General features: G+C 65.8%; 117 protein-coding genes and 3 tRNA genes (1 of these 120 running past the window's edge). 65 read left to right on the plus strand and 55 right to left on the minus strand.

Translation table 11 applies throughout. From position 1 onward, the window contains the following. The 12 genes from VIL42_03230 to VIL42_03285 all read right to left on the minus strand — a co-directional run. On the minus strand, positions 1 to 912 hold the beginning of the coding sequence (locus tag VIL42_03230; protein HEY8591861.1) for a cbb3-type cytochrome c oxidase subunit I. 1,104 nt of this gene lie to the left of the window's left edge; only the first 912 of its 2,016 coding nucleotides appear in the window; it begins with the start codon at positions 910 to 912; the stop codon falls past the left edge of the window. Further along, positions 909 to 1,889, minus strand: coding sequence for a ubiquinol oxidase subunit II (cyoA, locus tag VIL42_03235; protein ID HEY8591862.1), 981 nt, complete (start codon positions 1,887 to 1,889; stop codon positions 909 to 911). Before cyoA ends, VIL42_03230 begins: the two co-directional genes overlap by 4 nt. 100 nt (positions 1,890 to 1,989) lie before the next feature. Continuing rightward, positions 1,990 to 2,065, minus strand: a tRNA-Glu gene (locus VIL42_03240). Between the two features lie 41 nt (positions 2,066 to 2,106). Beyond that, positions 2,107 to 3,858 carry a single-stranded-DNA-specific exonuclease RecJ gene (gene recJ, locus VIL42_03245; GenBank protein ID HEY8591863.1) on the minus strand — a complete coding sequence of 584 codons (1,752 nt, stop codon included), beginning with the start codon at positions 3,856 to 3,858 and terminating at the stop codon, positions 2,107 to 2,109. A 32-nt stretch (positions 3,859 to 3,890) separates the two neighbouring features. Then, complete coding sequence (gene glpX / locus VIL42_03250) at positions 3,891 to 4,883, minus strand: class II fructose-bisphosphatase (protein HEY8591864.1); 993 nt, start codon at positions 4,881 to 4,883, stop codon at positions 3,891 to 3,893. After that, a complete protein-coding gene (locus VIL42_03255; protein HEY8591865.1) occupies positions 4,880 to 5,407 on the minus strand; it encodes a DUF2721 domain-containing protein in 528 nt (175 codons plus the stop codon). The genes glpX and VIL42_03255 overlap by 4 nt, the downstream gene beginning before the upstream one ends. 38 nt (positions 5,408 to 5,445) lie before the next feature. Then, positions 5,446 to 6,024, minus strand: coding sequence for a hypothetical protein (locus tag VIL42_03260; GenBank protein HEY8591866.1), 579 nt, complete (start codon positions 6,022 to 6,024; stop codon positions 5,446 to 5,448). Between the two features lie 77 nt (positions 6,025 to 6,101). After that, positions 6,102 to 6,992: a diacylglycerol kinase family protein gene (locus VIL42_03265; protein ID HEY8591867.1), complete on the minus strand. Its 891-nt coding sequence runs from the start codon at positions 6,990 to 6,992 to the stop codon at positions 6,102 to 6,104. A gap of 28 nt (positions 6,993 to 7,020) precedes the next feature. Further along, positions 7,021 to 7,578 carry a DUF3617 domain-containing protein gene (locus VIL42_03270; GenBank protein ID HEY8591868.1) on the minus strand — a complete coding sequence of 186 codons (558 nt, stop codon included), beginning with the start codon at positions 7,576 to 7,578 and terminating at the stop codon, positions 7,021 to 7,023. Between the two features lie 54 nt (positions 7,579 to 7,632). After that, positions 7,633 to 7,905 (minus strand): HNH endonuclease, encoded by a 273-nt coding sequence (locus tag VIL42_03275; GenBank protein HEY8591869.1) that lies wholly within the window; start codon positions 7,903 to 7,905, stop codon positions 7,633 to 7,635. A 58-nt stretch (positions 7,906 to 7,963) separates the two neighbouring features. Continuing rightward, positions 7,964 to 10,147, minus strand: coding sequence for an outer membrane beta-barrel family protein (locus VIL42_03280; GenBank protein HEY8591870.1), 2,184 nt, complete (start codon positions 10,145 to 10,147; stop codon positions 7,964 to 7,966). Positions 10,148 to 10,387: 240 nt separating this feature from the next. After that, the gene (locus VIL42_03285) at positions 10,388 to 11,353 is read right to left on the minus strand and encodes a glycosyltransferase family 2 protein (protein HEY8591871.1); all 966 of its coding nucleotides are present in this window, start codon (positions 11,351 to 11,353) and stop codon (positions 10,388 to 10,390) included. Positions 11,354 to 11,479: 126 nt separating this feature from the next. Here VIL42_03285 and gntA point away from each other — a divergent pair, with 126 nt between their 5' ends. Further along, positions 11,480 to 12,160 (plus strand): guanitoxin biosynthesis heme-dependent pre-guanitoxin N-hydroxylase GntA, encoded by a 681-nt coding sequence (gntA, locus tag VIL42_03290; GenBank protein ID HEY8591872.1) that lies wholly within the window; start codon positions 11,480 to 11,482, stop codon positions 12,158 to 12,160. Further along, entirely contained in the window at positions 12,157 to 12,753 is a 597-nt protein-coding gene (locus VIL42_03295; GenBank protein HEY8591873.1) for an urea carboxylase-associated family protein, read from the plus strand. The genes gntA and VIL42_03295 overlap by 4 nt, the downstream gene beginning before the upstream one ends. 140 nt (positions 12,754 to 12,893) lie before the next feature. Here the strand turns inward: VIL42_03295 and VIL42_03300 are convergent, their stop codons facing one another. Beyond that, entirely contained in the window at positions 12,894 to 13,100 is a 207-nt protein-coding gene (locus tag VIL42_03300; GenBank protein HEY8591874.1) for a hypothetical protein, read from the minus strand. Here VIL42_03300 and uvrB point away from each other — a divergent pair. Then, a complete protein-coding gene (gene uvrB / locus VIL42_03305; GenBank protein HEY8591875.1) occupies positions 13,093 to 15,288 on the plus strand; it encodes an excinuclease ABC subunit UvrB in 2,196 nt (731 codons plus the stop codon). The genes VIL42_03300 and uvrB overlap by 8 nt on opposite strands. Positions 15,289 to 15,293: 5 nt before the next feature. Here uvrB and VIL42_03310 read toward each other — a convergent pair whose 3' ends face one another. The 3 genes from VIL42_03310 to VIL42_03320 all read right to left on the minus strand — a co-directional run bounded on the left by VIL42_03310 (position 15,294) and on the right by VIL42_03320 (position 19,775). Next, positions 15,294 to 17,135 carry an autotransporter domain-containing protein gene (locus VIL42_03310; protein ID HEY8591876.1) on the minus strand — a complete coding sequence of 614 codons (1,842 nt, stop codon included), beginning with the start codon at positions 17,133 to 17,135 and terminating at the stop codon, positions 15,294 to 15,296. 179 nt (positions 17,136 to 17,314) lie between these two features. Beyond that, positions 17,315 to 17,773, minus strand: a complete 459-nt coding sequence (locus VIL42_03315; GenBank protein HEY8591877.1) for a hypothetical protein — start codon at positions 17,771 to 17,773, stop codon at positions 17,315 to 17,317. A gap of 94 nt (positions 17,774 to 17,867) precedes the next feature. Further along, positions 17,868 to 19,775 carry a PAS domain S-box protein gene (locus VIL42_03320; protein ID HEY8591878.1) on the minus strand — a complete coding sequence of 636 codons (1,908 nt, stop codon included), beginning with the start codon at positions 19,773 to 19,775 and terminating at the stop codon, positions 17,868 to 17,870. A gap of 242 nt (positions 19,776 to 20,017) precedes the next feature. Here VIL42_03320 and VIL42_03325 point away from each other — a divergent pair, with 242 nt between their 5' ends. From VIL42_03325 to hslU, 8 genes are all read left to right on the plus strand, one after another. Next, positions 20,018 to 20,581, plus strand: a complete 564-nt coding sequence (locus tag VIL42_03325; protein ID HEY8591879.1) for a glycosyl hydrolase 108 family protein — start codon at positions 20,018 to 20,020, stop codon at positions 20,579 to 20,581. Positions 20,582 to 20,648: 67 nt separating this feature from the next. Continuing rightward, a complete protein-coding gene (locus VIL42_03330; GenBank protein HEY8591880.1) occupies positions 20,649 to 20,900 on the plus strand; it encodes a hypothetical protein in 252 nt (83 codons plus the stop codon). Next, a complete protein-coding gene (locus VIL42_03335) occupies positions 20,897 to 21,433 on the plus strand; it encodes a hypothetical protein (protein ID HEY8591881.1) in 537 nt (178 codons plus the stop codon). The genes VIL42_03330 and VIL42_03335 overlap by 4 nt, the downstream gene beginning before the upstream one ends. Positions 21,434 to 21,455: 22 nt before the next feature. Next, positions 21,456 to 22,364: an alpha/beta hydrolase gene (locus VIL42_03340; GenBank protein ID HEY8591882.1), complete on the plus strand. Its 909-nt coding sequence runs from the start codon at positions 21,456 to 21,458 to the stop codon at positions 22,362 to 22,364. A gap of 37 nt (positions 22,365 to 22,401) precedes the next feature. Beyond that, positions 22,402 to 22,941 (plus strand): ATP-dependent protease subunit HslV, encoded by a 540-nt coding sequence (gene hslV, locus VIL42_03345; GenBank protein ID HEY8591883.1) that lies wholly within the window; start codon positions 22,402 to 22,404, stop codon positions 22,939 to 22,941. 15 nt (positions 22,942 to 22,956) lie between these two features. Further along, positions 22,957 to 23,586 (plus strand): alpha/beta hydrolase, encoded by a 630-nt coding sequence (locus tag VIL42_03350; protein HEY8591884.1) that lies wholly within the window; start codon positions 22,957 to 22,959, stop codon positions 23,584 to 23,586. After that, positions 23,583 to 24,680, plus strand: coding sequence for an FAD-dependent oxidoreductase (locus VIL42_03355; protein HEY8591885.1), 1,098 nt, complete (start codon positions 23,583 to 23,585; stop codon positions 24,678 to 24,680). The genes VIL42_03350 and VIL42_03355 overlap by 4 nt, the downstream gene beginning before the upstream one ends. 86 nt (positions 24,681 to 24,766) lie before the next feature. Next, on the plus strand, positions 24,767 to 26,062 hold the full coding sequence (gene hslU, locus VIL42_03360) for an ATP-dependent protease ATPase subunit HslU (GenBank protein ID HEY8591886.1): 1,296 nt from the start codon (positions 24,767 to 24,769) through the stop codon (positions 26,060 to 26,062). Here the strand turns inward: hslU and VIL42_03365 are convergent. After that, entirely contained in the window at positions 26,059 to 26,769 is a 711-nt protein-coding gene (locus VIL42_03365) for a TIGR02117 family protein (protein HEY8591887.1), read from the minus strand. The two genes, hslU and VIL42_03365, sit on opposite strands and share 4 nt — an antisense overlap. Before the next feature lie 58 nt (positions 26,770 to 26,827). Between VIL42_03365 and VIL42_03370 the strand changes: the two genes are divergently transcribed. The 10 genes from VIL42_03370 to VIL42_03415 all read left to right on the plus strand — a co-directional run bounded on the left by VIL42_03370 (position 26,828) and on the right by VIL42_03415 (position 36,278). Further along, positions 26,828 to 26,904: transfer RNA gene (locus tag VIL42_03370), tRNA-Pro, on the plus strand. A gap of 33 nt (positions 26,905 to 26,937) precedes the next feature. Then, on the plus strand, positions 26,938 to 27,279 hold the full coding sequence (yajC, locus tag VIL42_03375) for a preprotein translocase subunit YajC (protein ID HEY8591888.1): 342 nt from the start codon (positions 26,938 to 26,940) through the stop codon (positions 27,277 to 27,279). Positions 27,280 to 27,293: 14 nt separating this feature from the next. Then, positions 27,294 to 28,883: a protein translocase subunit SecD gene (gene secD, locus VIL42_03380; protein ID HEY8591889.1), complete on the plus strand. Its 1,590-nt coding sequence runs from the start codon at positions 27,294 to 27,296 to the stop codon at positions 28,881 to 28,883. Between the two features lie 12 nt (positions 28,884 to 28,895). Further along, positions 28,896 to 29,849, plus strand: coding sequence for a protein translocase subunit SecF (secF, locus tag VIL42_03385; protein ID HEY8591890.1), 954 nt, complete (start codon positions 28,896 to 28,898; stop codon positions 29,847 to 29,849). A gap of 91 nt (positions 29,850 to 29,940) precedes the next feature. Further along, positions 29,941 to 30,828, plus strand: coding sequence for an outer membrane protein assembly factor BamD (locus tag VIL42_03390; protein HEY8591891.1), 888 nt, complete (start codon positions 29,941 to 29,943; stop codon positions 30,826 to 30,828). Between the two features lie 57 nt (positions 30,829 to 30,885). Then, positions 30,886 to 32,538: a DNA repair protein RecN gene (recN, locus tag VIL42_03395; protein HEY8591892.1), complete on the plus strand. Its 1,653-nt coding sequence runs from the start codon at positions 30,886 to 30,888 to the stop codon at positions 32,536 to 32,538. Then, positions 32,535 to 33,047 (plus strand): DUF1697 domain-containing protein, encoded by a 513-nt coding sequence (locus VIL42_03400; GenBank protein ID HEY8591893.1) that lies wholly within the window; start codon positions 32,535 to 32,537, stop codon positions 33,045 to 33,047. The genes recN and VIL42_03400 overlap by 4 nt, the downstream gene beginning before the upstream one ends. Further along, entirely contained in the window at positions 33,044 to 33,766 is a 723-nt protein-coding gene (locus VIL42_03405; GenBank protein ID HEY8591894.1) for a dienelactone hydrolase family protein, read from the plus strand. Before VIL42_03400 ends, VIL42_03405 begins: the two co-directional genes overlap by 4 nt. Next, a complete protein-coding gene (gene ligA, locus VIL42_03410; protein ID HEY8591895.1) occupies positions 33,753 to 35,801 on the plus strand; it encodes an NAD-dependent DNA ligase LigA in 2,049 nt (682 codons plus the stop codon). The genes VIL42_03405 and ligA overlap by 14 nt, the downstream gene beginning before the upstream one ends. A gap of 42 nt (positions 35,802 to 35,843) precedes the next feature. After that, positions 35,844 to 36,278, plus strand: coding sequence for a hypothetical protein (locus VIL42_03415; GenBank protein HEY8591896.1), 435 nt, complete (start codon positions 35,844 to 35,846; stop codon positions 36,276 to 36,278). On the opposite strand, the gene VIL42_03420 is transcribed toward VIL42_03415, so the two are convergent. The 4 genes from VIL42_03420 to VIL42_03435 form a co-directional block, all read right to left on the minus strand. Then, entirely contained in the window at positions 36,279 to 37,145 is an 867-nt protein-coding gene (locus VIL42_03420; protein ID HEY8591897.1) for a 50S ribosomal protein L11 methyltransferase, read from the minus strand. Further along, a complete protein-coding gene (gene bla, locus VIL42_03425) occupies positions 37,142 to 38,059 on the minus strand; it encodes a subclass B3 metallo-beta-lactamase (GenBank protein ID HEY8591898.1) in 918 nt (305 codons plus the stop codon). Before bla ends, VIL42_03420 begins: the two co-directional genes overlap by 4 nt. Continuing rightward, the gene (locus tag VIL42_03430) at positions 38,049 to 38,753 is read right to left on the minus strand and encodes an SDR family oxidoreductase (GenBank protein ID HEY8591899.1); all 705 of its coding nucleotides are present in this window, start codon (positions 38,751 to 38,753) and stop codon (positions 38,049 to 38,051) included. Before VIL42_03430 ends, bla begins: the two co-directional genes overlap by 11 nt. Before the next feature lie 105 nt (positions 38,754 to 38,858). Beyond that, positions 38,859 to 40,148: a methyl-accepting chemotaxis protein gene (locus VIL42_03435; protein ID HEY8591900.1), complete on the minus strand. Its 1,290-nt coding sequence runs from the start codon at positions 40,146 to 40,148 to the stop codon at positions 38,859 to 38,861. Between the two features lie 141 nt (positions 40,149 to 40,289). Between VIL42_03435 and sdhC the strand changes: the two genes are divergently transcribed. The 3 genes from sdhC to sdhA are packed head-to-tail and all read left to right on the plus strand — an operon-like array spanning position 40,290 to position 42,879. Next, positions 40,290 to 40,685, plus strand: coding sequence for a succinate dehydrogenase, cytochrome b556 subunit (gene sdhC / locus VIL42_03440; GenBank protein ID HEY8591901.1), 396 nt, complete (start codon positions 40,290 to 40,292; stop codon positions 40,683 to 40,685). Further along, on the plus strand, positions 40,682 to 41,077 hold the full coding sequence (gene sdhD, locus VIL42_03445; protein ID HEY8591902.1) for a succinate dehydrogenase, hydrophobic membrane anchor protein: 396 nt from the start codon (positions 40,682 to 40,684) through the stop codon (positions 41,075 to 41,077). The genes sdhC and sdhD overlap by 4 nt, the downstream gene beginning before the upstream one ends. Further along, on the plus strand, positions 41,074 to 42,879 hold the full coding sequence (sdhA, locus tag VIL42_03450) for a succinate dehydrogenase flavoprotein subunit (protein HEY8591903.1): 1,806 nt from the start codon (positions 41,074 to 41,076) through the stop codon (positions 42,877 to 42,879). Before sdhD ends, sdhA begins: the two co-directional genes overlap by 4 nt. A gap of 9 nt (positions 42,880 to 42,888) precedes the next feature. Here the strand turns inward: sdhA and VIL42_03455 are convergent, their stop codons facing one another. Next, positions 42,889 to 43,863 carry an aspartyl protease family protein gene (locus tag VIL42_03455; GenBank protein HEY8591904.1) on the minus strand — a complete coding sequence of 325 codons (975 nt, stop codon included), beginning with the start codon at positions 43,861 to 43,863 and terminating at the stop codon, positions 42,889 to 42,891. 62 nt (positions 43,864 to 43,925) lie between these two features. On the opposite strand from VIL42_03455, the gene VIL42_03460 reads away from it, so the two are divergent. After that, positions 43,926 to 44,564 carry a PadR family transcriptional regulator gene (locus VIL42_03460; protein ID HEY8591905.1) on the plus strand — a complete coding sequence of 213 codons (639 nt, stop codon included), beginning with the start codon at positions 43,926 to 43,928 and terminating at the stop codon, positions 44,562 to 44,564. 109 nt (positions 44,565 to 44,673) lie between these two features. On the opposite strand, the gene VIL42_03465 is transcribed toward VIL42_03460, so the two are convergent. Beyond that, on the minus strand, positions 44,674 to 45,183 hold the full coding sequence (locus VIL42_03465) for a hypothetical protein (protein ID HEY8591906.1): 510 nt from the start codon (positions 45,181 to 45,183) through the stop codon (positions 44,674 to 44,676). A 149-nt stretch (positions 45,184 to 45,332) separates the two neighbouring features. Here VIL42_03465 and VIL42_03470 point away from each other — a divergent pair, with 149 nt between their 5' ends. Then, complete coding sequence (locus tag VIL42_03470) at positions 45,333 to 45,542, plus strand: hypothetical protein (GenBank protein ID HEY8591907.1); 210 nt, start codon at positions 45,333 to 45,335, stop codon at positions 45,540 to 45,542. 13 nt (positions 45,543 to 45,555) lie between these two features. Here VIL42_03470 and VIL42_03475 read toward each other — a convergent pair whose 3' ends face one another. From VIL42_03475 to VIL42_03485, 3 genes are all read right to left on the minus strand, one after another. Then, positions 45,556 to 46,077 carry a gamma carbonic anhydrase family protein gene (locus VIL42_03475; protein HEY8591908.1) on the minus strand — a complete coding sequence of 174 codons (522 nt, stop codon included), beginning with the start codon at positions 46,075 to 46,077 and terminating at the stop codon, positions 45,556 to 45,558. A gap of 173 nt (positions 46,078 to 46,250) precedes the next feature. Then, complete coding sequence (locus VIL42_03480) at positions 46,251 to 46,703, minus strand: hypothetical protein (protein HEY8591909.1); 453 nt, start codon at positions 46,701 to 46,703, stop codon at positions 46,251 to 46,253. A gap of 74 nt (positions 46,704 to 46,777) precedes the next feature. After that, the gene (locus VIL42_03485) at positions 46,778 to 47,098 is read right to left on the minus strand and encodes a hypothetical protein (protein HEY8591910.1); all 321 of its coding nucleotides are present in this window, start codon (positions 47,096 to 47,098) and stop codon (positions 46,778 to 46,780) included. Positions 47,099 to 47,522: 424 nt separating this feature from the next. Here VIL42_03485 and VIL42_03490 point away from each other — a divergent pair, with 424 nt between their 5' ends. Both VIL42_03490 and VIL42_03495 read left to right on the plus strand, forming a co-directional pair. Then, entirely contained in the window at positions 47,523 to 48,377 is an 855-nt protein-coding gene (locus VIL42_03490; GenBank protein HEY8591911.1) for a hypothetical protein, read from the plus strand. Between the two features lie 64 nt (positions 48,378 to 48,441). Then, complete coding sequence (locus tag VIL42_03495) at positions 48,442 to 49,122, plus strand: recombinase family protein (protein HEY8591912.1); 681 nt, start codon at positions 48,442 to 48,444, stop codon at positions 49,120 to 49,122. Positions 49,123 to 49,327: 205 nt separating this feature from the next. Here the strand turns inward: VIL42_03495 and VIL42_03500 are convergent, their stop codons facing one another. From VIL42_03500 to VIL42_03510, 3 genes are all read right to left on the minus strand, one after another. Beyond that, complete coding sequence (locus VIL42_03500) at positions 49,328 to 49,672, minus strand: thermonuclease family protein (protein ID HEY8591913.1); 345 nt, start codon at positions 49,670 to 49,672, stop codon at positions 49,328 to 49,330. Positions 49,673 to 49,942: 270 nt separating this feature from the next. Further along, entirely contained in the window at positions 49,943 to 50,290 is a 348-nt protein-coding gene (locus VIL42_03505; protein ID HEY8591914.1) for a response regulator, read from the minus strand. Beyond that, positions 50,290 to 50,544 (minus strand): hypothetical protein, encoded by a 255-nt coding sequence (locus VIL42_03510; protein ID HEY8591915.1) that lies wholly within the window; start codon positions 50,542 to 50,544, stop codon positions 50,290 to 50,292. The genes VIL42_03505 and VIL42_03510 overlap by 1 nt, the downstream gene beginning before the upstream one ends. 260 nt (positions 50,545 to 50,804) lie before the next feature. Here VIL42_03510 and VIL42_03515 point away from each other — a divergent pair, with 260 nt between their 5' ends. Beyond that, entirely contained in the window at positions 50,805 to 51,560 is a 756-nt protein-coding gene (locus VIL42_03515; protein ID HEY8591916.1) for a Crp/Fnr family transcriptional regulator, read from the plus strand. A gap of 75 nt (positions 51,561 to 51,635) precedes the next feature. On the opposite strand, the gene VIL42_03520 is transcribed toward VIL42_03515, so the two are convergent. Beyond that, the gene (locus VIL42_03520; GenBank protein ID HEY8591917.1) at positions 51,636 to 52,196 is read right to left on the minus strand and encodes a hypothetical protein; all 561 of its coding nucleotides are present in this window, start codon (positions 52,194 to 52,196) and stop codon (positions 51,636 to 51,638) included. Between the two features lie 326 nt (positions 52,197 to 52,522). Here VIL42_03520 and VIL42_03525 point away from each other — a divergent pair, with 326 nt between their 5' ends. Continuing rightward, on the plus strand, positions 52,523 to 52,663 hold the full coding sequence (locus tag VIL42_03525) for an excalibur calcium-binding domain-containing protein (protein ID HEY8591918.1): 141 nt from the start codon (positions 52,523 to 52,525) through the stop codon (positions 52,661 to 52,663). Positions 52,664 to 53,551: 888 nt separating this feature from the next. On the opposite strand, the gene VIL42_03530 is transcribed toward VIL42_03525, so the two are convergent. Together VIL42_03530 and VIL42_03535 are read right to left on the minus strand one after the other, a co-directional pair. Then, on the minus strand, positions 53,552 to 55,243 hold the full coding sequence (locus VIL42_03530; protein ID HEY8591919.1) for a hypothetical protein: 1,692 nt from the start codon (positions 55,241 to 55,243) through the stop codon (positions 53,552 to 53,554). 110 nt (positions 55,244 to 55,353) lie between these two features. Then, a tRNA-Leu gene (locus tag VIL42_03535) sits at positions 55,354 to 55,440 on the minus strand. Between the two features lie 87 nt (positions 55,441 to 55,527). Here VIL42_03535 and VIL42_03540 point away from each other — a divergent pair. The 4 genes from VIL42_03540 to VIL42_03555 all read left to right on the plus strand — a co-directional run bounded on the left by VIL42_03540 (position 55,528) and on the right by VIL42_03555 (position 58,483). Then, the gene (locus VIL42_03540) at positions 55,528 to 56,484 is read left to right on the plus strand and encodes a complex I NDUFA9 subunit family protein (protein ID HEY8591920.1); all 957 of its coding nucleotides are present in this window, start codon (positions 55,528 to 55,530) and stop codon (positions 56,482 to 56,484) included. Continuing rightward, entirely contained in the window at positions 56,485 to 57,285 is an 801-nt protein-coding gene (locus tag VIL42_03545) for an undecaprenyl-diphosphate phosphatase (GenBank protein ID HEY8591921.1), read from the plus strand. It begins immediately after the preceding gene. Between the two features lie 61 nt (positions 57,286 to 57,346). Next, positions 57,347 to 57,778, plus strand: coding sequence for a hypothetical protein (locus VIL42_03550; GenBank protein ID HEY8591922.1), 432 nt, complete (start codon positions 57,347 to 57,349; stop codon positions 57,776 to 57,778). 33 nt (positions 57,779 to 57,811) lie between these two features. After that, entirely contained in the window at positions 57,812 to 58,483 is a 672-nt protein-coding gene (locus tag VIL42_03555; GenBank protein ID HEY8591923.1) for a glutathione S-transferase family protein, read from the plus strand. On the opposite strand, the gene VIL42_03560 is transcribed toward VIL42_03555, so the two are convergent. Together VIL42_03560 and ubiG are read right to left on the minus strand one after the other, a co-directional pair. Then, entirely contained in the window at positions 58,480 to 59,517 is a 1,038-nt protein-coding gene (locus VIL42_03560; protein HEY8591924.1) for a rod shape-determining protein, read from the minus strand. The two genes, VIL42_03555 and VIL42_03560, sit on opposite strands and share 4 nt — an antisense overlap. A 126-nt stretch (positions 59,518 to 59,643) precedes the next feature. After that, on the minus strand, positions 59,644 to 60,378 hold the full coding sequence (gene ubiG / locus VIL42_03565) for a bifunctional 2-polyprenyl-6-hydroxyphenol methylase/3-demethylubiquinol 3-O-methyltransferase UbiG (GenBank protein ID HEY8591925.1): 735 nt from the start codon (positions 60,376 to 60,378) through the stop codon (positions 59,644 to 59,646). A gap of 44 nt (positions 60,379 to 60,422) precedes the next feature. Here ubiG and VIL42_03570 point away from each other — a divergent pair, with 44 nt between their 5' ends. The 6 genes from VIL42_03570 to tilS all read left to right on the plus strand — a co-directional run bounded on the left by VIL42_03570 (position 60,423) and on the right by tilS (position 67,900). Then, positions 60,423 to 61,655, plus strand: coding sequence for an aspartate kinase (locus tag VIL42_03570; GenBank protein ID HEY8591926.1), 1,233 nt, complete (start codon positions 60,423 to 60,425; stop codon positions 61,653 to 61,655). Beyond that, positions 61,652 to 62,710, plus strand: a complete 1,059-nt coding sequence (locus tag VIL42_03575) for a nitronate monooxygenase (protein HEY8591927.1) — start codon at positions 61,652 to 61,654, stop codon at positions 62,708 to 62,710. Before VIL42_03570 ends, VIL42_03575 begins: the two co-directional genes overlap by 4 nt. A gap of 49 nt (positions 62,711 to 62,759) precedes the next feature. Then, on the plus strand, positions 62,760 to 65,030 hold the full coding sequence (gene ptsP, locus VIL42_03580; protein HEY8591928.1) for a phosphoenolpyruvate--protein phosphotransferase: 2,271 nt from the start codon (positions 62,760 to 62,762) through the stop codon (positions 65,028 to 65,030). 45 nt (positions 65,031 to 65,075) lie between these two features. After that, entirely contained in the window at positions 65,076 to 65,912 is an 837-nt protein-coding gene (locus tag VIL42_03585; protein ID HEY8591929.1) for a RodZ domain-containing protein, read from the plus strand. Positions 65,913 to 65,986: 74 nt separating this feature from the next. Then, complete coding sequence (locus VIL42_03590; protein ID HEY8591930.1) at positions 65,987 to 66,904, plus strand: tetratricopeptide repeat protein; 918 nt, start codon at positions 65,987 to 65,989, stop codon at positions 66,902 to 66,904. A gap of 12 nt (positions 66,905 to 66,916) precedes the next feature. Then, positions 66,917 to 67,900, plus strand: coding sequence for a tRNA lysidine(34) synthetase TilS (gene tilS / locus VIL42_03595; protein HEY8591931.1), 984 nt, complete (start codon positions 66,917 to 66,919; stop codon positions 67,898 to 67,900). On the opposite strand, the gene VIL42_03600 is transcribed toward tilS, so the two are convergent. Then, positions 67,897 to 68,772, minus strand: a complete 876-nt coding sequence (locus VIL42_03600) for a dienelactone hydrolase family protein (protein ID HEY8591932.1) — start codon at positions 68,770 to 68,772, stop codon at positions 67,897 to 67,899. The two genes, tilS and VIL42_03600, sit on opposite strands and share 4 nt — an antisense overlap. A 154-nt stretch (positions 68,773 to 68,926) precedes the next feature. Between VIL42_03600 and ftsH the strand changes: the two genes are divergently transcribed. Beyond that, on the plus strand, positions 68,927 to 70,882 hold the full coding sequence (gene ftsH / locus VIL42_03605) for an ATP-dependent zinc metalloprotease FtsH (GenBank protein ID HEY8591933.1): 1,956 nt from the start codon (positions 68,927 to 68,929) through the stop codon (positions 70,880 to 70,882). Between the two features lie 55 nt (positions 70,883 to 70,937). Further along, a complete protein-coding gene (locus tag VIL42_03610; GenBank protein HEY8591934.1) occupies positions 70,938 to 71,309 on the plus strand; it encodes a hypothetical protein in 372 nt (123 codons plus the stop codon). Here VIL42_03610 and VIL42_03615 read toward each other — a convergent pair. Then, positions 71,306 to 72,364 (minus strand): DUF3667 domain-containing protein, encoded by a 1,059-nt coding sequence (locus VIL42_03615; protein ID HEY8591935.1) that lies wholly within the window; start codon positions 72,362 to 72,364, stop codon positions 71,306 to 71,308. The genes VIL42_03610 and VIL42_03615 overlap by 4 nt on opposite strands. A 56-nt stretch (positions 72,365 to 72,420) precedes the next feature. On the opposite strand from VIL42_03615, the gene VIL42_03620 reads away from it, so the two are divergent. The 12 genes from VIL42_03620 to VIL42_03675 all read left to right on the plus strand — a co-directional run bounded on the left by VIL42_03620 (position 72,421) and on the right by VIL42_03675 (position 81,842). After that, complete coding sequence (locus VIL42_03620) at positions 72,421 to 73,080, plus strand: nicotinate-nucleotide adenylyltransferase (protein HEY8591936.1); 660 nt, start codon at positions 72,421 to 72,423, stop codon at positions 73,078 to 73,080. A gap of 64 nt (positions 73,081 to 73,144) precedes the next feature. Then, a complete protein-coding gene (gene rsfS, locus VIL42_03625; GenBank protein HEY8591937.1) occupies positions 73,145 to 73,468 on the plus strand; it encodes a ribosome silencing factor in 324 nt (107 codons plus the stop codon). 5 nt (positions 73,469 to 73,473) lie between these two features. Continuing rightward, positions 73,474 to 74,316, plus strand: a complete 843-nt coding sequence (locus VIL42_03630; GenBank protein HEY8591938.1) for a serine hydrolase — start codon at positions 73,474 to 73,476, stop codon at positions 74,314 to 74,316. Position 74,317: 1 nt separating this feature from the next. Further along, positions 74,318 to 74,740, plus strand: coding sequence for a 23S rRNA (pseudouridine(1915)-N(3))-methyltransferase RlmH (locus VIL42_03635; protein HEY8591939.1), 423 nt, complete (start codon positions 74,318 to 74,320; stop codon positions 74,738 to 74,740). 3 nt (positions 74,741 to 74,743) lie between these two features. Then, positions 74,744 to 75,922 carry a peptidoglycan DD-metalloendopeptidase family protein gene (locus VIL42_03640; GenBank protein ID HEY8591940.1) on the plus strand — a complete coding sequence of 393 codons (1,179 nt, stop codon included), beginning with the start codon at positions 74,744 to 74,746 and terminating at the stop codon, positions 75,920 to 75,922. A 47-nt stretch (positions 75,923 to 75,969) separates the two neighbouring features. Then, positions 75,970 to 77,313, plus strand: coding sequence for a S41 family peptidase (locus VIL42_03645; GenBank protein ID HEY8591941.1), 1,344 nt, complete (start codon positions 75,970 to 75,972; stop codon positions 77,311 to 77,313). 7 nt (positions 77,314 to 77,320) lie between these two features. Beyond that, positions 77,321 to 77,845, plus strand: coding sequence for a disulfide bond formation protein B (locus VIL42_03650; protein ID HEY8591942.1), 525 nt, complete (start codon positions 77,321 to 77,323; stop codon positions 77,843 to 77,845). 41 nt (positions 77,846 to 77,886) lie between these two features. Next, a complete protein-coding gene (locus VIL42_03655; protein ID HEY8591943.1) occupies positions 77,887 to 78,378 on the plus strand; it encodes a demethoxyubiquinone hydroxylase family protein in 492 nt (163 codons plus the stop codon). A gap of 46 nt (positions 78,379 to 78,424) precedes the next feature. Continuing rightward, positions 78,425 to 78,832 (plus strand): hypothetical protein, encoded by a 408-nt coding sequence (locus VIL42_03660; protein HEY8591944.1) that lies wholly within the window; start codon positions 78,425 to 78,427, stop codon positions 78,830 to 78,832. Positions 78,833 to 78,922: 90 nt separating this feature from the next. Then, positions 78,923 to 80,323 (plus strand): peptide MFS transporter, encoded by a 1,401-nt coding sequence (locus tag VIL42_03665; GenBank protein HEY8591945.1) that lies wholly within the window; start codon positions 78,923 to 78,925, stop codon positions 80,321 to 80,323. Between the two features lie 65 nt (positions 80,324 to 80,388). Beyond that, positions 80,389 to 81,111: a head GIN domain-containing protein gene (locus tag VIL42_03670; protein ID HEY8591946.1), complete on the plus strand. Its 723-nt coding sequence runs from the start codon at positions 80,389 to 80,391 to the stop codon at positions 81,109 to 81,111. A 35-nt stretch (positions 81,112 to 81,146) separates the two neighbouring features. Next, positions 81,147 to 81,842 (plus strand): DUF2807 domain-containing protein, encoded by a 696-nt coding sequence (locus VIL42_03675; GenBank protein ID HEY8591947.1) that lies wholly within the window; start codon positions 81,147 to 81,149, stop codon positions 81,840 to 81,842. Here VIL42_03675 and VIL42_03680 read toward each other — a convergent pair whose 3' ends face one another. Further along, positions 81,843 to 82,511 (minus strand): CADD family putative folate metabolism protein, encoded by a 669-nt coding sequence (locus tag VIL42_03680; GenBank protein HEY8591948.1) that lies wholly within the window; start codon positions 82,509 to 82,511, stop codon positions 81,843 to 81,845. Positions 82,512 to 82,588: 77 nt separating this feature from the next. Between VIL42_03680 and VIL42_03685 the strand changes: the two genes are divergently transcribed. Further along, complete coding sequence (locus tag VIL42_03685) at positions 82,589 to 82,918, plus strand: GNAT family N-acetyltransferase (protein ID HEY8591949.1); 330 nt, start codon at positions 82,589 to 82,591, stop codon at positions 82,916 to 82,918. Between the two features lie 166 nt (positions 82,919 to 83,084). Here the strand turns inward: VIL42_03685 and VIL42_03690 are convergent, their stop codons facing one another. Beyond that, positions 83,085 to 83,471, minus strand: coding sequence for a DUF1489 family protein (locus tag VIL42_03690; GenBank protein ID HEY8591950.1), 387 nt, complete (start codon positions 83,469 to 83,471; stop codon positions 83,085 to 83,087). A 54-nt stretch (positions 83,472 to 83,525) separates the two neighbouring features. Beyond that, positions 83,526 to 84,950, minus strand: a complete 1,425-nt coding sequence (gene mgtE, locus VIL42_03695) for a magnesium transporter (GenBank protein ID HEY8591951.1) — start codon at positions 84,948 to 84,950, stop codon at positions 83,526 to 83,528. 118 nt (positions 84,951 to 85,068) lie between these two features. Between mgtE and VIL42_03700 the strand changes: the two genes are divergently transcribed. The 3 genes from VIL42_03700 (at position 85,069) to VIL42_03710 (ending at position 88,659) form a co-directional block, all read left to right on the plus strand. After that, complete coding sequence (locus VIL42_03700; GenBank protein ID HEY8591952.1) at positions 85,069 to 85,524, plus strand: peptidylprolyl isomerase; 456 nt, start codon at positions 85,069 to 85,071, stop codon at positions 85,522 to 85,524. Further along, on the plus strand, positions 85,524 to 86,279 hold the full coding sequence (locus VIL42_03705; GenBank protein HEY8591953.1) for an SDR family oxidoreductase: 756 nt from the start codon (positions 85,524 to 85,526) through the stop codon (positions 86,277 to 86,279). Before VIL42_03700 ends, VIL42_03705 begins: the two co-directional genes overlap by 1 nt. Positions 86,280 to 86,349: 70 nt before the next feature. After that, on the plus strand, positions 86,350 to 88,659 hold the full coding sequence (locus VIL42_03710; protein HEY8591954.1) for a CDC48 family AAA ATPase: 2,310 nt from the start codon (positions 86,350 to 86,352) through the stop codon (positions 88,657 to 88,659). Here VIL42_03710 and VIL42_03715 read toward each other — a convergent pair. After that, on the minus strand, positions 88,656 to 89,954 hold the full coding sequence (locus VIL42_03715) for an MFS transporter (protein ID HEY8591955.1): 1,299 nt from the start codon (positions 89,952 to 89,954) through the stop codon (positions 88,656 to 88,658). The two genes, VIL42_03710 and VIL42_03715, sit on opposite strands and share 4 nt — an antisense overlap. 276 nt (positions 89,955 to 90,230) lie before the next feature. Here VIL42_03715 and VIL42_03720 point away from each other — a divergent pair, with 276 nt between their 5' ends. Further along, positions 90,231 to 90,752: a methyltransferase domain-containing protein gene (locus VIL42_03720; GenBank protein HEY8591956.1), complete on the plus strand. Its 522-nt coding sequence runs from the start codon at positions 90,231 to 90,233 to the stop codon at positions 90,750 to 90,752. Here VIL42_03720 and VIL42_03725 read toward each other — a convergent pair. Continuing rightward, positions 90,749 to 91,918 (minus strand): phosphatidylserine/phosphatidylglycerophosphate/cardiolipin synthase family protein, encoded by a 1,170-nt coding sequence (locus VIL42_03725; GenBank protein ID HEY8591957.1) that lies wholly within the window; start codon positions 91,916 to 91,918, stop codon positions 90,749 to 90,751. The genes VIL42_03720 and VIL42_03725 overlap by 4 nt on opposite strands. Before the next feature lie 109 nt (positions 91,919 to 92,027). On the opposite strand from VIL42_03725, the gene rpoZ reads away from it, so the two are divergent. Continuing rightward, the gene (gene rpoZ, locus VIL42_03730; GenBank protein HEY8591958.1) at positions 92,028 to 92,369 is read left to right on the plus strand and encodes a DNA-directed RNA polymerase subunit omega; all 342 of its coding nucleotides are present in this window, start codon (positions 92,028 to 92,030) and stop codon (positions 92,367 to 92,369) included. An 86-nt stretch (positions 92,370 to 92,455) separates the two neighbouring features. Beyond that, positions 92,456 to 93,118, plus strand: coding sequence for a ligase-associated DNA damage response endonuclease PdeM (gene pdeM, locus VIL42_03735; GenBank protein HEY8591959.1), 663 nt, complete (start codon positions 92,456 to 92,458; stop codon positions 93,116 to 93,118). Here pdeM and VIL42_03740 read toward each other — a convergent pair. Beyond that, positions 93,115 to 93,351, minus strand: a complete 237-nt coding sequence (locus VIL42_03740; protein ID HEY8591960.1) for a hypothetical protein — start codon at positions 93,349 to 93,351, stop codon at positions 93,115 to 93,117. The genes pdeM and VIL42_03740 overlap by 4 nt on opposite strands. A gap of 41 nt (positions 93,352 to 93,392) precedes the next feature. Then, a complete protein-coding gene (locus VIL42_03745) occupies positions 93,393 to 94,982 on the minus strand; it encodes a lysine--tRNA ligase (protein HEY8591961.1) in 1,590 nt (529 codons plus the stop codon). A 46-nt stretch (positions 94,983 to 95,028) separates the two neighbouring features. Between VIL42_03745 and VIL42_03750 the strand changes: the two genes are divergently transcribed. Both VIL42_03750 and VIL42_03755 read left to right on the plus strand, forming a co-directional pair. Next, positions 95,029 to 95,373 carry a GFA family protein gene (locus VIL42_03750; GenBank protein HEY8591962.1) on the plus strand — a complete coding sequence of 115 codons (345 nt, stop codon included), beginning with the start codon at positions 95,029 to 95,031 and terminating at the stop codon, positions 95,371 to 95,373. A 41-nt stretch (positions 95,374 to 95,414) separates the two neighbouring features. Continuing rightward, positions 95,415 to 98,105: an ATP-dependent DNA helicase gene (locus VIL42_03755; protein ID HEY8591963.1), complete on the plus strand. Its 2,691-nt coding sequence runs from the start codon at positions 95,415 to 95,417 to the stop codon at positions 98,103 to 98,105. Here the strand turns inward: VIL42_03755 and VIL42_03760 are convergent. The 11 genes from VIL42_03760 to VIL42_03810 form a co-directional block, all read right to left on the minus strand. Next, positions 98,102 to 98,494: a MerR family transcriptional regulator gene (locus tag VIL42_03760; GenBank protein HEY8591964.1), complete on the minus strand. Its 393-nt coding sequence runs from the start codon at positions 98,492 to 98,494 to the stop codon at positions 98,102 to 98,104. The genes VIL42_03755 and VIL42_03760 overlap by 4 nt on opposite strands. 6 nt (positions 98,495 to 98,500) lie before the next feature. Next, positions 98,501 to 98,833 carry an integration host factor subunit alpha gene (locus tag VIL42_03765; protein HEY8591965.1) on the minus strand — a complete coding sequence of 111 codons (333 nt, stop codon included), beginning with the start codon at positions 98,831 to 98,833 and terminating at the stop codon, positions 98,501 to 98,503. A gap of 105 nt (positions 98,834 to 98,938) precedes the next feature. After that, positions 98,939 to 99,895 (minus strand): beta-ketoacyl-ACP synthase III, encoded by a 957-nt coding sequence (locus VIL42_03770; protein ID HEY8591966.1) that lies wholly within the window; start codon positions 99,893 to 99,895, stop codon positions 98,939 to 98,941. Next, positions 99,892 to 100,941, minus strand: coding sequence for a phosphate acyltransferase PlsX (plsX, locus tag VIL42_03775; protein HEY8591967.1), 1,050 nt, complete (start codon positions 100,939 to 100,941; stop codon positions 99,892 to 99,894). The genes VIL42_03770 and plsX overlap by 4 nt, the downstream gene beginning before the upstream one ends. A 17-nt stretch (positions 100,942 to 100,958) precedes the next feature. After that, complete coding sequence (gene rpmF, locus VIL42_03780) at positions 100,959 to 101,138, minus strand: 50S ribosomal protein L32 (protein HEY8591968.1); 180 nt, start codon at positions 101,136 to 101,138, stop codon at positions 100,959 to 100,961. Between the two features lie 211 nt (positions 101,139 to 101,349). Next, the gene (locus VIL42_03785; GenBank protein ID HEY8591969.1) at positions 101,350 to 102,012 is read right to left on the minus strand and encodes an MBL fold metallo-hydrolase; all 663 of its coding nucleotides are present in this window, start codon (positions 102,010 to 102,012) and stop codon (positions 101,350 to 101,352) included. Continuing rightward, the gene (locus VIL42_03790) at positions 102,009 to 103,271 is read right to left on the minus strand and encodes a dipeptidase (GenBank protein ID HEY8591970.1); all 1,263 of its coding nucleotides are present in this window, start codon (positions 103,269 to 103,271) and stop codon (positions 102,009 to 102,011) included. Before VIL42_03790 ends, VIL42_03785 begins: the two co-directional genes overlap by 4 nt. A 42-nt stretch (positions 103,272 to 103,313) precedes the next feature. Continuing rightward, positions 103,314 to 104,291: an HWE histidine kinase domain-containing protein gene (locus VIL42_03795; GenBank protein ID HEY8591971.1), complete on the minus strand. Its 978-nt coding sequence runs from the start codon at positions 104,289 to 104,291 to the stop codon at positions 103,314 to 103,316. Between the two features lie 63 nt (positions 104,292 to 104,354). Beyond that, a complete protein-coding gene (locus VIL42_03800) occupies positions 104,355 to 106,172 on the minus strand; it encodes a DUF885 domain-containing protein (GenBank protein HEY8591972.1) in 1,818 nt (605 codons plus the stop codon). 89 nt (positions 106,173 to 106,261) lie between these two features. After that, on the minus strand, positions 106,262 to 107,140 hold the full coding sequence (locus VIL42_03805) for an RcnB family protein (protein ID HEY8591973.1): 879 nt from the start codon (positions 107,138 to 107,140) through the stop codon (positions 106,262 to 106,264). Between the two features lie 79 nt (positions 107,141 to 107,219). Continuing rightward, on the minus strand, positions 107,220 to 107,684 hold the full coding sequence (locus VIL42_03810) for a (2Fe-2S)-binding protein (GenBank protein ID HEY8591974.1): 465 nt from the start codon (positions 107,682 to 107,684) through the stop codon (positions 107,220 to 107,222). A 46-nt stretch (positions 107,685 to 107,730) separates the two neighbouring features. Here VIL42_03810 and VIL42_03815 point away from each other — a divergent pair, with 46 nt between their 5' ends. Together VIL42_03815 and VIL42_03820 are read left to right on the plus strand one after the other, a co-directional pair. Further along, on the plus strand, positions 107,731 to 108,516 hold the full coding sequence (locus VIL42_03815) for an alpha/beta fold hydrolase (GenBank protein ID HEY8591975.1): 786 nt from the start codon (positions 107,731 to 107,733) through the stop codon (positions 108,514 to 108,516). Positions 108,517 to 108,681: 165 nt separating this feature from the next. After that, complete coding sequence (locus VIL42_03820) at positions 108,682 to 110,979, plus strand: bifunctional salicylyl-CoA 5-hydroxylase/oxidoreductase (protein HEY8591976.1); 2,298 nt, start codon at positions 108,682 to 108,684, stop codon at positions 110,977 to 110,979. Here the strand turns inward: VIL42_03820 and VIL42_03825 are convergent. Continuing rightward, a complete protein-coding gene (locus VIL42_03825; GenBank protein HEY8591977.1) occupies positions 110,976 to 111,254 on the minus strand; it encodes a PilZ domain-containing protein in 279 nt (92 codons plus the stop codon). The two genes, VIL42_03820 and VIL42_03825, sit on opposite strands and share 4 nt — an antisense overlap. Positions 111,255 to 111,303: the final 49 nt, after the last annotated feature.

Below are 111,303 nucleotides of genomic sequence, written 5' to 3' on the forward strand. Positions count from 1 at the left end.
GATTTCAGAATAGATGCCGAAGGCCGGCAGCACGAGGATGTAGACTTCCGGATGCCCCCAGATCCAAATCAGGTTCATGTAGAGCATCGAATTCCCTCCACCGTCATTGGTGAAGAAGTGGAAGCCGAGGTAGCGGTCGAGCATCAGCATCGCGAGCGTCGCGGTCAGCACCGGGAAAGCGGCGAGGATCAGCAGGTTCGACGCGAGGCTGGTCCAGCAGAACACCGGCATGCGGAAATAGCTCATGCCCGGCGCGCGGATCTTGAGGATGGTGGTGACGAAATTGACCGCTGTCAGTGTCGTCCCGACGCCTGATATCTGTAGCGCCACCAGGTAATAATCGACGCCGACACCGGGCGAGAAGGCCTTCTCGCTAAGCGGGGGGAAGGCGAGCCAGCCGGTGCGCGCGAATTCGCCGACGAACAGCGAGATGTTGATCAGCAGCGCGCCCGAGGCGTTGAGCCAGAAGCTGACGTTGTTGAGCGTCGGAAAAGCGACGTCGCGGACGCCGAGCTGCAGCGGCACCACGAAGTTCATGAAGCCGATCACCAGCGGCATCGCCACGAAGAAGATCATGATCACGCCGTGGGCGGAGAAGATCTGGTTGTAATGCTCGGGCGTCAGATAACCCTGCCCTTCGCCCACCGCGAGATATTGGTGGGCGCGCATCATGATCGCGTCGGCAAAGCCGCGCAGAAGCATGATGAAGCCGAGCACCATGTACATGATGCCGATCTTCTTGTGGTCGGTGGACGTGATGTACTCGTTCCACAGGAACGGCCACGCCTTGATCCTGGTGATCCACCAGGCGAGGCCCGCCAGGCCGATCAGCACGATGATCGAAGTGATAAGCGGGATCGGCTCCTGGAAGGGGATGGCCTCCCAGGTCAGCTTGCCGAAGATCGGACTCATTGACGGGCTCCAGGTGCGGCCAGCCCGGCGGGCGGCGGCTGATCTGCGGGTGACGGCCCCTCGATGGGGCTTTCAGGTTGAGCGGTGGACGCGCCGGGGGACGGCAGATTGTGCGGCCGTTGCGGCATGGCATGGCCCCCCTTGCCCATCGCGATGGTGGCGAACAGGCGGGGATCGACGCTGCCGAAGGTCATCGGCTTGACGTAGCTGCTGGGCTTTTCGAGCTGCTTGTAGCTGGCGGCGTTGAGCGCCGGGCCCGAACGGGAAGACTGTGCCCAGGCGGCGAACTGCTGGCGCGGCACCGAATAGACCGGGAATTCCATGCCCGGGAAACCATCGCCGCTGAACTGCGCCGAGCGGCCTTCGAACTTGCCCGTGCGGTCGGCCTGAAGGTTCAGGCGCGTGGTCATGTTCGGCATCGCGTAGATCATCGTCCCCATCTGCGGGACGAAGAAGACGTTCCACACGGTCGCCGAAGTAAGCTCGAAGCTGACCGGCGTTCCGGCGGGCACGACGAGGCGATTGACGGTGGCAATGCCCTGGTCGGGGTAGATGAACAGCCATTTCCAATCGAGCGAGACGACTTGGACCTTGACCGGCGGCACCTTGGATTCGAGCGGCTTGCTCGGCTCCAGCTGATGGCTGCCGATCCAGGTGATCCCGCCCAGGAGCATGATGGTGAGGATCGGCACCGCCCAGATCACAAGCTCGATCGAGCCGGAATATTCCCAGTCGGGCCGGTAGGTCGCCTTGGTGTTGCCGCGGCGGAACCAGAAAGCGACCGCGACCGTCGCGATCATCGTCGGGATGATGATCGCCAGCATGATCGCGGTCGAATTGATGAGGATCTGCTTCTCGGCGGCAGCGACCGGACCGACGGGATCGAGGATCCCGCGATTGCACGCGCCCAAGAAGAGGAGCGCGCCGGCGCAGGCTGCTGCCCGAGCGGCGTGCCGCCAGCGATGATCACCGAACAAGTTCACGAGCCTCCGTCGACTGCCGTGGCTATCTAGGGTGCAGTGCAGCAATCCGACCTCCGTAATCTTACGGGGTTGACGCCGCCGACTGTTGATACGCTGGTGACCCCAACGGGACTCGAACCCGTGTTTTCGCCGTGAAAGGGCGACGTCCTAGACCGCTAGACGATGGGGCCGGTAACGGCGCGGAGCCGGTTAGGCGAGCACCGCCAGCCGGTCAAGCAAGTGCAGCGTCGTCGAGATGCATTTCCGCATTGTTGCCGCCGTTCCACTCGTCGCGCTTGATCGTGCCGGCCAGCCACCAGCGGGCGTCGGCGGCCGATGACAGGAGTGCCTGGCCGAGCTCGGTCGCGGCGCTGCGGAAGGCGATGAACTTGAAGCTCTTGCCGTCATCGCCGCAGGCAATCCCGCGGACGTGGCCGTCTCCGACGATCCCGGTCTTGAGCAGCCGCGCCGGCCCCGCCGCGACGCGCGGGCTCGGCCAGCCGGCGCCATAGGGTCCAGCGGCATTGAGCGCATCGCACAGCGCCGCCGCCACCCCGCCCGGCGCGAGGAGGGCATCGAGCAGCAACGCCCGGTCGCTGCGCGAACGCTCGACGTCCGCAGCGAGGCGGTCGTTGATGAAGGCGCGGAAAGGCTCGAGCCCACCCGCGGGCAGGGTCAGGCCCGCCGCCATCGCATGCCCGCCCCCGGCGATCAGCAGCCCGCTCTCCTTCGCCGCAAGAACCGCAGCGCCGAGATCGACGCCGCTGATCGACCGGCCGGAGCCTTTGCCGGTGCCGTCCTCGCACTCGGCAATCACGATCGCCGGGCGCCCGAACCGTTCCTTCACCCGCCCGGCGACGATGCCGATCACGCCCTGGTGCCAGCCGCCGCTCATGACGGTGATGACTGGCGCGTCGGCTTGGGTTTCCGCCTGTGCCAGCGCCTGTTCGGTCACCAGCATTTCGATCGCGCGGCGTTCCTCGTTGAGGCGGTCGAGCTCGGCGGCGATGCTCCGCGCCTCCTCCGGGTCGGTCGCGGTCAGCAGCCGGACGCCGAGATCCGATTTGCCGACCCGCCCGCCGGCGTTGATCCGCGGCCCCAGCGCAAAGCCGAGGTCGCGGCAGATCGGATCGCGGGTCAGCCGCGACGCTTCGATCAGCGCGGCGAGGCCGATGTTCTGCCGCGCGCCCATGATCTTCAGGCCCTGCGTGACGAAGGCACGATTGAGCGTCTTCAGCCGCGCGACGTCCGCGACGGTGCCGAGCGCGACAAGGTCGAGCAGGTCGAGCATCTTCGGCTCGCTCTTGCTCCAGAAGAAGCCGCGGCCGCGCAGCTCGCGAAGCAAGGCGACGCCGAGCAGGAAGGCCATGCCGACCGCGGCGAGATGGCCGTGTGACGCCCCGTCCTCGCTTTCGTCCAGCCGGTTGGGGTTGATCAGCGCATAGGCGACGGGAAGCAGGCTGGCGCATTGGTGGTGGTCCACGACGATCACGTCGAGCTCGGCCGCCTTGGCTTCTTCGAGTGCCTCGAAGGCCTGGGCCCCGCAATCGACGCAGACGGCAAGATGCGCGCCGTTCGCCTTCAATTCGCACAGCGCCTTACCCGACGGGCCATAGCCCTCCATCAGCCGGTCGGGGATATAGGTGACCGGGTCGGCGCCGAGCCGCCGGAGCAGCAGCACCAGAAGCGCGGCGCTGGTCGCGCCGTCGACGTCGTAGTCGCCGAAGATGGCGATCGTCTCGCCGCGTTCGACCGCGTCGGCCAGCCGCTTGGCCCCCTTGTCCATGTCCTGGAAGCAGCTGGGGTCGGGAAGGAAGTCGCGGATCTTCGGTTCGCGATGCCGGGCGAGATCCTCGCGCGCGACGCCGCGGGCCATCAGCAGCTCGTCGATGAGCGCGTCCATGCCGGGCTCGTCAGCCGGCGGGCGCCGCCAGCGCCACGGCTGCCCGGTCACGGATCGTTCGATGTTCAGAGCGGCTGCCACGCCGCGAAGGTAAGAGTCGGCGATTCCGCGGTCTAGAGCCCGCGATGCTTGAGATCGCGATATTCTGTGGACACACGGCGGATGGTGCCGGTGCTGGCGCGCATGACGATGCTTTCGGTCGTCGTGCAATCCTTGCGGCGGTGGACACCCTTCAGAAGCGAGCCGTCCGTGACGCCGGTGGCGGCGAAGATGCAGTCGCCCTTGGCCATGTCTTTCAGGCTGTAGACGCGGTCGAGGTCGTCGATGCCCCAGCGGCGGGCGCGTTCCACCTCGTCGTCGTTGCGGAAAAGGAGCTGGCCCTGAATTTGACCGCCGACGCAGCGAAGCGCAGCCGCGGCGAGAACGCCCTCGGGCGCGCCGCCACTGCCCATGTAGATGTCGATGCCCGTCTCCGGGTCCGCGGTGGCGATGACGCCGGCGACGTCGCCGTCGGGGATCAGCCGCACGCCGCATCCGAGCGCGCGAAGCTCCGCGATGATGGACTCGTGGCGCGGGCGATCGAGCACGCAGGCGATGATTTCGCTCGGTTCCACGCCCTTGGCCTTCGCCACCGACCCGATGTTGTCGGCGACCGTCGCCTTCAGGTCGATCGTGCCTTCCGGATAGCCGGGACCGATCGCGATCTTCTGCATGTAGGTGTCGGGAGCGTTGAGCAGGCAGCCTTTTTCGGCGATCGCCAGGACCGCAAGGGCGTTCGGGCCGCCGCTGGCCGTAAGGTCGGTGCCCTCGAGCGGATCGAGGGCGATATCGATGCCCGGCCCGCTGTCCTGCGCGCAGCCGACCTTTTCGCCGATATAGAGCATCGGCGCTTCGTCGCGCTCGCCCTCGCCGATCACCACGGTGCCGTCCATCGGCAGCTCGTTTAGCGCGTTGCGCATCGCCTCGACCGCCGCCTGGTCCGCCGAATGCTTGTCGCCGCGGCCGATCCAGCGCGCCGACGCGATCGCCGCCGCTTCGGTGACCCGCACCATTTCGAGCACGAGGACCCGGTCGAGAGTGTTGCTGGCGGCGTCGGCGCGATTCATGTGTCGTGAGGCTCCCTTGTTGCGCGGCCGCGATAGGAGGCGCTCGCGCCCTCGTCCACCGCGCGATGCTGGAGAAGTTCGCTGCGCACCCGCACCGCGCGCGAACCGAGTTGGGTCTCGATGAGGAAAATGCCGAACGCTAGGCCGATGGCGATCATCGAGGCGATGAACAGCCAGGAGATCGCGGTGGCGATGTGAAGCGCCGTCAGGCTGGCGCTGAACAGCAGGATGACGACCGCGCAGGTCAGCACGGCCGAGAAGACGGACAGCGAAATGGTCCAGCTGACCAGGCGCATGCGGCGGTCGAGCGTCCGCAATTCGCCGAGCCAGCGGTCGTGCTCGAGCCCGCGGCTGGCCAGCAGGCGCGGCTCGACGTCACGCGACCGGTCGACGATCCGCGACAGCCGCGATGCGCACACGTTGAGGAACGCGCCGATGCCGCTCAGCAGGAACACCGGCGCGACCGCCAGACGCACGATCTCGGCGATGGTCGTGACATTCAGCGCATCGGGCGTTTCGAACATGGGCCGCCTTATCGAAGCGGCTCCCCATCGTGGCAAGTTCAGCTGGTGGCGCTCTGCCGTTCGCAGCCCGACACTTCGAGGAGGAGGACGCCATTGGCGATGAAGCTCGCCGCAAGGAACCAGGCGAAGCTGGCGACCAGCGGCGCCGTCGGGCCGAACAGGCTGATGACGACGGTGGCGATCGAAAGCCCGGCGACGAGGAGAAGCGCAAGAAGCAAATCGACGCCGGCCGAAATGGCCGTCCACACCCGCACCGTTCCGTCGGTAAGCCGGATGGCGAGCGCAAGGATCGCGCCCCGGATGAACAGCCATGCGACGACCAGGGTCGCATTGGGGAAGAAATGCGTGGTCGGGTTGAGGATCAGGAGCAGGCCGGCAAGCCCGGTCACGCATCCCGCCGCGATCGCCAGCAGCCGCGCTTCGCGGCGGAGCGAGCCGGCAATCGCCTCGATCATCCCGGCAGCGATCAGCAATGCAGCGATGAGATCCGATGAGATTCGCTCGCGCGCCGGCAGGAGGGCCGCGCCGATGCCGAGGAGGATGATGGCGAGGCCTGCCGCAAGCAGTCCCCGCGCGCGGTTCCGAGCGACCCTGTTCGCTTCAGCCTGGCTGGCCACTGTCACACCCTAACGTCGTTCTGCCCGCGCATCGAACCACAGGAGTGCGCGACTTGTTCCACCGGGAGCCGCGCAGATTAAGGAGCGATCACCCGAAGCGCCTTGGCGCGGATGCGGTAATCGAGCGGCAGCTCGGCAGCCACGACCTCGCCATCGAGCGAGATGGCGACATGCTTTCGCCGCCCCGTCACGCGCAGCCGCTGGACATTGTCGAGCCGTTCCATGTCGTCGTCACGAGTCCGGTCGAGCAGCGCCCGCAGCACCGCGGCGATGAAGCCCGCGCGCGTCTTCTTGCGCATCACGAACAGGCTCAAGCTGCCGTCCTCGAGGCTTTCGCGCCGCCCGGCTGCGCCGATGTCGGTGCGATAGTCATTGTTGCCGACGAACAGCAAAGGCGTGTCGACGCGCTCGGCCAGTTCGTCGTTGATCGTTAGCGTCAGCCGCCGATGGTTGAAGCGCGCGAGCGTCCGGACCGAGGCGACGAGCATCGCCAGGCGCTTGCTCCGTCCCAGCCGGCGCTGCTGGAGGTCGCGGTCGAGCACCATCAAGGGATACAGGCCGACGGCACTGTTGTTGATAAAGATGCGGCCATTGACCTCGCCGAGGTCGACCCGCCGTTCGCTGCCGGCGGCGATCAGCCGTGCCGCGTCGTCAAGGGCCGGCGGAATGCCGAGATCGCGCGCGAAATGGTTGAGCGTCCCGAGCGGCAAGATGGCGAGGCGCGTTTCAGTGCCGGCGAGAGCCGACGCGGCGGCGCTGATCGTTCCGTCGCCGCCGCCGACGATCAGCAGCGGGTCGCCGCGCTCCGCCGCCTCCGCGGAGCGGATCGCGCAGTCCTTGCCGCTGAAAAGCCCGACCTCCGCGTCCACGCCGGCATCCTCAAGCGCTTTGCGGACGCGCTCGGCGAGGTCCGGCGCCGCGGCCAGGGTGCCGCTGCCGCGGTTCAGGACTGCCTGTACTCGCGCCATCGCTGCGCAGGCTTCTCAGGCGCGCCCTTTAGCCCTGGCTAGCCGTGCACTCGCCGACGCGGTGGGCCTCGACACGCAGGCGCATCGCCATGCCGCCTTCGTCGTGGCCCTTGGTTTCCATGTTCATCGCGGTCTGCACCTGATAGCTTTCGGGCGAGTAGGTGCCGGCCATCTGCATGACCTGCGTGCCTTCCTTGCTGCCGCAGCGCATCGCCGCATCGATCTTGCCGCTGCCCATCGTGAAATGGTCGTAGCGGCATTGATTGTTCTTGCCCGCGAAGAAGTCCTCCTTGGGACGCTTCACGTCCTCGGCGGTCAGGCAGGTTTCGAAGCCGTGCGGCTGGTTCTGCGCCATCATCGTCTTCATCCGCGACGCCATTTCCGGCGGCATGCCCGGCATGTCGAGTTGCTCGATCGTGACCTTCGACTGCCACAGGCCGGCGCGGATCATGCTCTGGTCCCCGCCCGCTTCGCGGACCTTCTTTGCAACTTCCTCGACGCTGGCGTCCTTGGCCTTCACTTCGGGCGACTGGTTGCAGGCGGCGAGCGGCAGCGCGCAGCCGATCAGCAAAACGGCATATCTCATGTGACCAAACTCCCCTCTTGTGAGCGGCACCATAAGCGCAGCCGCTTGCGGGCACTAGCGGCGGCGGTGCGTCGGCGCGTGGAAGTCGGGCGGCTTGGATGCGATCCAGCGGAGAAAAGCGGCGAGCTCGGGTTTTGCGCGCAGCTCATCCACCGGCAGCACTGCAAGTTCCTTGTTGGTGAAGCTCTTGTGCAAGGTGCGATGGCAGATCGGATGAACCGGCACCGTCTCCCGGCCGCCGCGGCTCTTGGGCAGTGGATGATGATATTCGACGCGGGTGCCGATCGGCCGTCCGCACAGCCAGCAGCTCGCCTCATGATCGCCCATGGGCGTCACAACGGCGCGGCCTTGGGGAGAGGTTCCGCCGCGCCGTTGTGAACTAGTGTTATTGGGCGATGTCGCCGCCGCCCTGCTGCTGGAACTCGAAGCCCGCGTCCTTGCGCTTGCTTTCCTTGCCCCAGTTATAGCCGAGCGAGAACAGGATGGTGCGGCCGCTCCCGCGAGCGGTCAGCCGGTCGCGGAAGTCCGTGCCTTCGACCACCAGCTTCTGGCGCCCGGTGCTGAGGACGTCCTGGCCGCTGACGGTGAAGTTAAGGCGGTCGTTGATCGTGCGGCGGTAACCCAAGTTGAGGATTGCGCTCGAGAGCCGGTAGCCCTGCGGGATCAGCTGCTTGCCGTTGTACACGGCGTTCAGCTGGAACATGTCCTTCTTGGTCGGCTGCCAGGTCATGTTGCCGCGCACGCTGACGCTGGTTCCCGAGCGTTTTTCAAAGCCCGCCTGGCGCGTGTCGATCTCGTTCCACAACAAGGTGCTGGACGCATTGTAGGTGAGCGTCTTGCTGAGCTTGCCGTTGAGGATCGCGTCGACGCCGACGCGCCGCGCCGTTGCGAGGTTCGACCGCGTGTTGAGGAAGGTGCCGCCGCCGATGTCGGTAATGACGTCGGTGATGCCGCCGGTCGAGCGGCGGTAGAAGGCGGTCAGCGACAGGAACGACGGGCTCTTGCGCTTCTGCCAGCCGAACTCGAACGAGTCGGTGATCTCCGGCTTCAGGAACGGATTTCCGCGGCGCACGCTCTGCGGGTCGAGGTAGATGATGTAGGGGTTGAGGTCCTGCGGCGACGGGCGCTGGATGCGGCGGCTGTAGCTGGCCCGCAGCTGCTGGTCCTTCGGCAGCGAGTAGTTGAAGTGAACCGTCGGATAGGCGCGGAAATAATGCTGGTCGAACGAGGTGCCGTCGGTCACCTGGTCGATGTCCAGCCCGACCTGTTCGAGCCGCAGCCCGGCGTGGGTTTCAAGTTTGCCGAGACTGAAGTCGTAGGTGCCGTAAAAGGCATGCACGCGCTCGCCATAATCGAACTCGTTGGTCAGCGCCGGTAGCTCCACCAGCGCACTTTCCGCGGGGCCGCGGGCGCCGTAGAAGTCGAACTTGCTGGTCGAATATTCGCCCTCGTAGCCGAGGTTGAGCGATCCGGTTTCGCCGATCGGCCTTTTGTAGTCGACCTTCGGGTTGAACAGCCTTTGGTCGAACGCATTGCGGATCGTCTCGTACGAGTTCGGCGCCACCGCGAAATCCGTGACGGCGCGCTGTTCGCGGCGGAAGCTGCCCTTGTCGGCCATGAGGTCGACGACGAGTTCGTGGTCCTTGCCGGGCAGCGTCCGGCGCCACGACAGCTTGCCGGTGACGCCGCGGTTCGAGGCGTCGACGTCGCTGTGCCGGCTGTAGGACGCCGCGGCCAGATCGCTCTGGAATATGTCGTCCCGGTCGCCTTCGATGGAGAAGCGGCGAACATTGACCTCGGCGCTTACGCGGTTCGACTTGTCGAGGTCGCGGTCGATCGACAGCTTGCCCATCCGCGCATTGAACTTGTTTTCGATGTCTCCTTCGAGGCGGCTGTCGACGAAGTTGCCGGTCGCCGGGTCGCGGCGCGTGCGCAGTTGGACGATCGACGCATCGTTGGCGAAGTTGCGGAAATTGACGTCGCCGTTGATGGTCGTGCCGTTCGCCGACGAGGAGCCGGTGAGACTGAGTCCGAGGCGGTCGAACCCGCCGAACGTCGCCTTCGCGGTCGCCGACTTGCTGCCCTGCCGTCCGCGCTTGGTGATAAGGTTGAGGACGCCGCCGCTTCCTTCCGGGCTCATCGCCGCCGACGGGTTGGTGATGACCTCGACCCGCTCGATCTGCCCGGCCGGCATGGCGTTCAGGGCATCGCCGCGATTGTCGCCGCTCAGCACTGACGACGGCCGTCCGTCGATCAGGATCTTGACGCTGGGGTCGCCGCGCAAGCTGACATTGCCCTGCAGGTCGACTTCGACGCCGGGGACGTTGCGAAGCATGTCGGCGACGGTGCCGGTCTGGGCCTGCAGGTCCTTGCTGACGTTGAAGCTGATGCGATCCGCGCTGGTCACGACGTCGGCGCGCTGGCCAGTCACGGTGATTCCCTGCTGCGGGGCTTGCGCCTTGGGCGCCGGTTGCGGGGTGCTGGCCTGCGCCTGCGCCGCTGCCGGTGCTGCGAGGCACATGGCGAGGGCGGCAATTGAGCAGTGCAGAGCGAACGACTGAGTACGCATGTTCGAGAAACCCCCTGAAATCGAATCTGAGTTACTGTATTAATACGCTAGCTCTAGTACAGTTCAAGCTGCAACCCGGCGCTGCGGCCGGGACGCTGCTATGCGACGGCCGCCTGAGGAGCATGATCGAGGGCTGATGTTTTGCTGAAATCGACGTGAGTCGTTCGATTTCGACAGGAGGTATTGCCGCGGCGACAAGCGAATGAGCCGCGCCGACGAGCGGCGGACCGAGCGGCCCGCTTAAGCTTCGAGCCTGGCCTTGAGCTTCTTCATCGGAGTTGCGGCATCGCGCAGCCGTGCGCTGCGGTAGCGGACGCCGCCCAGCAGCAGCCGGGTTCCCACGGCGAGCCAGGAGGTGACTGCCCGTTCGGCGAGCCAGGCAGGTGCCCACAAGGCGCTGGTCGCCGGAAAGACGCGCTCGCCTCCGCCTTTTCGGCGGCCGAGCTCGGCGGCAGCAACGGCCATGCCGACGGCCAATGCAAGCAGCCCGGGCCGGCGCCGTGCCGTGACCACGGCCAGCGGAAGCAGCGAAAGCTGCGCAGCCAGCCGGCCCGGGCGCGCCCATTCGTCATAAGCCTGGCGGACGCGCTGATTGAGGAAATGGTGCGTCTCGGGCGGCCGTCGCTCGACGAACAGGTCGAGCGGCACGGCTTCGCGCCCGCCTGCAGCCTTGATCGTTCGAACCAGCTCGAGGTTCTCGAACAGGACATCGCCCGAATAGCCGCCGGCCGCCATCAAAGCGGAACGGCGCAGCCCAAGCGTTCCCGGCCAATCGCCGCCGCCGAGCCGGTTGAGCAGCGACCGCGCTGTATCCCAGCGGGCGTGCCACGGTAGCGGATGAAAGAAGTTCTGCGGGCGGACGACCTCATGCTCTTCGAGCAGCGCGATCATCCGCTCGAGCTCTGCGCGCCCGTAGCGCACATCGTCGTCGGCGACGATCACCACTTCCTGTCGCGCGAGGCGGACTCCCGTGATTACGCCGCCGACCTTGCCGTTGGCCGTCTGCACCGCGGGACGGACGTGCCGCGCGACGCCGCCCCACACGCTCGCATGGGCCCGGAATATGTCGGGCGGCGAGCCGTCGACGACGATCAGGTCGTCGACCAAGGCGCGGAGCGCTCTCAAATATGTCGAGAGCGCCTGATCTTGCGACGCGGACGCGGCGATCGGCAGCACGTAACTCAGTGGCAGGCGCGCAGAGCTCATGGTGCTGAATCGCGCATCACGATGGAAAGTTTCGGTCGACCCCGGCCTTTGGGCCATGTCGGAGCGCAATTCGTTACCTAACCGGAACACTGAACGGCTGAACCCCGTTCACCTGTCATGATGAGAATGCCGGTGGACGAAAATCTTGCGCGCGAACGGCGGGAGGAGCTGCTGTCGACGATCGCCGACGAGCATTTTCCCTGCGTCGGCGCCAAGTCAGCGCTGGCGCGCGGGCAGCTCAAGACGCTCGTCTGCCGGTCGATCGACAGTGCGTGGGACGATGTCCGCATCCACTCGGCGCTGCTCGACTGGGTCCGCGACTACCGGCGCGATCCGCAGGGCCTGCGCAGCCTCGCCATCATCTTCGACGGTCCGCAAAACCTCGGCGAACGCGAGTTCGAATGCCGGATGTGGGAACGGCTGCAGTCGCTCGCGGACAAGGACGATTGGCGCGGGCAGGCCTATGACCGCCGGGTCAGCGCCGATCCCGATGACCCGCATTTCGCATTGAGCTTCGGCGGCACCGCATTCTTCATCGTCGGGCTGCATCCGAACGCGTCGCGCCCGGCGCGCCGCGCGCCGCGGCCGACCATGGTGTTCAATCTTCACGACCAGTTCGAACGGCTGCGCGCGGAGGGCCGGTACGAACGGATGCGCGAGACGATCATCAAGCGCGACGTGGCGCTGGCCGGCAGCCCCAACCCGATGCTCGCACGCTTCGGGGAAGCGAGCGCCGCCCGGCAATATAGCGGCCGCCTCGTCGGCAGCGACTGGCGCTGCCCGTTCCACGACCCTCGCGCCAAATGAGCATCCGCGAGATCGCGCCCCGCACCGGCGTCGCCTTCCGGCTGGATAAGGGTCAGGTGCTGCGGGTCATCGATCCCGAAGGGGTGCAGGTGTCCGACCTGCTGGCATACAATGCCGAGGACGTGCGCGAGGTCGTCTCCAACGGCCGGACCTTCGACTATGAGGAAACAATCGCGCTGACGGCCGGCAATCGCTTGTGGTCGAACCGATCCAACCCGATGCTTGCGATCGTCGAAGACACGGTCGGGCGGCACGACTTCCTGCTGACCCCGTGCAGCGAGGCGACTTTCCGCCACTTCTATCCCGAACATCCTGTCCACCGCGGCTGCTTCGGCAATCTCGCGGAGGCGCTTGCACCTTTTGGCGTCGAGCCGGACATGATCCCCTGCGCCTTCAACCTGTTCATGAACGTGCCGGTGGCGTCGGACGGCAGCTTGCGGGTCGACCCGCCGGTCAGCCGCCCCGGCGATTATATCCGCCTGCGCGCGGAGATGGACCTGGTGATCGGCCTCACCGCTTGCTCCGCCTATGCGTCGAACGGCGGCTCCTTCAAACCGATCCACTACGAAGTGGAAGCGCAACGACTCTCGTAGTCCGGTCTAAAGGGTTGATCGCGCTCGAGGGCGCACCTTGAACCCGCAACACTCAATCTCTGACCGGTTGCCTTCGCAGCCGGAATCGGCAAATCGGAGCGGCGCCCAGAGAATCAGAGTCGTCAGGAATGACACCGGAATCACGAGAAGAGCGCCGCAAGCGCCAGGCCCATGAGGTCGAGGAGAGCCAGCGCGGACTTCGCGACAGCATCAAGAAAACGCAGGACTTGCTTGATCAGTCCGACGAGATGCTCAAGCGCCATCGCAAGGAATGCGAAGACGAGGGCGACTGAGCCTTTCGGTTGAACGGCAGCTGCTTCGCAGCCATCTGTGATGGCGATGGCCATCGAAATCCGCACTTCGCTTGCTGAGCCCGACACCGGCGACACTTATGTGCCGCACCGCCCGGCGCGTCCGGAGAAGGCCGAGGGCGGCAAGAAGTTCAAGATCGTCTCGGACTATGAGCCAGCCGGCGACCAGCCGACCGCGATCCGGGAGCTGACGCAGCAGGCACTCGATGGCGAGAAGAGCCAGGTGCTGCTCGGCGTCACGGGGTCGGGCAAGACCTTCACCATGGCCAAGGTCATTGAGACGCTGCAGCGGCCAGCGCTGATCATCGCGCCGAACAAGATCCTCGCCGCCCAGCTCTACGGGGAAATGAAGAGCTTCTTCCCCGAGAATGCGGTCGAATATTTCGTCAGCTATTACGATTACTACCAGCCGGAGGCCTACGTGCCCCGGACCGACACCTACATCGAGAAGGAAAGCTCGGTGAACGAGGCGATCGACCGCATGCGCCATTCGGCGACGCGGTCGCTTCTGGAGCGCGACGACGTCATCATCGTCGCTTCGGTCAGCTGCCTCTACGGCATCGGCTCGGTCGAGACCTATTCGGCGATGGTCTTTTCGCTGAAGAAGGGCGCGTCCGAGGACATGCGGGAGGTGATCCGCAAGCTCGTCGCGCTTCAGTACCGCCGCAACGACCAGGCCTTTGCCCGCGGCAATTTCCGGGTCCGCGGCGACAGCCTGGAGATTTTCCCGTCGCACTATGAGGACACCGCCTGGCGCGTCAGCTTCTTCGGCGACGAGATCGAGGAGATCGTCGAGTTCGACCCGCTGACCGGCAAGTCCGTGGCGAGCCTCGACAGCATCAAGGTCTATGCGAACTCCCACTATGTGACGCCCGGGCCGACGCTGAAGCAGGCGATGGAGGCCATCCGCCACGAGCTTGCCGAGCGGCTCAAGGAGCTGGAAGCCGAAGGAAAGCTGCTCGAGCTCCAGCGGCTCGAGCAGCGGACCAACTTCGACCTGGAGATGATCGCCGCGACGGGTTCGTGCGCGGGGATCGAAAACTATTCCCGCTTCCTGACCGGCCGCTTGCCCGGCGAGCCGCCGCCGACCTTGTTCGAATATCTGCCGGACAATGCGCTTCTGTTCATCGACGAGAGCCACCAGACGGTGCCGCAGATCGGCGCCATGGCGCGCGGCGACCACCGGCGGAAGATCACGCTCGCAGAGTACGGCTTCCGGCTGCCGAGCTGCATCGACAACCGGCCGCTGCGTTTCAACGAATGGGACGCGATGCGCCCGCAGACGACCTTCGTCTCGGCGACGCCCGGCTCATGGGAATTGAACGAGACCGGCGGCGTCTTCTCCGAGCAGGTGATCCGCCCGACCGGGCTGATCGACCCGCCGGTCGAGATCAAGCCGGTCGAGGACCAGGTCGACGACCTCGTCAACGAAGCGAAGATCACCGCCAAGAAGGGCTATCGCACGCTAGTCACGACCCTGACCAAGCGCATGGCCGAAGACCTCACGGAATATCTCCACGAGGCGGGGCTGCGCGTCCGCTACATGCACTCCGACGTCGAGACTCTGGAGCGCATCGAGCTGATCCGCGAGCTGCGCCTCGGCGTCTATGACGTGCTGGTCGGCATCAACCTGCTGCGCGAGGGCCTCGACATTCCCGAGTGCGGGCTGGTCGCCATCCTCGACGCCGACAAGGAGGGATTCCTGCGATCGGAGACGTCGCTGATCCAGACCATCGGCCGCGCCGCGCGCAACGTCGAAGGGCGGGTCATCCTTTACGCCGACACGATCACGGGATCGATCGAGCGCGCGCTCGCCGAGACCGACCGGCGCCGAGAGAAGCAGCTCGCCTACAACGAAGAGCACGGCATCACGCCTGAGACGATCAAGCGCGACATCCATGACGTGATGGCGCACCTCGCGACCCGCGACGGCGTGGTCGTCGACACCGGCGACGAGGAGCGCCCGCACCTCGTCGGCCACAACCTCAAGGCCTATATTGCCGATCTCGAGGAGCGGATGCGCAAGGCCGCCGCCGACCTCGAATTCGAGGAAGCCGCGCGCCTGCGCGACGAGATCCGCCGGCTCGAGGAAGACGATCTCGGCATCCCGCAGCCCGACCGCGTGGCGCCGCGCCCGCTCGGCAATTCGACCGAAGGCAAGCCCGGCACCCGCAAGACGCGGTTCGGCAAAACGCAGCGCAAGTTCGGCGGGCGCCGGGGCTAGTCTCCTTAGAAGGAGGCCTTCAGGCCGACCTGGCCGCCGAGTTCGTCACCGCCGTCGCGCGCGAAGGTGGTGCTGCCCGCGACATCGACGCTGAGGTTCGGAAGCAGGCGCACGTTGGCGCCGGCGGTGAGCCGGCCGTACGTCTGCTTGTCGTTCTGGATGTCCCAGTGGTTGACGATGGTCGGCGCGCTGGTCTGCGAGAAGCTGATCATGCGCCCGTCGCCGCTGAACTCATGCTCGACGCCGAGGTCCGCGTAGGCATTGAGCTGGGCAATGTTCGCGCGCGCTTCGACACCGAGGCGGCCGGTGGTCGCCTTGAACGCCTGCTTGCCGACGTTCAGCCGCAGCGCCGCATCGCCGTCCTCGGTATAGCCGTCGACCTTGGCGCGGGCGTAATCGATGGCGACGACCGGGCCCAGCCTGACCGCGGCGAGCGGCAGCAGGTAACCGGCCTTAGCGCCGGCCGTCACATGGCTGCCGTTCGGACGCGCGCTCATGTCCTCGAGCACGCCGGTGCGGGTGATGCGGTTGCGGTCCTTGCCGTAGCCGGCATAGCCCTGTGCGAAGATGCCGCCGAGGTCGACATTGCCGTAGGCGCCGATCTGCAGGCTGCGGCCCTTGATGCGCGCCGCTTCCTTGCCGAAGTGAAGCTTCGGCCGCGTGTAATTGGCGGCAAGGCCGATCGTCGCGGTCGGCATCCCATATTCCGCGCCGGCAGTGATGCCGCCACCGTCGGCTTCGAAGCGGTCATTATTGTCGCTCTCCGTGCCGTTGCGGCTGAAAGCGTCGCCAACGACGAAGAAGCGCAGCCCCGCCGCGGACGCGCCGCGATAGAGGTCGGAGCGGCTCGACAGGGTCCGGCCCCACTGCCGCGCCGTCGTCATGCCGAGGTCGGAGGGACCCTGAAGCGTCAGGGGTGCGGCGATCTGCACCGCGGTATAGCGGCCGAGGATCTCGAAGCCGAGCGAGGTCAGGTGAAGCGCGTCGCCGTAGAACAGATAGCCGTTGGAATTGAGCGCGCACGCCGGGTTCGGGAAGACCGGGCAGACCAGGCCGTTGGTCACGCCATAGGCGCTCGGATTGGCGGCAATGTTCTGGAGCAGCAGCTGACCGTCGAGATAGTGGACGATCGACCCGTTGGCCGCATAGCCGGCAAGCACCGGCTGAAGCTGGTTGTAATAAGCGGTGGCGAAGGTGCCGCGGATCTGCTGCGCGGCTGGGTTCAGTGCGACTTCGGGCGCCACCGCGCCGTTCAGCGCAAGGAAGGCGATGGTCGGATTGCCGTGCGCGACCAGGCGGTCAAGTTGCGCGGCAGTGCCGACGCCTGCCGCAGTACCGGCCGCGGCCGCGGTCGCCAGCGTACCGCCACCCTGCTGATAAATGCGCGCGTCGTTGCCGCCGATCGAAACGGCCAGCAGGTCGTTGCGCGTCAGCGTCGTGTCCGCGTTCGGGAACACCGACGATTGCGCGCCGGTGCCGAGGAACTGGTTGACCTCATATTGAAGGCCCTTGCCGCACAGCGGCGCGCCGTAGGTCGCGTCGAAGCACAGGGTGCCGTTGTTGGTGCCGCCCATCGCGCCGCCGATCGCGAAATTCTCGACTGGCGCCTGAAGAATGTTCGACAGCGTATCGATGTAATTGGTGCCGCCCGAGAAGCGCCCGGTCGGATAGACTTGCAGCGCCTGCGGATTGGCATAGCCGAGCTTGAAGGCATTGCCGGTGTCGGCATAGCTGTCGCCGAACACGACGATGCGGTCGATCTGCTGCGCCGAAGCCGGCGTCGCCGCCGACGCGATCGCGAGAGCCGAAGCGCCTGCAATGGCGCCGAGCAAAGCCTTATCAAACATCGAATTCCCCTCCCCACGGGTGCGCACGCGCGCACCACCTGCGGCGGCCATGGTTGTCATAATCACGTCATGCGCAAGCGGCGGCGCGCCCGTGACTGACGGTTCGCGGGCAAGTGCGGCTTGGCGGCAACATCATCCAAGGAGAAGGGGCCGCGACGAGCGCAGCCCCTCCGATCAGCTCAGCGCAAGATCCCGCGCTTGCGTTGCGCCCAGGCGTACCAGAGCAGCAAGGCGGCGACGAGGATGATCACATAGGGCATGAACGCTGCCGCCCCTTCGTGCATCGAAGCCGGCCCACTCGGAACCAGGATCTCACGTCCCAACGTCACCAGCGCGCCAAGGAACGACAAGGCAAAGACCGGGACTGCCCAGCGCGAGCGCAGCAGAAGCAGGATCGAGCCCGCAAGGCCGCCCCATACGCCAAGGCCCCAGCCGGCCTGCGCCCACATCGGGATGCTGTCGACATAGGCCAGCACCTCGGCGGGGTCGGTGCCTGGCATCATGCTGGCGAGATAATCGGCGTCGCGCAGCCGCGTCATCAGATAATCGTAGCAGCCGAAGCCATTCCAAAGCAGTGCGAGAATGCCCACGATCCATAGATGTGCGGGCGCGCCACGCGCGCGAGCGGCTGTAGCCATTGCATTTCCCCCCTCGATCGGCCGCGGCGTTCGGCGACCGACATGGATGAGGCTACGAAACCCGGCCGGCGTCAAGACGCCCGGTCCAAGCCGTTCAATCGACGGCGATTTCCTGCTTCAGCATATTGCTGAGTGCTGCCGCCAGCGCGTCGAGCTGGTACGGCTTCTGGAGTACGGGGAAGCCGTGGCTGGCGGTCACTTGCTCGCTGTAGCCGGTGGTCAGCAGGATCGGCAGCTCAGGGAAGCGCTCGCGAACCTTCCGCGCCAATTCCAGGCCCGTGATCCCGCCCGGCATGATGATGTCCGAAAAGACGAGCCGCGGCTTGTCGCCTGCGGACAGTTGCTCGATCGCTTCCTTGGCGCTGTGTGTGACGGTGCTTTCGAACCCGAGTTCGGCGAGCATCCCCGCCGCAAGCTCCGCCACGAACATGTCGTCCTCGACGATCAGCACCTGGCCCCTGCTGTCGCCGCCGGCCTGCCGGGCAGTCCCGGCAGCGCCGCCTCTCGAGGCGGGGAGATAGATGGTGAAGGTCGAGCCGTTGCCTTCCTTCGAGCGGACGACGACCGCGCCGCCGATTTGCTTCGCGAAACCGAATACCTGGCTGAGCCCCAGGCCAGTCCCCTGGCCGAAGGACTTAGTGGTGAAGAAGGGTTCGAACACGCGCTCCATGACGTCGGGCGACATGCCGCTGCCGGTATCGGAAACGCTCAGCACGACATGCTCCCCGCGCAGGCCTTCGGGAGACCCGTTCAGCACTTCATTATGCGCGCTGATCTTCAATTTGCCGCCTTCGGGCATCGCGTCGCGGGCATTGAAGGCAAGGTTGAGCAGCGCGAGCTCGAGCGCGCCGGCATCGGCGTCGACGGGCCACAGCTGGTCGGAAATCTCGGTTACGACCTCGATGTCGCTGCGCAGCGACGGGCGCACCAGGGTCGTGATGTCGGAGAAGAATTGCTTGAGGTCGATCTGCTTGATCTCGAGCGGCTGGGCCCGGGCGAAGGCGAGCAGCTGCTTGGTCAGGCCGGCACCGCGCTGGGCCGAATTGCGGACGCCGTCGAGCATCCTTTTGACCTTTTCCTGGTCGTCGATGTTGCGCAGCGCCAGCTCGCACGCGCCAAGGATCGCGGTCAGCAGATTGTTGAAGTCGTGGGCCAGGCCGCCGGTCAGTTGCCCGAGCGCCTCCATCTTTTGCGAGCGGAACAATTGTTCGCGCGATTCCTCAAGCCGCAGCTGCGCCTCGCGCTTCTCCGTCATGTCGCGAGTGATCTTGGCAAAGCCGATCAGCTCGCCCTGCTCGTCGCGGATCGCGTCGAGCACGACGCTTGCCCAGAAGCGCGTGCCGTCCTTGCGGACGCGCCAGCCTTCAGCTTCGTAGCGGCCGGTCTCGAGTGCGATTGCGATCGCTCGCGCGGGCACGCCCGCGTCCAGCTCCTCGTCCGTATAGAAGCGGCTGAAGTGCGACCCGACGATTTCGTCCGGAGTATAGCCCTTGATGCGCTCCGCCCCGGCATTCCAGTTGGCAACCTTGCCTTCCGGATCGAGCATGAAGATCGCATAGTCGGTGACGCCCTGGACGAGAATCCGGAAGCGGCGCTCGGCCTCGAGCAGCGCCTGCTGCGCCGCCCTTTTGTCCGTCATGTCGCGCGTGATCTTGGCGAAGCCGACGAGCTTGCCGTCTTCGTCTTGGATGCGGTCGATGACGACGCTTGCCCAGAAGCGGGTGCCGTCCTTGCGCACGCGCCAGCCTTCGCCTTCGAATCGGCCTTCGCTGCGCGCGGTTTCGAGGACGCGGACGGGCACGCCGTTTTCGCGGTCTTCCTCCGTGTAGAAGGTCGAGAAGTGCTGGCCGACGATTTCCTCGGTCTGGAAACCCTTGATCCGCTCAGCGCCTGCGTTCCAGCTGGTCACAAACCCATTGGGGTCGAGCATGTAGATCGCGTAATCGACGATCGATTGAACCAGCAGCTTGAACGGGTCGGCAGTCTTCGACTCTTCGGCCAACCTTGCATCCCCCGCCAAATTGTTACTCCTGAAAATACTCACGGGTACACGCCCGCGAGAAAGCCAAACCCGCGAACTCCGAGTCGGTTGCATCTGAGTAGTTCGGCGCGTCGCCGATGTCGCGTTCAGACAAGCTGGACTTTTGGCCATGATCGGGAGCCCAGCACCTGACAGGCACAAAGCATTTTCCTACATACAACCCATTTGGTTATCACGCTTCGACTCGACGGAGGGTGGATGCGATGACGAATGTGGACAAGTTGCTCGATTCATTGATCGAGCGCGAGGGCGGCTATGTGAACAATCCTGCCGACAAGGGTGGCCCGACATGCTTCGGCATCACCGAAGCGGTTGCCCGGGCGAACGGCTATCGCGGGGCGATGCGGCAGCTGCCGCGCGCCGAAGCGGCCGCGATCTACAAGCGGCTTTACTGGTTGCGGCCGCGCTTCGACGGGATCGCGAAGCGCAGCCAGGCGCTTGCCGGCGAGCTGTTCGACACCGGAGTCAACATGGGTCCGGCGGTCGCCGTCACTTTCCTCCAGCGCGCGCTCACCGCCCTCAACCGCAACGGCAAGGATTATGCAGACCTCGTGCCCGACGGCCGCGTCGGCGCGAATACGCTCGCGGCGCTCGACAGCTTTCTTTCGGCTCGGGGGGCCTCGGGCGAGACGGTCCTCCTTCGCGCCCTCGAGGCGCTGCAGGGCGAACGCTACTTGCGCCTCGCCGAACGCCGGCCAGCCAATGAGGCCTTCCTTTACGGCTGCTGGCGAACCGGATTGGCACCAAGTGAAGGGATGAAGGCATGACGAAACCGACAAAGCCGACATACCCCCTCCCGCCACCTTCGCCGAGGGGCAGCGCTACATTTACGGCTTGCTCGCCGCCGCCGCGGGCATCTTTTGCGGCCTTGTGTCGCTGGCGATGATCGCGCTGCTGATGTGGGGCGGCTGGAGCCTCGCCGAGGAGCACAGCATCGTCGTCATCTTCGGCTGGTCGCTCGGCGGCTATATCGCCGCGATGGTCGCGGTGATCGTCGGCCTGCTTGCCGGCGGCCCGGTCGGCCGCTTCAAGGTCAGCGCCAGCCGCGACGGCGCGTCGATGGAAGCCGACGGGTCGTGCAAATGATCCTGCGCCTGCTCAAGCCGCAGGCGATCGCCGGCATCACGGTCGCAATCGCCCTTGGCCTGCTGTTGCTGCTCCAGAAGGGCGAGACCCGCCACTGGAAGGAGCAGAGCTCCCAGTTCGAGCGGCTCTACGCCGATGAACGCACCGCCTTCGCCGCCACGGTCGCCAATTACCGCGCCGCCGCGGAACGGGCCCGAGCCGCCGATGCCGCCAACCTCCAGCGCGTCGCCGCCGAGCAGCGCGCGATCAGCGAAAGGACTTCGAATGACTATCAAGCGCGCCTTGCCGCCGCTCATGCTCTTGCTCAGCGCCTGCGCGGCGCGGCCGCAACCGCCCCAGCCGATCCCCGCGCTGGCGGAACAGCGCCAATGCCCGGCCTACCCGCTGCCGCCGGCCGAACTGCTGAAGGCGCCGGCGAAGACCGACTTCCTGTCGCCGATGCGCTGATTGCGACCGAGCAGGCAATCCAGCTCGACGAGCTGATCAAATGGGTTCGGGCCCAGGCCAAGGTCGACCGCCAAGGGAGCCGCTAAGCCTCCGGCCCGTTGAGCGGGGATGACCAAGCAAAGTCCGATCAAGCCGCGCCGCGGGCGTTCGACCGCGGCGCAGCGCTGGGCCTGGGCGGTGCCGATGATGGCGATGACGGGCTGCACGCCCGCCGGGCTGCTGACCAGCTTCGACCGCTTGAGCTCGGCAAGCGAGGCCAAGCGGGTGGCGGCCGGTGTCCCTTACGGCACAGACAGCCGCCAGAAGCTCGACATCTGGGCGCCGACGCGTTCGCGCAAGGACGCTTTGCCGGTGGTCGTCTTTTTCTACGGCGGCGGGTGGAGCGAAGGTTCGCGCGCCGATTACGGCTTCGCCGGCGCCGCGTATGCGAGCCAGGAGTTCATCGCGGTCGTGCCAGATTACCGGCTGGTGCCGCAGGTCCGCTTCCCGGCCTTCGTCGAGGACGGCGCCGCGGCCGTGCGCTGGGTTCACGACAATATCGGCCGCTACGGCGGCGACCCGAAGCGGATCAGCGTCGCGGGCCATTCGGCGGGTGCCTATATCGGCGCCATGCTCACGCTCGACCCGCGCTTCCTCAAGGCTGCGGGCGCGGACCCAAAGATCATCAGGGCCGCGGCACTGCTCGCCGGGCCCTATGACTTCTACCCGTTCAACGAGTCTCGCGGCCGGAATGCATTCGGGAACTGGAAAACGCCGGCGGAAACCCAGCCGGTCAATTTCGCGACGCGGAGCGCCCCGCCGATCTTCCTTGGTCACGGCACCGCCGACCGCGTCGTCCTGTCCCGCAACAGCAAGCGGCTTGCGGAGCAGCTGAAGGCCGCCGGGGCCGAGGTCGAGCTCCGCCTCTATCCCGGCGCCAACCACGTCGACCTCGCGTCGTCGCTGTCCCGCCCGTTCCGCAACCGCACGCCGGTGCTCGCCGAAAGCGCCGACTTCCTGCGCCGCAACTCCCGCTAAGTTGCGGACGGCGCGGAGCCGCCCCACATGGCTGGGCATGGAACAATGGCACGGAACAACGATCATCGGCGTCAAGAAGGGCGGCAAGACCGTCATCGCCGGCGACGGGCAGGTCAGCATGGGCAACACGGTGATGAAGCCGAATGCGAAGAAGGTGCGCCGCATCGGCGAGAAGGGTGACGTGATCGGCGGCTTTGCAGGCGCGACCGCGGATGCCTTCACTTTGTTCGAGCGGCTGGAGCGCAAGCTCGAGCAATATAACGGCCAGCTGATGCGCGCCGCGGTCGAGCTCGCCAAGGACTGGCGGACCGACAAATATCTGCGCAACCTGGAAGCGCTGATGATCGTCGCCGACAAGGACGTGATGCTGATCCTGACCGGCAACGGCGACGTGCTGGAGCCGGAAAGCGGCATTGCGGCGATCGGATCGGGCGGCAATTACGCGCTGTCGGCGGCCAAGGCGCTCGCCGACTATGAACAGGACCCCGAAGTCCTGGCGCGACGGGCGATGCAGATTGCCGCGGAAGTGTGCGTCTTCACCAACGACCGACTGACGCTGGAGACCATCGGCGATTGAGGTAGAAGGGCGGCGATGCTGAAGCTCTCCGCCTTCCTTCCCGCAATCGCTTTTGCCGGCAGCGCCGCGGCCGAGGCGCCGCCCTCCGCGCAACGCTACCTCTTCTACCTCCACGGCGCGATCGTCGAAAACCAAGGCCCGCAGGGCGTAAGCCCTAAATACGGCCGGTACGATTATCCCGGCGTGATCGGCGCCTTTCGCAATGCCGGCCTGACCGTCAGGAGCGAAGTTCGACCGCGGGGCACGGAAGTGAACGCATATGCGGATAAGGTCGTCGCGGAGGTCCGCTCGCTGATCGCCAGCGGCGTCGATCCGTCCCACGTCACGGTCGTCGGGGCATCGAAGGGCGCCGTGATCGCGGCGCTCGTTTCGACCCGGTTGAGCAACGCGAAGGTTCGCTACGTGCTGCTCGCCAACTGCAACCCCTGGTTGATCCGCACCCACAATCCGCGCCTCAGCGGGGAAGTCCTCTCCATTTACGAGAGCAGTGACGAGATTGGCGGCAGTTGCGCCGGCGTGTTGAAGCGCTCACCGGCCGTCACGCGGTTCAAGGAAGTACGGCTTCAAACCGGGCTCGGCCACGGCATTGTTTACCGGCCGCTGAAACAGTGGACGGCGCCTGCGATCGCGTGGGCGAAGCGATGATCCTCGACCGCCGGACGTTCATCGGTGGATCGGCGGCCCTGGCATTGTCCGGCTGCGCGACGACCGGCAGCCGCGGCCTTCGCGAGCCATGCACCCCACTCACGCCCGTCAGGATCGACCCGAGCCTGCTGCTCCGCACCGTCGCCGGCCTGCGGCCCTACCGCGCGTCGGGCTTCGTCGTTCGGGCCGAGCCGCTCGGCGGCAAGAAGCTGGTCCACAATTACGGCCATGGCGGCGCCGGCATCACCCTGAGCTGGGGAAGCTCGCGGCTGGCGACGAACGTTGGCCTTGCCGGACACAGCGGCCCTGTCGCAGTGATCGGCGCCGGGGCCATGGGCCTGACCACGGCGCGGCTGGTGCAAGAGGCGGGCTTTCCCGTCACGATCTACACGGCGGCGCTGCCGCCGCAGACCACTTCCGCGGTCGCCGGTGGGCAGATCTCGCCCTTCGGCCACTTCCGCGAAGACAGCGTCACGCCGGAATGGACCGAGCAATTCCACCAGGCGATGCGCTACAGCTGGGAGCGCTTCCAGCTGATGGTCGGCACCCGCTACGGGATCCGCTGGCTTCCGACCTATGAGCAGGTCGACCCCGGCCCGCTCGAGCCCTCGCCGCTCGACGCCTTCCACCCCGGCATCCGCAAGCTTGCGCCTGGCGAGCACCCGTTCGCGGCCGAAAATGTCGCGCGGTTCAGCACCATGTATGTGGAAACGCCGCGCTTCCTCCAGGAGCTGACCGCCGATTTGCTCCGCGCCGGAGGCAAGATGAAGCTCCGCAGCTTCTCCACACCGGCCGACATCGCGGCGCTCGACGAATCCCTGGTGTTCAACTGCACCGGATTGGGCGCTCGCCAGCTGTTCGGCGACGAAGGGATGATCCCGGTGCGCGGGCAGCTTGCCGTGCTTCGGCCGCAGCCGGAGGTTCGCTACGCTTATTCGATGCGCGGCGGCTACATGTTCCCGCGCAGCGACGGCGTGCTGCTAGGCGGCACGTTCGAGCGCAACGCGTGGGAGGCGGTGCCGCAGCCGGACGACATCGCGCGCATCATGCAGCGGCACCGCGACCTGTTCGCGGGCTTCCGCTGCGCCGCTTGAACCACGAATAGCGGCTCCCGACATTGCCTGACGACATGAACATTCATTCCACCGTGCCGCCGTCGGGCGGCGACCAAGCCCCCGTGCTGAAAGACAAGCTGACGCCCAAGGCGATCGTTGCCGCGTTGAACGAGCACATCATCGGCCAGGACGATGCGAAGAAGGCGGTCGCCGTCGCGCTTCGCAACCGCTGGCGCCGGCAGCAGCTTTCGCCCGAGCTGCGCGACGAAGTGACGCCGAAGAACATTCTGATGATCGGACCGACGGGCTGCGGCAAAACCGAGATCAGCCGGCGGCTGGCGAAGCTCGCCGATGCGCCGTTCGTGAAGGTCGAGGCGACCAAGTTCACCGAGGTCGGCTATGTCGGCCGTGACGTCGAGCAGATCGCCCGCGACCTCGTTGAAGAAGCGGTGCGGCTGGAGCGCGAGCGGCGCCGGTCGCGGGTCCGCGCTGCCGCCGAGGAAGCGGCGATGGAGCGGCTGCTCGATGCGCTGACCGGCAAGGGGTCGAGCGAAGCGACGCGGCAAAGCTTCAGGCAACGCTTCTCGGACGGCAGCCTCGACAAGGCCGAGGTCGAGATCGAGGTCGACGAGCAGCCTGCGATGCCGTTCGAAATCCCCGGCATGGGCGCGCAGGTGTTCGATCTGAAATCGATGATGGGCAAGCTTGGCGGCCAGCAGCCGAAGGCGCGGCGCAAGCTCAAGGTGCCGGACGCGTTCGCGCGGCTCACCGACGAGGAGGCCGACAAGCGCGTTGACCCCGACGACATCAACCGCGTCGCGCTTACAGATGCCGAAGCGAACGGCATCGTCTTCCTGGACGAAATCGACAAGATCGCGGTGAGCGACGTGCGCGGCGGCTCCGTCAGCCGCGAAGGGGTGCAGCGGGACCTGCTGCCGCTGATCGAAGGCACGACCGTCGCGACCAAATACGGGCCGCTGAAGACCGACCACATCCTGTTCATCGCGTCGGGCGCGTTCCACATCGCGAAGCCGGCCGATTTGCTTCCGGAGCTTCAGGGCCGCCTTCCGATCCGCGTCGAACTAAAGGCGCTGACTGAAAGCGATTTCGTCCGCATCCTGTCGGCGACCCGCGCCAGCCTGACCGAACAATATCAGGCTCTGCTCGGCACGGAAGGCGTGACGATCCAGTTCGCCGAAGACGGCATCCAGGCGCTCGCTCGCATTGCGGCCGAAGTGAACGAAGCGGTCGAGAATATCGGCGCGCGGCGGCTTCAAACGGTGATGGAGAAGCTGCTTGAGGAAGTGAGCTTCGAAGCCGAGGAGCGCGGCGGCGAGACCCTTACTGTCGACGCAGCCTTCGTAGAAAAGCAGCTCAGCGGCATCGCCAAGAACGCCGACCTCAGCCGCTACGTGCTCTAGAGCAAGCTCGTCGGAGAGTAGCGGGAGTATCGCCAGAGCAGGCCCTTGGCGAACGGCGCCCACAAGCTCGTCTTCACTCCGGCAAGCCTAAGGAGCTCCGCGACCCAGCTGTTGCACGTGTTGACCACGCTCGCCTTGCCCGCGGCACGGTAGAATGCGTCGGACGGACCATAGCCGGGGTGGTCGATGCGCTGAGGGCGCCCGCGCTGGTCGAGGGCGAATCCGGCGCGCACCGCGGCCCATAAGCGGCGATATTCTTCAGGCCTGAGCTTCACTTGGCGGAAGCGGTCGCTCGCGGGCGCGGGGACGTACTGGACGTGAATGACCTGCTTGCCGCCGGTGAGGGCAGACCAGACGGTCCGCGGTTTGAGGTCCCACCAGGTCGGCGTTTCCAGATAGACCCGCTCCTCGCCGGCTCCAAACGCCACGAAACTCGCGTTTTCGTCGATTGCTTCGAAGTCGCGGCGCGGCAGGAGCTTGGCCCAGCTAAGCCCTTGCGCCTCGATCGGCATGATCAGATCGGTGTGGATCCCATTATCGATCAGGTAGACCGTCGTGCCTTTGGCCGGTTCGGTCCACCCCCGGTTGACGGGCACCAGCGAGCCGACGAGCGCCGCCAGCAGGTACAGCGCGACCGGTGCGGAGAGCGCCATGCCGAGGCGGCGAACCCACTTGCGTGCCTTGCCTTTGCGCCGTCGCCGAGCCACCCGTCCCCCGCTTTGCCTTGCCTTGCCCAGCCACGCTGCCTAGATGCGCGGCTAATGTCGGGGCGTAGCGCAGCCTGGTAGCGCATCACACTGGGGGTGTGGAGGTCGCTGGTTCGAATCCAGTCGCCCCGACCATCATCTTTTCAAGTCGAAAGTCAGCCTTCTTCGATGTCCAGCGAACCAATTTTGATGAGCATGGTCCAGGCCGCACCGTCGGACGGCGGCGTCGCCGCGGGCGTGTTCGGGCTGCTGCCGTGGATCCTGATCTTCGTGATCTTCTATTTCCTGATGATCCGGCCGCAGCAAAAGCGGGTGAAGGAGCATCAGGCGGCGATCGCCGCGATCAAGAAAGGCGATGAAGTCGTCACCGGCGGCGGCGTCCGCGGCAAGGTCACCAAGGTTGCCGACGACGAGGTCGAGGTCGAGATCGCGCAGGGCGTACGGGTTCGAGTCATCAAAGGGACGGTAAGCCAGGTCCTGACGCCGAACACCAAGCCGGCGAACGACTAAGGGAAGTAAGGCTGATGCTCGATTTCCCCCGCTGGAAGATCGCCGCCATCTGGCTGACGATCCTCATCGGCATCTTCTTCGCTCTCCCCAGCCTGCTGCCGTCGCAGGCGCGCAGCGCGTGGCCGTCCTGGCTTCCTGAAGAACATATCAACCTGGGCCTCGACCTCGCGGGCGGCAGCCAGCTGCTCCTCGAGGCCGATGCGAAGGACGCCGCCAAGCAGCGCCTCCAGGCGATGGAAGATTCCGTCTCGACCGAGCTCCGCCGCTCGCCGCGGATCGAAGTCGGCGACGTTTCGACCGCTGGCGGGCGCCTGTCCTTCATGGTCCGCAATCCCCAGCAGGTGGACGCCGCCGTCGAACGGCTGCGGACGCTGACGCGGCCTGTCGGCCTTTCGGGTAGTCGCGACTGGGACGTGCAGGTGATGGACTCCACCCGCATCGTGCTGATCCCGACGCAGAGCGGATCGGCCACCGCGCTCAAGGATGCGATGACCGTTGCCCGCGACGTGGTCCGCCGCCGCATCGACCCGCAGGGCACGAAGGAAATCACCGTCATCAACCAGGGCGCGGACCGCATCCTCGTCCAGGTGCCCGGCGTCGAGGATCCCGACGCGCTCAAGAATTTGATCGGCCAGACCGCCCGGCTCGAGTTCAAGCTGGTCGACCAGTCCGCCGATCCCGTCGAGGTGCAGCAGGGCCGCGCCCCGGCCGGCAGCCAGGTGCTGCCGATGGCCGACGGTTCCGGCCTGATCGCCGTCAAGCGCCGCGTGATGGTGTCGGGCGAGCAGATCGTCAAAGCCCAGCAGACCTTCGACCAGGACGGCCGCGCGGTCGTCTCCATCGGCTTCAATTCCGCCGGTGCCCGCCGCTTCGGGCGCGTCACCCAGGAGAACGTCAACAAGCCGTTTGCGATCATCCTGGACGACAAGGTGCTGTCGGCGCCGAACATCAACGAGCCGATCCTTGGCGGTCAGGCGCAGATCATGGGCAATTTCACGGTCGAAAGCGCGAACGCGCTGGCGATCAGCCTTGCGTCCGGCAAGCTGCCCGTGAAGCTGAACGTGATCGAGGAGCGCACGGTCAGCGCCGAGCTCGGCAAGGATTCGATCGAAAAGGGCGTCATCGCCAGCGTCGTTGCGACCCTGGCCGTGATCGCCTTCATGCTGATCACTTATGGCCGCTTCGGCGTCTACGCGACCCTGGGCCTGATCGTGAACGCGCTGCTGATCCTCGGCATCATGGCGATCTTCAACGCATCTTTGACCTTGCCCGGCATCGCGGGCTTCGTGCTGACGATCGGCGCGGCCGTCGACGCCAACGTGCTGATCAACGAGCGCATCCGCGAAGAGCAAAGGCGAGGGCGGCGGATCATCGACGCCATCGAGACCGGCTACCGCGAAGCGTCCACGGCCATCTTTGACGCCAACATCACCAACGTCATCGCTGCTGCCCTGATGTGGTATTTCGGGTCGGGGCCGATCCGCGGCTTCGCGGTCGTGCTGATGATCGGCATCGTCACCTCGGTGTTCACCGCCGTCAATTTCACGCGGATGCTGGTGGCCCTTTGGGTCCGCGGCACGCGCCCGCGCGAACTGCACATCTAAAGGTCAAGATCCGTGAAGCTGCTCAAGCTGGTCCCCGACCATACGAACATCAACTTCATGCGCTGGCGCAATCTTGCGCTGGTGCTGTCGATCATCGCCACGATCGCCAGCCTCGCGCTGGTCGGCGTCAAGGGCCTCAACCTCGGCGTCGACTTCGTCGGCGGCCAGGTGGTGCGCGTGACCTTCGCTCAGCCGGTGAACATTGAAGACCTGCGCGGGCGCGTCGACAAGCTCGAGGTCGGCGACGCGAGCATCCAGCAGTTCGGCGACGACCGCACCTACCAGATCCGCCTGCCCAAGCCGGACGGGTCCGAGGGCGAGGCGGCGGCGATCGTCACCAAAGTTCGCGAGTTCATCCCGCAGGCCTATCCCGGCGCGAAGGTCGGCGCGGGCGAAGCGGTGTCCGGCAAGGTCAGCGAAGAACTGGCGCGCGACGGCGCACTGTCCATCACGCTCGCGATGATCGGCATCGCCATCTACATCTGGTTCCGCTTCGAATGGCAGTTCGGCGTCGGCGCGCTGCTCACCCTCTTCCACGACGTGTCGATGACGCTCGGCTTCTTCTCGCTGACCGGGCTTCAGGTCGATCTCAACGTCGTCGCGGCGATCCTGACCATCGTCGGCTATTCGCTGAACGACACCGTCGTCATCTACGACCGGATACGCGAGAATTTGCGCAAGTACCGGAAGATGGCCATCGTCCCGCTGCTCAACCTGTCGCTGAACGAGACGCTGTCGCGGACCATCGTCACGTCGCTGTCGATCCTGCTCGCGCTCGGCATGCTGATGATCCTCGGGCCCGACGTCATCTTCGGGCTGACCATCGCCATCTTCCTCGGCATCTTCATCGGCACCTATTCGTCCATCTACATTTCGTCGCCGGTGCTGGTGTGGCTTGGCGTCAAGCCGGACAGCTTCCTGCGGAGCGGCGATGAGAAGGACGAGGCGCAGCCTGAGCCCGCCTAAGGCCCGACCTTTCACGAGGTCATTGGCCGTTCATCCAGAGCCTCCCATCGCCCGCTTGGCGTGCTTCGAAGCCGCCGCTAATGAGGTGCCCATGCTGAAGTTTTCACGTGCCGCCGCTGTCCTCGTCGCCTGCGCCGGCGCGCTTTCGCTGACCGCCTGCGCGACCGGCCGCAACAGAAGCGACACCGCTTATGTCGCCCGCGACGTCAGCTCGCTTTACACGGCCGCCCAGCGGACGATGGAGCGCGGCGATTACAAGAAAGCGGCCCAGCTGTTCGAGGAAGTGGAGCGCCAGCATCCTTATTCGGTATGGGCTCGCCGGGCGCAGGTGATGGGCGCCTTCAACTATTATCTGGGCGACCAGTACAATGACGCGATCAGCGCCGCGCAGCGCTTCCTGACCATCCACCCCGGCAGCGATGAGGCGCCCTACGCCCAATATCTGATGGCGATGAGCTATTATAAGCAGATCAACGACGTGACACGCGACCAGACCAGCGCCGAGCAGGCGTCGGCTGCGTTCGGCGAATTGATCCGCCGCTATCCGAACACGCGCTACGCGACCGACGCGCGGGCCAAGCTCGACCTCATCAACGACCATCTTGCCGGCCGCGAGATGCAGATCGGCCGCTATTATCAGCGCGCCGGCGAATGGCTCGCCTCGACCTACCGCTTCCGCACCGTGGTCGACCAATATCAGACCACCAGCCACACGCCCGAAGCGCTCGAGCGCCTGGTCGAATCTTATCTCTCGCTCGGTATCCCCGGCGAGGCACGCAAGGCTGCCGCGGTGCTGGGCCGCAACTATCCGGACACCTATTGGTACAAGCAGTCGCTCCGGCTGCTGAAGCAGGAAGAGCAGAAGACCGGCGGCCGCGCCTTCGCCAACAATGGCGAGCCGGTCGGAAGCCCGGTCACCGCACCGGCGGCGGCGCCGGCACCGGCCAAGGGCAAGAGCCGCACGCGCGCCAAGCCCTAAGCCGCCGATGCACAAGCGGGGCGGGACCGGACACCTGTTTCGCGGACGTCGCCGCCCGTGCTGAGGCAGCTTGCAATCCACAATGTGGTGCTCGTCGAGCGCCTCGAGCTTGAATTCGCGCCCGGATTGGGCGTGCTGACCGGCGAGACGGGCGCCGGCAAGTCGATCCTGCTCGACGCATTGGGCCTGGCCCTCGGTGCGCGCGCCGATGCGGCGCTGGTCCGCCAGGGAGCGGCCTCTGCTTCCGTCACCGCCGAGATCGACCTGCCGCGCGGGCACGCCGTCGAGGCGCTCCTCGAGGACCAGGGGATCGAGGCAGATGAAGGCGAGCCGCTGATCGTCCGCCGAACGCTCAAGAGCGACGGCGGCAGCCGCGCGTTTGTGGGCGCGGCCAGCGTTCCGGCAGGGCTGCTCCGCGAGGTCGGAAGCCTGGCCGTCGAAATCCATGGACAACATGACGAGCGCGGACTGCTGAACCCCAAGGGCCATCGGGCGCTGCTCGACGCATTCGCGCGGGTCGATCTGGCCCGTGTCGAGGCGAGCTGGAATGAGGTCGTCAGGCTCGAGGCCGAGCTGCTGCAGGCTCAAGGTGAACTCGCCGCTGCCGAGCGCGACCGCGAATGGCTCGCCTTTGCGTCGGGCGAAATCGAAGCGCTTGCGCCAGAGCCAGGCGAAGAAAGCCGGCTAGCCGAGGAACGCGCAGCAATGCAGGCGGGAGCGAAGGCCGGCGAGTCGCTGACCGGGCTCGACGAACTGCTCGGCGGATCGGACGGCGCGCTGTCGCTGCTGCGTCAGGCGGCGCGACAGATCGAGCGCGGCGCCGCCGACCACCCGTTGCTCAGCGAAGCGCTGGCCGCCCTCGACCGATCGTTGATCGAGGCGAGCGAAGCCGAGGAGCGGATCGCCCGCGCAGCCGACGCCCTCGCCTTCGACCCGGCGCGGCTGGAGCAGGTCGAGGCGCGGCTGTTCGACATTCGCGCGCTCGCCCGCAAGCATCGCGTCGAGCCCGACCAGCTCGCCGACCTTGGCACGCAGATGCAGGCGCAGCTCCAAGCGATCGATGCCGGCAGTGAAAGGATCGAGGCGCTCGATCGGCAGCTCGCCGAGGCCCGCGAGCATTATGGGCGCGCGGCGGCCGAGCTCAGCGAGGCCCGCCATGCTGCGGCCGCGCGGCTCGATGCCGCCGTTGCAGAAGAGCTCGCGCCGCTGAAGCTCGATGCCGCGCGTTTCCGGACGGCGATCGCCGAAGCGGAACCCGGCCCGTCGGGTACCGACCGAGTCGAGTTCGAAGTGTCGACCAACCCGGGCGCGCCGTTCGGCCCGCTGACGAAGATCGCTTCGGGTGGTGAGCTGTCGCGGTTCATCCTGGCGCTCAAGGTCGCGCTGGCCGAAGCGGGCAGCGCCGCGACGATGATCTTCGACGAGATCGACCGCGGCGTCGGCGGCGCCGTCGCGAGCGCGATCGGCGAGCGGCTCGCGCGGCTGGCAGCGAAGTCGCAGGTGCTGGTCGTCACTCACTCGCCGCAGGTCGCCGCCCGCGCGGCAACGCACTATCGCATCGAGAAGAGCCACGGGTCCGACGGCACGCGCACCAGCGTCCGCAAACTATCCGATGATGAGCGGCGCGAGGAGATTGCGCGCATGCTGTCCGGTGCGTCCGTCACCGATGAAGCGCGCGCCCAGGCCTCGCGCCTGCTCGACGCCGCGTGACCACGTTCGTCGCGCTGCTGCGCGCGGTGAATGTCGGCGGCCGGCAGCTGAAGATGGCCGAGCTCAAGCGCATCGCCGACGAATGCGGGCTCGGATCCCCGCGGACCTACATTGCAAGCGGCAACCTGCTCTTCACCTCGGCCGACGGCGAAGAGGCGCTAAAGAAGCAGCTTGAGCGCGCGATCACGGCGCATATGGGCAAGACCGTCGAGGTGATGATCCGCACTGCGGCGGAGCTGGCGCAGGTGGTCGAAGCCAATCCGTTTACGGACGAGCCGGGCAATCGCGTCGCCGCCATCTTCTTCGACCAACAGCCTGGCAGCGAAGCCATCGACGAGGCGAAGAACAGGTCAAAGGAACGGCTGGCGCGCGGCAAGCGTGAAATCTATGTCCACTATCCCGACGGGCTCGGCGCCTCGAAGCTCCAGCTGGGCACGAAGGCGGCCGGAACGGCCCGCAACATGAACACGGTCGCCAAGCTCGCCGAGCTTGCAAGGGAGATGTCATGAGTAAGGAACGCCCGATCCCGCACAAGTTCGAAGGCGAGAGCTGCGAAAGCGTGTTCGTCGGCCGCCGCGACGGCGAGGCGCGCCCCACCGTGATCCTGATCCCGACCGTCATGGGCGTGACCGAGCTCGAACTCGGCTTCGGACGGCAGCTGGTCGAGCTCGGCTATAATTCGCTAGTCGTAGACCTGTTCGGCAAGGAGTTCCGCGGCGCCGAGCGGGACGTGATGTTCGGCGAGATGGGGCGGCTGCGCGAGGACCGCGCCGCGCTCCGACGCCGGCTTGAACATGTGCTCGACCTTGCGCGAGGACTCGAAGAAGTGGCCGACGGGCAGATCGTCGTCGCCGGATATTGCTTCGGCGGCCAATGCGCGCTCGACCTCGCGCGGAGCGGCGCCGACATTCGCGCCGCGGTCAGCTTCCACGGCCTGTTCGATCCGCCCGGCCTTCCACCCGAGAAGATCAAGGCCAAGGTCGTCGCCTTCCACGGCTGGGACGATCCCATGGTGCCGCCTGACGCGGTGGTCGCGCTGGGCAAGGAAATGTCGGACGCCGGCGCCGACTGGCAAATCCACGCCTACGGCCATGTGGGTCACGGCTTCACCAACCCGCGCGCCAGCGACCTGCAGATCGACGGCGTCGCTTATAACGCACTCGCCGCCGAGCGCAGCTGGACGAGCTTCATCAACCTGCTCGAAGAAGTCTTCGGTGGCGGCGACTGAGATCGGCGAAGCTCAAGCCGCCAACCGCCTGATGCGGCTGGCGAAAGAGATCGCGCGGCACGACAGGCTCTATCACGACCAGGACGCGCCGGAGATTTCCGACGCCGATTATGACGCGCTGGTCCGCGAGAACCGCGAGCTGGAGGAACGCTTCCCTCATCTGGTGCGGGCGGACTCGCCGTCGAAGCGGCTGGGCGCAGCGCCGGCAACCAGCGGCCTCGCCAAGGTCACGCACGCGCGGCCGATGCTCAGCCTCGACAACGCCTTTTCTCCGCAAGAGGTTGAGGAGTTCGCCGCCCGGGTGAAGCGCTTCCTGGCCTTGCCGGCTGACGCGCAGGTGGCGATGACCGCCGAACCCAAGATCGACGGGCTGAGCTGCTCACTGCGTTACGAACGGGGCGTTCTGGTGCTCGCCGCAACCCGCGGCGACGGCAGTGTCGGCGAGGACGTGACCGCCAATGTCCGGACCATCGGCGACATCCCGCAGCGGATAGAGGATGCGCCGGACGTGCTGGAGGTGCGCGGCGAGGTCTACATGTCGAAGGCCGACTTCGAGGCGCTGAACGCGCGGCAGGAAGCAGCCGGCGGCAAGATCTTCGCGAACCCGCGTAACGCGGCGGCCGGCTCGCTGCGGCAGAAGGACCCCAGCGTCACGGCGGCGCGGCCGCTGCGCTTCCTCGGCCATGGCTGGGGCGAGCTCAGCCAACCGCTCGGCGAGACACAGTTCGACGCGATGAAGCGGATCGAAGGCTTCGGCTTGCCCGTCACGGAAATGCTGAAGCGCTGCACAACGCCGGCCGAGATGCTCGCCCACTACGGGAAGATCGAACGCGTTCGTGCCGACCTGCCGTTCGACATCGATGGCGTCGTCTACAAGGTCGACCGGCTCGACTGGCAGGAGCGGCTCGGCCAGGTCGCACGCGCCCCGCGCTGGGGCCTCGCGCACAAATTCCCCGCTGAGAAAGCGGAGACGACGCTCGAAGCGATCGACATCCAGGTCGGGCGCACCGGCAAGCTGACGCCCGTTGGGCGCCTCAAGCCCGTCGGTGTCGGCGGCGTGATCGTCGCCAATGTGACGCTGCACAACCGGGACGAGATTGAGCGGCTAGGACTCCGCATTGGCGACCGCGTGCGAATCCAGCGCGCAGGAGACGTCATCCCGCAGGTGGTCGAGAACCTCACGCGCCACGAGCCGCGCGAGCCGTACGTCTTCCCCGACCATTGCCCGCAGTGCCATTCCGAAGCGGTTGCCGAAGAGGGCGAGGTCGACGTCCGCTGCACCGGGGGACTGATCTGTCCCGCGCAGCGGTTCGAACGCTTGCGCCATTTCGTTAGCCGCGGCGCGCTCGACATCGAAGGGCTGGGCGAGAAGAGCATCGCCGAGTTCATCGATCTCGGCTGGCTTCATTCGCCCGCCGACATTTTCCGCCTCCGCAAGCATCGCGCCGGCCTGCTCGGCCGCGAGGGGTGGAAGGAGAAGAGCGTCGACAATCTGCTCGCCGCCATCGAGGCCAAGCGCCAGCCGGACGGGCCGCGGCTGCTGTTCGGCCTCGGCATCCGCCACGTCGGCATCGTCACCGCGCGCGACCTGCTGAAATGCTTCGGCACGATCGAGGAGCTTCGGCGCGCCGCTACCTCTGAGACAGGCCAATCCGAATTGTCGTCGGTGGAGGGCGTAGGACCAGTCGTCGCCGAAGCGCTGGTCGATTTCTTCCACGAGCCGCACAACCGCGAAGTGCTCGACGACCTCCTGTCGGAAGTCTCGCCGCAGCCATTCGTCAGCGATGCGAAGCAGACCGAATGGACCGGCAAGACGATTGTCTTCACCGGCAGCCTGGAAACGATGAGCCGCGACGAAGCCAAGGCCCAGGCGGAGCGGCTGGGGGCCCGCGCTGCGGGATCGGTAAGTGCGAAGACCGACCTGGTGGTCGCCGGACCCGGGGCCGGGTCGAAGCTCAAGAAAGCCGAAGAGCTTGGTGTGCGAGTAATCGGTGAACCCGAATGGGCGAAAATCGTTGCCGAGACAGGCGCTTAGCCGTTCGGGAAAGGTTCAGCGCAGTTCGCGCAAACTTGCCTGATGAAGCTGCCCCTCTGCCTCGCCGCGATCGCCGCTGCCGCGTCCGCGAGTCCCGCCTTCGCGTGCGCGCCGCCGCCGCCCGGCTGGGTGCCGCCGACGCATGAGCAGCTGATCGAGCGCTTCACCAAGCAGGCGGACCATATCGTCTATGGGATCATCGCCCCGAGTGCCGCGGGCGACCGCAAGTCGATGCTGAAAGTGCTGCACGTCTACAAGGGCGGCCTGCGCAAGGGCTACACCATCGAGGGTACCGCCAGCTTCGACCTTCCGGTGCCGCATTGTTCCGGCATGATGATGCCGCCCGACGAAAAGCCGGTCGGCACTTACGGCGTCTTCGCCCTTCGCGGGGACTCGCCCGAGTTGAACATGATCAAGCCCGAGGACGTCCAGCTGATGATCCGCAAGGGCTGGATCCGCTCCGCCCAGGCCCTCTGATCAGCGGCTGAGCACCAGGACCGGCCACTCGCCGGGTCCGCGGTTCGCCAGCTTCATGCCTAGCTGCTCATAAGCGGCCGCAACCGCGCCAGCCTGGCTGTCGAGCAGCCCTGCGAGGATCACCGTCCCGCCGGGCGCCAGGGCCTTCACGAAATCCGGCGCGAGCTCGATCAGAGGGCCGGCCAAGATGTTGGCGATGATCAGGTCGTAGGGTGCGCGCGCCGCCAGCAGCGGCGAGTCCATGCCCTCCGCTACGCCGAGCAGGAGCTCCCCACTCGCATGGCCGAGCTCCACGCGGTTGATCGCGGCATTGTCGCGCGACACGTCGATGGCGATCGGGTCGATGTCGGTGGCGATGCACTTCGCCTGCGCCCACAAAGCGAGCGCCGCGAAGGCGAGCAGGCCGGTACCGGTGCCGATATCCGCGATATTCGAGAAAGAGGCGCCGTCGCGCTCGAGCCGGTCCAAGGCTTCGAGGCAGCCGCTGGTGGTCGCGTGCTGGCCGGTGCCGAAGGCGAGGCTCGCGTCGATCTCGAACGGGACGGTGCCCGGCGGAACGCTGCGGTACATGGGCGTGTGGACGTAGAAGCGGCCGGCGCGGATCGGCTGCAGCCCCTCTTGGCTCATCGTCACCCAGTCCGCCTCGCCGAGTTCGTCGACACGCGGCTCGCCGGACCCCAGCGCGACGAAGGCCGCGAGCTCATCGTCGCTCGGCGGATTGTCGAAATAGCCGTGGATCAGCCAGTCGTCGGGCTTCGCGGGATCCGGCTCGTCCGCGACGAGCACCGCGTTCGGGAAAAGATCGTCACTATCCGCGACCGCCTCACCCTGCGCGCGGGTGCAGGCTATCGTCACCCTGAAGCTCACTTCTTCGCCGCCGCTTCCTTTGCGAGCCGCTCGTCGAGCGCCTTTGTCAGCTTGGCCGCATAGGTCTTGCAGCCTTCCGTCTCGAGGAGCGGGCGCCCGAGCGCGAACCTTTGGTCCAGCCCGCTCGCCGAGGGATGCGGCGTCAGGATGATGTCGCAATCGAGGCTGGCGACCTTGGCGATGCTGGCGCGGAACGCCTCGAGCGCGCCGGGATGATCGCTGAAGCGGTAATCGGGGCCGCTGACTGGCGAGAGGCTGTCGGCATAGACGATGGTCCGGCACACGCCGCCGCCGCAGCTGACCCATTGCCAGCTCATCGCGCCGTGCGTGTGTCCCTTCGTGTAGTGACCCTTGAGCATCAGATCGCCGAGGCGGACTTCCTCTCCGTCACGCAGCACCCGGTCGACGCGTGCCGGCGCGAACGGCTTGAGCACGCTCTTCTGCGGGTCGCCGTCTGCGGCAATGCCCGAGCGCAGCACCGGCGCTGCGTTCGCCGATGCATAAAGCTGGGCGCCCGTCAGCTGCTGCAGCCGGGCCATGCCGCCGACATGGTCGAAATGTTCGTGGCTGTGGAGCAGGACGCGCACGTCGCGCGGGTCGTAACCGAGGCGGCGGATGTTGGCGGCAACGAGGTCCGCACCGCCCTCCGTCCCGGAGTCGATCAGCACGCTGCCCTGGCTGCCGACGACCAGGACCGAGGCGATTCCGCAGGTGCCGACATAATAAGTGTTGGCGTGGATGCGCACGGGCGGCGCGGGCTTTTCCCAATCGTCCGACCCATCACAAGCGGCTGCCCACAGCGGCCCGGATGTCTCGATCGGCGCACGCGGCCGCTCGATGACCCTTGGCCGTCCAAGCGGCACGACCACCTGGTTCAGTTGCATGGCGGCAAGCAGGAAGAGGCTAGCGAACATAGCTGGCTCCATTGGCGTCGATGATGCTGCCCGTTGCCGAGGCGGGTGCGTCGACGGCCAGCCAGCGGATCACTTCGGCGACCTCGTCGGTCGACGCGACGCGCCCGAGCGGGATGTCGGCGATGATCTTCGCCCCGCCGCGGCCTTCGAGATATTCAGCCGTCATCTCCGACACCGTGAAGCCCGGCGCGACGGCGAAGCAGAGGATGCCGTCGGACGCATAGCCGCGGGCGATCGTCTTCGTCATGCTGACCATCGCGCCCTTGGACGCGGCATAATGCCAGTGCTGCGGGCTGTCGCCCCGAAAGGCGGCGCGGCTCGCGACATTGACGATGCGGCCGCCGCCGCCACGATCGAGGAAGTGCGACACCGCCAGCCGCGACAGATCCGCCGCCGCCTGCATGTTGATGGTCATGGTCCGGTGCCAGGCGGCGTGCCATTCGTCGTCCGGCGCATTGTCGCCGACGGCCTCGTAGATGCCGGCATTGTTGACCAGCACGTCGATCTCGCCGTCGAGCTCGTCGAGCGCCGTATCCCAGATGTCGCGCGGCGCATCCGCGTTCATCAGGTCGCCCGCCACGAGCTGGTCGCTGCCGGCGGTCGAATGGCCGACGACCCTGTGCCCGGTTTTCCTGAGGAGCGCATAAGCGGCCGCGCCAATGCCGCGGCTCGCGCCGGTGACGAGGATGTTCATGCCCCCGCCTAGCGCGCCGGCCGAGTCCCGCCAACAGCGCTCACGCTGAGCTTGTCGAAACGCGAGCGCTCGCCCTTCGACAGGCTTAGGGTGAGCGCTTTCTCGTTACGCGGCCATGCCGTTCACGAATTCCTTGGCGGTCGTCTTGAAGTTGGAGATCTGCTCCGAGAAGCGGCCGAAGCCCTGCTCGACCGCATCGATATCCTTGGCGACATTTTCGGTGTCGGTGCGGATCGCGGCGATGGTCGAGCTCATCGAGTCGGCGGCGAGCGCCGTTTCGTCGACCGCGGCGGTGATCATGGTCACGGTCTGGGCCTGGAGCTCCATCGCCTCGCGGATGCGGTCGGCGGAGGTCTGCACCTCCTCGACCGTGCCCTGGATGGAGCCGTTGGCATCGACCGTCTGGCGCGTTGCCTGTTGGATCGCAGTGATCTTGGCGGTGATGTCGTCGGTCGCACGCGCCGTCTGGGAAGCGAGGCTCTTCACTTCCTGGGCGACGACGGCGAAGCCGCGGCCGGCGTCGCCTGCGCGCGCCGCTTCGATTGTGGCGTTGAGCGCCAGGAGGTTGGTCTGGCCGGCAATGTCGCGGATCAGGCTGAGGATCGATTCGATCGCCTCGACGTGAGCGGACAGCGCCTGGCTGACCTTCACGGCCTGGCTCGCCTGGTCACTTGCGCGGACGGCGACGCCGGACGCGACTTCGACCTCGGCCCGGGCGTCCTCGATCGCGCGGATGAGGCCGGCCGCGGTCTGCGCGGCCTCGCGCATGGCGACGGCGGACTGTTCGGCAGCCGCAGCGACTTCGCTGGTCTTGCCGAGCATGCCGCGTGCCGACGCAGCGGTCGAGCGTGTGCGGTCTGTCAGCGACTTCGACTGTTCGGTGCTTGCGCGGACGAGTTCGGCGACTCGGCGCTCGAAATGCTCGCTTTCGCGGCCGCGCTGGTCGGCGGCGGCAATCGCTTCGAGCAGCGACACTTGCGCAAGGATGATGTCGCTTTCGACGATGCCGACGCGGTAAAAGGCGGCGACGCATTCGGCGAGCAGCGCCGGGCGGTCCGACAGCCGATCGGCGATGGCTTCGAGCGCCCCGCTGGCGATGCGGTTGCGGGCGGCCATGTAATCCGGAACCGAGATCCGCTCGCGGTAGATCTGGCGGCCGTACTCGGCGACCGACTGCACCCAGCCAGCGCTGACCTTGGTCGAATAAAGCTCCGAATAGCGGCGAGCGCGCTCGGGTCCGAACTGCTTTTCCACTTCGACCGCGAGCAGGTCCGTCACATGGTCGCTCAGCAGTGCGATGTCCTTGTCGAGCGAACCCCCGGCATTATAGGCGGCGATGCGCGCCCTCACCTGCTCGTCCGTCAGCTGCTGAAGCTGTGCCGTGTCGCCGCTCATCCGTCCGGTCTCCGTGCTATGCCTTCTGTCCGCCCCGCGGCGGTTCGGGCGTTCTCATGCAGCGGCAATGGTTAAGACGGGGTTAGGGCTGGCCTTTCGCAACCTTGCGTGGACTAAGGCCGCGCCTTAAGCGGCCTGACCATGGCAAGCACCCGATCACGCCCGCTTTCGCCGCACCTGACAGTGTGGCGCTGGGGCCCGAATATGCTCGTTTCCATCCTCCACCGGGCCACCGGCATCGCCTTGTCCTTCGCGGGGCTGGCAATCCTGACCTGGTGGCTGGTGGCCCTGTCGCAAGGCGCCGACGCTTACGCGCAGTTCAGCGAAGCGATGCAGCACCCGCTGGGACTGATCGTGCTCGTCGGCATCACCTGGAGCTTCTTCCAGCACCTGTTTTCCGGCCTCCGTCACCTGGTGATGGACACCGGCGCCATCTTCGAGCTGAACGTCAACAAGAGCTCGGCCAACCTGACGATCCTCGCCTCCGTGATCTGCACGGTCGCGCTGTGGGCCTATCTTCTGGGATATGTGGAATGAGCATCGGCGACAGCTCGACACCGCTTGGCAAGGTCCGCGGCCTCGGTTCCGCCCGCGAAGGCGGCGAGCATTGGCTCGGCGAACGGGTGACCAGCATCGCCCTGACTCTGCTCGGCGCCTGGTTCATCGCATCGCTCTTTCTGCTGCCGAACCTCGACCCGCGCACCTTCGCCGAATGGCTGCGGAGCCCGACGGCGGGCATCCCGATGGCGCTGCTCGTGATCGTCGGCTTCAAGCATGCGCTAGACGGCGTGAAAGTGGCGGTCGACGACTATGTCCACGAAGAAGGCCTGCGCTTCGCCGTCAACACCTTCCTGCTGTTCCTGGCCGTGGGCGGCGCTGCGATCGCGCTTTACGCCCTCGCCTCCCTGACCTTCGGAGTTTCGGCTTGAGCGCCTACAAGATCGTCGATCACACTTATGACGTCGTCGTCGTCGGGGCCGGCGGCGCCGGCCTTCGCGCCACCATGGGCGCGGCCAATGCCGGGCTGAAGACCGCTTGCGTCACCAAGGTCTTCCCGACGCGCAGCCACACCGTCGCGGCGCAGGGCGGGATTGCCGCATCGCTCGGCAACATGGGCCCGGACCATTGGACCTGGCACATGTACGACACCGTGAAGGGCTCCGACTGGCTCGGCGACCAGGACGCGATCGAATATCTGACGCGCGAAGCGCCGGCGGCCGTGATCGAGCTAGAACATGCAGGCATGCCGTTCAGCCGCACCGAGGAAGGCAAGATCTACCAGCGTGCGTTCGGCGGCATGACCCAGAACATGGGCGAAGGCCCGGCTGCGCAGCGCACCTGCGCCGCCGCGGACCGCACCGGCCACGCCATGCTTCACACGCTCTACCAGCAGAGCCTGAAGTATGACGCCGACTTCTTCATCGAATATTTCGCCATCGACCTGATCATGGAGAATGGCGCCTGCCGCGGCTTGGTCGCTTTGTGCCTCGACGACGGGTCGATCCACCGCTTCCGTGCCCAGGCCGTCGTGCTTGCCACCGGCGGCTATGGCCGCGCTTATTTCTCGGCGACATCGGCCCACACCTGCACCGGCGACGGCAATGCGATGGTGCTCCGCGCCGGCTTGCCGCTGCAGGACATGGAGTTCGTGCAGTTCCACCCGACCGGCATTTACGGCGCGGGCGTTCTCATCACCGAAGGCGCGCGCGGCGAGGGTGGCTACCTAACCAACAGCGAAGGCGAGCGCTTCATGGAGCGCTATGCGCCGAGCGCGAAGGACCTCGCCAGCCGCGACGTCGTGTCACGCTCGATGGCGATGGAAATCCGCGAGGGCCGCGGCGTCGGCCAGCACAAGGACCATATCTTCCTTCACCTCGACCATATCGCGCCGGAGATCCTGGCTGAGCGGCTGCCGGGCATCACCGAGACCGCGAAGACCTTCGCCGGCGTCGACCTAACGCGTGAGCCGATCCCCGTCGTCCCGACCGTCCACTATAATATGGGCGGCATTCCGACCAACTATCATGGTGAAGTCGTGACGCTGAAGGACGGCAATCCGGACCGCGTCGTGCCCGGACTGTTCGCCGTCGGCGAGGCGGCCTGCGTCAGCGTCCATGGCGCCAACCGCTTGGGGTCCAACAGCCTTATCGACCTGGTCGTCTTCGGCCGTGCCACCGGCCTGCGCCTCGGCGAAACCTTGAAGGCCAACGCGCAGCAGGACGAGCTTCCGAAGGATAGCGCCGACTTCGCGCTCTCCCGGCTCGACCATTTCCGCAACGCCAATGGCGGCAGTCCGACGGCGGAGATCCGGTTGGAGATGCAGCGGACCATGCAGGCCGATTGCGCCGTGTTCCGGACGGATGCGACGCTCGCCGAAGGTGTCGGGAAGATCGACAAGACTTTCATGCGCATGGCGGACGTAAAGGTCAGCGACCGCAGCCTGATCTGGAACAGCGACCTCGTCGAGACGATGGAGCTCGACAACCTGCTCGCCCAAGCGGTCGTCACCATGCATTGCGCTACCAACCGCAAGGAAAGCCGCGGCGCGCACATGCAGGAAGATTATCCGGAGCGCGACGACAAGAACTGGATGAAGCACAGCTGCGCCTGGTTCTCAGGCTGGGGCGGTCAGGTCCCGCAGGGCGGCGTCCACATCGATTATCGCCCGGTCCACGAGTTCACGCTGACCGACGACATCCAGTACATCAAGCCGAAGAAGCGCGTTTACTAGGGCGCAGCTTCAGCCAGTCTTGGCGAAGGTCGCTATCCTGCCGCCTGCGGAGATGGTTCTCAGGCCAGTGACCCGGCCGCCTGTTCGCATGAACTGAAATCGCTCGGCCGTTGAGCCCTCCTGGAAGAGGGCGGAACCGATCGAGACAAGCTGCGCCGGTGCCTTGTCCGCCCGCTCGACAATCAGCTTGCCAGTACCGGACGCTCGGACGGTCACCGGTCCGTAGGTGCCGGCGATTTCGGCCGCGGCCGGCACATCGACGGCCGGGTCCAGAAGCCACGAGCGCTTGCCCGCAGTATCGATGACGAGTGTCATGTCCCTGAGGATGGCAAAGCCGATGTTCGCGCCCGCGCTGATGCCTGAAAAGGTGACCTGCGGGTCGTGAATGATGCGGGAGCCGATCTTCAGGTCGCCATCGAGCTGACCGACATATACCTGCTGCGACCCGCTGGCGGAATAAGCCGTTGGCCCCGGTCGTGCAGGCGCCTTCAGCTTCACTTTGTTCATCATCGACTTGGGCAGCATGAGACCCGTGTTCGACCCGCTGTCGAGGTGAGCGCGCACGCGCATGCCGCCGACTTCCACTGTCGCCGAAGGAAGATTGTCTGCGAAGGGCTCTGCCGCCTGCTGCGGCATGGTTCCGCCGTCGCGCGGCGCGACGCGAAGGCGGCCTGCGCCCAGTTCAAGAGTGACGAGCCTGCCGCCGAAGGCCGCGGGTCCGAATACCCCTACCGAGTCATCCGCAGCCGTCTCGAACAATTGCACCTTGGTGTCGGCGAGGCTGGCTGCACCGAGGCGCACAGACCCGAGTTCGACAACGGGGAGCCAGCTTCTTTTGCCGGTCGCCAGGTCGATGGACTCCGACTTGCCGACGGTAGGGAGCTTCAGGCCGCTCGCATAGCTCTCCGTGAGCATGTCGACGTCGGTGCCGGTGTCGAACACCACGGGCGCCGGCGCCGCGCCGCCGATGGTCAGGATAGCCATTGCGCGCGTGCCGGAAGAATAAAGGCGCACCAGCTCTTCCCCCGGGTGAGGCGCAGATTGCGATGATCCGGCACTTGCAACGAGTGTGGCAGCGGCAAGCCCAAGAACGCCGACGAGAGAACGCATTGGCCAACTCCGAATTTGTTGGTACGATCCGTATCAATAATGGTGCGTTTCGTACCAAACGGAGAAGGTGTCAAGCGGTGCGGAAGTTTAGTGAACTGGAAGGAGCCATCCTGAGCGAGATCGCTCTTCGTGGGAACGACACTGCCTACAAGGTGCGCATGGCTTTTCAGCAGTCGCCGAGCGACCAGTGGAGCGGCAGCGCCGGCGCGGTATCCCCGGCGATCAAGCGGCTGACGGAAGAGGGTCATATCGCCGCGCGGCCGCACGAACGCCGCCGCGGCCTGCAGCTCGAAATCACCGACAAAGGGCGCGAAACGCTCGCGCTTTGGGCGGCGGATGTTGAAACGGCGTGCGGGCTCGGGCTCGACCCGTTCCGACTCCGCTCCCCCTTATGGCAGGCCTTGGAGGGGGCGCAACGCGCGGCGCTCCTGAAGCAATTGGCCGATCGCACGGCAGCGCAGATCGACACATTGACGAACCGCACGGAGGATCGCGCAGACCAGGAACAGACCGATCTCGCGCTGAGGCTTCTCGACGCCCGGCTGCAGTGGATCGGCGACCGGCTGAAGCGCTGATCGAGCTTAGACCGACATCAGTGCGAACCTGGCACCGGAAGCTGGAGCCTGGACCGCGCCCCGATGCGGACGTCGCTGAGTCGCTCGGCGGACGCCGCTCTGCTCGAGCCTAACGCTCGTCCCTCAGCCCGATGCCGAAGCTGATCGGCGACATGCGCGGAGGTGCGGCTACCGGCTTCTCCTGCACTGGCGCCGCGGTTTCACGCGCCGGTGCGGGTGCTGGAGGAGCACTGGGGCGCGGCCGGCGCGGCTCTTCATTAGAGGCTGCGGCCGGCACGGTCTTCAGGAGATCGCGATCGAGTTGGCCGGCTTCGGTGGCGGCGATCACGTCCTTCAGATAGGCTTCGGCATCCTTGGGCTTCAGCGCAATGGCCTCGTCGCCGGTCACAGGAATCACGTGCTTCCCAAGCCGCGCGGTCACCACCACTTCCTCATTGAAGCCATATTTGAGCCAGGGGTTGCGCTCCTTGGCAACGAGCGCCTTGACGGCCTTTTCGGCAGCACCCGCGAACTGGCGACGCAGGCGCTCGGCCGTATTGTCCTTCTTCGGCCGGGTCAGCGCGGCGCGGACCCGCTCAGCGGCGTTGCGTTGTTTCCACTTTTCCAGGTCAATTGCCATGGTTCGCCCCCTGTTCTCGGCAGATTGGCATGTTGGCCGCAAAAGCCTGGCGATTCAAACTCTCTCGTGGGCGCCCGGACGATCTAGCTCTTTTGCCGCGCCGATCGTCTGTGCATAGCACTGCCGACAGGACGCAAGACGAGGACAAGATGACGGTAGATGAGGTGCTGCGGCGCATCGAGGAGATCGACGAGATCGCCGACCTGACCGAACGCGCCCACATGGAAGAGGATCGGCTCTACCGCGACGTTCTCGAGGCGATCGCCCGCGGCGTGGCGAATCCGGAAAAGCTCGCCCGCGCGGCGCTGAGCTCGCGCCGCCTAAACCTGGACCGCCATTATTCGTCGCGGATCGGCTAGGCCGCTCGGCGGCTCAGACCGTCCGCAGCGTCGCAGCATAATGCGACGCCTTCTGCGCATAATGCGCGGCGGAAAGGCGCAGTAGCTGCCGCTCCGTCTCGGTAAGCTGCCGCACGACGCGCGCCGGCGTGCCGACGATCAGGCTCCCACGTTCGAACCTCTTCCCTTCCGTCACCAGCGCGCCGGCGCCGACGATGCAGTCCGGTCCGATGACGGCGCCGTTGAGGATCCGCGCGCCCATGCCGATCAGACAATCGTCGGATATCGTGCAGCCGTGGAGGATCGCCTGGTGACCGACCGTGACGCGGGCGCCGATGGTCAGCGGAAAGTCCGCGTCGCTATGCCCGATGGCGCCGTCCTGGAAGTTGGTGTCGTCGCCGAGGATCAGCGGCGTATTGTCGCCGCGCAGGACCGCGCCGAACCACACGCTTGCCCGCGCGCCGAGCCGGACGTCGCCAATCAGGTCGGCCGACGGCGCGGCCCACGCGCCGGGGCCGAGGACCGGTTGCAGGTCGTCGAGAGCGTAGAGCGGCATTGTCCGCCCTTAGCGGCTATCCGACGCAGCATCCAAATTCCCCGCCGCAAAGCGGCGGAATTTGGATGCTGGTGCCCAGGAGAGGAACGGACACAGCAAACAAGAAAACCGCGGATTCAAGCCAATGATACATCGCTCCGACGAATGACTTTGTAGCGCCTTTTTGTAGCGTCTCAAGCTTGAGGGCGCGGGTTCGCCGAGCCCAACCAGAACCCATCAACGGAGGCAATCTTACCTCTCCACCAGACCCCTCCGTGTGTCGGGGTGAGCCCACTGGGCGAGATTACATGAGCATCCTTGAGATGGAGAAACTCGGGATGGGGAACCGGCCCCTCTGATTGCGCCACCTCGCCAAGCGCCTCCAATGCAGCATTGAACATATGGTCTTCCCGAACAGTGTCGTTACCAATGGTCTTTGTGTTCACGGCGGCGCGGGTTGCCTCGAAATAGGCGCGCTGACCGGCTAGCGTTCCGGTAATCGTCTCGCCATTCGCCATCACGGTGAGGCCGATGTCTACGCCGATGTCAGCGAGACGCACGAGCTGCGAAAGGAGCCAGTCGTGGCCCTCCGGCAGCGGCTCGAAATCGCCATCATCAGGCTCATCAGGCGCAATGTCGTCGCTCATGTTCAAGTCATCCCTTCACTGGGTTGTTGCCAAGTAGGCGAGGCGACCCGTCCGTAGGCCGCCGCACCCGTCATTCACTGGTCGTTACAAGGCGTGTTGAAGTTGCGGCGAAGGTCGGTTTCCTCATCCAGCCGCGACTGAAGCCCAGCTTTATTGAGGTGAGCGTGAATGTGCGTTGCGCCATGCTTCAACGCGGCTTCCCACTTGTGGTGGGTCGATGTGCATCGCTCGCCGAGGCACTCCGATTCACCAATGTAGACGGGAACCCATTTGCCGTTTGCGACCTTCGCGAAAATGTAGTTGCCGGGCTCGGTCTTGAACGAAGTTCCGACGCCGTAAACGTGATAGGTGTAGGTCCGACCGGACGCCCCCGGCCACTCACAAGTTGTCGACATGCTTCTTACCCTCTGATGCGTTTCACGCGAGCGTAAAGCACCGTTGGACAACAGCATCGTGTGTGCCGGAATGCCCGTTCCAACCAGGGGAACGGATGCGGCAAAAAGGTCCCGCTGTTTCCTAGACTGACCTCACATCACGCGGAATCGGGCAAAGCGCCCGAGTCGCCACAAGGCATACCAGAACTAAAGGGGAACGGCTACCGCTAATAGACGCTCATGGCAGCTTTCGGCGCAATATGTGGTGGATAAGCTGTGGGTCAAATGGTGTGCGGCCGGAAGGTTGCCCAGCTCAAGAGAGACGGAATCAACAACAGCAGCCGACCGCGTTTAGCGGTTGTTTTGAAGAGGCGTTGGCAACGGCGTATGGAACCGCGCGGAGAACCAAAGGGGACCCGCTCGGTCCCTCATACGGGGAACTTAAATGGTCAGCGTCGTAGTGGGCCATCGGGCGACGTCAGTGACGATAGTCGGGCACGGGCTAGAGATACCCGAAAGGTTTAAGCTCGCTCCCGGCATTCATGTTCAACCCGAGGTGCCGACATTCGAAGTCGAGGTCGCGGCGGAAGGCTGCCAGACCCCGCACGAGCTATTCGCTGTTCTGTCGATGCGCGACATTGCAACGTTCTCCATAGAGGTGACGCATAAGGGAGGGCCGTCGGCGCTGGGGGCGAAAGCATGGAACGCACTCTGGGACTTTCACCTTCTCAGCGTCGCCTCTGGGTCGCCCGCATTTCCGCTGTTCACCGTTTCAGCTGGGACAAACTACACCGAGTTTGCGATTTCCAACCGTAACCTCATCGTCAACCCGGTCGAGCAACTAACACGCGTCACCAATGAACAGCTTACCTGGGCTCGGGCGAGCCGCCGACGGTTCAACAGTCTCATCAGCGATGAACGGTTCGGCGTAGCTATGCGGTATTTCGGAAACTCGCACTATTTGTTCGACGTAGAATCCCGCGTGATGCTCCTTTGGGCTGGCATCGAGGCGCTTCTGGCGGTCGATGCGGAGCAAAGCCGACGCATTGCACTCTACTGCGCGCTAATGCTCGACGAGGACTCGGCCGCGAAGGCGCGATACTACGACGCGGTCAAAAAAGCTTACGGCGTTCGCTCTAGAGTCGTGCATGGCAAGAGGCTGACGAAAGCCGCACGAGCGGAGGCCTATACCACGGCGAGCGACATTCTCGTCAGGCTTCTTGCCAAAGCCGTGAACCTCGGGCGAGTCCCTACCCAGAAAGACTTTGATGCGGTCGCGACAGCCGCGAAGTTGAAATAAGGTTGCAGGACTGTATAAAACAGCGTAACGAACGTTAGGGAGTTTTATACAGAGGGCGTTGGCCATGAAGGTTGTGGCGTATTACCGTGTGTCCACGGCCGCCCAAGGTCGCTCGGGTCTAGGCCTGGATGCCCAGCGCGAAGCCGTCGCCAGATATTGCGATGGCCGCTCGTGTGAAGTTCTGGGCGAGTATGTTGAAGTCGAAAGCGGTAAGCGGAACGACCGTCCCGAGCTGGCGAAAGCACTACACCACGCCAAGGTGACTGGCGCGACCTTGGTAGTCGCAAAGATAGATCGTCTTTCCCGAAATGCGGCCTTCCTGCTCACGTTGCGGGACAGCGGAGCCAAGATTGTGGCCGCCGATAACCCCGAGGTTACAGATGTGACGGTGGGCATACTGGCCGTCATTGCCGAGGAAGAGCGGAAGGCAATCAGTGGGCGAACTAAGGCCGCTTTACAGGCCGCGAAGGCGCGGAATGTCAGGCTAGGTAACCCGAATGGCGCGGCGGCACTCCGGCGTGCTGGGAAGGGGAACAAAGCAGCCCTTAATGCCATAAAAAGCGCTGCGGATCGTCACGCGCTCGACCTCTCGCCCGTCATTCAGCATCTGCGGTCCGAAGGGCACCGCTCGCTTCGCCAGCTCGCATCGGCGCTGAACGAGCGTCACTTTCGGACGCCTCGGGGGGGCAAGTGGTATCCTACCTCCGTGCGCAACTTACTTGGCCGTTTAGCAGCGGCAGACTAGCAACGCTGCTGCGCCGCCGCTTGCATTGTAGGATTCACGAGCCACTAGACTTTTTCGTGCCGAATGAACTGGGCGCGGGCGCGGCTGGGCGCTTCGGTTCCCTCTTCGTAGAGGACGTGGCGCTTGCTCCTCATTGTTGCCGCCAGCACGGCGCTGGTTCTCCCTCCAGGGTTCGCCGCCATCCTTGTGTGGCTCGCTTGGCGACTTACGAGCAAGCGCGGGCGATGAGCCGCCCATTGTCCCAGTTGGGCTTGTAGACCGCTTGGGAACGCTGGAGTTGCCAGCACGAGAGGTTCACCCTTCCGGCCCACACGACCGCCACTATCCGCCCGAAGCGGTCTACCGTCACCGGCTGGTAGCGAATGGGGCCGAGGCGCATCGCGCCAGTGAGGCTCCGCTTGGACGCCTGTCCGTCGCCTGGGACACACACGCGCCAGCGGGGACAGGATGCCAGCTCGGGGGCGTCGATGCCGAGGAGCCGCAAGCGCTCGCGTCGACAGCGGAGCGTGTCTCCATCGACAACGTAAGCGCTTGGGCAGTCGACTATCATCGGGGCAGCTTCGCGCCTGTGGCGAATGTCCGCAATGGGTGGAAAGCAGACATTGCGCTCCGCTCACTGCGAAGCGGCGGAACTAAGCCCCTTGCAGTTGTGGGCCAACTTGCCCGCGAGCACTTCCCAGCAACCAGTGGCACCCACCCATACAGAATGTTCGCCGCTGCTGTCGTGTTCAGGCTCTTCAAGCAGCATGGTGCCAGGTCGACCACATTGCGGGCATTTACGCTGCCATCCTCTCTGAACTGTAGCCATGTGAAACTCCTGCTACGCAGCCTTGCGCACGAGTTTGACGGCCTCGGTGAGGTCAGCCATCCCGAACGGCTTTTGAATGACTATTGCCCACGGGCACCGTTCGCGGACCGCGGATGCGGTGCCGGTGATGTAGAGCACTGGTATCGGCTTTTCGTCACAAATCCGCTGCACCGCGTCGATGCCGCAGCCGCGCGAAAGCTGCACGTCCGACGTGATAAGGTCAGGGCAGCGCTCCAAAGCGGCTGCTACCGCTTCCTGCTCGTTCATTGCAAAAGCGAAGGAGGTGAAGCCGAGAGCGCGTAGGCGATCTTCGATAAGCTGGGCGGTGAGAAACTCATCCTCAATGATGAGCGCGTGCATTATGCGGCCATAACGGCGGGGATAATGTTCACCGCGTGTTCGAAGGGCAGAGTGTAGATGATTGCTCCGCCTTCATCCTCGGCATCGATACGGAAGCGCAGGTCCAGCAGTCCATCCCGGATGTCGCCCACCAGCAAGTCTCGGGCTGTAAAGAGCACCGCGTCGCGGAGCGCGGCAAGGCTCGCAAACTCCCGTCCCTCCGGATCCAGTAGTTCGTCGGTGCCGTCTCGAAGATGCATGAAATAGCGCGTCACGATCCACTCCCCGACTACAAGGCGGGAGCATGGTGACTCTCAGCCGCCGACGCCCAAGTCTTTGGCCGGCGATGTTTTTTTTGTAACACAAGTTACACGGGCTGTCCCATATTGTTTCGCCGAAGACCAAACTTAGTTTAGTTGGCAATCGGCTAACGTGGATTGGTCGAGGTGCCTACCGTGTGCTATAAACGACCGTCGTTCCTCGGCGACTGAGAGGGTGTCTTGTGCTCCCGCCTATCTCTTCGGGAGCAATCGCAGTGCAGCCTCAAACCAATTCTTCCACTCTCGAGCCGCTGGTCGCCAAGCTCGCCTATCGTGCCGAGCTGGATGCGGACGATCGCGCTGCGATTCTTGGACTTCCCTTTACGATCAAGAAAATGCAGCGCGCCGAATTCATCGTGCGGGAACGCGACATTGCGACGCACTCGTGCGTTATGCTTGCAGGCTTCTCTATCCGGTCCAAGCTGGTCGCCACCGGCCACCGCCAAATTGTTGCTATCCACATGAAGGGCGAAGCCGTCGACCTTCAGAACTCGATGCTGAAAGTCGCCGATCACAGCGTGCAGATGCTCACCACCGGCAAGGTGGCGATGATACCCCGGGAGGCGCTCGTCGATCTTACGCTCGCGCGGCCCAAGGTAGGGCACGCGATGTGGATCGACACCCTCGTTGATGCCTCGATCTTCCGCGAGTGGATTGCGAACGTGGGCCGAAGAGATGCCCGCACGCGCATGGCGCATCTGCTTTGCGAGTTCTCGCTCCGTTTAAAGTCTGCCGGCTTGGGCGATGAGGGCGGTTACGAGCTACCGATGACACAGGAACAGCTTGCTGACACGACCGGCCTGACAGCAGTCCACGTCAATAGAACGATGCGGGCCTTGGAGAGGGAAGCAGTCATCAGCCGCCCGAACCCTCGCACACTGCGCATTGCCGATTGGCGCAAGCTTGTTGAGCTTGGCGATTTTGATAGCAATTATCTGCACATGCGCGAGGATGATGCGGCGTTCGCCTGAGGGGCCGGGCTTATATCGGCTTTTCATCGAAAGCAGACCTAAGCGGCTGATGTCCGAATGGGTGGAATGCGGACACTAGCCCGCGAGCAATCCGGGGATCGTGGAACCAGGATAAGAAAGCACCAGCAGCGTGAGCCCAATGACGCTCAGCCTGCGTGACCGCGCCAGCAAAACTACCGCGCTGAATGCGACCTGTGTCGCTAGAAACGCCAGCCCTAACCAGCTTGTGTTGACCTGCACACCCAAGGCAGCTTGATAAAGGATGGCAAGTAAGTTGCAGAGTACGACACCCCCGATGACCAGGCGGCGGTGCTCAAAATAATATAGATCGTAGTCCGGCCATTCGGTTGGCTCTTCGGGGAACGTGATCCGTGCAATTAAATAATAGAGCCCGGTCACAACCAAGCCGCACATAAGTGCCACGTAGCTGGCAGGGACCCGGTCTCTGATGAACCAGGCCCACATCCAGAAGGACGTTAGGTCGAGGGAGACAGCCAGCCCAAGAAGCGGCGACAGTAGCCCGATATGCACCTTTCGCCGTGATTGGAACGACTTGCCAAAGCCGCTGAGCAGCTCGGCGAGGCCAAGACCGAGGACAAGGCCGAAAAACGAAAATACGAAGCTGAATGTGTCCATGCAGGGCGCCCCTTGCGGCGCACCCTAGCGCATGCGCTCCCAATGTCCGCAATGGTTCGAAAGCAGACATAAGCTGATGGGGCGCAACGGACGCTTTACCCTAGGACGCTAATCTCCTCCGCATGGGGAACGTAAGGCCATTTCGCGGGCGACCGAGGCTCTCTGGCTATCGTGGACGCAAGAAGCGCGACAGCGGCGTCTACCCCTTCGTCGTGGGCGGCTTCGCTCTCGTGGCAATCTACGGCGCCCTCAATCCCGAAAAGATGCCAGCGCCCGTCCAAGCGGCTGCGCGAGCGTCGCGGGACCTCGGGCGCGAGAACAGCCCAATGGCGGGAGCTTACTACCCGAATTGTAACGCGGCTCGGGCGGCTGGGGTGGCTCCCATCTATGCGGGTGAACCTGGGTATCGCGAGCCGCTGGATGCGGATGGAGATGGCATCTCTTGTGAGCCTTATCGGGGCATGTAGCCACGCCATTCACACGTAAGGCTTAGCCCGCTTTTGGACCGCGAGAATGGACGCGACGGAGCGCACAGGCGTCGAGATTGCGGAGACCTCCGGCGCGGCCTTCTACGCTCATGAAAGACGGCCTTAGCCCGCCCTTTCCATACCCGAAATCCCATGGGGCAGGAGCCGGAGCCGCCTGGGAGACGCCAAAGGGTTTTACTCTCACTTTCAAGGGCTTGACAGCGCCCGCCTGGATCGGTGAACTGCTGTGGCTCGCGTGCGCGTAACTTTGGTTACCTATAGTTCCGCTCTTGCTGGCTAGGGGATTGAGGTCAGCAGACCTTTAGTCGCCTACAATCATCCGTTTACTCCTCTGGTCACCCGAGGGGGAGACTAGGAGGACACCACAGAAAGAAATTACGAAGTTTATGTCTAAACGGCAGCCCTTGCGCTCATCCGTCGATGCTATGTGCAAGGTTTGTATTTACGACCCCCTGGCCGGTGGGAAATGGCGGGAACAGGTGGCGCTTTGCTCTAGCAGCAGTTGCCCCCTCCATCCGCATAGGCCGGTCCCGAGACACTGTTCCCGGGACGGAATTATCATCCCACAGGCAATCAAAGAGCTGGGATTGCGGTTGGCGGCTTAGCCCCACTTTCCTCGCCAAAGAGCGCGCTCTGATTGGTCTATGCTACATGGGTAGCGCGGGGGTCACGGTTAACCGCCGTGGCCCCCGATTTGTATCGTTAAGCCCTGCTTTCCAGACCATCGCTGGACCAGGCCTCGCCCGCTCACGTCGGGCCGTGCGAGATATTCAGATTTCGCACAGGCGTATTATTCACATAACACAGAAGATTTCCGCCGCTAACCGCGCCTCGCCCCGTGGGCTGTCAGCGGCGCAAGAGATGGGCTCAATCCGCAGGAGCGACCCAGCGACGAACGCGAGACAGGTTCAGCCTATCAAAGGTGACGTTGTGGATTTCGTCACCAAGAGGGCTCCGTGAACCGTAGCGCGTATTTTGTCCGGGATGGGCGTGGCCCTGGATGTAAGCTCGGGCATCCTCGGGAACGCGGCACCGCCGAGCTTCGGTCGTCCAAGTATGGCGGAAGTCACGTGACGGCAATTTGCCGGACGTGAGAGCGTTGTGCTTCCGCAAATAGGCCCCCCAGCTTTCCGTAAAGCCGCCATACAGCTCCTTCCGCTCGCCCTTGGTGCCGAGCGAAGGAAACAACGCCGTCTTTCCAGCCTCAAGCAGCCAACCCCGATAGTCGAGCAAACCAAGCTCAATGAGCAAACGCGGGATGGGGAACGTTCGCCTACCCTCGCCAGCCTTAAGGCGACGTTGCCCCTTACGCGGATGCTCACCCGCGTCCGTGATTGTCAGCGTCCACTCGGCGGTCTCGGGGTCCTGGCGGATGTCGGTCACAAGAAGCTGGCAAATCTCCTCGGGCCTCGCCCCCGTGAAAATCAACATCAACGGAATCCAGTAGAGCGCCTCGCCCTTGGAGCGCGGAGGGCGCTCACCAGCCGTGAACAACGGAAGGTCGATGATGGTCTGCAGCTCACGGAACGTGAACCCTTCCTTCTCAACCCGACGAGCCTTCGGAAACTTGTGTCTGGCGAACGGATTGGACGCACCTTCGCGAATCTTTCCGACGTCCTGAAGCTTCGCCCAAACGGCCGAGAGCATGGCGACGTGCTGTTTCATCGTCTTCACAGCCAGCGGCTGAAAGGTCTTGCCGTCGTAAGCGTCTACGAGCTTCGGCAGCGTCCAGCTCCGCTCATTGAAGGGGCGCTTCGCTGGGCATTTGGCGAGCAAGTCGATGAACTCGGCGACGTGCGCTCTCGTAATCTCACGGGGCGTAAGTTGGCCATGAACCTCTTCAAAGAACCGAGAAGCCGTGGCCGTCGCTTGCTTCGTCGTCGCGCTGAACCCGAACGCCGTCCGCTCAAGCGCTTCGCGTGCCAGCGACACAAAGCTGACCGAAGCTGCCGAAGAAGTCTGCGTCGGCTGTCGACCAGCGGGCGCGGGCCCCACATCAGGGGTATCCACCGGCACACCAGCATCCCTGGCGAGTTGGATTTCGGTTGCAGCAATAGTCGCCTTGAGCAGTTCGCGGCAGAGACGGCCGAACGCTTCGGTTTGCATGTCAAAATGCCAGCCTTGTTCGGCGGCGATGCTTACAGCTGTGGACCCCCACCGGCTGGTAATTTCCGGCCCGCTGCAGTCCTCCAGCTCGGACCCATAGCCAAGTTCGTTGGCCTCGTGCCGCTCGCGGTCGACGCGGCCAAGGATGCGCTCCCGTTCGTCCTCCGCCAGCACGTTCGCTTTGTAGGTTTCCGCGAGAAAAGCGATGCGGGCTTCATCCAAAAGATCAAAGGAGCCCGAAACAGCCTTCCGAGCTGTTGCCACAAGCCGCTCATAATCATCGTTCGCGGCTTGATAGCGCGCCATCGCACCTGGGTCCGCAAGGCTGGTCGCCTTGAGGGAAGCAATCAGCTCACGCTGGCCGATGTGGGCACGGAGCTTTTCAGGGAAGGAACGCCGATATTCCAGCCGCCCCGCTTTGCGGGCCTGAACATATTGCACAGAAATCCCCACGCGACTGGCTCCTGACGGGGCGCTTTGTAGCGCCGCTTTGTAGCGTCGGAGCGAATCTAAGCGGCTCTATTCCGGCCTTTTTCTATGATTGCAACCACTTAGCGCAGCAATGGTGCCCAGGAGAGGACTCGAACCTCCACGCCCTTGCGAGCGCCAGCACCTGAAGCTGGTGCGTCTACCAATTCCGCCACCTGGGCACATGCAAGCTGTTTGGCAGGCGGCGGCGCTTAAGGGGCGCGGGCGCGCCTTGTCAACGAAGGAATCAAGTGCTTAGGCCCGCCGCCATGATCGAGCCCGCAGAGCAGCTAGTTACCGTCTTCGGCGGCAGCGGATTTATCGGCCGCTACGTCTGCGAATTCCTGATGAAGAGCGGGGCCCGCGTCCGCGTCGCGCAGCGCGACCCGCGCCGCGCATATATCATCCAGCCGCTCGGCCAGGTCGGGCAGTACGGCTTCGTGAAGGCCGACCTGACGAACGCCGACAGCGTCCGCGAAGCGGTCAAGGGCGCGACTGGCGTGGTCAATCTGTGCGGGGTGTTCGGCCGGCAGATGCAGAAGCTGCATGTCGAGGGCGCGCGCAACGTTGCCGAGGCAGCCCGGGAAGCGGGGTGCGAGGCGCTCGTCCATGTCTCCGCCATCGGCGCTGACCGCAACGCCCAGTCGAACTACGGCCGCACCAAGGGCGAGGGCGAGGATGCCGTCCGCGCAGCCTTTCCGGCCGCCACGATCGTCCGCCCATCGATCGTCTTCGGCCCCGAAGACGATTTGACCAATCGCTTCGCCGGCATGGCGCGGCTGCCGTTCCTTCCGGTGATCGCGTCGCAGCGCAATTTCGCCCCGGTCTTCGTCCGCGACCTTGGCAAAGCGATCGCGATGGCGGCGATGGACGCGCAAAGGTTTGGCGGAAAGACCTTCGAGATCGGCGGGCCGCAAGTGATGAGCATGGCCGAGCTCCACCAGGCCATTCTCGAGATCACCGAGCAGGACCCCGGCGTCGTGCACCTTCCGGACTTCTTCGGCAGCCTGCTTGCGAAGTTCGGCTGGCTGCCGGGCGCCCCGCTGACCAAGGATCAGTGGCTGATGCTCCAGCGCGACAATGTGCCGGCGAAGGGCACTCCCGGTTTGGACGCGTTCGGCATCAAGGCGACCCCGCTTGCCGCAGTTGCCTACGAATGGCTCGGCCGCTTCCACAAGGGCGGCAAGTTCGCGGGCCGCCGTATCAACCTGACCGCGACCTCCTAAGTGCCTGTCCTCTGGCTTGTGATCATCCTCGGCATCGTCGAGGGGGTTACCGAATATCTGCCGGTCTCCTCGACCGGGCACCTGATCCTCGCCACCGAGCTGCTCGGCTTCAAGGCGGGCGATTGGGAAGCATTCAACGTCGCCATCCAGCCCGGGGCCATCCTCGCGATCGTGGTACTTTACTGGCAGACGTTCTGGGACGTGCTCACCGGCCTGTTCGGGCGCGAGCCGAAGGCCTTCGCCTTCGTCCGCAATCTCGTCATCGCCTGCGTTCCCGCCATCGTCCTTGCGCTTCTGTTCGGCGATACGATCGAGGCGATGCTCGGGAGTGCGGTAGTCGTCGCCTGGGCCCTCATCATCGGCGGCGTTGCGATCCTGGTCCTCGAAAAGACCGTGAAGCCGCGCGAGTGCGACGGGGTGGCGAACCTCAGCGTTAGGCAATCGGCGTTGGTCGGTCTCGTCCAATGCCTCGCGATGGTGCCCGGGGTGAGCCGCTCGGGCGCGACGATCCTCGGCGCGATGGCGTTCGGTGTCGATCGCAAGACCGCCGCCGAGTTCAGCTTTTTCCTCGCCATGCCGACGCTTTCGGGCGCGACGGCTTACTATCTCCTCAAGCATCACGACCGGATCGCCCCGGAGATGTACGGCAACATCGTCATCGGAAGCATCGTCAGCTTCGTCGTTGCGCTCGTCGTTGTGAAGCTCTTCGTCAGCTACGTGACCCGGCACGGCTTCGCCCCCTTCGCCTGGTACCGGATCGTCGCCGGAGCTGCAGCGCTTGTCTGGCTGACGGCGCGCTGACTTCCCCGCCGTCGGAGTTGATGATAAACTCCGTCAGTTTCAGTAGCTTAGTGGTGCCGCCATGCGTTTGGGCTTGTTCGTCGCTCCCCTCCTCCTCTGTTCGTCGCCGCTGTTCGCGCAAGCGGCGCCGACGCCGCAGGATGTCAGGGACATGCAGCAGGTGGTCGCCGATCCCGCACTTGGCGGCAAGTTGGCGAGGATTATGGAAGCGATGTCGAAATCGCTGCTCGACCTGCCGGTCGGCAACATCGAAGCTGCCGCCGAAGGCCGCAAGCCCACCGCCGCCGACCGCCGCCGCACCGTTCGTTCCGAAACCGGCATCAGCGAGCGCGAGCTGCACGCCCGGATCGCTGCCGCGCAGCCGATGCTGCAGCAGAGCCTGAAGGCTGTGACCGATGCGCTGCCGTCGATGATGCACGGCCTCGCCCAGGCGCAACAATCGATCGAGCGCGCGGCGGCAAATATGCCGGACCCGACCTACCCGAAGCGCTAGACCTAAGCGTCTGCCCCGCTAAAGCTGCCCGTCATGTGGCAGCTCTTCCAATTCCCCCTCTGCCCCTTTTCCCGCAAGGTTCGCCTGGTGCTCGCCGAAAAGGGCATCGGGCATGAGCTGGTGCGCGAGAACCCGTGGGAACAGCGCGACGAGTTCATCGACCTGAACCCCGCCGGCGAAACGCCAGTGATGGTCGAACCGGACCAAGGCGTCACGCTGATCGGATCGCAGCCGATCGTCGAATATTTCGACGAGACGATCGATCGCATGCCGATGATCCACGGCAATGCCGCGCTGCGCGCCGAGATACGGCGGATGACCGAATGGTTCGACCTCAAGCTCTACCGTGAGGCCGTCGAGCCGTTGATGAACGAGCGGATGCGCAAGCGGCTGGTCAACCGCGAGAGCCCGGACACACGCGTGCTTCGCGACGCGATGCGCACCGCCAGCGAGCATCTCGACTATCTCGACTATCTCCTGGACCACCGCCGCTGGCTCGCCGGGCCCGGGCTCAGCCTCGCCGATTTCACAGCCGCGGCGCACCTCAGCGTCATCGACTATCTCGGCGCGCTCGACTGGCGCGGGCACAAGCAGACCAAGGATTGGTATGCGGTGATGAAGTCGCGGCCCGGCTTCCGCCCGCTGCTCGGTGAGCGGATGGAAGTTATCGTACCCCCATCCCACTACGACAAGGTGGATTTCTAAGCCGCCTGAAGCGCCCCGCGAAGCACTCGTTCCTCAAGGCTGCGGCCGGCACCGATAGCGACGCAGCTCATCGGATCGTCGGCGATGCGAACCGGCAGGCCGGTCGAATCCTGGATGATCGTGTCGATCCCGCGCAGCAGCGCGCCGCCCCCGGTCATGGTGATGCCCTGGTCGATGACGTCCGCGGCAATCTCCGGCTGCGTGTTCTCCAGCGCGGCGCGAACCACTTCGACGATCTGGTTGACCGGCTCGGCCAGCGCTTCTGCGACCTGGGCCTGAGTGAGGATGATCTCGGCAGGCATGCCCCGGCCGACATCGCGACCGCGAACCCGCGTGGTCAGGCCGACCCCGTCGCCGGGCCGGGTGGCGGAGCCGATCTCCAGCTTCACCCGCTCCGCAGTCCCTTCGCCGATCAGCAGGTTGAAGTTGCGGCGGACATAAGAGGTGATCGCATCGTCCATCCGGTCACCGCCGACCCGGGAAGAACGGCTGAAGGCCAGCCCATTGAGGGAGATGACGCCGACTTCGGTCGTGCCGCCGCCGATGTCGACGACCATCGAGCCGACCGGGTCGGCGACCGGCAATCCGGCGCCGATCGCGGCCGCCATCGGTTCCTCGATCAGAAGCACACGGTCCGCGCCGGCGTTCGTCACCGCATCGCGGATAGCGCGGCGCTCCACCGAGGTGGCGCCCGACGGAATGCAGATCGCGGCCTCGGGACCGCGGGTGAAGCGCCGCGGTCCGCCATGCGCCTTGCGGATGAAATGCTTGATCATTTCCTCGGCAACTTCGAGATCGGCAATGACCCCGCTGCGCAGCGGCCGGATCGTGCGGACGCCCTGGGGCGTCTTGCCGAGCATCAGCTTGGCGTCGTCGCCGACCGCCCGGACCTTGCGCTCACCGTCGCGGGTTTCCAGCGCGACGACGGAAGGTTCGTTGGCGACGATCCCGACCCCGCAGACGTAGATGACGGTATTGGCGGTGCCGAGGTCGATTGCGACGCCGCGCGATGCAAAGCTGAATGGTGAACGCATGATTTGAACCCCCCGGCCCAAGAACGAATCTGTTTCTTTGATGCTTAGGCCAGTGGGTGCCGCTGGATAGCGGCGTTAACCATGTTAATCGTTAGCTGGTGGTGAGTTGCGGTGAGCTGAAAAACGTTAAACCGCCGGTGACGAAGAAGCCGTCGCCGCAACGAGATAATTTAGCCTTACATCGTCGCTGAGGTGCAGGCCTTTCAGCGGCGACCAGGCGATACCCTCCACATCAACGCAGTCGAGGCCGGCATCCGTCAGCATCTGCTTCAGCCTTTCAGGCGCGATGAACTGATCGAACTGGTGCGTGCCCTTCGGGATTCGTCCGAAGCCTTCGGCCAAGGTGATGGTCAGCAGCTTCGACCAGCCGGTCGCGTTAGGCGTCGACATGATCAGCAGCCCCCCGGGCGCCAGGCGCGCGGCAAGCGACCGGACGAAAGCCGCGGGGTCCGCGACATGTTCGATCACCTCGAGACAGGTGACGAGATCGAACTTGCCTTCGAGGTCGAGGACATCGCCGGCCCGATAGTCGATCGCCAGGCCGACCATCTCGGCATGGGCGCGCGCGGCACCGATCAGTTCGGCGGACGCGTCGATGCCGGTCACTGTCGCGCCCATCCGCGCCAGCGGTTCGGCGAGAATCCCGGCGCCGCACCCGACATCGAGCGCGCTTTTACCGGCGAGCGGCGTCCGGCTGCATTCGTCGCTCTGCCAATGCTGGTCGATCCGGTCGCGGATGTATTTCAGCCGCACCGGGTTGATCTTGTGAAGCATCGCCTCGGGGCCGTTCGGGTCCCACCAGCGCTCGGCCTGGCTCGCGAACTGCCGGACCTCTTCGGGAAGGATGCTTGTTTCTGCCATTGCCCGACTCTAACAGTCCGCGCGGTTGATCCCAAGGAGCCCTTTTGTCCCGCATCGTCATGAAATTCGGCGGCACGTCGATGGCGGGGATCGAGCGCATCCGCAGCGTTGCCGAGCGCGTGCGGCGTGAGGCTGACGCCGGCAATGAAGTGCTTGTGGTCGTCTCGGCTATGGCCGGAGAGACGGATCGGCTGGTGCAGCTGTGCCGCGAGGCCGCGCCGCTCCACGACCCGACCGAATATGACGTGGTCGTGGCGAGCGGCGAGCAGGTGACCGCCGGCCTTCTTGCGATGACGCTCCAGGCCGCGGGGCTGAAGGCGCGCAGCTTCATGGGCTGGCAACTCGTCCGCGCGTCGGGCGTCCACGGCAATGCCCGCGTCGAAGCCATCGAAAGCGCGACACTCGACGAGGCACTGAAAGGCGGCACGGTCGCGGTCATCCCGGGCTTTCAGGGCGTCGGCGAGGACGGGCGTCTCGCCACACTAGGCCGCGGCGGCTCCGACACTTCCGCCGTCGCGATCGCCGCGGGCGTGAAGGCCGACCGCTGCGACATCTATACCGACGTCGACGGCGTCTACACGACCGACCCGCGCATTGTGCCGCGCGCGCGCAAGCTCGACGCCATCACTTTCGAAGAGATGCTGGAGCTCGCCGGGGTGGGCGCGAAGGTCCTGCAGACGCGCTCGGTGGGCCTCGCGATGCGCGAGAATCTGCCGCTGCGCGTCCTTTCCGCATTTGAAGACAAGCCCGGCACCCGCGTCGTCGCGGAGCTTGAAGGAGCCGACATGGAAAGAAACCAGATCGCCGGCATCGCCGCCGACCGCAACGAGGCGCGAGTGAGCCTGACTGGCGTGCCCGACCAGCCCGGCACCGTCGCGCAGGTGATTACGCCCTTGTCCGAAGCCGGCATCCTGTTCGACATGATCGTCCATGCCGCGACGCCGGACAGCGGCGCCTCCGACCTCACCTTTACCGTCCCCCGCGCCAGCCTTGCCCAGGCGCTGTCGGTAATCGAAGACCGCAAGGAGCAGATCGGCTTCGAGCGGATCGTCACCGACGACGCGGTCGCCAAGGTCAGCATCGTCGGCGTCGGCATCCGCTCCAACCCGCAGCTTGCCGCAAAGATGTTCGAAGTGCTTGCCGAGCGGCGCATCAACCTGCTCGCGGTCTCGACCAGCGAGATCAAGGTCAGTGCATTGATCGCCGAAGCTGAGCTGGAGCTTGCCGTGCGCGTCCTTCACACCGCCTTCGGCCTCGATACGGAGCAAGCGGCATGAGCGGCGAAGGCCTGATCCCCGAGGCTCGCCCGGTCCACGGCAGCGAAGGCCACAGCCGCCTTGCCGAACTGATGCATCGCGGCACCGAGTTCCTCGGCTGCGAGCATGCGATCATGGGCGGGGCGATGAGCTGGATCAGCGAGCGAAACCTCGTCTCCGCCATCTCCAACGCCGGCGGATTCGGCGTGATCGCCTGCGGCGCGATGACCCCCGATCTGCTCGACACCGAGATCGCCGAAACCAAGGCGCGGACGGAGCGCCCGTTCGGCGTCAATCTGATCACCATGCACCCGCAGCTCTCGGAACTCATCGATGTCTGCGCGAAGCATGGCGTCGGCCATGTCGTGCTCGCCGGCGGCCTTCCCCCCGGCGGCGCGATCGACCGGATCAAGGCAAGTGGCGCCAAGCTGGTCGCCTTCGCGCCGGCGCTTGCGCTTGCGAAGAAGCTGATGCGCTCCGGCGCCGACGCGCTCGTGATCGAGGGCATGGAAGCCGGCGGCCATATCGGCCCGGTCTCCACCTCAGTGCTCGCTCAGGAAATCCTGCCCGTGGTAGCGAAGGACATTCCGGTGTTCGTCGCCGGCGGAATCGGCCGCGGCGAGGCCATCGCCGCTTATCTCGAAATGGGCGCGGTCGGCGTCCAGCTCGGCACCCGCTTCGTCTGCGCCAACGAGTGCATCGCTCATCCGAACTTCAAGAAGGCGTTCATCCGCGCCTCGGCGCGCGATGCGATCCCCAGCGTCCAGATCGACCCGCGCCTCCCGGTGATCCCGGTCCGCGCGCTCAAGAACCGGGAGATGGAGAAGTTCGCCGAGAAGCAGCGCGAAGTCGCGAGCCTGCTCGACAGCCAGGGTCTGGAGATGGCCGAAGCCCAGTTGCAGATCGAACATTATTGGGCCGGCGCGCTCCGCCGCGCCGTCATCGACGGCGATGTCGAAAGAGGCTCGGTGATGGCCGGCCAGTCGGTCGGCATGGTCACCCGCGAAGAACCGGTCGCCGAGATCATCCGCGAGCTGGTCGACGAAGCCGCCAACGCGCTGGAGAGCCGGGGTTAGGCTTCTTCACTAATGGCGAAGCGTGGCGCCATCTGATAGCCGGGCAAGGATGCCAACCGCCGCCGCCACCTCAGCCCGGGAGATCCTGACCGGTCTTCATGAGATCATGGCCAAGCGCGGGTCACCGCAGGGCAAGCTCGACCGCACGGTCGACCTGATCGCCGGGTCGATGCACAGCGACGTCTGCTCCATCTATCTGCTGCGCGACAATGTGCTCGAGCTGTTCGCGACCCACGGTCTGCGCAAGGAAGCGATCCACGTCACCAAGCTGCGCATGGGCGAAGGCCTGGTCGGCACCATCGCAGCCGAAGGGCGCGTGCTGAACCTGGCCGAGGCGGCGGACCACGCCGCTTTTGCCTACCGGCCGGAGACCGGCGAGGAGCGATATCACAGCTTTGCCGGCGTCCCGATCGTGCGCTTGGAAAACCCAGTCGGCGTCCTCGCCGTCCAGAACGCAGCACAGCGCCGCTACGAGGATGTCGAGATCGAGGCGCTGCAGACCGTGGCGATGGTGTTGTCCGAGCTGATTGCCGGCGCCCGGCTCGTCGACGGCGCGAGGCGCAGCCGCTTGCGCAGCGCCGGTCCGCTGCGCCTGTCCGGCCTCAAGCTCGTGTCCGGCATGGCGAGGGGCCAGGCGGTGTTCCACGAACCCCGCGTCGTCGTCGAGCATACGGTGGCCGAGGACACCGAGGCCGAGCGCGAGCGCGTCTACGCAGCCTTCCGCAAGATGCGCGAGCAGATCGACAATATGGCCAAGGAGGCCGAGTTCGGGACTGCCGGCGAGCATCAGGAGATCCTCCAGACCTATCGGATGTTCGCCTATGACGAGGGCTGGTCGCGGCGGATCAACGCGGCGATCGACAGCGGCCTGACCGCCGAAGCGGCGATCGAGCGTGTGCAGCAGCGCACCCGCGCTCGCATGCAGGAAATCGACGATCCGCTGCTGCAGGAGCGGATGCACGACCTTGAAGACCTGTCGAACCGGCTGCTGCGCATCGTGTCCGGCCGGATGGGCACGGCCGCGCAGACGGGGCTCGCCGCCGACGCGATCCTGATCGCCCGCAACCTCGGGCCCGCCGAGCTGCTCGAATATGACCGGCGGCGTCTCAAGGGCGTGCTGCTCGAGGAAGGCTCGTTGACGTCGCACATGACGATCGTCGCGCGGGCCATCGGCGTGCCGGTGATCGGACGCCTGCAGGACATTCGCCACAGCGTCGAGGAAGGCGAGACGATCCTCGTCGACGGCGACCACGGCAGCGTCATCGTTCGTCCGAACCGGACATTGCTGTCCGCCTTCGAGCACCGGATGGCGTCGAGCCATAAGCGCCGCGCCGAATTTGCCGCCGCCCGCACCCTGCCGCCGGAGACCAAGGACGGCCTCAGGGTTAGCGTCATGGTCAACGCCGGCCTCGCCGAAGACGCCGGGACTTTGCCGATGACCGGCGCCGACGGCATCGGCCTGTTCCGTACCGAATTCCAGTTCCTCGTTTCCGCGACCATGCCCGGCCGCGACCGCCAGCAGCGGCTATACATGAAGGTGCTCGAAGCCGCGGGAGACCGACCGGTCGTGTTCCGCACCGTCGACATCGGCGGCGACAAGGCGCTTCCTTATCTCACTGATCATGCCGAGGAGCAGGCCGAGAACCCCGCCATGGGCTGGCGTGCGCTGCGCCTGTCGCTCGATCGCTCGACGCTGATGAAGGCGCAAGCGCGCGCGCTGATCGAGGCGGCGGGCGGCAAGGTGCTCAACGTCATGTTCCCGATGGTGTCGGAGCCATGGGAATATGAAGAAGCGCGCGCCTTGTTCGAAGAGCAGGTCGAATGGGCGCGCAACGCGCATCGCAAGATGCCCAAGCGCATCCACTATGGCGTGATGCTGGAAGTCCCGAGCCTCGCCGAGATGCTCGACCAGCTGCTCCCGCGGGTCGACTTCATCTCCGTGGGCACCAACGATCTGACGCAGTTCCTGTTCGCAGCCGACCGCTCCGACCCGCGGCTGGCGCAGCGCTATGACTGGCTGAGCCCCGCCATCCTGCGCTTCCTGCGGCGCATCCTCAAAGAGGCGAAGGATGCCGAGGTGCCGGTGCGGATTTGCGGCGAAATGGCCGGACGACCGCTCGAAGCCATGGCGCTGATCGGCATCGGTGCCGAAAACATTTCGATCACGCCCGCGGGCGTCGGGCCGATCAAGGCGATGATCCGCTCGCTCGATGCCTCGGCGGTGCGGGCCAAGCTCGAACAGCTGCTCGCGCGGCCGCCGAGGGACATGCGGAAGGCGCTCGCCGACTGGGCCAAACGGAAGGGTGTGACGCTCGGCTAGGCCGAAGCGGTTGACACGCACGGCGCAGGCCTCAAACAGTTGCACATGGCCAAGCGCGACACCGACGCCGACATTCTCGACCCCGACATGACCGAGGCCGAGGTGCCGACCGTCGGCGAACGGCTCCGCGCCGCGCGCGAAGCTAAGGGGTTGAGCCTCGAAGACGTCGCGGCGCAGACGCGAATTCCGCACCGCCACCTCGAAAGCATCGAGAATGCGCAGTGGGACAAGCTCCCCGCGCCCACCTACACGATCGGTTTCGCAAAGAGCTATGCATCCGCGGTCGGCGTGGACCGCACGGAGATCGGCGACCAACTGCGCGAGGAGATGGGCGGCCAGCGCTTCGCAAGCCACCAGGCCGAAGTCATCGAACCCGCTGACCCGGCGCGCACCATGCCCAAATGGCTCGTCATTTCCGCTATCGTCGGCGTCATCCTGCTTGTGCTGCTGATGAGCTGGCTCAGCCGCCGCTCGCTCGAGCAAGGGGACGCGCCAGCGAGTACAGCCGTTGCTTCCTCGCCGGCGCCGGCCGCCCAGACGCCGTCCCCGGCCGCTCAGCAACCGGCGGCGCAAGGCCCGGTCGTGCTTACCGCCGTTCAGCCGGCGTGGATCCAGGTTACGGACCAGGGCAAGAGCCTGTTCCAGGGCGAGCTCCAGCAGGGCCAGAGCTTCACCGTGCCGCAGACGGCGACCGCACCCTTGTTGAAGGCCGGCAAGCCCGAAGCGCTGAAAGTCACCGTCGGCACGGCCACTGCACCCGCCGTCGGTCCCGCCGGCAAGGTCGCATCGAAGGTCAGCTTGAAGGCAGACGACCTGATGCGTGGTGGCGCGCAGCCGGCGACTGGCGCGGCGCAACCGCCTGCACCACCGCCGGCCCAGTAGATTCATCCGCGGGCAAGGCGCCGCGGAGCACAGTCGCGTCGACATTGAAGCGTGGGGAAATTCCAGTGAAGTTCATGCGTCCGATCACCGCCTTCGCGGCCGTCGCAACCGCCGCGCTGATGCCGGCTACCGCCGCCATGGCCCAGCGCCAGCAGCCCACGCCTGAGCAGCGGATCGATCGTCTCGAACGGCAGGTGGATGAAGTGCAGCGCCGCGTCTTCCCGAAGGGCAGCCCGGCGGCGACGGCGGGCTTCCGCGACGACCCGGCCGCGACCCAGTCGGCAGTGGTCAGCCTCGATCAGCGGCTCGATGCGCTCGAACGCCAGGTGACCGATCTCGTCCGACAGAACGAGGAAAATGCCAGCCGAGTCCGCAACATGGAAAATGCGCTGCGCCAGACGACCGCTGACCTGAACCAGCGCATCGCGACGCTGGAGCAGCAAGTGAGCACGGCAGCCGTGGCGCCGGTTCCGGTCGACACGGTCCCGGTCGGCACCACGCCGGCAAGGCCGAAGCCGACGACGACGACGACGCCGAAGACGACCGGTGCAGCGACGCCGTCCGCGACGCCGGCGAGCGGCGGTCCGGCGGTTGCCGCCGCCGATCCGGCGGAAGACGCCTACACCGAGGGGTTCCGCCTGTGGGAAGCGGGCCAGTACGACCAAGCGATCAGCTCGCTACGCGCGTTCGTCGCGGCTTATCCCCGCCACCGCCGCACCAGCTATGCGAAGAATCTGATCGGCCGCGCCTTGCTCGACAGCGGCCAGCCGCGCCCAGCCGCGGAAGCTTTCCTCGCCAATTACCGCACCAATCCCGGCGGGGAGCGGGCGGCGGACAGCCTTTATTATCTTGGCCAGTCGCTGATGAAGCTCGGCCAGCGTGAGCAGGCGTGCAAGGCCTATGGCGAGCTCGACGCGGTTTATGGGTCGAAGATCCGGGCCGACCTCAAGAAGCTTTCGAGCGACGCCAAGGCCGAGGCCAACTGCAGCTAGGCGACAATGCCGGTGGGTGAGCCTTCGCAGGTCGACCCACAGCTCGCCGAGCGCTTCGCGCGCGACGTCGATGCGCTGGTCCCGGCAGGTTTGCGGCTCGGCCTCGCCGTTTCGGGCGGCCCGGACAGCGTCGCCCTCCTCCTGCTCGCCGCGGCGGCCATGCCCAAGCGCATCGAGGCGGCAACCGTCGATCATGCGCTGAGGCCCGAAAGCCGAAGCGAGGCTGATTTCGTCGCTCGGCTTTGCGCCGGCTCAAGCGTTCCGCACTCGATCCTTACCGCGACCTGGCTCGAACAGCCGACGACGGCCGTGCAGGAACGTGCGCGCTCCGAGCGCTACCGCCTGCTCGGCAATTGGGCCGATGAGCGGGGGCTCGCAGCAATCCTCACCGGGCATCACCTCGACGACCAGGCGGAAACTGTTCTGATGCGCTTGGCGCGCGGCGCGGGCGCGAAGGGTCTCGCCGGGATGCGTGCCGTCGCCGACATTCCGGGCTGCAGCGTCCGGGTCGTCCGACCGCTACTCGGCTGGGCCCATGCCGAGCTTCAGGCGATCTGCACTTCAGTGGGCGTCGATCCGCTCCTCGACCCGAGCAACGCCGACGACCGGTTCGAGCGGGTCCGCGTCCGGAATGCTCTCGCCGATGCCGACTGGCTCGACGCCCCTGCGATTGCTGCAAGCGCAGCTCACCTTGCCGACGCCGACGAGGCGCTCGACTGGGCCAGCGACCGCGAATGGCAGCGAGCCGTGACCGTGACTGAACAGGAAATCGGTTACCGCGCGAGCAATGCGCCACGCGAGATCCTTCGCCGGATCACCGTTCGAGCGATTGCTACCCTCGCGAGCGAAGGACGAGGCGCGGAGCTTCGCGGCCGCGAAGTCGATCAGGTCCTTGCGGCGCTTCTCAGTGGGGGAACCGCAACGCTGCGCGGGGTCCAGTGCACCGGCGGCGCAGAGTGGCGCTTCCGTGCCGCGCCGCCGCGGCGGCCGCTCTAGCGCAGGTTCGCTCGATAGAGCGCCAGCAGCTCGCTCCAGGCCCGCTCCGCCTCTCGCTCATTGTAGCTCTGGCTGCCCGCGACCGTCCAACCATGGTCGGCCGGATAGGAATCGACCCTTGCGGGCCGCTTGGCCGCGGCGAAGGCGGCCTTTAGCGTCTCGATCTCCTCCGGCCGCTCCGCCGCATCATTCTTGCCGAGCAGCACCAGATAGGCCGCCTTGGTCTTGGGAATGAGCAGGTGCGGGCTGGATGGCTCGTTCGTGACCAAAGTGCCCGGATGGAAAGCGGCCACTGCGCCGATCCGGTCGGAACGTGCAGCGGCGGTGCGGAAGGCGAACGGACCGCTCATGCAATAGCCCTGCACCCCGACGCGCCGCTTGCGGTCGGTTTGCGGCTGCGCGTCGAGGAAGCTGACGAACGCCGCGGAGTCGCGGTCGACCATCGCGTCGGTCACCCCCTTGCGGAAACCCATGATCTTTTCGCGGTCGGCCGGCTTGCCGAAATCGAACGGGCCGGTGACGACCGGCGCCTTCTGCGCCCGGTAATAAGGGTTGGGCACCAGCACGACATAACCCTGGGCGGCCAGCCGGCGTCCCATCTCGCGGAACACCGGGCGAAGGCCCAGGATGTCCGGCCACAGCAGGACCGCGGGCCAGCGGCCCTTTCCTTCCGGATAGAAGAGCGCCGCATCGGCATTGCCGTCGATGGCGACGGTGACATCGCGTTCGACAACATGCTTGCCGCCCGTTTCATGCGCAGCGGCGCCGGCAGGGAGGCCGGTCGCCGCAACGGCTGAAAGCGTCAGCAGCAGCGTCCGCCGCGTGACCGCCGTATCGACGATGAAGCCCTGATGATTGCCGTCACCACACATGTCGCATCTCCATCGCTGCCGCAGGGAGCGCAGGCTTGCCCGAAAAGCACCGCGCCGCGCAATCGCCGTTCACTCCACCCTAAGGCCGCATTGTTATTAAGCGGCACGCGCCTATTTTAGACGCAAGCGCGCTGTGCGCACGAGAGACGAGCGGATGAACGACAAAGAGAAGAAACCCGGCAACCCGTGGACGAAGAGCCTGCTGATCTGGGCAGGCATCCTGTTCGGCCTCGTTCTCTTCGTGCAAATGGTCGACGGCGGCTCCCGCGCCTCGACGGGCCAGGCGATCCCTTATTCCGACTTCGTCCGCCAGGTCGACAACGGCAATGTCCGGTCGGTCACGATCGCGACGGGCGCCAGCGGCAACAGCGCCATCACCGGCAAGCTCGACAGCGGCGAAGTGTTCAACACTGTCGCCCCGGGCGATGCGAGCGTCTCCGACAAGCTCGTCCAGAAGGGCGTCGCGGTGCAGGTGAAGGCGGAGGAGAGCTCGAGCATCTGGCTCTACATGCTCTACAATTCGCTGCCCTTCCTGCTGATCCTCGGCATCAGCTTCTTCGTGATGCGCCAGATGCAGAAGAATGCCGGGTCGGGCGCCATGGGCTTCGGCAAGAGCCGCGCCCGCATGCTGACCGAGAAGCACGGCCGCGTGACCTTTCAGGATGTGGCCGGCATCGACGAGGCTCGTGAAGAGCTTCAGGAAATCGTCGAATATCTGAAGGACCCGGGCAAGTTCGCGCGGCTCGGTGGCAAGATCCCCAAGGGCGCGCTGCTCGTCGGCCCTCCGGGGACCGGCAAGACGTTGCTCGCCCGCGCCATTGCGGGTGAGGCCGGCGTTCCCTTCTTCACCATCTCCGGCTCCGACTTCGTCGAAATGTTCGTCGGCGTCGGCGCCAGCCGCGTCCGTGACATGTTCGACCAGGCCAAGAAGTCTGCGCCGTGCATCGTCTTCATCGACGAGATCGATGCCGTCGGCCGTCATCGCGGCGCCGGGCTCGGCAACGGCAATGACGAGCGCGAGCAGACCCTCAACCAGCTGCTTGTCGAGATGGACGGCTTCGAGGCGAACGAAGGCATCATCATCGTCGCCGCGACTAACCGGCCCGACGTGCTCGACCCCGCGCTGTTGCGTCCTGGCCGTTTCGACCGCCAGGTCGTGGTTCCGCGCCCGGACATCGACGGCCGCGAGAAGATCCTCGAAGTGCACATGAAGAAGGTGCCGCTCGCCCCCGACGTCGACGCGCGCGTGATCGCCCGCGGCACGCCGGGCTTCTCCGGCGCGGACCTCGCCAACCTCGTGAACGAGGCGGCGCTGCTTGCGGCGCGCAAGGGCAAGCGCCTGGTCGCCATGCAGGAGTTCGAGGAGGCCAAGGACAAGGTGCTGATGGGGACCGAGCGCAAGTCCATGGTCATGACCGAAGACGAAAAGCGCATGACCGCCTATCACGAGGCCGGTCATGCCATCGTCGCGCTTCACGAGCCTGCCTCGGACCCGATCCACAAGGCGACCATCATCCCGCGCGGCCGCGCGCTCGGCATGGTCATGCGCCTGCCGGAACGCGACAGCTACAGCTATCACCGCGACAAGATGTACGCGAACCTCGCCGTTGCCATGGGCGGCCGCGTCGCCGAGGAAATGATTTTCGGCTACAACAAGGTCTCGTCGGGCGCCTCGTCCGACATCCAGTACGCGACCCAGCTCGCCCGCGACATGGTAACGCGCTGGGGCATGTCGGATGCGCTCGGCCCGCTTCAATATGCCGAGCCTGATGAAGAGGTGTTCCTCGGCTATTCGATGAACCGCCAGCGGCAGATGTCGAACGAAACGGCTCAAGCGATCGACAATGAGATCCGCAAGATTGTCGAAGGCGGCTACACGCGCGCGCAGTCTCTGCTCACCGAGAACCGCGAAGAGCTGGAAGCACTCGCTCGTGCATTGCTCGAATATGAGACGCTGTCCGGCGACGAGATCAAGCGCGTGCTCGAAGGCGAGACGATCGACCGCGGCGGCGCCAAAGGTCCGTCGATCCCGGCCGCCGGCTCGTCGATCCCGAAGTCCAAGCGTCCCGGCGCGGGAGCGATCGGCGGGGCAGCACCGGCCGGCGCTTAACTTTCCGTTCAGCCTCGCTAGGCTCCCGTCGCACTTCACGGGAGGATAGCCGAGTATGCGTAAGTTTCTGATCGCGGCACTGCTGATCGCCGCGCCCGCGTCAGCTTGGGCGCAGTCAATGAATGCCGAGGCTTTTCATCAGCGCGCGACCGCCCTTCAGAAGAAGGGCGCCCTGGCCCTGTTCTCGATGGGTGAAGTCAAAAAGCTGATGGCGGAAGGGCAAGCCGCGGGCAAACGCGCTGCTCAAGCCCGCCGCGCAGCACTTGCGGCCGGAGAGAAGCCGCGCTTCTGCCCGCCGGCCGGCAAGGGCAAGATGGACGACAACGAGTTCATGACGAGGCTGTCGGCGATCCCCAAGGCCGAGCGGGCGCGGATCGACATGACCGAAGCGGTGAACCGCATCCTGGCCCGCAAATATCCCTGCTAGGCCATGATCCCTAGTGCCACGAGCAGCAGCAGGAACAGGACGATTGCCACCAGCGCGAAGAACGAAAGCACTGCCGTCCGCCAGATCGCGCTGAACCGGCCAAGCTCATAAGCGCCGCGAAGCTGCCGGTACATGTGGATCGGCGGGATGAAGAGCATCAGCTTGCGGAACCAGCCGAGCCCCGGGATCAAGGTCGTCAGGGCAAGCACCACAAGCCAGATGCTGACGAAGGTGATCGAGTAGGTGACGAATACCGTGTGGTCGTAGGCGCCATATTGCCGGTAGCGGCGGCGGTGAAGGAACAGCAGCCAGACGAACGGGACCGAGATCGGGATCAGCGCCCATGAGAATTTATAGGCGTTGCTCTGAATCTTGTAGAAGGCGAGCTGCGGGTTCGCGTTGAACTTCTTCAGCTTCTCGTCGAGGGCTTTCCAGCCGGTCTTGCCGTTGACGATCTGGCTGGTGTTTCCCTGCTCTAGCGCTTCGAACTTTTCGAGGGCCTTGATCCCCTCCTGCGTTTCCCGGATCTGCTCGTCGATCTTGGCGATGGATTGCGGGTTGGAGCCACGTTGGGCGCGCGTTCGCGATTCCTGCAGTGTCGTCAGTTCCCGCCGCTGCTCCTGAAGCGCCCCGGCGACGTCGCCGCGCGGATCGTCTAGGCCGTCCGGCTTCATATTCGGCCCGGCGAACGAATAGACGGCGAACATCAGGAAGACGGTGAACAGGAACAGCGCGACCGGCGACACGAAACGCGCCCGCTCGCCCGAGATGTAGCGCCGCGTCAGCTCTCCTGGCCGCCACGCGAGCATCGGCAGGGTGCGCCAGATCTTCCCTTCGAAATGGAACACGCCGTGGAGCAGGTCGTGAAAGAAGGCGCCGAGCGTCCGATGAACATGCGCCTGCTGCCCGCAGCAGCGGCAGTAAGGGCCGGTCAGCTCCGCGCCGCAGTTCAGGCAATTGCCTTCGTGCGTGTGCCCGTCGGCAGCCTCGCCGGCCTTTGGCTCCACCGCCCGTGCAAGCATCCCGCCTGCCACGACATCGCCGACTGCGTCCATTTCCCCCATGCAGCGCGACATTAGGCGGCGTTGGCGGCGCATGCTAGCGGCTAGGCATGCGGATCGGGCTTCTCGGCGGCTCCTTCAATCCTGCCCATCGAGGGCACCGGCGGATCAGCCTCGAAGCGATGCGCGCGCTTAGCCTCGACGAGGTGTGGTGGCTGGTCTCGCCGGGCAACCCGCTGAAGGAAGGCGCGAGGGACATGGCCCCTTATGAGGCGCGGCTCGCCTCGGCTGAGGCAATGGCGCGCGGGGCCCGCATCCGCGCGAGCGATTTCGAGCGGCGCGAAGGGACCCGTTATACGATCGACACGGTGCGTCGGCTGAAGCGGCGTCACCCCGAGCACCGCTTCATCTGGTTGCTTGGAAGCGACACCCTGCCAAATTTTCACAAATGGCGTGATTGGAGGGGGTTAGCATCAGAACTGCCGATTGCGGTGATTCGCCGGCCCGGTTATGATTCGGCTGCCCACGCGGCGCGCGCGATGGGTTGGCTGAGGCGGTTCGTTCACCCGCGCGGCCAGGCGGCGAAGTGGACGAAGTGGAGTGCACCGGCGATCATTTTCCTTCGCCTGCCCCCCGACCCGACCTCCGCGACCGCCATCCGCGCGCACGATCCCAACTGGCACCGTCGAACGAAAGCGCCTTCCGTGCGTTCGTCTCGTTTCGGTTCCCCAATGTCACCCAGGAGACCCCTTGACCGAACGTCCAGCTGAGACAGCCGCCGCCGCTGATGCGGGCCATGCTCCATTCGACGTCGAAGACCTCCACAAGCTCGTGATGCAATCGCTCGACGACGACCAGGCGCAGGAGGTCGTGTCGATCCCGCTCGCCGGAAAGTCGAACATCGCCGACCATATGGTAGTCGCCTCGGGCCGCTCGACCCGGCAGGTCGCGTCGATGGCCGTTAAGCTTGCTGAAAAGATAAAAGAGCGATTTGGGAAAAGCGTTCGGATCGAAGGGCTTCAGACGGCAGACTGGGTGCTGATCGATGCGGACGACGTGATCGTCCACTTGTTCCGGCCCGAAGTAAGAAGTTTTTACAATTTGGAGCGAATGTGGGCGTTCGGCGATGATGCAAACGTGAGCGCTGCCCGGGGGTAAAGCACATGCGGTTCATTGCAGTCCTGATCTCGCTTCTGGCGCTGGTCGCGCAACCTGTTGCTGCGGCCACGTCGCCGACGCTGGTCAGCGTTGAACAGCAGCTCAGATATTTCGTCTCCGGCAAGTCGGCGGACGTCGGCATCGCCGCGCTCGACCTCAACAGCGGCGAGATGATCAGCGTCAAAGGCAATTCCCCCTTCCCGATGGCAAGCACCGTCAAGGTCGCCGTCGCCGCCCTCTACCTCGCGCAGGTCGATCACGGCCGCCGCTCGCTCGATGAAACCATCAATGGCGTGTCGGCGCGTTCGCTGATGCGGCGGATGCTGGTGCACAGCGACAATCGCGCGACGGACATCCTGATGGCCGACCTCGGCGGGCCGGCGAAGCTCGACCAGTGGCTCAAGGACAATGGCGTGCGGGGCGTTCGCGTCGACCGCAACATCGCTCAGCTGCTCGCCGCCAAGCGCGACTTGTGGGACCGCCGCGACTCCGCGACGCCGACGGCAATGGTCGACCTCCTGAAGCGCATCTACAAGGCGGAGCTGGTCACGCCCAAGAGCCGCAATTACCTGCTCGACATCATGGGCCAGTGCGAGACGGGCAAGAACCGGATCAAGGGCCTGCTTCCGGGCGTGCCGATCGAGCACAAGACTGGGACGCTGAACGGCTATGCCAGCGATGTCGGCTTCATCACCATGCCCGACGGGCGGCGGGTCGCGGTCGCGATCTTCACCCGCGGCGGCGCCGACCGGCCGCGCACGATCGCCGAAAGCGCCCGCGCGATCTACGACGGGTTTAAGGCCGCGGTGACCTGGCCGTTCCAGCCCGCAGCCCTCTCCACGCAATAATTTGCTTCTGCACATCGTCGCGCGCGGGAAGATCGGGCGCTCGCCCGAAGCCGAGCTCGTCGACCGTTATTTGAAGCGCATCGCCTGGCCGACGAAGCTGACCGAGCTGCCCGACCGCGGCGGCAAAGTGCCGGAAGTTACAGCCAACAGCGTCACAGTGGCGCTAGATGAGCGGGGCGACGCGCTTTCATCCGTGGAGCTCGCAAAGCAGCTGGAGCGCTGGCGCGACAGCGGGAAGCGCGAAGCGCGCTTCCTGATCGGCGCCGCCGACGGGCACGGCGACGACGGCCGGAACGACGCCGACCTGCTGCTCTCTTTCGGTCCGGCGACATGGCCGCACCTGCTGGTTCGCGCCATGCTTGCCGAACAGCTGTTCCGCGCGACATCCATCCTTGCGAACCACCCGTATCATCGCGAAGGTTAGCGCATGAGGCTGGCTCTTGCCGCGCTGCTCCTGATCCCGCCGCTTGCCGCCAGTGCTCCGGCGATGCAGGCGGCCGAGCCGCTCGACGACGCGCTCACGCGCGCCCGCGCCGAGCAGGCCGCCGCCGAACGCCAGGCCGCGAACCTCGAACGCCAGGCGGCAGCCGCGAAGGACGAGGCCGGACGGTTGCGCGCGCAGCAGGCCGCTGCCGCACAGGCGCTCGACGCGGCGGAAGCGGGCATCACCGCGGCCGAAGCCCAGTACCGGATCGCCGCCGCCCATGCGGCTGCTTACCGCCAGCGGCTGAGCGCCGAGCAGCGGCCTATATCGTCGCTGCTTGCTGGCCTGGCGACGATGGCCCGCCGTCCGCCTCTCCTCGCTTTGGCCGACCAGGGCGGCGCCGATGAGCTGGTAAGGGTCGGCGTGCTGCTGGATTCGACCCTTCCGGTGATCCGCCAGCGCACGCAGGCGCTATCGGCCCAGCTGGCTCGGGGAGAGCGGCTGGAGGTGTCGGCTTTGTCGGCCCGCGCCGAGCTGGTCCGCAGCCGTCAGGCACTCGCCAGCCGCCGGCAGCGCTTTGCGGCGCTTGAGCGTCAGGCATTCGATCGATCAATTGCGGCAGGGGGCCAGGCGCTAAGCGCCGGCGACGTCGCCATTTCAGCCGACGAGCAGGTCGCGCGCCTGAAGAGCGAGGCGACGCGTCGGGCAGAGGCGGCACAGATCGCGCGGCTCCTTGCCGCGGAGCAGCCGGCGCCGCCGCGGCCGACAGCATCGCCGGCTGCCTCCGCCTTCGCTCCATTCGCTTATCGGCTCCCGGTCGCCGCACCGGTCGTGCAGGGGCTCGGCGCCGTCGACGAGAGTGGCGTTCGCTCCCGCGGGGTCAGCTTCGCGACTGCGCGCGGAACGGCGGTGTCCGCGCCCGGCGCAGGGATCGTCCGCTTTTCCGGACCGTTTCGCGATTATGATGGCGTTCTCATCATCGACCATGGCGGCGGCTGGCTGAGCGTGATCGTCAATGTTGCTTCGCCGCTCAAAGCCGGCGAGCGCGTCGAGGCTGGCGCCTCCATTGGCCGCGCCCTCGGCCCGCTCGAGCTTCAACTGTCCCGCAATGGGCAGCTCGTCTCTCCTGCCCTCATCGCAGGTTCATCTCAAAGTCTGTCAAAGGATAGGAAAGGCAGCTAGTGCCCGAAGAACCGCATGACGCCGCCGCGCAACTGGGACGCGACCACATGAAACTGACTTCCAAGCTTCTCCCCCCGCTCGCCCTCGTCGGAGCGCTCGCCTTGGTACCCGTGACCGCCAGCTCTCTCGCTGCCGCGGACACGACCAATTACCAGGAGCTCGAGAAGTTCATGAGCGTCTACGAGCGGGTGAAGGCCAATTATGTCGAGAAGGTCGACGACAAGACGCTGATCAAGGGCGCGATCGATGGCATGCTTGCCGCGCTCGACCCCCACTCGAGCTTTGCCGAGGGATCGGAGTTCGACCAGCTTCGGGCGACCACCGATGGCAATTACGGCGGCCTCGGCCTTACGGTCTCGATGGAGGACGGCGTCGTCAAGGTGATCGCCCCGACCGAGGACACGCCCGCGGATCGCGCCGGCGTCAAGGCAGGCGACTACATCACCCACATCAACGGCGAGTTCCTGAACGGCCTCAGCCTCGACGAAGCCGTCGCCAAGATGAAGGGCGCGCCGGGCACGTCGGTGAAGATCACGATCGTTCGCCCGGGCCGCGACAAGCCGCTCGACCTCGCCATCGTCCGTGAGCGCATCGAGCTGCGCCCCGTCAAGTGGGAGGTCAAGGAAGGCGTCGGCTACATCAATATCAACAGCTTCAGCGGAAACGTCGGCGAGCAGGTTCATTCGGCCCTGCTGTCGATCGACAAGGCGACCGGCGGCAAGCCGATCGGCTATGTCGTCGATGTCCGTTCGAACCCGGGCGGCCTGCTCGACCAGGCGATCGACGTCGCCGACGATTTCCTGTCAAGCGGCGAGATCGTCTCGCAGCGCGGCCGCGAGAAGACCGACATCGAACGTTATTACGCCCGTCCCGGCGACCTCGCGCACGGCCTTCCAGTCATCGTCCTCACCGACGCCGGCACCGCTTCCGCGTCTGAGATCGTTGCCGGCGCCCTGCAGGACCATCGCCGCGCGCTGATCATGGGTGAGCCGAGCTTCGGCAAGGGATCGGTGCAGACCGTTGTCCAGACCGGCCCGAATGCCGCGCTTCGCCTGACGACCGCCCGCTATTACACGCCGTCGGGCCGCTCGGTTCAGGCCGGCGGCATCGAACCCGACATCATCGTCCCCCAGCTCAGTGATCCGGACTACAAGGACCGCAAGGTCATCCGCGAGGCCGATCTTCGCCGCCACCTGCTCGCCCAGTCGCAGGTGAAGGACAAGCTGCTCGAAGCCGACGATCGCCCGGACCCGCGCTTCTCCGTGAGCGCGGAAGAGCTGAAGAAGCAGGGCATCAAGGACTTCCAGCTTCATTATGCGATCAGCACGCTGAAGCGCATGGCCGCGGTAAGCCCGGCGAGCGGCTCCGGCGCGACGAAGAAGACGCGCTAGGAAGCTAATGAGCGAGGCGCTCGCATTGCAGTCTCGCGGCGGGGCGCCGTGGCAGCCGGCGTCGGTGGCTCGGCTTGTTGCGCTGCTGCTGCCGCTGGCCCTCCTTGGCGGTGCGCTCGGCTCGCAATATCTGGGCGGCCTGCACCCCTGCGAGATGTGCTATTGGCAGCGCTGGCCGCACGCCGCGGCGATCTTGCTCGCCGCGCTCTCGTTCACCGCGCCGGCAGCCTCATCGCGCTCCCGCACCGTGGTAATCCTCGCAGCGCTCGCCATCGCGGTTTCCGGCGCCATCGGGGTCTATCACGCCGGTGTCGAAGCGAAGATCTTCGAAGGCATCACCCAGTGCACGGCGACGGCAAAGGGCGGCAGCACCGCGGACCTCTTAAAGCAGATCACGCACGCGCCGCTGATCCGCTGCGACCAAGTGCAGTTCAGCTTCCTCGGCATCTCCATGGCAGGCTGGAACGCAATCCTGTCGCTCGGCGGCGCGGCCCTGATCCTGATCTTGAGCCTCAGGGGGCGGCGCGCGTGAGCGGCTGGCGTCCCGGCGACCGGCGCGCCAACAGCGCATCGATGATCCGCGTCGACCAGGCCGGCGAATATGGCGCCACGCGTATCTACGACGGCCAGCTCGCCGTACTTCGGCCCAATTGCAGTGAGGCCAAGCTGATCGCGCGCATGGCGTCCCAGGAGCAGCGCCATCTGCGCCGCTTCGACCAGCTCGTTGCCGAGCGCCGCGTCCGTCCGACCGCGCTTCAGCCTTTGTGGAGCATGGCCGGCTACGCGCTCGGGGCCGTGACGGCACTGATGAGCGAAAAGGCGGCGCTCGCCTGCACCGAGGCGGTCGAGACCGAGATCGATAAACATTATGCGCAGCAGCTGCGCGACCTGGGCGAGGACGATGCTGAGCTTTCGGCCGACATCGCCGAATTCCAGGCCGACGAGCTCGAGCACCGGGACTCTGCGCGGGATGCCGGCGCGGCGGGGGCGGTCGGCTATCCCCTGTTGACCGCGGCAATCCGTGCCGGATGCAGGGTCGCCATCGGCCTTTCGAAACGGATTTGAGGAACAACCGGCGGCCGTTGTCCGCTGATGAGTCTGGAAGGATAGAATGATGAGGTTGGCAATCATCCTTGGCGCCGCAGCAGCGGTCACTGCCGGACTTGCGTTCCCGCAAGGCGCGGCGCAGGCGCAGGCCCAGCGCGGCATTGCGGAAATCGTCGTGTTCGGCACCGACCCCTGCCCCCGCTCGAGCGACGACAAGATCGTCGTCTGCCGCCGCCTCGACGAGCGGTTCCGCTACCGCATGCCCGAAGCCTATCGTCCGAACGGCAGCTATCAGGAGCGCCAGTCCTGGGCGCAGCGCGCGAAGAGCCTCGAGACCGTCGGCCGCACCGGCATCAACAGCTGCTCACCGGTTGGACCCGGCGGGCACACCGGCTGCCTGACCCAGGTGATCAACCAGGCGCGCAACGAGCGGAACGCTCAAGCCGACGCGGACACGCCGCCGCCACAGTAAGCGCGTAGCGTGATCGCGGTTGGTCGAAAGCCGCTTCCGCTGCTCCGCGGGCTTGTTACGCTGACGTGACAGGCACGGGGGAGGTCAATCATGAGCATCGCTGAGGCTACGCCGGATCTCGAACAGGGGGAGCGCGACGACCGCGCCTTCCTTGGCCACCCCAAGGGCCTGGGCTACCTCGGCTTCGCCGAGGCGTGCGAGCGCTTCTCTTATTATTCCATGCAGACGCTGCTGGTGCTCTACATGGTCAACTATTTGCTCGTCCCCGGGCGGATGGAAAATGTCGTCGGCCTCGATTGGCTGAACGCCCATGTCTATCCAGGGCTCTCGGGCCAGCCGCTCGCGTCAGCCATCTTCGGGACCTACACCGCGCTCGTCTACGCGACGCCCATTCTGGGCGGGATCATTGCCGACAAATGGCTGGGCCGCGACGCGACACTGATCGTCGGCGGCGTGCTGATGGCGATCGGCCACTTCCTCATGGCGATCGAGCCTGCCTTCCTTCTCGCACTGCTGGCGCTGCTGCTCGGCGTCGGCGCCTTCAAGGGCAATATCGCGACGCAGGTCGGCGCGCTCTACGGGCCCAACGACCTTCGCCGCGCGATGGCCTTCCAGATCTTCTACATCTTCATCAACGTCAGCGTGATCGCAGCGCCGCTGGTGTCCGGCACGCTTGGCCAGGAGGTCGGCTGGCACTACGGCTTCGGCTGCGCCGGTGTGGTGATGGTGATCGGCCTCGTCATCTACATGGTCGGGCGCCGTCACCTTCCGAGCGAAAGCCGACCCGTGCGCGGGGAGCAACGCCCACGCGATCCGCTGAGCCGCGACGACTGGATTTCCGTCGCCACCTTGCTGGTGCTGATCCCGGTGCTCGCCATCGCGCTGCTCACCAACCAGGAGATTTTCAACGCCTACCTCGTCTGGGGCGACCAGCAGTTCAACCTGACCTTCATGGGCACCACGCTGCCGAGCAGCTGGCTGATCACGCTGGATGCGACGCTCAGCTTCTCGATGCTGGTCGCCGTCGCCGCCTTCTGGAAATGGTGGGGAACGCGCCGGCGTGAGCCGGACGAGGTCAGCAAGATGATCATCGGCAGCCTCTTCACCATGGCCGGCGGCATGTGCCTGTTCATGGCCGCGCTGACGCAGCCCGAAGGCGGCAAGATCGGTATCTTCTGGCCGTTCCTGTTCCACTTCCTCAACAGCCTCGGCTTCGCCCACATCCTGCCGATCAGCCTGGCGCTCTTCTCGAAAGTGTCGCCGCGGCAGATCACCGCGACCGTAATCGGCCTCTATTATCTCTCCTTCTTCCTCGCCAACGCGATCGTCGGCTGGGTGGGCGGTCTCTATTCGAGCCTGCCGACGACGACCTTCTGGCTGCTCCACGTCGCCAGCGCCGCATTCGGCCTTATCGCCTTTGTCATCTTCAAGATCGCCGTCGGCAAGCGGATGGAGAGCACGGCCGCGGACCAGGCAGCGGCCCTGAGCTGAGCGCCTCTTGCAGTGCTGCGATCGAGGGTGTATTGCCGCTATAATACGCTAAGGAGGAGACTCGAATGCGCAAGTCCTACGCCGCGGTGCTGATCGCCGCCCTCGCCACCGCCGCCGGCTGCAGCGGCGTTCACGCCGAAGACGGCGGATCGAGCGTGTCGCGCAACTATAATGTCGGCAATTTCCAGCGAATCGAAGTGGCCGGCTCCTATGACGTCGAGGTTCGCACCGGCGCCAACCCGGGCGTGTCTGCCACCGGCTCGGAAAAGCTCCTCGAGAATACGATCGTCGAAGTTCAGGGCGACCGCCTCGTCATCCATCCCGACAAGAAGAGCAGCTGGTTCCGCCGCTCGATCCGCGGCCATGCCCGCTTCACCGTCACGGTGCCGCAGCTGAGCGCCGCGAGCATCGCCGGCTCGGGCGACCTGAGGATCGATCGCATTCAGGGCGCGCGTTTTGAAGGCGCGATTGCCGGTTCCGGCGACCTCGATCTGCAGAACGTCGACGTGCAGGAACTGAAGCTGTCGATCGCAGGCTCCGGGGCGGTAAAGGCCGGGTCGGGCAAGGCGCGTTCCGCCAAGTACGAGATCGCCGGTTCGGGCGACGTCGATGCCGGCGGCATCCAGACTCAGGAGGCGAGCATCTCCGTGGCGGGCTCCGGCGACGTCCGCGCGCATGCGAGCGGCACCGCGGACGTCAGCATCATGGGGTCGGGCGACGTCGAGCTGTCCGGCGGCGCCAAATGTTCGGTCAGCAAGGCGGGCTCTGGCGACGTCCGCTGCTCTTAAAGCGCTTTTAACCATGTTCGGGGAGAAGCTGTGCGATGCGCAGCTTCCTCCTCCCCGCCGCGGCCCTGATCGCGCTCGCGACCCCGGCCGGCGCCGCTACCCGCAATTTCGGGATCACCGGCTTCACCAAGATTCGCGTGGACGGCCCGTTCAAGGTCCGCCTGGCGACCGGCGTCGCACCCTTCGCAAAAGCCTCCGGCTCTGCCTCGGCGCTCGACCGCCTGGCGATCAGCGTCCAGGGCGAGACGCTTGTCGTCCGCTCCAACACCGCCGCGGCCGGCAGCTATAGCGGCAACGACAATGGCCTCGTCGAAATCAGCGCCGGCACCCACGAGCTCAGCGCCGCCTGGCTCAACGGCTCAGGCTCGCTGGCGATCGACCGCGTGAAAGCGCTGAAGTTCGACTTGTCGGTTCAGGGCAGCGGCGCTGCCGAAATCGGCCAGGCAGCCGTCGATCAACTCAACATCAACGCGCTCGGCACCGCGAGCGCGCGTGTCGGCGGCAAGGCCGGCAAGCTGACGGCCGTCGTACGCGGCATCTCCAGCCTCGACGCCGCCGCGCTCATTGTAAAAGACGCGACGCTCGGCGCCGAGGGTGCAGCGACCATCGCCGCGAACGTCAGCGGTTCGGTGAAGCTCGACGCCAGCGGACCGGCGACGGTGCGGCTGGCCGGCCGGCCAGCCTGCACCCTGCGCGTCAGTGGGGCCGCGACGGTGAGCGGCTGCCGCTGATCAGTTGACGGTGGCGCGGGCCTCCACGCCCGACAGGAAGTTCCACAGCGCACCGGCAAGCTCCTCGCCCGCGGCGACGGCTTCCTGGCGCTCGCCTTCAGGCAAGCGGTCGAGCAGGTCGCGGCAGACCTGGCTATGCTCGACGTCGGCGCTCTCGTGGACGCGGAAGAAGCGCAGCGTCTCCTCGTCCTCGATGCCATAGCGGTCGATCAGCCCGTCGATCTTGGCGCTCGCGACGCCAGGAAACTGGCTTTCGTAGGCGTAAAGCGCGCCGAGGCCGGCTGCATAGGACTGGCGCGACAGCTTGCGGAAGGTGTCGATCAGCCCCTGAGTCTCCGCGTTCAGTTCCTGGCCGCGCACGGCATCGGCATTCTCGCCGAGCCCGCAGGCGAACATCATCCACAAGCTCGCATGGTCCTGCTTGCCGGCGTCCAGGCCTTCTTCCTCGGCGAGGTTCTCGGCCAGCATGCGGCGGCCGTCGCGGTCCTCGCAGGCGCTGTGCACCGCGCTCACCGCGCGCGGGAAGGCTTCGACGTGATGGAAATATTGCCGCGCATAAGCGCGCAGCGTGTCGAGCGGCAGGCGCCCCTCGGTCCATGCCTGGTAGAAGGGATGCTTGAGCATTGCCCGCTCCGCCACCTTGATGTCGATCGCGTTAGAAACACTCATGCCTTGCCTCCCGTTGATGGCGCTGGAGGCCGGGCGATAACTCGGGCATCGGCAGCCGACAAGCATAAGGAGTCGGCATGAGCGGAACGGAGGGGGCGAACATGGACGTCAGCAACAATGAGGCCAAGCACCAGTTCGAGATCGACCTCGGCGATACCACGGCCGTCGCCGTCTACAATCTGCTCAAGGGCAAGATCATGTTCACCCACACCGAAGTGCCGCCGGAGCATGAGGGCAAGGGGATCGGATCGGCCCTGATCCGCGCCGGGCTCGGCTATGCGCGCGAGCATCAATTACAGGTGATCCCGATCTGCCCCTTCTTCGCGGCCTACATGAAGAAGCATGAGGAAGTGCAGGACCTTCTCGACCCGTCCTACCGTAACGCTCTTGGACTCCCGGCCGGCTAGAGCCGCGCTTCCAGACGTCCGAAGTCAAAGAAAGTCGAAACCCGACGGCTCCCCGCGCGTTGACTGGCCAACTACGAAAAAGGGAGAGAAGTCATGTATTTCGGTATTGGCGGACTGATCCTGCTGATCATCATCCTTGCGATCCTGTTCTAAGCAAGACCCGCAATCAAACCAGCGCCAGCGCCGCAAGACGGCCGTACAGCTGCGGAGGCAATGCGCCGATGCCGCTGCCGTCATCGTCGGTTGCTGGCGCTTCTGATTCCTCGAGATAGCGCCAACCCTGGTGGGCGCGGCGGAACAATGGCGAGACGCTGACCAGCTCTGCGCAGCAGACGATGTCGATGCGCCCGTCTTCGCGATCCTCGAACCGCAGGATCTCGTTCCCGCCGACGATGCGGTGCTTGACGATCCAGTAGAGATTGCCCCCGACCAGCTCGGATGCGCGCTTCGGCCGCATCCGCGTCGGCACACGCAACTCGCTGCCGGCGGCACGGCTGGCGACCCGCTGCTGGAGCGCGGCGAGGTCGCGGCAGGCAAAGGCCACCTTCGTCATGTGGAGAATCGGCACCCGACCTGAGTGCCGAAAACATCGCTGTTTCGCAATGACTTAGTGGACGATTCCAGTCGCGGTGGCGAGGCCGAGTACGGCGAGGAAGCCCATCGAATCAGTGACCATCGTGACGAAGACGCTGCTGGCCACCGCCGGGTCGGCGCCCGACCGTTCGAGCGCGAGCGGCACCAGCACGCCGGCGAACCCGGCGACGATGATGTTGGTCAGCATCGCCGCGCCGATCAGCAGCCCGAGCGACGTGCTTCCGAGCACCAGGGTCACCCCGACGCCGATCAGCGCAGCGACGGTGATCCCGTTCAGCATCGCAACGCGGATTTCGCGGCCGACCGCGCGCCACCGGTTGGAGCCTGTGAGCTGGTTGGTGGCGATCGCGCGGACCGTGACGGCCAGCGTCTGCGTTCCGGCATTGCCGCCGACGCCGGCGACGATCGGCATCAGCACGGCAAGGACGGTCAGCCGCTCGATCGCGCCTTCGAAATGGCTGATGACCGAAGCGCCGACCAGCGCCGTGACGAGGTTGGCGACCAGCCACCGCACGCGCGAGCGATAGCTCTCGGTGACGGGCTCGTTGATGTCGCCTTCTTCGCCGACACCCGACAGGAGCAGCACGTCCTCGCCGGCTTCTTCCTGGATGATGTGGACGATGTCGTCGACGGTGATCATGCCCACCAGCCGACCGGCATCGTCGATGACGGCGGCGGACACGAGCGCATATTTCTGGAAGCGAAGCGCGACGTCTTCCTGGTCCATGTCGACCGGGATCAACGTCTGCTCGCGTTGCATGACGTCGCCGACCGCGACCGCGCGCGGGGTCCGCAAGATGGTCGACAATTTGCAGGTGCCGACCGGATGGTGCTGCGCATTGACGACGAACACTTCCCAGAAGTCCGCCGGCAGGTCCTCGGTCGAGCGGAGATAATCGATCACCCGGCCGACGTCCCAATGCTCCGGCACCGCGCAGACGTCCCGCTGCATCAGGCGGCCGGCCGATTCCTCGGGGTAGCTCAGCGCCTCTTCGACGGCGGCGCGATCGTCCGGCTCCATCGCCCGGAGCACCGCCTGCTGCTCGTCGCGGTCGAGGTCCTCGATCAGCGCGACGGCGTCATCGGTGTCCAGCTGCCCGGCAATGTCCGCGACCTGCTGCGGCTCGAGCTCGTCGAGCAAATCGTCGCGGACGAAGTCGTTCATTTCCGCGAGCACGTCGGGGCTGACGATCCCGGCCAGCGCCTTGACCAGCCCGTCGCGCTCGTCCCGAGCGGCAAGCTCGATCAGGTCGGCAACGTCGGCGGGGTGGAGCGGCTGGACCAGCTCGCGCGCGGTTTCGTCGTCGCCATGCTCGACGGCGTCGAGCACCCTCGCAACGAATTCGGGCCGCAGCCGGTCTTCCTCGTCGATGGCGCTGGAATGGGCCGGGTTCGATTCGGCAACAAGATGCGCGGCGATGTCGTCGCTCTCGCTCATCTCGTTGACCCCTCTACTGACCGGCAAGCGCCCTCCTATGGTCGCCACTGCTCTGGCGCAACCACAAGCGGCTCCCTAAATCGTCGCCTTCACGACCTTTCAACCGGAGTACTCAAGCATGGCCGACGGCGAGCGCCTTCACCTTTCCCTTTCCAGCGGCGGCGAAGTCGTCATCAAGCTCCGGCCCGACCTTGCGCCCGGCCACGTCCAGCGGATCACGGAGCTCGCCAGCAGTGGCTTTTACGACAATGTCCCGTTCCACCGGGTGATCCCTGGCTTCATGGCGCAGGGCGGCGACCCGACGGGCCGCGGCACCGGCGGCTCCGATCTTCCGAACCTCAAGGCCGAATTCTCGAACGCGCCGCACGTCCGCGGCACCGCGTCGATGGCGCGCACCAACGACCCGAACAGCGCCAACAGCCAGTTCTTCATCTGCTTCGACGACGCGCGCTTCCTCGATGGCCAGTACACCGTCTGGGGCGAGGTCGAGAGCGGCATGGAGCATGTCGACAACCTGCCCAAGGGCGAGCCGCCGCGCGAGCCGGGGCGGATCGTGAAGGCCACCGTCGCCTGATGACCAACGTCGCGCTGATCACCGGCGCGTCCGCGGGCCTTGGGGAGGAGTTCGCGCGTCAGCTGTCGAAGCGGGGGCACCGGCTGGTGCTCGCCGCACGGCGCAAGGACCGGCTCGATGCTCTGGCCAAGGATCTCGGCAACGCCCGCGCGGTGGCGATCGACCTGTCGGAAGCAGGCGCTGCGGACCGGCTCCTGGCGGATCTCGCCGAGGCCGGCGAGCAGGTCGACGTGCTGATCAACAATGCCGGCTACGGACTGATTGGCGCGTTCGCTGAACTCGATGCGGCGCGGCAGCGGCAGATGATCGACCTCAACGTCGCCAGCCTGACCGATCTCTGCCGCGCGGTCGCACCGCAGATGATCGAGCGTCGGTCGGGCGCGATCCTCAACGTCGCGTCGACCGCGGCCTTCCAGCCGGGGCCCCTAATGGCGGTCTATTTCGCGACCAAGGCTTTCGTCCTGTCGCTGAGCGAAGCCTTGCACGAGGAACTGAAGCCGCACGGAATCAGCGTGAGCTGCCTGTGCCCCGGCCCGACCAAGACCGAGTTCGGCGATGTCGCCGGGTTCGGCGGCAATGGCGCGTTCGACCGGCTGGCCATGAACGCGCCGGAGGTCGTCCAAGCCGGGCTCAACGGGCTCGACCATAACCGCGCCGTCGTCGTGCCTGGGCTGATCAACAAGGTCGGGGCACAGAGCACGCGCTTCGTTCCGCGCGCGCTGGTTCGCAAAATCGTCGCCGCGATCAAATATTGACCTGCGCAAGTGAACCTCCGCGCCGCTGCCGCCGTTGCACAGGCGGCAAGGGTGCGGGCCTGGAGAGAATATGGCTGAGACAGACACGATCGATCGCGTGAAATCGCGCAAGGTGCAGGTGGCGAGCCTGCCGCCCGCCGACAGCGGCCGCGGTTTCGCGCGGCTGCCCGACGCGCTGATGGATGAGCTTGGGCTTTCCGAAGGCGACGTGATCGAGATCGCCGGCAAGCGGACTACGGCGGCGCGCGCCATCCGCCCCTATGGCGAAGACGAGAATATCGACATCATCCGCCTGGACGGGCTCCAGCGCGCCAATGCGGGCGTCGGCTCCGGCGATTTCGTCGACGTGCGCAAGGCGCAGTCGAAGGCAGCGACCCGGGTCGTCTTTGCCCCTGCCCAGCCCAACGTGCGGCTTCAGGGATCGGCCGACGCGCTCCAGCGCACCTTCGCCGGGCGGCCGCTGGTCGAAGGTGATGTCGTGTCCACGACCGGGCATCAGCGCGTCAACGCCGACATGCCGGACCACATCCGGCAGATGCTCAACGCGCCGGCCTTTGCGCTTCAGGAATTGCGGCTGGTGGTCGTGTCGACGACGCCGCGCGGCATCGTCCACATCGATGCGAAGACCACCGTCGAGCTGCTCCCGGAATATAAGGCTGTCGACGGCCAGCGCCGCGCCGACGCCACCTATGACGATCTCGGCGGCATGCGTGACACGATCGACGCGCTTCGCGAGATGGTCGAGCTTCCGCTCCGCCATCCCGAGCTGTTCCAGCGCCTCGGCGTCGATCCGCCCAAGGGCGTGCTGCTTCACGGTCCGCCCGGCACCGGCAAGACGCTGCTGGCGCGCGCCGTCGCGAACGAAAGCGCCGCCAAATTCTTCCTGATCAACGGGCCGGAAATCATGGGCTCGGCCTATGGCGAGAGCGAGCGGCGCCTCCGCGAAGTGTTCGAAGAGGCCGCGGAAGCCGCGCCCTCGATCATCTTCATCGACGAGATCGATTCGATTGCGCCCAAGCGCGGCAACGTCACTGGCGAAGCGGAAAAGCGCCTCGTCGCTCAGCTGCTGACGCTGCTCGATGGCATCGAGCCGCGCCAGAACACGGTGGTGATCGCCGCCACCAACCGGCCCGAAGCGATCGACGAGGCGCTCCGCCGCCCTGGCCGCTTCGACCGGGAGATCGTCGTCGGCGTGCCCGACGAGAACGGCCGCCGCGAAGTGCTGGGCATCCACACCCGGGGCATGCCGCTTTCGCCCAACGTCAACCTCGATGACCTTGCGCGCCGCACCTACGGCTTCGTCGGCGCCGACCTTGCCGCTTTGTGCCGCGAGGCGGCGCTCGAGGCGGTCCGCCGCATCATGCCGAAGATCAACCTGTCGGAAGAGACGATCCCGACCGAGATCCTCGACAGCCTGTCGGTCGACCTGCGCGACTTCGACAACGCCCTGAAGCGCGTCCAGCCGTCGGCCATGCGCGAAGTGATGGTCGAAGCGCCGCAGATCCGCTGGGAGGACATCGGCGGCCTCGACGCCCCCCGCGACCGACTGCGCGAAGGCGTCGAGCTTCCGCTCAAGCATCCCGAAGCGTTCCGCCGCCTCGGCATTCGGCCGGCCAAGGGCTTCCTGCTCTATGGCCCGCCGGGGACCGGCAAGACCTTGCTCGCCAAGGCCGCCGCGCGCGAGAGCGAAGCCAATTTCATCGCCACCAAATCGTCCGACCTGCTCAGCAAATGGTATGGCGAGAGCGAGCAGCAGATCGCCCGCCTGTTCAACCGCGCGCGCCAGGTCGCGCCGACCATCATCTTCATCGACGAGCTCGACAGCCTCGTGCCCGCGCGCGGCGGCGGCCTTGGCGAACCGCAGGTGACCGAGCGGGTGGTCAACACCATCCTCGCCGAGATGGACGGCCTCGAGGAGCTCCAGAACGTGGTCCTGATCGGCGCGACCAATCGGCCGAACCTGATCGACCCGGCGCTGCTGCGCCCCGGCCGCTTCGACGAGCTGATCTACGTCGGCGTGCCCGACAGCGGCGGTCGGCACCGCATCCTCGCCATCCATACGGAAGGCATGCCGCTGGCCAAGGACGTCGATCTCGAAAAGCTGGCGCAGCGGACCGAACGCTTCACCGGCGCCGACCTCGAAGACCTGGTCCGCCGCGCCGGCCTGACCGCGCTGCGCCGCGGCCTGGAAGCCGCCGAAGTGACGATGGCCGACTTCGAAGCCGCGCTGACCGAGACCCGCGCCTCGGTGACGCCGCAGATGCTCGAGGAATATGATCGCATCCAGGAGACGCTGAAGAGCGACGCCACCCGGCCGCTCGGCGGCATCGGATTCGTCCTCCCCGGCATGCTCCGGCCCAAGGAGGGGGGAAAGCCTTAAGCCTCGAGCCGCCGCCGCGCTGACACGGCAAGGCCGAGGAGCAGTACGGCAAAGACTGCGAACGGCAGATTGGTGTCGAGGCCGTAGAGCGCCATGCCGATCCCCGGCGCGAGCACATAGCTGATGCCGTTGGCCGAGGTGATCACGCCAGCGACCGCGCCTTGGTCGGCGAGCGGCACGGCCAGCGACGCGCCGCCAGTGAAGCCCGGGCGGGTGAAGCCGAAGCCGAGCGACGACACCGCGAAGCCGATGGTGATGCCGTAAAGGTCGTTCGAGAACATCGTGCCGGCAAGGCCGATCGCAGCGACGACCGAACCCCAGACGATCAGCGCGCGGGGAGTGAGCGACAGGCGCGGGATCACCGCCCATTGCGCGCCCAGCGTTGCCGCCGCCCCAGCCATCATGACAATGGCGATCGGTCCTTCCGAACCCGACGGCGCGAGCTGCAGCCGATCGATGACGAAGAAGCCGATGCAGGTGAGGATCGCCGCCTGAGCATGGCCCGCGACCACGCCGGCGACGATCCACGGGCGGATTCGCGGGTCGTTCCAGCGCAGCCGCTTGCGCCGCCTCGGCGCCGTCGCGGCGACGACACTGGCGCCGGTCGGTGCCGTCGCTTGCGACGGATAGCTCATTGCGGCACCGCGGCCGCTCAGCCGCTCGTGCTGGTCGTCAGGCAGCCACAGCATGATCGCCGCCGCGACTGCGCCGCCGATGATCGCGAAGGCAAACAACGGCCCGGCAAGCCCGACCACCGGAAGGACGAACAGTGGCGCCACCGCGGGCCCGATGATCGTGCCGAGCCCGAACGAGGACGACAGCGCCGAGAGCGCCGCGACCCGGCCGCTGCGCCGCGTCTTGGAGGCGAGATAAGCCTGCGTCGCGGACGGCGTCGCGCAGCCGAGGCCGCCGTAGATCGCCCGGAAAATCGCGAAGAGGCCGAAAGTCAGTGCGCCGGAAATCCAGTGATTGAGCCCGGCGAGAAGCGCCGCTCCGCACAGCGCCGTCGAGACGATGAAGCCGGCCATGCCGACAATGGTCAGCTTCTTGCGCCCGTGGCGGTCGCTCTTGTCGGCCCAGTATCGCGCCATCAGCGCCCACAGCACCGCCGACCAGGTGTAAGCGATCGCAACCCAGAAATCGGCAATGCCGATCTCGCGGCCGATTGCCGGCATTACGGACTGCAAGGCGGTATTGCCCGACGCCGCCACCAGCATCGCCGAATAAAGCAGCAGGAAGTGCGGCGTCGTCAGCGCGGTCGAGCCGACGCCCCGCTGGCGCGCAATCGAACTCATCGCCCGCGACTAGGGCCACTCACCGACGAGTGAAACCTCTTCATCGTGCAAAAGAGCAAGGCGGGGGGCACCGCCGGGCGTGCCGCGCGTTCCTGAAGCTTGCCAAGCCGGAGAGCTTTTGCCAACGCTCCGGCCCTTCGCCCGACCGACGGAGTCATCATGTCGTCATCACCCGCGCGTACGCTCAAAGGCTCGCGCAAAGTTCAGCAGCGCAGGGACCGCCGGTCGCGCAGCCCGCAATGGCAGTTCCTCCGCGGATTCCTGAAGAATCCGGTGATGGTCGGCTCGATCATTCCGTCGAGCCGCATTCTCATCGAGAAGATGCTGAAGCCGGTCGATTGGGAGAACGCCAAGCTGTTCGTCGAGTACGGGCCTGGCGTCGGCACATTCACGCGCCCGATCCTCGAAAAGCTCGGCCCTGACGCCAAGCTGGTGACGGTCGATACGAACGCGGATTTCACCCGCTACCTCGAACACTCGATCGACGACCCGCGGCTGGTGACGGTGACGGGCTCGGCCGCCGACATTGAAAAGATCTTAAAGGAGCGCAAGCTCGGCGCCGCCGATTACGTACTTTCCGGCCTGCCCTTCTCGACCCTTCCGCCGGGCGTCGGCGATGCGATTGCCAAGGCGACGTCGAAGGTGATCCGTCCAGGCGGCGCCTTCCTCGTCTACCAGTTCAGCCCGAAGGTGCTGGATTTCATCAAGCCATACTTCGACGACATCAAGCGCGGCTTCGAGTGGATCAACGTCCCGCCCGCGACGCTGTTCTGGGCGTACAAGAAGAAAGGCCGCTAGGCCTCCGGGCGGAAGTTCAGCCGCCGGGTGACGGTGTAGTCCATCACATTCACCAGGAAATGCGAGATCGCCCACTTTAGCCGCCGCCACGGGTTCGCGCGGCGCTTGTGGAGGTCGGGTGAGATCCACTTGCTGTCGGCAAGCTCGCCTTCGAAATAGCGCCGCATCGCCTCTGCGAAGCCGGAGTCCTTGATCCGGAGCATCAGCTCCAGATTAATATAGAGGCTGCGATAGTCGAAGTTCGACGAGCCGATGTGGACCACGTCGTCGACGATCGCGAGCTTGGTGTGCAGCTTCGCCGGCTGGTACTCATACATTTCGACATGGCGCCGCAGCAGGCGGCTGTAGCTGTGCCGCGCGGCCGCGATGGTCGCATTATTGTCGGACCGTGATGGCGTGATGATCCGAACCTTGCCGCGCCGGCCGATCCGGCCGATGCGCCGCAGCATCGCGCCCGGCGGCGCGAAATAAGCGAAGGCCATGTCGAGCCGCTGGCCGCGCCGCATGTCCCGCCCGATGCTGCGCCACCAGCTGTTGCGCATGCTCAAGGGCCCGCTGAACTTCCACTGCAGGGGACCGCGCCAGGTGGTGAATTCGGCGACGATCCGCCGTAGCGAGCGGAGCTTCGCATCCTTGCGCTGCGACCAGCGAAGCAGGCTGTCGAAATAGCGCGCCGGGGCGTCGATGTCCGGCCCGTCGATGCGCAGCCACAGGTCGCGCCAATGTTCGCGTCCCCGGTCGGTCAGATATTCGCTGTCAATGTTGGCGCCGCCGATAATCGCCGTCTTGCCATCGATCACGATCAATTTCTGGTGGTCGCGGACGAAATAGCGGCGGCCATAGGAGGCGTTGAATACGCAATGCTCGCCGCCGGCCTCGTCGAGCGCGGCGAAGAAATCGCCGCCGGCGCCAGAGCCGAAGCCGTCGACAAGCAGCTTCACCTTCACGCCGCGCCGGGCCGCCGCAACCAGCGCGTCGCGGACGCGGTCGCCGGCCCGGTCGGGGTTGAACATGTACATCAGCAGCCGAACGCTTTCCTGCGCCCCTTCGATCAGGCCGAGGAGCAGTTCCGCCCTCTCGCGGCCGCTCTCGATTACCTCCAGCCGGTGCCCGGCGACTTCGGCGCAGATGCGCGGTCGCGTGCTTGGGGCGTCGGGGTCGGCCATGGCAGCGCTTTCCTTGACTTTTCGGGTGCCCGCAAGCTATTGCCGCGGCCTTCCTGAAATCCCATCTTCCGGCAGCAGATTTGCTGCGGAAGGCTTTGCGGAGCGACGAATGGCGCGCGTTACGGTTGAAGATTGCGTAGACAAGATCCCGAACAGGTTCGACCTGGTGCTGCTGGCTGCCCAGCGCGCGCGCCAGATCTCGGGCGGCGCCGACCTCACCATTGATCGCGACCGCGATAAGAACCCGGTCGTCGCCCTTCGCGAAATCGCTGAAGAGACCGTGCGTCCCAAGCACCTCGAGGAAGCGGTCGTCAGCAACCTTCAGAAGGTTCGCATCGACGAGGAAGACGAGACGGAAGAGCTGGCCTCGCTCAGCGAAGCCGCCGAGGCGCTGCGCCTGACGGCCGCCGCGCCGCCGCGTCCGAGCCCGTCGGGCAACGATTACGAGTAAGCGCCACCCGCAGCCTGTCCGGGGGACAGGCGAGCATGGTGCTCAACCCACTGGATAGAATCACCGCGGCTGGTTAGACCGGCCGCATGGTTCCCTTTTCGTTCGCAGGCGAAACATTCGAAGCCACGCCGTCCGGCGCGCTCTATTGGCGCGCACAGGATGCGTTGCTCCTCGCCGACCTGCACCTGGAAAAGGCGAGCTGGTATGCAAAGTCCGGCCAGTTCCTGCCCCCGTACGACAGTCACGCGACGCTGACCGCGGTGGCGGAAGAGGTGGAGCGCAGCGGCGCTCGCCGGCTCTATTGCCTCGGCGACAGTTTCCACGACCGCTTCGGCTGCGACCGCCTGCCCGCTGAAGCGCGCGACCTGCTGATCCAACTGACATCGCGGCTCGACTGGACGTGGATCGTCGGCAACCACGACCCTGGCTTTGCGGACCATTGCGGCGGTGCCATCCGCGATGAAGTCGAGCTCAACGGCATCATCCTTCGCCACGAGGCGCTGCCTGCGGAGCCGCGCCCGGAGATCTCGGGCCACTATCATCCGAAGCTGCGCATGCACCTGAAGGGCCGCAACGTCTCGCGCCGCTGCTTCGTCGTTTCGCCTGCCAAGATCATCATGCCGGCGTTCGGCGCGCTGACCGGCGGGCTCGACGCCAGCCACCCGGAAATCCTGCGCTCGGTCGGCCGCGGGGCGGCTGCCCTCGTTCCTGTCTCCGACCGGCTGCTGCGATTTCCGCTCGCCGCCTAGGCGGAGCGGATTTCAATCGCCATCGCGCCGCTTGGGCTCAGCAGCAGCCGCGCGGTCGAGCGCCGGCGTTTCCCGAAGGTCGCCGCCTGAAGCTCGTTGCGGGCATTGTGACGGTCGAAGCTGAAGCCGCGCTCGTCCGCCTGACGCTTCAACTGATCGAGGTGCGTATCGAGGTCGGCGATCCCTTCTTCGGGATCGAAATCCATCACTACTTCAAGGTCGCCGCTATTCATCCGCGGCCATGCTTCGCCGCTTGGGCCGCGATGCGCAAGCCCTAGGCACCCGCGCTTGCCAGCGCCTCGGCGATCAGCTTGCGGCTGTTGTCGATGCCGTAGAGGGCGATGAAGCTGCCCATGCGCGGTCCCTGGCTCGACCCGAGCAGCGTCTCGTAGAGCACGCCGAACCAGTCGCGCAGCCGCTCCTTGCCGTAATGCGCCTTGCCGACTTCGAAGACGCGGTTCTGGATTTCGTCGCCCGGCGTGCCGGGATCGAGTTCCGCGAGCTGCGCATCGAGGTCGCGCAAGGCCGCCGCTTCTTCGCCCGTCGGCGATCGCCGCTTGAGCGTCGGCGCCACGAAATCGCGAGCATAGTTCACCGCGAGCGCAATCAGCTCGTCGAGTTCCGGCTCGCTCTCGGGCGACGTGCCAGGTGCATAGCGCTGGACGAAGCGCCACGCCGTCTCCTTGTCCGCGACCCCCGGCAGGCTCACCAGGTTGAGCAGCAATCCATAAGTGAGCGGCAGAGTCTTCGACGGCACCTTGCCGGCATGGATGTGGTGAACCGGGTTGCCGAGCTGCTGCTCCAGCGCCTGGTTCGGGTAGGTGCCGCGGAACTGCCAATATTCGTCCACCGCGCGCGGGATGACGCCGATGTGCAGGCTCTTCGCGCGCTTGGGCTCGCGATAGATGTAGAAGGCCAGGCTCGGTTCGCTGCCGTAGCGCAGCCATTCCTCCAGGCTGAGCCCGTTGCCCTTGGACTTCGAGATCTTCTCGCCTTTTTCGTCGAGGAACATCTCGTAATTGAAGCCTTCGGGCGGCTTGGCGCCGAGCACCCGCGCGATCTTGCCGGACTGGACGACGCTGTCGATCAGGTCCTTGCCGGCCATTTCATAATCGACACCCAGCGCGACCCAGCGCGCGGCCCAGTCGACCTTCCACTGAAGCTTCGCGCGTCCGCCGAGCGCCGATTGTTCGACGCGGCCGCCGTCCTCGTCCTCGAACGCGATCAGGCCTGTTTCGGCGTCGATGACCGTCACCGGCACCTGAAGCACGCGCCCGCTGGTCGGCGACACTGGAAGGATCGGCGAATAGGTCTGCCGCCGCTCTTCGCGCAGGGTCGGCAGCATCACGTCCATGATTGCGCCGAAGTTGCGCAGCACGCTCCGCAACACATCGTCGAACCGCCCACTGGTGTAGCAATCCGTCGCCGACAGAAATTCATAATCGAAGCCGAAGCGGTCGAGGAAGCGCCGCAGCATCGCATTATTGTGGTGGGCGAAGCTTTCATGGGTCCCGAACGGGTCGGGAATCTGGGTCAGCGGCTTGCCCAGATGCTCGGCCAGCATCTCCTGGTTAGGCACATTGTCGGGCACCTTGCGAAGCCCGTCCATGTCGTCGCTGAAGGCGATCAGCCGCGTCGGCGCGCCGCCCGTCAGCTCTTCATATGCCTGACGCACGAAGGTCGTCCGTGCGACTTCGTTGAAGGTGCCGATGTGCGGCAGCCCCGACGGCCCGTAGCCCGTTTCGAACACGACCGGCTCCCCATTCGGCTTGCCGTCGGGCCAGCGCTTCAGCAGCTTGCGCGCTTCCTCGTACGGCCAGGCCTTCGATTGCATTGCGGCGGTGCGCAGGTCAGTGTCGCTCATGTCGGGCGCGCGTTAGCCCGTCAGCACGAGAGGGGAAAGCACGGCAATGAGCTATCAGGCGTCATGTCATTGCGGGGCGGTGACCGTCGAGGTCGACGCCGACCCGCCGGCCGAGGCGATCTCCTGCAATTGCAGCCACTGCAGCCGAAAGGGATTCGTCCTGACCTTCGTCCCGCGCGACCGCGTAAGCGTGGCCGGCGAGGAGGCGCTTGGCGAATATCGGTTCCACAAGCATGCGATCGCCCACCGCTTCTGCACCAAATGCGGCGTTCAGCCTTTTGCCGAAGGTCCGGGCCCGGATGGCCCTGGCGCAATGATCAACCTGCGCTGCGTACCCGATATCGATCTCAACAGCTTGAAAATTACACCTTTTGACGGTGCCAGCCACTAGTCAGCCGTTGCCAATTTGTTCACGGGACTTCAAATGAAGCGGTGAACCCGCTTTCCCTTCCGGCGCTGCATGCAACCCATGCCGGCATCTGGCTGGCCGGCGGCGATGGCGACGTCAGGGAAGCCAGCCGCGGCGAAGCCGTCTCGCGGGCCGCGGAAACGCCGCACATCATCCTCAACGCGCCGCTGATCGGACAGCGGCTCGGTTATCCGGAGCTCAGCGGGCTCGACCTGCTCGAGCTTTATGCCTTCATCCACCCGGCGCGCTTCGCCGTTCCGACCGCCGCCGGCTTGAGCCGCGCCGTCGGCCTCGAACCGCCAGGCAGCGAGGCTGAAGCCGCGGAGACGCTGCGCAAGATCGCGGATCGCCTGCTTGCCGTCCTGCACGATGAAAGCTGGCCACAGCGCGAAGGCGCATGGACCAGCAATGCAACGCTTCACCGGCTCGGCTGGGGCTGGGCGCCGCTGATCGGCGCTCGCCTCGCAAGGCCGGAGCGCGGCGAACGCATGCTGTTCGCGCGGCTGCCGCAATGGGAGGAAGCTGGCGAGCGGCCGCCTGCCCGCCCGGCCCGCGTCGACCCGGCCGCTGCTCGCGCCAAGCTCGACGCGCTCACCGGCCGCGTCGAACCGCGCGAGGGTCAGAAAGCGATGGCCGAAGCGGTCACCACGGTTTTCGCGCAGAAGAAAGCCAAGGACGCGCCCAACCTGCTGCTCGCCGAAGCCGGCACCGGAATCGGCAAGACCCTGGCTTATCTCGCGCCCGCTTCGCTGTGGGCGGAGCAGGCGGGCGGCACTGTGTGGGTATCGACCTTCACCAAGGCGCTGCAGCGGCAGCTCGATGCCGAAGGCCCTAAGCTGTTCGCCGATCCGCAAGAGCGGGCGCGGCGCATCGTCATCCGCAAGGGCCGCGAAAATTACCTGTGCCTGCTCAACCTCGAAGACGCGCTGCAGGGCGCCTTTGCCGGCCGTGCCGCGATCCTCGCGCAGCTGGTCGGCCGCTGGGCTGCATATTCGAAGGACGGGGACATGGTCGGCGGCGACCTGCCGGGCTGGTTGCCCAGCCTGTTCCGGCGCGCCGGCGCGACCGCGCTGACCGACCGCCGTGGCGAGTGCGTCTACGCCGGCTGCCCGCATTACCGCCGCTGCTTCATCGAGCGCGCCGAGCGGGCAAGCCGCGACGCCGACCTGGTCATCGCCAACCATGCCTTGGTGATGATCAACGCCGCCCGCGCGCGCGAAGACGCGCCGGGCCGCATCCTGTTCGACGAAGGCCATCATCTGTTCGACGCCGCCGATTCAACCTTCGCGGTGGCGTTCGGCGGGCATGAAGCTATCGAGATGCGGCGCTGGATCGTCGGCTCCGAAGGGCGCTCGCGCGGTCGCCGGCGCGGCCTGGCCGCGCGGCTGATGGACGTGGCTTCGTACGACGAGGAAGGTGCCGTCGCGCTCGAAGCGGCGATCGATGCAGCACGTGCGCTGCCGTCCGACGGCTGGCTCCAGCGTATCGCCGAAGGCGACCCGTTCGGCCCGATCGAAGCGCTGCTCGCCGAGGTGCGCGGCACCGTCTACGCGCGGTCGAAGGCGCAGGAGGCGGGCTACGGGCTCGAGACCGAGCTCGCCGAGCCCGACGGGGCTCTGGTCAGCGCCGCCGCCGATGCGATGCAGGTGCTCGAAGCCTTGCAGAAGCCGCTCGCGGCCCTGTCGCGCCGGCTCGAAGCCGTGCTGGAGGATTCTCCCGACTGGCTCGATGCCCAGGCCCGCGCCCGGGTCGAAGGCGCGATCCGCGGCCTCGCGTGGCGGCGCGAAATCCTCGCCGCATGGATCGCGCTCCTCGCGCGCATCGGCGGCGAAGCCGATCCAGCCTTCGTCGACTGGCTCGCCGTCGAGCGCATTGACGGGCGCGAATATGACATCGCAATCCACCGTCACTGGCTCGATCCGACCAAGCCGCTTGCGGCCACCGTCCTCGCGCCGGCCGACGGCGTGCTCGTCACTTCGGCGACTCTTCGCGGCGGCGAAGACTGGGCGGCCGCGGACGCGCGCACCGGCGCCGCCCACCTCGCCCTCCCCGCGACCCACTTCGAGGCGGAGAGCCCGTTCGATTACGCCGGCTGCTCCGAAGTGCTGATCGTCACCGACGTGAAGCAGGGCGACATTGCCTCTTTGGCCGGCGGTTACGCGCGGCTGATCGAAGCCGCGGAAGGCGGGACGCTCGGGCTGTTCACCGCGATCCAGCGGTTGAAGGCTGTCCACGCCAGAATTGCCGACCGGCTCGCGCGCGCCGGGCTCCCGCTGCTTGCCCAGCATGTCGACCCGATCGACGCCGGCACATTGGTCGACATCTTCCGCGACGATCCCCGCGCCTCACTGCTCGGCACCGACGCGCTCCGCGACGGCGTCGACGTGCCCGGCGAGTCGCTTCGGCTGGTGGTGATGGAACGGGTGCCTTGGCCGCGCCCCACTGTGCTTCACGCCGCGCGGCGCATGGCGGGCGGCGGCAGCGCCTATGACGACCGGGTCGTCCGCGCCCGCCTGGCGCAGGCTTTCGGGCGCCTGATCCGTCGCCAGGGCGACTGCGGCACGTTCGTGATCATGTCGGCCGCCATGCCGTCGCGCTTGCTCAAGGCGTTCCCCGAAGGCGTGCCGATCAGCCGCGTACCGCTCGACGAAGCGATCGCGCGCGTTCACCAGCGCCTGCGCGCCGGAGCCATCCAGAAGGAACTCGTAAGCTAGGCGTCGATCGCGGCAGCGAGCCGGTTGCGGAGCGCGATCAGGCGGAACACGTCGACCCCATGCGATTCGTACTGAGACGCTTCCGGCTGCGGAGCCGCCACCGGCGCGCTGATCGGTTCGGCGTGCGGCACTTCAACGGCATTCTTGTCGCGCAGCAGCTTCTGCACGCCGCGGACGGTATAGCCTTCATGGTTGAGCAGTCGGTTGATCCGCCGCGCGAGGTCGACATCGGCCGGCCGGTAATAGCGCCGGTTGCCGGCGCGCTGCATCGGCTTGAGCTGCGGGAAACGCGATTCCCAATAGCGCAGGATATGCTGGGCGACGCCAAGCTCCTGCGACAATTCACCAATCGTCAGAAGAGCGCCCGCTTCCTTGTTCCGGGTCGCCAAGACCCGTTAGCCTCTCGCGATCCGCTCGCGCATGATCTGGCTCGCGCGGAAGGTCATCACGCGGCGCGGCGCGATCGGCACTTCGACGCCGGTCTTCGGGTTGCGGCCGATGCGCTGCCCCTTGTCGCGAAGGATGAAGGTGCCGAAGCCGGAGATCTTCACATTCTCGCCTTCGGAAAGCGCATGGCACATGTGGTGCAGCACGCGCTCGACGACGCTCGCCGACTCGGCGCGCGAAAGACCGAGCTGCCGATGGACGGTATCCGCGAGGTCGGCTCTGGTCAGAGTCGCGCCGTCGCTGGTGTCAGTATTGATCCGCGCGATCCCCAGATCGGCCATTTCACGTCTCCCGCCCTGAACGGCTTGCCCCCGCCGTCAATTACATATCCGTAACGGAATTAGCTGCTGTCGGCAATTCGACATTCGCCTGATATTCCAAACTTTTCAATAGCGGAGCGCAGCGGCACCCCAAGTAAATCCGCCGCCCATCGCTTCCAGGACGACGACGTCCCCGCGTTTGATACGCCCGTCCTTCACCGCCGTGTCGAACGCAAGCGGAACGGAGGCCGCAGACGTATTCGCATGCTGGTCGACGGTGACGACCACCTTCTCCGGCGAAAGGCCGAGCTTCTTGGCCGTGGCGTCGAGGATTCGCGCATTGGCCTGGTGCGGCACCACCCAGTCGATGTCGGCGGTGGTGAGCCCCGCGCCTTCTAGCACTTCGTTGAGCACGGCGGCGAGGTTCACGACGGCGTGGCGGAACACTTCGCGCCCTTTCATCCGCAGCTTGCCGACAGTGCCGGTCGTCGACGGACCGCCGTCGACGAACAGCAAATCGTTGTGCCTGCCGTCCGCGTGGAGCTTCGTCGCAAGGATGCCGCGCTCTGTCTCCTCGGCCCCGAGCACCAGCGCCCCGGCACCGTCGCCGAACAGGACGCAGGTCGCGCGGTCCTCCCAATCGAGGATCCGGCTGAACGTCTCCGCGCCGATCACCAGCGCCTTTTGCGCACTGCCGCCGCGAAGCATCGAGTCGGCCACCGACAGCGCATAGAGGAAGCCCGTGCATACGGCGTGGACGTCGAAGGCGATGCAGTCGTCGATGCCCAGCGTCGCCTGAACCTTGGTTGCGGACGATGGGAAGGTCTGGTCGGGGGTCGCGGTCGCAAGAACGATCAGCCCGATGTCCTTGGCGTCGACTCCGGCATGCTCGAGCGCCGCGCGCGCCGCACTGACGGCAAGGCTCGACGTCGTTTCGCCGTCCCCCGCGATGTGACGGCTGCGGATGCCGGTCCGCTCCACGATCCACTCGTCGGACGTGTCGACCTGGCTCGCCAGCTCCGCGTTGGTGACTCGCCGCTTGGGGAGCGCGCTCCCGGCCCCGAGGACGACCGAGCGCCTCACTTGCCGTTTCCGTTGGCGAATGCGTGAGCGCGGAAATTGTCGAGATCGTCGCCGATCTTCCGGGTGATGTCGTTGCGGACCATGCTCGCGGCGACGCGGATGGCGTTGGCGACACCCTTTGGCGTCGCACTCCCGTGGCTCTTCACGACCAGGCCGTTGAGGCCGAGGAAGACCGCGCCATTGTGATTATTCGGGTCGAGATGGACCTTCAGCAGGTTTAGCGCCGGCTTCGACAGCGCGAACCCGGCCTTGGACCGAAGCGAGCTCTTGAATGCCCGGCGAAGCAAGTCGGTCACGAACCGCGCCGTGCCTTCGGCAGTCTTGAGCGCGATGTTGCCGGAAAAGCCGTCGGTCACGACGACATCGACCTGGCCGCGCGACAGCTGGTCGCCTTCGGTGAAGCCGTCGAAGCGGAACGGGAGGTAGTCGGCCTCGCGGAGCAGCGCGGCCGCATCCTTGAGCTCGTCCGTGCCCTTCAATTCCTCGGTGCCGATGTTCAGCAGCTTCACGCGCGGTTTGGAAATGCCAAGCACGGTCCTTGAATAGGCCGATCCCATGACGGCGAACTGAACCAGATTTTGGGCGTCGCACTCGGTGTTGGCGCCAAGGTCGAGCATGACCACGTCCGTGTCGCCGAGCGTCGGCAGAAGCGCGGCAAGCGCCGGCCGGTCGATCCCCGGCATCGTCCGAAGCGCAAGCTTCGACATGGCCATCAAAGCACCGGTGTTCCCGGCCGACAGAGCGGCGTCCGCCCGGTCTTCCTTCACCGCATTGATGGCCATGCCCATCGAGGTGGTCCGCGCCCGGCGGATCGCCTGGCTCGGCTTTTCCGTCGGATGGATCTCTTCCGGCGAATGGCAGACGGTCACGCCCGCCTGCAGGTTCTTGTGCTTGTCGAGCTGCTCTTCGACCTTCTGCTTGTCACCGTAGAAGGTGAACTGCAGCGTCGGGTCCTTCTTCAGCGCGCGCGAAGCGCCCGCAATCATGACGTCCGGGCCGCTGTCGCCGCCCATCGCGTCAATTGCGATTCGTGGGCCCCCGGTCATGCGGGCCTCGTTTAAGCTTAGGACTCGGTCGAAACGACTTCGCGGCCGTTATAGTGGCCGCACGCCGAGCACAGGTTGTGCGGCACCTTCAGTTCGCCGCAGTTTGGGCATTCCTGATAGGCGGGCGTCTTCAGCGCATGGTGGCTGCGGCGCATGTTGCGCTTGGAGGGCGAAGTTTTTCTCTTAGGGACAGCCATTGCGGCACCTTTAGCTTCAATAAAAATGGCGACGATTCCGCGCCATATGAGAGGCGGCCGGATCGTCGCGAACCGCGGCTCCTATAGCGAAGTGCCCGCCAAGCGCAAGCGCCGCCCGGGCGATCGCGTCCATCGGCGTCCGACGTTCGCCTGCCCTCCCCCGGCCGCTACGAGCCACAAGAGAAGGGCGGTCAAAGCGAGCCTCCGCCGGTCAGGCCGCGGCGAGCGCCGCGTCGCCCACGAGGGGATTGGTCCGCCGCTCGTGCCCGAACGTCGACATCGGGCCATGACCGGGCACGAATGCGGTGTCGTCGCCCATCGGCCAAAGCCTCTTGGTGATCGATTCGATCAGCTGCGCGTGATCGCCGCGCGGGAAATCCCAGCGGCCGATCGACCCCTTGAACAGCACGTCGCCGACCAGCGCGAGGTTCGATGCCGCATGGCGAAACACGACGTGGCCCGGCGTGTGCCCCGGACAGTGCCGGACTTCGAAGGTCAGCTCGCCGACCGTGACCTCATCGCTGTCGACGAGCCAGCGCGACGGTTCGAACGGCTTACCCATCACGCCGTAGCGCGGACCGTCCTCTCCAAGCCGATCGATCCAGAAACGGTCGTCCTCGTGCGGCCCTTCGATCGGCACGCCCAGTTCTTCCGCGAAGATGCCGGCGCTTCCGCAATGGTCGATATGGCCGTGGGTCAGCAGGATTTTTTCGACCGTGACCCCGGCCTGGGCGGCGGCCGCCTTCAGCCGCGGCAGGTCGCCGCCCGGATCGACGAACGCGGCGCGATTAGTCTTCGTGCACCACAGCAAGGTGCAATTCTGCTGCAGCGGCGTGACCGGTACGATTGCAGCCTTGAGTGGCGGTTCGCTCATTGCGCGCGCTCTTCATCGACCGGCGACATGGCGGCGGGTTCATTCTTCATCGCGGCTGCGACGCGCTCGGCTCCACGCAGCGCTCGAAGCAGGTTGCCGCCTGCGAGCTTCGCAAGGTTGGCGTCGCTCCAGCCGCGGCGGATCAGCTCCGCGAACAATGCCGGATAGTCTTCGACTCCGTCGAGCCCCTCCGGAGTGGCGTCGATCCCGTCGAAATCCCCGCCGATCGCCACATGATCGTACCCGGCAACCTTGGCGACATGCTCGATGTGATCGGCGACGGCCGACACCGTCACCCGCGGCGCGGGATGCGCAGCCTCCCAGGCTTTCACCCCGGCCTCCACCGCAGCCTTGCTGGCGCGGTGGATCGCCCGCAGCCGCGCTTCCTCGCCGCTCCGCTCGGCGCCCCACTTCCACGATGCTTCCGATAGGAATCCGGGAACGAAGTTCACCATCACGACGCCGCCGTTCGCGGGCAGCAGCGCAAGCACGTCGTCTGGGACGTTGCGCGGGTGAGCGGAAAGTCCGCCGGCGGAAGAATGGGAGAAGATGACGGGTGCGCGGGTTGCGGCGATCGCGTCCTTCATCGTCTCAGGCGACACGTGGCTTAGGTCCACCAGCATGCCGATGCGGTTCATCTCCCGAACCACTGTTACGCCGAAGTCGGAAAGGCCGCCGTATTTCGCTTCGTCGGTCGCGCTGTCGGCCCATTCGGTCGTCTGGTTGTGCGTCAGCGTCATGTAGCGGGCGCCGAGATTGTAGAATTGCCGGAGCGCGGCAAGCGAACCGCCGATCTGCCGCCCGCCCTCGATCCCGATCAGCGACGCCACCTTGCCCTTGTGATGGATGCGCACGACGTCGTCGGCGGTGGACGCAAGCTCGAGGTCGTTCGAGTAGCGTGCGACCAGCCGGTGAACCACGTCGATCTGCAGCAGCGTCTCGCGGATCGTGGCATCGCCCGTGATCTGTCCGTTGATGTAGACCGACCAAAATTGCCCCCCGACCCGGCCCTGTCGAAGCCGGGCCATGTCGGTCATCAGCGGCGGCTCGCGCGTCGCGGTACCGCTGGCGAGACCTTCGATGCTCCGCTTGCTATGCTCCGACAGCTGCTCGGGCAGGTCGTTGTGCCCGTCGATCAGCGGCGTGCGCTTCAAGATGCGGTCGATTCGCGCCTGCACCTTCGGGTCGATCGGCTGCGCGCTTGCGGCCACGGGCAGGATCGCCGCAGCGGCGGCAACGGCAAACAGGAAATGCTTCATCGGCGGGAGCCTAGGTAGAGGCGCCCCGGGGCGCAACTCGGCTCATAAAGGCTGCCGCGCTGGAGCCTCGACGAGGTAACGTAGCCCTTCCGGCGCGAAGGTCAGCTTGGCCTTGCCTCCGATGTCGGACGCGAACGCCCGCTCTAGCATGCGCGTCCCGAAGCCCTTTCGCGCGGGCGGGGAGCATTCCGGACCGCCCTGCTCACGCCACTGCAGCCGGAAGCGTTCGGCATCGACCGACCAGTGCACCGCCACCGAACCGCTGGAGCTCGTGAGAGCGCCATATTTGAGCGCATTGGTCGCGAGCTCGTGAACGGTCATGGCCAGCGTCACCGATGACTTGGGGGTGAGGCGCACCGCGGGCCCGTCGAGCACGAAGCGGTCGCCGACGTTGCCGTGCGGTTCGAGCGTTTGCGCGATCACATCCCTGATCTCCACTTCCTGCCAATTCTGCTTCGTCAGGATCTGATGCGCGGACGCGAGCGCCATCAGCCGCCCTTCAAATGCCTTGGCTGCCTCTTCGAGCGGCGCATCCCTCCGCAGGCTCTGGTGGCCGATGCTCTGGACGATCGCGAGGGTATTTTTCACGCGATGGTTGAGCTCGGCAACGAGATGTTCGCGGATCCGCAGCTGTTCCTGCAGCGCCTCGGCGTCCTTGCGCATCTCGCGCTGGTAGAGGCCGGTCATCGCGACGAGCGCCAGTTGCGACGCCGACGCGACGGCAAGCGCCGCCGCCGTATGGCTGTTAAGGCCAAAGCTGTGGACAGGCGGCAGGATGTAGAACCAAGTCAGTCCCTGGCCGGCCACGAGGGCGACCAGGCCGCTCCGCCAGCCGCCTACGAGGCAGGCGAGGAGCACGCCGCTGAAGATGATCGCGAACGGCGCCTCGTCGCCGGTAAACGGCGACAGAGCCTTGCGGATTGCCAATGCGAGAAGGGCCGCTGCGACGCCCACGGCGACTTCGGTGACGATGGGCGGGAGGCGCTTTGCAAGCCGCTCCGGCACCCTTAATCGCAACAACCGACGAATCCTCGTACCCCCTTCCAGTCGCGTCATTGTGCGGAAGGATGGCGGGGTTCGCAATCAGCGCGGCGCGCGTGCCTCCGAGGCGATCCAGCTGCGGATCTTCTTATCCAGGATCGGCAGCGGCAGCGCACCAGTGTCGAGCACCTGGGCGTGAAATTCGCGGATGTCGAACCTGTCGCCCAGCTTCGCTTTCGCCTCGTCGCGCAGGCGGCTGATCGTCAGCTGACCGATCTTATAGGCGAGCGCCTGGCCGGGGATGGCGATGTAGCGCTCGACCTCGGCGGTCGCGTCGGTGCCGCCCATGCCCGAGTTGGCAAGCATGTACTTGATCGCCTGATCGCGCGTCCAACCCTTGGCGTGAAGCCCGGTGTCGACCACCAGCCGCATCGCCCGCAGCATCTCGTCGTTGAGATTGCCGAACCTCTGGTACGGATCGGTGTACAGCGCCATCGGATAGCCGAGCGATTCCGCATAGAGCGCCCAACCCTCGATATAAGCGGTGTTGCCGCCATAGCGCATGAACGCGGGAAGCGCGGCATTCTCCTGCGCCAGGCTGATCTGGAAATGATGCCCCGGCGCACCTTCGTGCATGAAGAGCGTCGTTTCTTCCCAGGTGCTGCGGGACGGCAAATCGTAGCCGTTGAAGTAGAATGTCCCGGCGCGCGTGCCGTCGGGCGTCCCCTGGTCGTAGCTTCCGCCGGCTTCGAATTTCTCGCGATATTCGGGATAGGGCCGGATCACGAGCTTGGCCTTAGGCAGCTTCGCGAAATATTCCGGCACCTTGGCGTCGACCTTGCGCTGCACCGCGTAAAAGCCGTCCTGAAGCTCCTGCTTGCTCTTCGGCTGGAACTTCGGGCTGGTGCGCATGTAATCGAAGAACTCGCGCAGCGTGCCCTTGAAGCCGACCTCGCGCTTTATATCCTCAAACCCCTTGGTGATCCGCGCCACCTCGCTGAGCCCGAGCTGGTGCACCTGCTCCGGGTCGAGCTTCTCCGTCGTCGTTTGCTCGATCAGCGTCCGGTAATAAGCGTCCCCGCCCTTCATGAACTTCAGGCCGACGCCCTCGCGCGCAGCCGGCAGATAGTCGTTCGCCAAGAAGTCGCGGAGCCGCTTCAGCGCCGGGTACACCGTCCCGCTCAGCGACTGGCGGTACTCGGCCGTCAGCCGCGAGCGGTCCGCCGGCGAGACAGACGCCGGAAAGCTGGCGATCGGCCCCCAATAAGGCGAGTCCTCCGGCCTTTGCTTCAGCTGGGTGTCGAGCTGCTCGATCATGTTGCGGACGGTCAGCTTGGTATCGACGATGCCCTCCGCCATGCCGCGGCGCCACTGGCGGATGGCCGTGTCGACATTCGCGGCGAATTCGAGATTGCGCTTCAAATTGCTTTCATAATCCCGGACGGTCTTGAACGGCGCGGCGCCCTGGCCGCCGGCAAGCGTCGGATAGTCGATGTGAAGCCCGTAGAAATGGTTCATCGGCAGCGCGGTGCTGAACTTCAGCACATTGGGCTGCAGCGCCTGGAGCCTGTCCCTGGTCGCAAACTCGAACACGTCATAGGCGATCTGGTCGGTCGCGTTCAGCTGATTGCGCGGGATCGTCCGAAGCGCCGCAAGGTCGCGCTCGGCCGCGGCGCGCTCCGCCTCGAAGTGGACGTCGCTGAACAAGTCGCCGAGCCGGTCCGCGTAGCGGCTGTCGCCGCGGTAAAGCGCCTGCAGTGGGTTGCGCGCAAGGCTTGCTTCGTCGCTCTGCCTGAACAGCTGGAATAGCCGGTCGTGCGCGCTCGCCTGCACCGCGGCCGCGGGCGGCTTCGGCTGGGCGTCGGCGGCTGCAGGCACGACCAGGGCGGCGGAAAGGGACAGGCAGGCAATGAATTTCATCGGCATTTCTCGTGTCCAGGAACGCGCACGGCAAAGGGGCGTCACGGCCTTGGCCGCAACGCCCCTGTCGATCAACGTGCCTTCAGACTCTACCAGAAGAAGTCGGGGATCCGGTCCACGACCTGTCCGCTCCAGGTATCGACCAGGAGGGCATCGTCCCAATAGCGGATCCAGCGATAGCCCGGCGGCGCATAGGGCAGTCGGTACATCCACGGATCGTTGATCCAGTAGCGGCTGCTGTAATAGCTCGGCCACATCCGCCAGCCGATCTGGTAGGGCCGGTAATTCCACCCGAACGGGTCGAAATAGATGCCGACGCGGAAGATCGAGCGGTGGCGGCGGCGGTGGTCCTGCCAGTCATAGTCGCGGTTGTTGCGCCAGTGGGTGCTCCACTGGGCTGCCGGCGTGCGGCGCTGCTCTGTCCGCAGCGGCGGCTGGGTGCCCGGGCGCGGGACGTTGCTGACAACGAGCGGGGAGCGCGGCCGCATCACGTCCGGCTCGCGGCCCGACCGTTCGCGAAGGCGTCCGTCGCGGATCGCCTGCTGGCGCCGCTCGAAACGGTCCTGGACCTGCTCGACATTTTCCGCGCGCGCGGCATCGCTGCGGCGCTCACCCATGCGGCGCAGGCTGTCCGAGTCGGCGCTTTGGCGGATCCGCTCCTGCCGTTCGAAGCGCGGCGAGGAATCACGGGCACGGTCGCCGAACGACGGCCGCTCGACGGTCGGCATTGTCCGCTCGACCGAACGATCGCCGAAGGACGGCTGCTGCCGCGCTTCGAAGCGGGCGCCACGGCGCGACGAGCTATCGTCCGAACGGCCGACCGATACGTCGCGCGCGGCCTGGCGGGCAGCGCGCGCTTCGCGTCGCTCCTGCCGCGCCTGCTGCGCAGCGGGGTCGTTGGGGGGAGATGCAAAAGCCGGCGCCGCCGCGGCGCTCGCCAGCAACAAGGAAATGATCAGTTTACGCATGACTTGGTGGCCTTTCTGACTAGGCCGGTGGTGCGCTCGTCGACATGAGCACTCGCTTAACCGTTTCGGCGGCGTACATTCATCCGGCGGATTTGGCCTGCGCTTGTGACCGAGCTGCCCGGACGATCGCTCGCTTAATGCGCCGATAGGCGCCGCAGCGGCAGATGTTCGGCAAGGCATCGACCTTCTGCTGGGTCACTCCACCGGCGTCGATCATCGCCGCGATCGCCATGATGAAGCCGGGCTCGCAATAGCCGCACATCGTCACTTGCTCGTCGATCCAGGCGCGCTGCACTGGGTGCGACCGGTCCGGCGACAGCCCCTCGATGGTCGTCACGCTCGCGCCTTCGAGGTCGCGGATCGCAACGCTGCAGCTCTTCACCGCCTGGCCGTCGATGATCACCGTGCAGGCGCCGCAATCGCGGCTGTCGCAGCCATATTTGGTGCCCGTCAGGTTCGACGCATCGCGCAGCGCCCAAAGAAGGGGCGTCGAAGGGTCGAGCCGGTAGTGAACCGCATCGCCGTTGACCGTCATCCGCGTCATCCGACCATGGCTAGCGCGGGCACCGCCGCGCTGCCAAGAAGATAGGATGAGCACCATCAATACCGGCAACGGCACCCGCATTGGCTACGACGAGGCCGGCGCCGGCAACGCGGTTCCGATCGTCTTCCTCCACGGAGTCGGGTCGAACAAGTCGGTGTGGCGCCCGCAGCTCGCCTTCTTTGGCCAACACCGCCGCGCCGTTGCCTTTGACTATCCGGGCTATGGCGACAGTGACCCTGCGCCCGAAGGCACCACGCGCGACGATTATGCTACCGCCATTCTTTCCGCGCTCGACGAGCTTGGCATCGCTCGCGCCCACATCTGCGGCTTGTCGCTTGGCGGCGTCGCTGCCATTGCGATGCATGATGCGGCGCCCGAGCGCTGCGCCTCTTTGGTCCTCGCCGACACTTTCGCTGTCCATCCTGACGGCCACGGCATTTACGACCGTTCGATCGCCGCGAGCGGAAACCTTCGGGCGATGGCGGAGGCCCGCGTCGACGTGCTGCTGGCGCAGCCGGCCGACCCTGCGATCCGCAGCGAAGTCGTCGAAACCATGGCCGCGATAGATCCTGCCGCTTACCGGATCGGCGCCGAAGCCGTGTGGCTCGCGGATCAGCGCGAGCGCGCCGCGGCCATCCGAGTTCCGACGCTCGTGCTGTGCGGAACGGAGGACAAGGTCACGCCCCCCGCTTTGTCGCAGGAGCTGGCCGATCTTATTCCCGGTGCGCGCTACGAGCTGATCGAGCGCGCCGGCCACCTGACGAATATCGAGCAACCGCAGGCGTTCAACGCGCAAGTCGACACCTTCATCCGCGCCGCCGAACAGGGCTGAAGGACGCGCCGCCACCGCGCTCACAAGAGCCCTGTCCTATTACCCCAATGCTGTGCCATGCTGCCGCGCGATGCAGGTTCGCCACCAGCCTTCACGCCATCCAGCGAATCTTCGCCTTTCCTACTCGTCACTGCGAAGATTGGCGAAAACGGGTGGGGGTCCGTCATGAAGATCGCCTGCGTCGGGGGCGGCCCGGCCGGCCTTTATTTCGCGATTTCGATGAAGTTGCGCGACCCCTCGCACGAGATCGCGGTGTTCGAGCGCAACGCGCCGGGCGTCACCTTCGGCTGGGGCGTCGTTTTCTCCGACCTCACCGTCGACAATATCACCAGGAACGATCCGGTTTCGGCGCACACGATCACGCAGGAGTTCGCGCACTGGGATGACATCGACGTCCACTTCCGGGGCGAGACGATCACGTCGGGCGGGCACGGTTTTATCGGCATCGGCCGCAAGCGGCTACTCGAAATCCTTCAGGACCGCGCGCGCGAACTCGGCGTCGTGCTGCACTTCAACGACGAGTGCGATCCGGCGGACCCCAAATGGCGCAACTATGATCTGGTCATCGCGTCGGACGGCATCAACTCGCGCTTCCGCGACGCGCAGCCTGAAGCATTCGGGGTCGATATCGACCTGCGGGCGAACAAGTTCGTCTGGCTCGGCACATCGAAGGTGTTCGACGCTTTCACCTTTGCGTTTGAAGAGACCGAGCACGGCTGGATCTGGGCGCACGCTTACCGCTTCGCGCCGGACTGCTCGACCTTCATCGTCGAATGCAGCGAGAACACCTGGCACGCACTCGGTTTCGGCACGATGTCGCAGGACGAGAGCATCGCCACCTGCGAACGGATCTTCGCCAAATATCTCGACGGCCATAGGCTGCAATCCAACGCCTCGCACCTGGTCGGAAGCGCGGCCTGGCTGAACTTCCGCCGCATCCGCTGCGAACGCTGGTCGAGCGGCAATGTGATCCTGCTCGGCGACGCCGCCCATACAGCGCACTTCTCCATCGGCAGCGGCACCAAGCTTGCGCTGGAAGACGCGATCAAGCTGGCGGAGGTGCTGAACCGCCCGGGCCTCAGCCTCGAAGCGGCGCTCGACGAATATCAGGCGGAGCGCGACCTCGAGGTGCTCAAGCTCCAGAACAGCGCCCGCAACTCGACCGCATGGTTCGAGACGCTGGAGCGCTACACCCACTTTGAGCCGGTGCAGTTCGCTTATTCGCTGCTCACGCGCTCGCAGCGGATCAGTCACGAGAACCTGCGGCTGCGCGACCCCGAATGGCTTGCCGCTGTCGAACGCTGGTTCTGGGAGCGCGCCGGCGTTCCGGGCAAGTCGGCCCCGCCCATGTTCGCACCGCTCAAGCTTCGCGACATGACGGTTCAGAACCGCATCACCGTCTCGCCCATGGCGATGTACTCTGCGGTCGACGGCACGCCCAACGACTTCCACTTCGTCCATTATGGCGAGCGCGCGATCGGCGGCGCCGGCCTCGTCTTCACCGAGATGACCTGCGTGTCGCCGGAAGGCCGAATCAGCCCCGGCTGCACCGGCATGTACAAGCCGGAGCATATCGCCGCCTGGAAGCGGATCGTCGATTTCGTTCATCAGCAATCAGGCGCGAAGATCTGCCTGCAGCTCGGCCATTCCGGCGCCAAAGGTTCGACCCGCGTCGGCTGGGAAGGCAACGACGTTCCCCTGGATGACGGCAATTGGCCGGTGATGAGCGCCAGCGATGTGCGCTGGTCGCCGGTCAATCAGCAGCCGCGGCCGATGACCCGCGCCGACATGGACCTCGTGCGCGACCAGTTCGTCGCCGCCGTCCGCATGGGCCTCGAAGCCGGGTTCGACATGGTCGAGCTTCACGCCGCGCACGGCTATTTGCTGTCGAGCTTCATCACGCCGCTGCAGAATAATCGCTCCGACGATTATGGCGGCAGCCTGGAAAACCGGCTGCGCTTCCCGCTCGAAGTCTTCGCGGCGATGCGCGCGGCCTGGCCGAGCGACAAGCCGATGAGCGTCCGCATCTCCGCCACCGATTGGGCCGGCGAGGACGGCATCACGCCCGATGATGCAGTGGAGATCGGCGAAGCATTTGCGCGCGAGGGCGCCGACCTGATCGACGTCTCGGCTGGCCAGACCTGGGGCGACCAGCAGCCGGTTTACGGGCGCATGTTCCAGACGCCGTTCAGCGACCACATCCGCAACCAAGGGCGGCTCGCCACCATGGCCGTGGGGAACATCTACGAGCCCGACCATGCGAACTCGATCCTCGCCGCCGGACGGGCCGATCTGGTGGCGTTAGGGCGGCCGCACCTGGTCGATCCCTTCTGGACTGTGCGCGCCGCGGCGGCGCTCGACTACCGCGATGTCCGCTGCCCGCCGCAATATCTCAATGGCCTCGCGCAACTCGCCCGCAACCTCAAGCGCGATGCGGAAATGGCGGCGGCGCTCAAGGCCTAGAGCGTGACGGACTCCGAAAAGACGCCGCCGGCCTCGCCGCCGCTCGCCCAACAGATCAACGCCTTCACCGGATCGTGGCCCGCCGCTTCGAGGGTCACTTCCCACCCGGGCTCGAGCGCATTGTCGGAATGGAGCCGGAAGCCCTCGCTCGACAGGTTGACGATCCGCGCGGGCAGGTCGCCCGCTGCGCAATGCACCGTGACGTCGCTCGAAGCCTCGACGCGAACGCCGCGCGGCTGCCACTCGCGGCCTTCCAGCCTGCCTTCATATTTCACGTTCGTCCACCTGCTCCACCGCCGGCAAGAGTAACCGCCAGCGATCATC

It is taken from the genome of Sphingomicrobium sp. (genome assembly GCA_036563485.1).
Lineage (GTDB): Bacteria > Pseudomonadota > Alphaproteobacteria > Sphingomonadales > Sphingomonadaceae > Sphingomicrobium.

Bases quoted from the DNA above. Each gene is read 5' to 3' on its own strand.
- glpX (HEY8591864.1), bottom strand. From the start codon at position 4,883: ATGAATCGCGCCGACGCCGCCAGCAACACTCTCGACCGGGTCCTCGTG.
- VIL42_03255 (HEY8591865.1), bottom strand. From the start codon at position 5,407: ATGTTCGAAACGCCCGATGCGCTGAATGTCACGACCATCGCCGAGATC.
- VIL42_03265 (HEY8591867.1), bottom strand. From the start codon at position 6,992: ATGGCGCGAGTACAGGCAGTCCTGAACCGCGGCAGCGGCACCCTGGCC.
- VIL42_03270 (HEY8591868.1), bottom strand. From the start codon at position 7,578: ATGAGATATGCCGTTTTGCTGATCGGCTGCGCGCTGCCGCTCGCCGCC.
- VIL42_03275 (HEY8591869.1), bottom strand. From the start codon at position 7,905: ATGGGCGATCATGAGGCGAGCTGCTGGCTGTGCGGACGGCCGATCGGC.
- VIL42_03280 (HEY8591870.1), bottom strand. From the start codon at position 10,147: ATGCGTACTCAGTCGTTCGCTCTGCACTGCTCAATTGCCGCCCTCGCC.
- VIL42_03285 (HEY8591871.1), bottom strand. From the start codon at position 11,353: ATGAGCTCTGCGCGCCTGCCACTGAGTTACGTGCTGCCGATCGCCGCG.
- gntA (HEY8591872.1), top strand. From the start codon at position 11,480: ATGCCGGTGGACGAAAATCTTGCGCGCGAACGGCGGGAGGAGCTGCTG.
- VIL42_03295 (HEY8591873.1), top strand. From the start codon at position 12,157: ATGAGCATCCGCGAGATCGCGCCCCGCACCGGCGTCGCCTTCCGGCTG.
- uvrB (HEY8591875.1), top strand. From the start codon at position 13,093: ATGGCCATCGAAATCCGCACTTCGCTTGCTGAGCCCGACACCGGCGAC.
- VIL42_03300 (HEY8591874.1), bottom strand. From the start codon at position 13,100: ATGGCCATCGCCATCACAGATGGCTGCGAAGCAGCTGCCGTTCAACCG.
- VIL42_03310 (HEY8591876.1), bottom strand. From the start codon at position 17,135: ATGTTTGATAAGGCTTTGCTCGGCGCCATTGCAGGCGCTTCGGCTCTC.
- VIL42_03315 (HEY8591877.1), bottom strand. From the start codon at position 17,773: ATGGCTACAGCCGCTCGCGCGCGTGGCGCGCCCGCACATCTATGGATC.
- VIL42_03325 (HEY8591879.1), top strand. From the start codon at position 20,018: ATGACGAATGTGGACAAGTTGCTCGATTCATTGATCGAGCGCGAGGGC.
- VIL42_03335 (HEY8591881.1), top strand. From the start codon at position 20,897: ATGATCCTGCGCCTGCTCAAGCCGCAGGCGATCGCCGGCATCACGGTC.
- VIL42_03340 (HEY8591882.1), top strand. From the start codon at position 21,456: ATGACCAAGCAAAGTCCGATCAAGCCGCGCCGCGGGCGTTCGACCGCG.
- hslV (HEY8591883.1), top strand. From the start codon at position 22,402: ATGGAACAATGGCACGGAACAACGATCATCGGCGTCAAGAAGGGCGGC.
- VIL42_03350 (HEY8591884.1), top strand. From the start codon at position 22,957: ATGCTGAAGCTCTCCGCCTTCCTTCCCGCAATCGCTTTTGCCGGCAGC.
- VIL42_03355 (HEY8591885.1), top strand. From the start codon at position 23,583: ATGATCCTCGACCGCCGGACGTTCATCGGTGGATCGGCGGCCCTGGCA.
- yajC (HEY8591888.1), top strand. From the start codon at position 26,938: ATGTCCAGCGAACCAATTTTGATGAGCATGGTCCAGGCCGCACCGTCG.
- secD (HEY8591889.1), top strand. From the start codon at position 27,294: ATGCTCGATTTCCCCCGCTGGAAGATCGCCGCCATCTGGCTGACGATC.
- VIL42_03390 (HEY8591891.1), top strand. From the start codon at position 29,941: ATGCTGAAGTTTTCACGTGCCGCCGCTGTCCTCGTCGCCTGCGCCGGC.
- VIL42_03405 (HEY8591894.1), top strand. From the start codon at position 33,044: ATGAGTAAGGAACGCCCGATCCCGCACAAGTTCGAAGGCGAGAGCTGC.
- VIL42_03415 (HEY8591896.1), top strand. From the start codon at position 35,844: ATGAAGCTGCCCCTCTGCCTCGCCGCGATCGCCGCTGCCGCGTCCGCG.
- bla (HEY8591898.1), bottom strand. From the start codon at position 38,059: ATGTTCGCTAGCCTCTTCCTGCTTGCCGCCATGCAACTGAACCAGGTG.
- VIL42_03430 (HEY8591899.1), bottom strand. From the start codon at position 38,753: ATGAACATCCTCGTCACCGGCGCGAGCCGCGGCATTGGCGCGGCCGCT.
- VIL42_03435 (HEY8591900.1), bottom strand. From the start codon at position 40,148: ATGAGCGGCGACACGGCACAGCTTCAGCAGCTGACGGACGAGCAGGTG.
- sdhC (HEY8591901.1), top strand. From the start codon at position 40,290: ATGGCAAGCACCCGATCACGCCCGCTTTCGCCGCACCTGACAGTGTGG.
- sdhD (HEY8591902.1), top strand. From the start codon at position 40,682: ATGAGCATCGGCGACAGCTCGACACCGCTTGGCAAGGTCCGCGGCCTC.
- VIL42_03455 (HEY8591904.1), bottom strand. From the start codon at position 43,863: ATGGCTATCCTGACCATCGGCGGCGCGGCGCCGGCGCCCGTGGTGTTC.
- VIL42_03460 (HEY8591905.1), top strand. From the start codon at position 43,926: ATGATCCGGCACTTGCAACGAGTGTGGCAGCGGCAAGCCCAAGAACGC.
- VIL42_03465 (HEY8591906.1), bottom strand. From the start codon at position 45,183: ATGGCAATTGACCTGGAAAAGTGGAAACAACGCAACGCCGCTGAGCGG.
- VIL42_03470 (HEY8591907.1), top strand. From the start codon at position 45,333: ATGACGGTAGATGAGGTGCTGCGGCGCATCGAGGAGATCGACGAGATC.
- VIL42_03475 (HEY8591908.1), bottom strand. From the start codon at position 46,077: ATGCCGCTCTACGCTCTCGACGACCTGCAACCGGTCCTCGGCCCCGGC.
- VIL42_03480 (HEY8591909.1), bottom strand. From the start codon at position 46,703: ATGAGCGACGACATTGCGCCTGATGAGCCTGATGATGGCGATTTCGAG.
- VIL42_03485 (HEY8591910.1), bottom strand. From the start codon at position 47,098: ATGTCGACAACTTGTGAGTGGCCGGGGGCGTCCGGTCGGACCTACACC.
- VIL42_03490 (HEY8591911.1), top strand. From the start codon at position 47,523: ATGGTCAGCGTCGTAGTGGGCCATCGGGCGACGTCAGTGACGATAGTC.
- VIL42_03495 (HEY8591912.1), top strand. From the start codon at position 48,442: ATGAAGGTTGTGGCGTATTACCGTGTGTCCACGGCCGCCCAAGGTCGC.
- VIL42_03500 (HEY8591913.1), bottom strand. From the start codon at position 49,672: ATGATAGTCGACTGCCCAAGCGCTTACGTTGTCGATGGAGACACGCTC.
- VIL42_03505 (HEY8591914.1), bottom strand. From the start codon at position 50,290: ATGCACGCGCTCATCATTGAGGATGAGTTTCTCACCGCCCAGCTTATC.
- VIL42_03520 (HEY8591917.1), bottom strand. From the start codon at position 52,196: ATGGACACATTCAGCTTCGTATTTTCGTTTTTCGGCCTTGTCCTCGGT.
- VIL42_03525 (HEY8591918.1), top strand. From the start codon at position 52,523: ATGGCGGGAGCTTACTACCCGAATTGTAACGCGGCTCGGGCGGCTGGG.
- VIL42_03540 (HEY8591920.1), top strand. From the start codon at position 55,528: ATGATCGAGCCCGCAGAGCAGCTAGTTACCGTCTTCGGCGGCAGCGGA.
- VIL42_03550 (HEY8591922.1), top strand. From the start codon at position 57,347: ATGCGTTTGGGCTTGTTCGTCGCTCCCCTCCTCCTCTGTTCGTCGCCG.
- VIL42_03555 (HEY8591923.1), top strand. From the start codon at position 57,812: ATGTGGCAGCTCTTCCAATTCCCCCTCTGCCCCTTTTCCCGCAAGGTT.
- VIL42_03560 (HEY8591924.1), bottom strand. From the start codon at position 59,517: ATGCGTTCACCATTCAGCTTTGCATCGCGCGGCGTCGCAATCGACCTC.
- ubiG (HEY8591925.1), bottom strand. From the start codon at position 60,378: ATGGCAGAAACAAGCATCCTTCCCGAAGAGGTCCGGCAGTTCGCGAGC.
- VIL42_03575 (HEY8591927.1), top strand. From the start codon at position 61,652: ATGAGCGGCGAAGGCCTGATCCCCGAGGCTCGCCCGGTCCACGGCAGC.
- ptsP (HEY8591928.1), top strand. From the start codon at position 62,760: ATGCCAACCGCCGCCGCCACCTCAGCCCGGGAGATCCTGACCGGTCTT.
- VIL42_03585 (HEY8591929.1), top strand. From the start codon at position 65,076: ATGGCCAAGCGCGACACCGACGCCGACATTCTCGACCCCGACATGACC.
- VIL42_03590 (HEY8591930.1), top strand. From the start codon at position 65,987: ATGCGTCCGATCACCGCCTTCGCGGCCGTCGCAACCGCCGCGCTGATG.
- VIL42_03600 (HEY8591932.1), bottom strand. From the start codon at position 68,772: ATGTGTGGTGACGGCAATCATCAGGGCTTCATCGTCGATACGGCGGTC.
- ftsH (HEY8591933.1), top strand. From the start codon at position 68,927: ATGAACGACAAAGAGAAGAAACCCGGCAACCCGTGGACGAAGAGCCTG.
- VIL42_03610 (HEY8591934.1), top strand. From the start codon at position 70,938: ATGCGTAAGTTTCTGATCGCGGCACTGCTGATCGCCGCGCCCGCGTCA.
- VIL42_03615 (HEY8591935.1), bottom strand. From the start codon at position 72,364: ATGGACGCAGTCGGCGATGTCGTGGCAGGCGGGATGCTTGCACGGGCG.
- VIL42_03620 (HEY8591936.1), top strand. From the start codon at position 72,421: ATGCGGATCGGGCTTCTCGGCGGCTCCTTCAATCCTGCCCATCGAGGG.
- rsfS (HEY8591937.1), top strand. From the start codon at position 73,145: ATGCAATCGCTCGACGACGACCAGGCGCAGGAGGTCGTGTCGATCCCG.
- VIL42_03630 (HEY8591938.1), top strand. From the start codon at position 73,474: ATGCGGTTCATTGCAGTCCTGATCTCGCTTCTGGCGCTGGTCGCGCAA.
- VIL42_03640 (HEY8591940.1), top strand. From the start codon at position 74,744: ATGAGGCTGGCTCTTGCCGCGCTGCTCCTGATCCCGCCGCTTGCCGCC.
- VIL42_03645 (HEY8591941.1), top strand. From the start codon at position 75,970: ATGAAACTGACTTCCAAGCTTCTCCCCCCGCTCGCCCTCGTCGGAGCG.
- VIL42_03650 (HEY8591942.1), top strand. From the start codon at position 77,321: ATGAGCGAGGCGCTCGCATTGCAGTCTCGCGGCGGGGCGCCGTGGCAG.
- VIL42_03655 (HEY8591943.1), top strand. From the start codon at position 77,887: ATGATCCGCGTCGACCAGGCCGGCGAATATGGCGCCACGCGTATCTAC.
- VIL42_03660 (HEY8591944.1), top strand. From the start codon at position 78,425: ATGATGAGGTTGGCAATCATCCTTGGCGCCGCAGCAGCGGTCACTGCC.
- VIL42_03665 (HEY8591945.1), top strand. From the start codon at position 78,923: ATGAGCATCGCTGAGGCTACGCCGGATCTCGAACAGGGGGAGCGCGAC.
- VIL42_03670 (HEY8591946.1), top strand. From the start codon at position 80,389: ATGCGCAAGTCCTACGCCGCGGTGCTGATCGCCGCCCTCGCCACCGCC.
- VIL42_03675 (HEY8591947.1), top strand. From the start codon at position 81,147: ATGCGCAGCTTCCTCCTCCCCGCCGCGGCCCTGATCGCGCTCGCGACC.
- VIL42_03680 (HEY8591948.1), bottom strand. From the start codon at position 82,511: ATGAGTGTTTCTAACGCGATCGACATCAAGGTGGCGGAGCGGGCAATG.
- VIL42_03685 (HEY8591949.1), top strand. From the start codon at position 82,589: ATGAGCGGAACGGAGGGGGCGAACATGGACGTCAGCAACAATGAGGCC.
- VIL42_03690 (HEY8591950.1), bottom strand. From the start codon at position 83,471: ATGACGAAGGTGGCCTTTGCCTGCCGCGACCTCGCCGCGCTCCAGCAG.
- mgtE (HEY8591951.1), bottom strand. From the start codon at position 84,950: ATGAGCGAGAGCGACGACATCGCCGCGCATCTTGTTGCCGAATCGAAC.
- VIL42_03700 (HEY8591952.1), top strand. From the start codon at position 85,069: ATGGCCGACGGCGAGCGCCTTCACCTTTCCCTTTCCAGCGGCGGCGAA.
- VIL42_03705 (HEY8591953.1), top strand. From the start codon at position 85,524: ATGACCAACGTCGCGCTGATCACCGGCGCGTCCGCGGGCCTTGGGGAG.
- VIL42_03710 (HEY8591954.1), top strand. From the start codon at position 86,350: ATGGCTGAGACAGACACGATCGATCGCGTGAAATCGCGCAAGGTGCAG.
- VIL42_03715 (HEY8591955.1), bottom strand. From the start codon at position 89,954: ATGAGTTCGATTGCGCGCCAGCGGGGCGTCGGCTCGACCGCGCTGACG.
- VIL42_03720 (HEY8591956.1), top strand. From the start codon at position 90,231: ATGGTCGGCTCGATCATTCCGTCGAGCCGCATTCTCATCGAGAAGATG.
- VIL42_03725 (HEY8591957.1), bottom strand. From the start codon at position 91,918: ATGGCCGACCCCGACGCCCCAAGCACGCGACCGCGCATCTGCGCCGAA.
- rpoZ (HEY8591958.1), top strand. From the start codon at position 92,028: ATGGCGCGCGTTACGGTTGAAGATTGCGTAGACAAGATCCCGAACAGG.
- pdeM (HEY8591959.1), top strand. From the start codon at position 92,456: ATGGTTCCCTTTTCGTTCGCAGGCGAAACATTCGAAGCCACGCCGTCC.
- VIL42_03740 (HEY8591960.1), bottom strand. From the start codon at position 93,351: ATGAATAGCGGCGACCTTGAAGTAGTGATGGATTTCGATCCCGAAGAA.
- VIL42_03745 (HEY8591961.1), bottom strand. From the start codon at position 94,982: ATGAGCGACACTGACCTGCGCACCGCCGCAATGCAATCGAAGGCCTGG.
- VIL42_03750 (HEY8591962.1), top strand. From the start codon at position 95,029: ATGAGCTATCAGGCGTCATGTCATTGCGGGGCGGTGACCGTCGAGGTC.
- VIL42_03765 (HEY8591965.1), bottom strand. From the start codon at position 98,833: ATGGCCGATCTGGGGATCGCGCGGATCAATACTGACACCAGCGACGGC.
- plsX (HEY8591967.1), bottom strand. From the start codon at position 100,941: ATGACCGGGGGCCCACGAATCGCAATTGACGCGATGGGCGGCGACAGC.
- rpmF (HEY8591968.1), bottom strand. From the start codon at position 101,138: ATGGCTGTCCCTAAGAGAAAAACTTCGCCCTCCAAGCGCAACATGCGC.
- VIL42_03785 (HEY8591969.1), bottom strand. From the start codon at position 102,012: ATGAGCGAACCGCCACTCAAGGCTGCAATCGTACCGGTCACGCCGCTG.
- VIL42_03790 (HEY8591970.1), bottom strand. From the start codon at position 103,271: ATGAAGCATTTCCTGTTTGCCGTTGCCGCCGCTGCGGCGATCCTGCCC.
- VIL42_03800 (HEY8591972.1), bottom strand. From the start codon at position 106,172: ATGAAATTCATTGCCTGCCTGTCCCTTTCCGCCGCCCTGGTCGTGCCT.
- VIL42_03805 (HEY8591973.1), bottom strand. From the start codon at position 107,140: ATGCGTAAACTGATCATTTCCTTGTTGCTGGCGAGCGCCGCGGCGGCG.
- VIL42_03810 (HEY8591974.1), bottom strand. From the start codon at position 107,684: ATGACGCGGATGACGGTCAACGGCGATGCGGTTCACTACCGGCTCGAC.
- VIL42_03815 (HEY8591975.1), top strand. From the start codon at position 107,731: ATGAGCACCATCAATACCGGCAACGGCACCCGCATTGGCTACGACGAG.
- VIL42_03820 (HEY8591976.1), top strand. From the start codon at position 108,682: ATGAAGATCGCCTGCGTCGGGGGCGGCCCGGCCGGCCTTTATTTCGCG.